This is a genomic window from Nonomuraea pusilla (assembly GCF_900109355.1).
Lineage (GTDB): Bacteria > Actinomycetota > Actinomycetes > Streptosporangiales > Streptosporangiaceae > Nonomuraea > Nonomuraea pusilla.
In genome coordinates, this window is the sequence record NZ_FOBF01000003.1 from 449,102 (window position 1) to 563,278 (window position 114,177).

101 protein-coding genes, 1 other RNA gene and 1 pseudogene (2 of these 103 only partly in view) are annotated in these 114,177 nt (G+C 73.2%); 48 read left to right on the forward strand and 55 right to left on the reverse strand.

Going from position 1 to position 114,177, the window contains the following annotated elements:
- Both BMX74_RS08065 and BMX74_RS08070 read right to left on the reverse strand, forming a co-directional pair.
- Positions 1–1,109: the 5' portion of a hypothetical protein gene (locus BMX74_RS08065; protein ID WP_091099324.1), read on the reverse strand. It extends 262 nt beyond the left edge of the window; 1,109 of the gene's 1,371 nt are visible here — the first part of the coding sequence; the start codon lies at positions 1,107–1,109; its stop codon lies off the left edge, out of view.
- An 848-nt stretch (positions 1,110–1,957) separates the two neighbouring features.
- On the reverse strand, positions 1,958–3,511 hold the full coding sequence (locus BMX74_RS08070) for an LCP family protein (protein ID WP_236714951.1): 1,554 nt from the start codon (positions 3,509–3,511) through the stop codon (positions 1,958–1,960).
- 180 nt (positions 3,512–3,691) lie between these two features.
- On the opposite strand from BMX74_RS08070, the gene BMX74_RS08075 reads away from it, so the two are divergent.
- From BMX74_RS08075 to BMX74_RS08085, 3 genes are read left to right on the forward strand one after another with little or no spacing between them, the layout of a single operon-like run.
- Positions 3,692–4,432, forward strand: coding sequence for a hypothetical protein (locus tag BMX74_RS08075; protein WP_143078586.1), 741 nt, complete (start codon positions 3,692–3,694; stop codon positions 4,430–4,432).
- A 60-nt stretch (positions 4,433–4,492) separates the two neighbouring features.
- Entirely contained in the window at positions 4,493–5,656 is a 1,164-nt protein-coding gene (locus BMX74_RS08080) for a thiolase family protein (RefSeq protein WP_218153922.1), read from the forward strand.
- The gene (locus BMX74_RS08085) at positions 5,653–7,755 is read left to right on the forward strand and encodes a 3-hydroxyacyl-CoA dehydrogenase NAD-binding domain-containing protein (RefSeq protein WP_091099329.1); all 2,103 of its coding nucleotides are present in this window, start codon (positions 5,653–5,655) and stop codon (positions 7,753–7,755) included. Before BMX74_RS08080 ends, BMX74_RS08085 begins: the two co-directional genes overlap by 4 nt.
- 65 nt (positions 7,756–7,820) lie before the next feature.
- Here the strand turns inward: BMX74_RS08085 and BMX74_RS08090 are convergent, their stop codons facing one another.
- Both BMX74_RS08090 and dxs read right to left on the reverse strand, forming a co-directional pair.
- A complete protein-coding gene (locus BMX74_RS08090; protein ID WP_055505941.1) occupies positions 7,821–9,284 on the reverse strand; it encodes an amino acid permease in 1,464 nt (487 codons plus the stop codon).
- A gap of 241 nt (positions 9,285–9,525) precedes the next feature.
- Positions 9,526–11,409, reverse strand: coding sequence for a 1-deoxy-D-xylulose-5-phosphate synthase (gene dxs, locus BMX74_RS08095; protein WP_091099332.1), 1,884 nt, complete (start codon positions 11,407–11,409; stop codon positions 9,526–9,528).
- A gap of 168 nt (positions 11,410–11,577) precedes the next feature.
- Between dxs and BMX74_RS08100 the strand changes: the two genes are divergently transcribed.
- Positions 11,578–12,444: a neutral zinc metallopeptidase gene (locus tag BMX74_RS08100; RefSeq protein WP_256256828.1), complete on the forward strand. Its 867-nt coding sequence runs from the start codon at positions 11,578–11,580 to the stop codon at positions 12,442–12,444.
- Between the two features lie 66 nt (positions 12,445–12,510).
- On the forward strand, positions 12,511–13,284 hold the full coding sequence (locus tag BMX74_RS08105; RefSeq protein WP_055505944.1) for a neutral zinc metallopeptidase: 774 nt from the start codon (positions 12,511–12,513) through the stop codon (positions 13,282–13,284).
- Between the two features lie 84 nt (positions 13,285–13,368).
- Here BMX74_RS08105 and BMX74_RS08110 read toward each other — a convergent pair whose 3' ends face one another.
- From BMX74_RS08110 to BMX74_RS08130, 5 genes are all read right to left on the reverse strand, one after another.
- Positions 13,369–14,574 (reverse strand): ROK family transcriptional regulator, encoded by a 1,206-nt coding sequence (locus BMX74_RS08110; RefSeq protein ID WP_055505945.1) that lies wholly within the window; start codon positions 14,572–14,574, stop codon positions 13,369–13,371.
- Between the two features lie 35 nt (positions 14,575–14,609).
- Positions 14,610–15,872, reverse strand: coding sequence for a sugar ABC transporter permease (locus BMX74_RS08115; RefSeq protein WP_091099335.1), 1,263 nt, complete (start codon positions 15,870–15,872; stop codon positions 14,610–14,612).
- Positions 15,869–16,633 carry an ATP-binding cassette domain-containing protein gene (locus BMX74_RS08120; RefSeq protein ID WP_055505947.1) on the reverse strand — a complete coding sequence of 255 codons (765 nt, stop codon included), beginning with the start codon at positions 16,631–16,633 and terminating at the stop codon, positions 15,869–15,871. Before BMX74_RS08120 ends, BMX74_RS08115 begins: the two co-directional genes overlap by 4 nt.
- Before the next feature lie 57 nt (positions 16,634–16,690).
- Complete coding sequence (locus BMX74_RS08125) at positions 16,691–17,812, reverse strand: sugar ABC transporter substrate-binding protein (RefSeq protein WP_055505948.1); 1,122 nt, start codon at positions 17,810–17,812, stop codon at positions 16,691–16,693.
- 157 nt (positions 17,813–17,969) lie between these two features.
- Positions 17,970–18,695, reverse strand: coding sequence for a sulfite exporter TauE/SafE family protein (locus tag BMX74_RS08130; RefSeq protein WP_055505949.1), 726 nt, complete (start codon positions 18,693–18,695; stop codon positions 17,970–17,972).
- A gap of 183 nt (positions 18,696–18,878) precedes the next feature.
- On the opposite strand from BMX74_RS08130, the gene BMX74_RS08135 reads away from it, so the two are divergent.
- From BMX74_RS08135 to BMX74_RS08145, 3 genes are all read left to right on the forward strand, one after another.
- Positions 18,879–19,256 carry a hypothetical protein gene (locus tag BMX74_RS08135; RefSeq protein WP_091099337.1) on the forward strand — a complete coding sequence of 126 codons (378 nt, stop codon included), beginning with the start codon at positions 18,879–18,881 and terminating at the stop codon, positions 19,254–19,256.
- Positions 19,257–19,318: 62 nt separating this feature from the next.
- Positions 19,319–20,503 (forward strand): serine hydrolase domain-containing protein, encoded by a 1,185-nt coding sequence (locus BMX74_RS08140; RefSeq protein WP_091099339.1) that lies wholly within the window; start codon positions 19,319–19,321, stop codon positions 20,501–20,503.
- A 530-nt stretch (positions 20,504–21,033) separates the two neighbouring features.
- On the forward strand, positions 21,034–21,900 hold the full coding sequence (locus tag BMX74_RS08145) for a neutral zinc metallopeptidase (protein WP_256256829.1): 867 nt from the start codon (positions 21,034–21,036) through the stop codon (positions 21,898–21,900).
- A gap of 205 nt (positions 21,901–22,105) precedes the next feature.
- Here BMX74_RS08145 and acnA read toward each other — a convergent pair whose 3' ends face one another.
- Together acnA and BMX74_RS08155 are read right to left on the reverse strand one after the other, a co-directional pair.
- Positions 22,106–24,880 carry an aconitate hydratase AcnA gene (acnA, locus tag BMX74_RS08150; RefSeq protein WP_218153923.1) on the reverse strand — a complete coding sequence of 925 codons (2,775 nt, stop codon included), beginning with the start codon at positions 24,878–24,880 and terminating at the stop codon, positions 22,106–22,108.
- Positions 24,881–25,020: 140 nt separating this feature from the next.
- Positions 25,021–25,749 (reverse strand): metal-dependent hydrolase, encoded by a 729-nt coding sequence (locus tag BMX74_RS08155; RefSeq protein ID WP_055505954.1) that lies wholly within the window; start codon positions 25,747–25,749, stop codon positions 25,021–25,023.
- Between the two features lie 309 nt (positions 25,750–26,058).
- Here BMX74_RS08155 and BMX74_RS08160 point away from each other — a divergent pair, with 309 nt between their 5' ends.
- Positions 26,059–26,799, forward strand: a complete 741-nt coding sequence (locus tag BMX74_RS08160) for a PadR family transcriptional regulator (RefSeq protein WP_055505955.1) — start codon at positions 26,059–26,061, stop codon at positions 26,797–26,799.
- A gap of 50 nt (positions 26,800–26,849) precedes the next feature.
- Positions 26,850–27,395 (forward strand): DUF1707 SHOCT-like domain-containing protein, encoded by a 546-nt coding sequence (locus BMX74_RS08165; protein ID WP_055505956.1) that lies wholly within the window; start codon positions 26,850–26,852, stop codon positions 27,393–27,395.
- Here BMX74_RS08165 and BMX74_RS08170 read toward each other — a convergent pair.
- A complete protein-coding gene (locus BMX74_RS08170; RefSeq protein WP_055505957.1) occupies positions 27,358–27,960 on the reverse strand; it encodes a DUF6879 family protein in 603 nt (200 codons plus the stop codon). The two genes, BMX74_RS08165 and BMX74_RS08170, sit on opposite strands and share 38 nt — an antisense overlap.
- Positions 27,961–28,149: 189 nt before the next feature.
- Between BMX74_RS08170 and BMX74_RS08175 the strand changes: the two genes are divergently transcribed.
- The 3 genes from BMX74_RS08175 (at position 28,150) to BMX74_RS45465 (ending at position 31,417) form a co-directional block, all read left to right on the forward strand.
- Positions 28,150–29,214: a HesA/MoeB/ThiF family protein gene (locus tag BMX74_RS08175; RefSeq protein WP_091099346.1), complete on the forward strand. Its 1,065-nt coding sequence runs from the start codon at positions 28,150–28,152 to the stop codon at positions 29,212–29,214.
- Entirely contained in the window at positions 29,211–30,446 is a 1,236-nt protein-coding gene (locus tag BMX74_RS45460; RefSeq protein WP_256256830.1) for a hypothetical protein, read from the forward strand. The genes BMX74_RS08175 and BMX74_RS45460 overlap by 4 nt, the downstream gene beginning before the upstream one ends.
- Positions 30,447–30,646: 200 nt before the next feature.
- Positions 30,647–31,417: a CAP domain-containing protein gene (locus BMX74_RS45465; protein WP_177227279.1), complete on the forward strand. Its 771-nt coding sequence runs from the start codon at positions 30,647–30,649 to the stop codon at positions 31,415–31,417.
- A 173-nt stretch (positions 31,418–31,590) separates the two neighbouring features.
- Here BMX74_RS45465 and BMX74_RS08190 read toward each other — a convergent pair whose 3' ends face one another.
- The 6 genes from BMX74_RS08190 to BMX74_RS08215 all read right to left on the reverse strand — a co-directional run bounded on the left by BMX74_RS08190 (position 31,591) and on the right by BMX74_RS08215 (position 39,534).
- On the reverse strand, positions 31,591–32,478 hold the full coding sequence (locus BMX74_RS08190) for a S1 family peptidase (RefSeq protein WP_063792226.1): 888 nt from the start codon (positions 32,476–32,478) through the stop codon (positions 31,591–31,593).
- 105 nt (positions 32,479–32,583) lie between these two features.
- The gene (mug, locus tag BMX74_RS08195) at positions 32,584–33,081 is read right to left on the reverse strand and encodes a G/U mismatch-specific DNA glycosylase (protein WP_055505959.1); all 498 of its coding nucleotides are present in this window, start codon (positions 33,079–33,081) and stop codon (positions 32,584–32,586) included.
- 10 nt (positions 33,082–33,091) lie between these two features.
- Positions 33,092–34,492 carry a sugar porter family MFS transporter gene (locus BMX74_RS08200; protein WP_055505960.1) on the reverse strand — a complete coding sequence of 467 codons (1,401 nt, stop codon included), beginning with the start codon at positions 34,490–34,492 and terminating at the stop codon, positions 33,092–33,094.
- An 82-nt stretch (positions 34,493–34,574) separates the two neighbouring features.
- Positions 34,575–37,103 carry a polynucleotide kinase-phosphatase gene (locus tag BMX74_RS08205; RefSeq protein ID WP_091099348.1) on the reverse strand — a complete coding sequence of 843 codons (2,529 nt, stop codon included), beginning with the start codon at positions 37,101–37,103 and terminating at the stop codon, positions 34,575–34,577.
- A complete protein-coding gene (locus tag BMX74_RS08210; protein WP_091099350.1) occupies positions 37,042–38,532 on the reverse strand; it encodes a 3' terminal RNA ribose 2'-O-methyltransferase Hen1 in 1,491 nt (496 codons plus the stop codon). The genes BMX74_RS08205 and BMX74_RS08210 overlap by 62 nt, the downstream gene beginning before the upstream one ends.
- 87 nt (positions 38,533–38,619) lie before the next feature.
- A complete protein-coding gene (locus BMX74_RS08215) occupies positions 38,620–39,534 on the reverse strand; it encodes an LLM class F420-dependent oxidoreductase (protein WP_055505963.1) in 915 nt (304 codons plus the stop codon).
- A gap of 106 nt (positions 39,535–39,640) precedes the next feature.
- Here BMX74_RS08215 and BMX74_RS08220 point away from each other — a divergent pair, with 106 nt between their 5' ends.
- The 5 genes from BMX74_RS08220 to BMX74_RS08240 all read left to right on the forward strand — a co-directional run bounded on the left by BMX74_RS08220 (position 39,641) and on the right by BMX74_RS08240 (position 44,298).
- Entirely contained in the window at positions 39,641–40,768 is a 1,128-nt protein-coding gene (locus BMX74_RS08220) for a glycoside hydrolase family 18 protein (RefSeq protein ID WP_091099353.1), read from the forward strand.
- Positions 40,769–40,834: 66 nt separating this feature from the next.
- Positions 40,835–42,076 carry a sensor histidine kinase gene (locus tag BMX74_RS08225; RefSeq protein ID WP_143078588.1) on the forward strand — a complete coding sequence of 414 codons (1,242 nt, stop codon included), beginning with the start codon at positions 40,835–40,837 and terminating at the stop codon, positions 42,074–42,076.
- Positions 42,073–43,212 carry a sensor histidine kinase gene (locus tag BMX74_RS08230; RefSeq protein ID WP_091099358.1) on the forward strand — a complete coding sequence of 380 codons (1,140 nt, stop codon included), beginning with the start codon at positions 42,073–42,075 and terminating at the stop codon, positions 43,210–43,212. The genes BMX74_RS08225 and BMX74_RS08230 overlap by 4 nt, the downstream gene beginning before the upstream one ends.
- Positions 43,209–43,817, forward strand: a complete 609-nt coding sequence (locus BMX74_RS08235) for a response regulator transcription factor (protein WP_055505967.1) — start codon at positions 43,209–43,211, stop codon at positions 43,815–43,817. Before BMX74_RS08230 ends, BMX74_RS08235 begins: the two co-directional genes overlap by 4 nt.
- 103 nt (positions 43,818–43,920) lie before the next feature.
- Complete coding sequence (locus BMX74_RS08240) at positions 43,921–44,298, forward strand: STAS domain-containing protein (protein WP_082535310.1); 378 nt, start codon at positions 43,921–43,923, stop codon at positions 44,296–44,298.
- A 147-nt stretch (positions 44,299–44,445) separates the two neighbouring features.
- Here BMX74_RS08240 and BMX74_RS08245 read toward each other — a convergent pair whose 3' ends face one another.
- Positions 44,446–45,633 carry a hypothetical protein gene (locus BMX74_RS08245; protein ID WP_055505969.1) on the reverse strand — a complete coding sequence of 396 codons (1,188 nt, stop codon included), beginning with the start codon at positions 45,631–45,633 and terminating at the stop codon, positions 44,446–44,448.
- 65 nt (positions 45,634–45,698) lie between these two features.
- On the opposite strand from BMX74_RS08245, the gene BMX74_RS08250 reads away from it, so the two are divergent.
- Together BMX74_RS08250 and BMX74_RS08255 are read left to right on the forward strand one after the other, a co-directional pair.
- Complete coding sequence (locus BMX74_RS08250; protein WP_055505970.1) at positions 45,699–46,415, forward strand: TetR/AcrR family transcriptional regulator; 717 nt, start codon at positions 45,699–45,701, stop codon at positions 46,413–46,415.
- 64 nt (positions 46,416–46,479) lie between these two features.
- Positions 46,480–46,833 (forward strand): STAS domain-containing protein, encoded by a 354-nt coding sequence (locus BMX74_RS08255; protein ID WP_055505971.1) that lies wholly within the window; start codon positions 46,480–46,482, stop codon positions 46,831–46,833.
- Between the two features lie 15 nt (positions 46,834–46,848).
- Here the strand turns inward: BMX74_RS08255 and BMX74_RS43900 are convergent, their stop codons facing one another.
- Positions 46,849–47,289, reverse strand: a complete 441-nt coding sequence (locus tag BMX74_RS43900) for an ATP-binding protein (protein WP_177227281.1) — start codon at positions 47,287–47,289, stop codon at positions 46,849–46,851.
- Between the two features lie 198 nt (positions 47,290–47,487).
- Between BMX74_RS43900 and BMX74_RS43905 the strand changes: the two genes are divergently transcribed.
- The 3 genes from BMX74_RS43905 (at position 47,488) to BMX74_RS08280 (ending at position 49,719) form a co-directional block, all read left to right on the forward strand.
- Entirely contained in the window at positions 47,488–47,937 is a 450-nt protein-coding gene (locus BMX74_RS43905; RefSeq protein WP_177227282.1) for a hypothetical protein, read from the forward strand.
- A gap of 40 nt (positions 47,938–47,977) precedes the next feature.
- Complete coding sequence (locus tag BMX74_RS08275) at positions 47,978–48,346, forward strand: YciI family protein (protein WP_055505974.1); 369 nt, start codon at positions 47,978–47,980, stop codon at positions 48,344–48,346.
- Between the two features lie 122 nt (positions 48,347–48,468).
- The gene (locus tag BMX74_RS08280) at positions 48,469–49,719 is read left to right on the forward strand and encodes an RNA polymerase sigma factor (RefSeq protein ID WP_091099368.1); all 1,251 of its coding nucleotides are present in this window, start codon (positions 48,469–48,471) and stop codon (positions 49,717–49,719) included.
- 48 nt (positions 49,720–49,767) lie between these two features.
- Here BMX74_RS08280 and BMX74_RS08285 read toward each other — a convergent pair whose 3' ends face one another.
- Together BMX74_RS08285 and BMX74_RS08290 are read right to left on the reverse strand one after the other, a co-directional pair.
- Positions 49,768–50,988, reverse strand: a complete 1,221-nt coding sequence (locus BMX74_RS08285) for a glycosyltransferase (protein ID WP_055505976.1) — start codon at positions 50,986–50,988, stop codon at positions 49,768–49,770.
- On the reverse strand, positions 50,985–51,437 hold the full coding sequence (locus BMX74_RS08290; RefSeq protein WP_143078590.1) for a GbsR/MarR family transcriptional regulator: 453 nt from the start codon (positions 51,435–51,437) through the stop codon (positions 50,985–50,987). Before BMX74_RS08290 ends, BMX74_RS08285 begins: the two co-directional genes overlap by 4 nt.
- Before the next feature lie 235 nt (positions 51,438–51,672).
- Between BMX74_RS08290 and BMX74_RS08295 the strand changes: the two genes are divergently transcribed.
- Complete coding sequence (locus BMX74_RS08295; protein WP_091099371.1) at positions 51,673–51,972, forward strand: hypothetical protein; 300 nt, start codon at positions 51,673–51,675, stop codon at positions 51,970–51,972.
- Between the two features lie 76 nt (positions 51,973–52,048).
- On the opposite strand, the gene BMX74_RS08300 is transcribed toward BMX74_RS08295, so the two are convergent.
- The 3 genes from BMX74_RS08300 to BMX74_RS08315 all read right to left on the reverse strand — a co-directional run bounded on the left by BMX74_RS08300 (position 52,049) and on the right by BMX74_RS08315 (position 55,122).
- Positions 52,049–52,369 (reverse strand): ASCH domain-containing protein, encoded by a 321-nt coding sequence (locus BMX74_RS08300; RefSeq protein WP_091099580.1) that lies wholly within the window; start codon positions 52,367–52,369, stop codon positions 52,049–52,051.
- Between the two features lie 150 nt (positions 52,370–52,519).
- Positions 52,520–52,708, reverse strand: a complete 189-nt coding sequence (locus BMX74_RS43910; RefSeq protein WP_177227283.1) for a hypothetical protein — start codon at positions 52,706–52,708, stop codon at positions 52,520–52,522.
- A gap of 1,163 nt (positions 52,709–53,871) precedes the next feature.
- On the reverse strand, positions 53,872–55,122 hold the full coding sequence (locus BMX74_RS08315) for a class I SAM-dependent RNA methyltransferase (RefSeq protein WP_091099378.1): 1,251 nt from the start codon (positions 55,120–55,122) through the stop codon (positions 53,872–53,874).
- Between the two features lie 75 nt (positions 55,123–55,197).
- Between BMX74_RS08315 and BMX74_RS08320 the strand changes: the two genes are divergently transcribed.
- Positions 55,198–56,835, forward strand: a complete 1,638-nt coding sequence (locus tag BMX74_RS08320; protein ID WP_256256831.1) for an alpha/beta hydrolase — start codon at positions 55,198–55,200, stop codon at positions 56,833–56,835.
- Here BMX74_RS08320 and BMX74_RS08325 read toward each other — a convergent pair.
- A complete protein-coding gene (locus BMX74_RS08325; RefSeq protein WP_091099382.1) occupies positions 56,822–58,870 on the reverse strand; it encodes an APC family permease in 2,049 nt (682 codons plus the stop codon). The two genes, BMX74_RS08320 and BMX74_RS08325, sit on opposite strands and share 14 nt — an antisense overlap.
- A 103-nt stretch (positions 58,871–58,973) precedes the next feature.
- Between BMX74_RS08325 and BMX74_RS08330 the strand changes: the two genes are divergently transcribed.
- Entirely contained in the window at positions 58,974–59,639 is a 666-nt protein-coding gene (locus BMX74_RS08330) for a potassium channel family protein (protein WP_055505983.1), read from the forward strand.
- Entirely contained in the window at positions 59,639–60,298 is a 660-nt protein-coding gene (locus tag BMX74_RS08335; RefSeq protein ID WP_055505984.1) for a potassium channel family protein, read from the forward strand. The genes BMX74_RS08330 and BMX74_RS08335 overlap by 1 nt, the downstream gene beginning before the upstream one ends.
- A 160-nt stretch (positions 60,299–60,458) precedes the next feature.
- Here BMX74_RS08335 and BMX74_RS08340 read toward each other — a convergent pair whose 3' ends face one another.
- The 7 genes from BMX74_RS08340 to valS form a co-directional block, all read right to left on the reverse strand.
- A complete protein-coding gene (locus BMX74_RS08340) occupies positions 60,459–61,127 on the reverse strand; it encodes a DUF3159 domain-containing protein (RefSeq protein ID WP_256256832.1) in 669 nt (222 codons plus the stop codon).
- 5 nt (positions 61,128–61,132) lie between these two features.
- Positions 61,133–61,519, reverse strand: coding sequence for an OB-fold nucleic acid binding domain-containing protein (locus BMX74_RS08345; RefSeq protein WP_055505986.1), 387 nt, complete (start codon positions 61,517–61,519; stop codon positions 61,133–61,135).
- A gap of 28 nt (positions 61,520–61,547) precedes the next feature.
- Positions 61,548–62,183 carry a DUF3710 domain-containing protein gene (locus BMX74_RS08350; RefSeq protein WP_055506350.1) on the reverse strand — a complete coding sequence of 212 codons (636 nt, stop codon included), beginning with the start codon at positions 62,181–62,183 and terminating at the stop codon, positions 61,548–61,550.
- 47 nt (positions 62,184–62,230) lie between these two features.
- Complete coding sequence (gene dut, locus BMX74_RS08355; RefSeq protein ID WP_055505987.1) at positions 62,231–62,671, reverse strand: dUTP diphosphatase; 441 nt, start codon at positions 62,669–62,671, stop codon at positions 62,231–62,233.
- Entirely contained in the window at positions 62,668–63,222 is a 555-nt protein-coding gene (locus BMX74_RS08360; protein ID WP_055505988.1) for a PaaI family thioesterase, read from the reverse strand. Before BMX74_RS08360 ends, dut begins: the two co-directional genes overlap by 4 nt.
- An 11-nt stretch (positions 63,223–63,233) precedes the next feature.
- On the reverse strand, positions 63,234–64,430 hold the full coding sequence (locus BMX74_RS08365) for an AI-2E family transporter (RefSeq protein WP_091099385.1): 1,197 nt from the start codon (positions 64,428–64,430) through the stop codon (positions 63,234–63,236).
- A gap of 88 nt (positions 64,431–64,518) precedes the next feature.
- A complete protein-coding gene (gene valS / locus BMX74_RS08370; RefSeq protein WP_055505989.1) occupies positions 64,519–67,032 on the reverse strand; it encodes a valine--tRNA ligase in 2,514 nt (837 codons plus the stop codon).
- 78 nt (positions 67,033–67,110) lie between these two features.
- Between valS and BMX74_RS08375 the strand changes: the two genes are divergently transcribed.
- Positions 67,111–67,395, forward strand: a complete 285-nt coding sequence (locus tag BMX74_RS08375) for a DUF4235 domain-containing protein (RefSeq protein WP_055505990.1) — start codon at positions 67,111–67,113, stop codon at positions 67,393–67,395.
- On the opposite strand, the gene BMX74_RS08380 is transcribed toward BMX74_RS08375, so the two are convergent.
- Genes BMX74_RS08380 through BMX74_RS08390 form a run of 3 tightly spaced genes read right to left on the reverse strand, consistent with a single transcriptional unit; the run spans position 67,328 to position 71,290 of the window.
- Positions 67,328–68,761, reverse strand: a complete 1,434-nt coding sequence (locus BMX74_RS08380; RefSeq protein WP_055505991.1) for an alpha,alpha-trehalose-phosphate synthase (UDP-forming) — start codon at positions 68,759–68,761, stop codon at positions 67,328–67,330. The two genes, BMX74_RS08375 and BMX74_RS08380, sit on opposite strands and share 68 nt — an antisense overlap.
- 16 nt (positions 68,762–68,777) lie before the next feature.
- Complete coding sequence (locus tag BMX74_RS08385) at positions 68,778–70,346, reverse strand: FAD-dependent monooxygenase (protein ID WP_091099389.1); 1,569 nt, start codon at positions 70,344–70,346, stop codon at positions 68,778–68,780.
- A complete protein-coding gene (locus tag BMX74_RS08390) occupies positions 70,343–71,290 on the reverse strand; it encodes an MBL fold metallo-hydrolase (RefSeq protein ID WP_091099391.1) in 948 nt (315 codons plus the stop codon). Before BMX74_RS08390 ends, BMX74_RS08385 begins: the two co-directional genes overlap by 4 nt.
- Positions 71,291–71,440: 150 nt before the next feature.
- On the opposite strand from BMX74_RS08390, the gene paaI reads away from it, so the two are divergent.
- Together paaI and paaK are read left to right on the forward strand one after the other, a co-directional pair.
- Positions 71,441–71,809 carry a hydroxyphenylacetyl-CoA thioesterase PaaI gene (gene paaI, locus BMX74_RS08395; RefSeq protein ID WP_055505994.1) on the forward strand — a complete coding sequence of 123 codons (369 nt, stop codon included), beginning with the start codon at positions 71,441–71,443 and terminating at the stop codon, positions 71,807–71,809.
- Positions 71,806–73,137: a phenylacetate--CoA ligase PaaK gene (gene paaK, locus BMX74_RS08400; RefSeq protein ID WP_055505995.1), complete on the forward strand. Its 1,332-nt coding sequence runs from the start codon at positions 71,806–71,808 to the stop codon at positions 73,135–73,137. Before paaI ends, paaK begins: the two co-directional genes overlap by 4 nt.
- Before the next feature lie 12 nt (positions 73,138–73,149).
- On the opposite strand, the gene BMX74_RS08405 is transcribed toward paaK, so the two are convergent.
- From BMX74_RS08405 to BMX74_RS08420, 4 genes are all read right to left on the reverse strand, one after another.
- On the reverse strand, positions 73,150–73,983 hold the full coding sequence (locus BMX74_RS08405) for a hypothetical protein (RefSeq protein WP_236714956.1): 834 nt from the start codon (positions 73,981–73,983) through the stop codon (positions 73,150–73,152).
- A gap of 15 nt (positions 73,984–73,998) precedes the next feature.
- The gene (locus BMX74_RS08410) at positions 73,999–74,298 is read right to left on the reverse strand and encodes a DUF4193 domain-containing protein (RefSeq protein WP_020542847.1); all 300 of its coding nucleotides are present in this window, start codon (positions 74,296–74,298) and stop codon (positions 73,999–74,001) included.
- A gap of 298 nt (positions 74,299–74,596) precedes the next feature.
- The gene (locus tag BMX74_RS08415) at positions 74,597–75,862 is read right to left on the reverse strand and encodes a sensor histidine kinase (RefSeq protein ID WP_091099393.1); all 1,266 of its coding nucleotides are present in this window, start codon (positions 75,860–75,862) and stop codon (positions 74,597–74,599) included.
- 38 nt (positions 75,863–75,900) lie between these two features.
- Positions 75,901–76,554 carry a response regulator transcription factor gene (locus BMX74_RS08420; RefSeq protein WP_055505996.1) on the reverse strand — a complete coding sequence of 218 codons (654 nt, stop codon included), beginning with the start codon at positions 76,552–76,554 and terminating at the stop codon, positions 75,901–75,903.
- A gap of 233 nt (positions 76,555–76,787) precedes the next feature.
- Between BMX74_RS08420 and BMX74_RS43915 the strand changes: the two genes are divergently transcribed.
- Positions 76,788–76,952: a hypothetical protein gene (locus BMX74_RS43915; RefSeq protein WP_176573475.1), complete on the forward strand. Its 165-nt coding sequence runs from the start codon at positions 76,788–76,790 to the stop codon at positions 76,950–76,952.
- Between the two features lie 122 nt (positions 76,953–77,074).
- On the opposite strand, the gene BMX74_RS08425 is transcribed toward BMX74_RS43915, so the two are convergent.
- On the reverse strand, positions 77,075–77,878 hold the full coding sequence (locus tag BMX74_RS08425; protein WP_305728631.1) for an inositol monophosphatase family protein: 804 nt from the start codon (positions 77,876–77,878) through the stop codon (positions 77,075–77,077).
- Positions 77,875–79,896 carry a S9 family peptidase gene (locus BMX74_RS08430; protein WP_055505998.1) on the reverse strand — a complete coding sequence of 674 codons (2,022 nt, stop codon included), beginning with the start codon at positions 79,894–79,896 and terminating at the stop codon, positions 77,875–77,877. The genes BMX74_RS08425 and BMX74_RS08430 overlap by 4 nt, the downstream gene beginning before the upstream one ends.
- A 12-nt stretch (positions 79,897–79,908) precedes the next feature.
- Between BMX74_RS08430 and BMX74_RS08435 the strand changes: the two genes are divergently transcribed.
- A complete protein-coding gene (locus BMX74_RS08435; protein WP_055505999.1) occupies positions 79,909–80,871 on the forward strand; it encodes a ferrochelatase in 963 nt (320 codons plus the stop codon).
- 12 nt (positions 80,872–80,883) lie between these two features.
- Here BMX74_RS08435 and BMX74_RS08440 read toward each other — a convergent pair whose 3' ends face one another.
- Positions 80,884–82,113 (reverse strand): lytic transglycosylase domain-containing protein, encoded by a 1,230-nt coding sequence (locus tag BMX74_RS08440; RefSeq protein ID WP_091099591.1) that lies wholly within the window; start codon positions 82,111–82,113, stop codon positions 80,884–80,886.
- Between the two features lie 90 nt (positions 82,114–82,203).
- Here BMX74_RS08440 and BMX74_RS08445 point away from each other — a divergent pair, with 90 nt between their 5' ends.
- The 3 genes from BMX74_RS08445 to BMX74_RS08455 are packed head-to-tail and all read left to right on the forward strand — an operon-like array spanning position 82,204 to position 85,507.
- On the forward strand, positions 82,204–83,406 hold the full coding sequence (locus tag BMX74_RS08445; protein WP_055506001.1) for an MFS transporter: 1,203 nt from the start codon (positions 82,204–82,206) through the stop codon (positions 83,404–83,406).
- A gap of 53 nt (positions 83,407–83,459) precedes the next feature.
- Positions 83,460–84,182, forward strand: a complete 723-nt coding sequence (locus BMX74_RS08450; protein ID WP_055506002.1) for a polysaccharide deacetylase family protein — start codon at positions 83,460–83,462, stop codon at positions 84,180–84,182.
- 47 nt (positions 84,183–84,229) lie between these two features.
- Positions 84,230–85,507, forward strand: coding sequence for a D-arabinono-1,4-lactone oxidase (locus BMX74_RS08455; protein WP_091099396.1), 1,278 nt, complete (start codon positions 84,230–84,232; stop codon positions 85,505–85,507).
- A 24-nt stretch (positions 85,508–85,531) separates the two neighbouring features.
- On the opposite strand, the gene BMX74_RS08460 is transcribed toward BMX74_RS08455, so the two are convergent.
- Entirely contained in the window at positions 85,532–86,374 is an 843-nt protein-coding gene (locus tag BMX74_RS08460) for a hypothetical protein (RefSeq protein ID WP_091099397.1), read from the reverse strand.
- Between the two features lie 522 nt (positions 86,375–86,896).
- On the opposite strand from BMX74_RS08460, the gene sepH reads away from it, so the two are divergent.
- On the forward strand, positions 86,897–89,932 hold the full coding sequence (sepH, locus tag BMX74_RS44895; protein ID WP_091099400.1) for a septation protein SepH: 3,036 nt from the start codon (positions 86,897–86,899) through the stop codon (positions 89,930–89,932).
- Between the two features lie 248 nt (positions 89,933–90,180).
- On the opposite strand, the gene BMX74_RS08470 is transcribed toward sepH, so the two are convergent.
- Together BMX74_RS08470 and BMX74_RS08475 are read right to left on the reverse strand one after the other, a co-directional pair.
- Positions 90,181–91,722, reverse strand: a complete 1,542-nt coding sequence (locus BMX74_RS08470; RefSeq protein WP_091099402.1) for a PH domain-containing protein — start codon at positions 91,720–91,722, stop codon at positions 90,181–90,183.
- Between the two features lie 383 nt (positions 91,723–92,105).
- Positions 92,106–92,621: a PH domain-containing protein gene (locus BMX74_RS08475; protein WP_236714958.1), complete on the reverse strand. Its 516-nt coding sequence runs from the start codon at positions 92,619–92,621 to the stop codon at positions 92,106–92,108.
- 375 nt (positions 92,622–92,996) lie between these two features.
- Between BMX74_RS08475 and BMX74_RS08480 the strand changes: the two genes are divergently transcribed.
- The 3 genes from BMX74_RS08480 to BMX74_RS08490 all read left to right on the forward strand — a co-directional run bounded on the left by BMX74_RS08480 (position 92,997) and on the right by BMX74_RS08490 (position 97,535).
- Positions 92,997–93,509: a YbhB/YbcL family Raf kinase inhibitor-like protein gene (locus tag BMX74_RS08480; protein WP_236714959.1), complete on the forward strand. Its 513-nt coding sequence runs from the start codon at positions 92,997–92,999 to the stop codon at positions 93,507–93,509.
- A gap of 198 nt (positions 93,510–93,707) precedes the next feature.
- Positions 93,708–95,192, forward strand: coding sequence for a hypothetical protein (locus BMX74_RS08485; RefSeq protein ID WP_143078592.1), 1,485 nt, complete (start codon positions 93,708–93,710; stop codon positions 95,190–95,192).
- A gap of 87 nt (positions 95,193–95,279) precedes the next feature.
- A complete protein-coding gene (locus tag BMX74_RS08490) occupies positions 95,280–97,535 on the forward strand; it encodes a SulP family inorganic anion transporter (protein ID WP_055506008.1) in 2,256 nt (751 codons plus the stop codon).
- A gap of 29 nt (positions 97,536–97,564) precedes the next feature.
- On the opposite strand, the gene BMX74_RS08495 is transcribed toward BMX74_RS08490, so the two are convergent.
- The 6 genes from BMX74_RS08495 to BMX74_RS08520 all read right to left on the reverse strand — a co-directional run bounded on the left by BMX74_RS08495 (position 97,565) and on the right by BMX74_RS08520 (position 101,812).
- Positions 97,565–98,128, reverse strand: coding sequence for a TetR/AcrR family transcriptional regulator (locus tag BMX74_RS08495; RefSeq protein WP_055506009.1), 564 nt, complete (start codon positions 98,126–98,128; stop codon positions 97,565–97,567).
- A gap of 2 nt (positions 98,129–98,130) precedes the next feature.
- Positions 98,131–98,388: a hypothetical protein gene (locus BMX74_RS44900; RefSeq protein WP_055506010.1), complete on the reverse strand. Its 258-nt coding sequence runs from the start codon at positions 98,386–98,388 to the stop codon at positions 98,131–98,133.
- A gap of 79 nt (positions 98,389–98,467) precedes the next feature.
- An RNA gene (gene rnpB / locus BMX74_RS08505) (RNase P RNA component class A) lies at positions 98,468–98,858 on the reverse strand.
- 145 nt (positions 98,859–99,003) lie between these two features.
- Positions 99,004–100,272 (reverse strand): bifunctional RNase H/acid phosphatase, encoded by a 1,269-nt coding sequence (locus tag BMX74_RS08510; RefSeq protein ID WP_091099407.1) that lies wholly within the window; start codon positions 100,270–100,272, stop codon positions 99,004–99,006.
- Positions 100,269–101,009, reverse strand: a complete 741-nt coding sequence (locus BMX74_RS08515; protein ID WP_091099409.1) for a zinc ribbon domain-containing protein — start codon at positions 101,007–101,009, stop codon at positions 100,269–100,271. The genes BMX74_RS08510 and BMX74_RS08515 overlap by 4 nt, the downstream gene beginning before the upstream one ends.
- Before the next feature lie 2 nt (positions 101,010–101,011).
- Positions 101,012–101,812, reverse strand: a complete 801-nt coding sequence (locus BMX74_RS08520; protein ID WP_091099411.1) for a Nif3-like dinuclear metal center hexameric protein — start codon at positions 101,810–101,812, stop codon at positions 101,012–101,014.
- 150 nt (positions 101,813–101,962) lie between these two features.
- On the opposite strand from BMX74_RS08520, the gene BMX74_RS08525 reads away from it, so the two are divergent.
- The 7 genes and pseudogenes from BMX74_RS08525 (at position 101,963) to BMX74_RS08550 (ending at position 108,751) form a co-directional block, all read left to right on the forward strand.
- On the forward strand, positions 101,963–102,988 hold the full coding sequence (locus tag BMX74_RS08525; protein ID WP_091099413.1) for a dipeptidase: 1,026 nt from the start codon (positions 101,963–101,965) through the stop codon (positions 102,986–102,988).
- On the forward strand, positions 102,985–104,085 hold the full coding sequence (locus BMX74_RS08530; RefSeq protein WP_256256833.1) for a M20 family metallopeptidase: 1,101 nt from the start codon (positions 102,985–102,987) through the stop codon (positions 104,083–104,085). The genes BMX74_RS08525 and BMX74_RS08530 overlap by 4 nt, the downstream gene beginning before the upstream one ends.
- 127 nt (positions 104,086–104,212) lie before the next feature.
- Positions 104,213–104,617, forward strand: a complete 405-nt coding sequence (locus tag BMX74_RS08535) for an SSI family serine proteinase inhibitor (protein ID WP_055506016.1) — start codon at positions 104,213–104,215, stop codon at positions 104,615–104,617.
- Positions 104,618–104,751: 134 nt separating this feature from the next.
- A pseudogene (locus BMX74_RS46600) lies at positions 104,752–105,690 on the forward strand (zinc-binding dehydrogenase); the annotation flags it as partial.
- 12 nt (positions 105,691–105,702) lie between these two features.
- Positions 105,703–106,608, forward strand: a complete 906-nt coding sequence (locus tag BMX74_RS46605) for an NADP-dependent oxidoreductase (RefSeq protein ID WP_176573492.1) — start codon at positions 105,703–105,705, stop codon at positions 106,606–106,608.
- A gap of 17 nt (positions 106,609–106,625) precedes the next feature.
- Positions 106,626–107,624, forward strand: coding sequence for a helix-turn-helix transcriptional regulator (locus BMX74_RS08545; RefSeq protein WP_055506017.1), 999 nt, complete (start codon positions 106,626–106,628; stop codon positions 107,622–107,624).
- Between the two features lie 5 nt (positions 107,625–107,629).
- Positions 107,630–108,751, forward strand: a complete 1,122-nt coding sequence (locus tag BMX74_RS08550; RefSeq protein ID WP_218153915.1) for a C45 family autoproteolytic acyltransferase/hydrolase — start codon at positions 107,630–107,632, stop codon at positions 108,749–108,751.
- Here the strand turns inward: BMX74_RS08550 and BMX74_RS08555 are convergent.
- From BMX74_RS08555 to BMX74_RS08565, 3 genes are read right to left on the reverse strand one after another with little or no spacing between them, the layout of a single operon-like run.
- Positions 108,718–110,220 (reverse strand): AMP-binding protein, encoded by a 1,503-nt coding sequence (locus BMX74_RS08555; protein WP_055506019.1) that lies wholly within the window; start codon positions 110,218–110,220, stop codon positions 108,718–108,720. The genes BMX74_RS08550 and BMX74_RS08555 overlap by 34 nt on opposite strands.
- Complete coding sequence (locus tag BMX74_RS08560; protein ID WP_055506020.1) at positions 110,221–111,297, reverse strand: acyl-CoA dehydrogenase family protein; 1,077 nt, start codon at positions 111,295–111,297, stop codon at positions 110,221–110,223.
- Positions 111,294–112,460, reverse strand: a complete 1,167-nt coding sequence (locus BMX74_RS08565) for an acyl-CoA dehydrogenase family protein (RefSeq protein WP_055506021.1) — start codon at positions 112,458–112,460, stop codon at positions 111,294–111,296. Before BMX74_RS08565 ends, BMX74_RS08560 begins: the two co-directional genes overlap by 4 nt.
- A 204-nt stretch (positions 112,461–112,664) precedes the next feature.
- Between BMX74_RS08565 and BMX74_RS08570 the strand changes: the two genes are divergently transcribed.
- Together BMX74_RS08570 and BMX74_RS08575 are read left to right on the forward strand one after the other, a co-directional pair.
- Positions 112,665–113,987 (forward strand): sensor histidine kinase, encoded by a 1,323-nt coding sequence (locus BMX74_RS08570; RefSeq protein ID WP_236714960.1) that lies wholly within the window; start codon positions 112,665–112,667, stop codon positions 113,985–113,987.
- 94 nt (positions 113,988–114,081) lie between these two features.
- Positions 114,082–114,177, forward strand: partial view of a TetR/AcrR family transcriptional regulator gene (locus tag BMX74_RS08575; RefSeq protein ID WP_236714961.1) — the beginning only. Its footprint extends 468 nt past the window's final position; 96 of the gene's 564 nt are visible here — the first part of the coding sequence; its start codon is at positions 114,082–114,084; the stop codon falls past the right edge of the window.

Below are 114,177 nucleotides of genomic sequence, written 5' to 3' on the forward strand. Positions count from 1 at the left end.
GCCTCGGGCGTGCGCGTGGGCCTGACCCTCGTGACCGTCGCGGACGGCGCCGGGGTTTCGGACGTCGCCGGCGGGGTGTCGGAGACGACGGGTTCGGGGTCGTCCTCCACCGGCTCCTCCGTCAGGGGCGGCTCGCTCGGGATGGTCACCTCGCCCGCGCTCGCGCAGGTGCGTCCCGCGCAGGGGTCGTCGGAAGAGGTGCCGGTCAGCAGCCAGCCGGCCCCGCCGACGAGCACCACCGCGGCGGCGGCCACGAGCAGGACCCGGCCGCGACGGCGCCGCTCGCCGCGCCGCGGCTCGGGGGCGTCGGCGTCGTCCGTCCAGCCGGAGCCGAGGAAGCCGCGCCGCGGCTCGCCGGCCTGCTCACCGGTCTGCTCGGCGTCCTTCTCGTCGTCCTGCGGCTCGTAGCCTCGGTAGAGGGGCAGGTAGGCGAGGTCGTCGTCCTCGCCGCCCCGGTCGCCCGCGGCGTCCGCCCTGCCCTGCCCGTCGGCGCCGGCCGCCGACTCCTGGGGGCCGGTGGCGGCGCCGAGGCCGCCGATGGAGAAGCCATCCGCGCCGCTGGTGGCGCCGAGGCCGCCGACCGCGAAGCTGTCGGACCGGCCGGACGAGCCCGGACCGCCGAGCGCCTGATCGTCCGGGCCGGTGGTGGCGCCGAGGCCGGTCAGGGCCGCGAGGCCGTCCGCGCCCGAGGCCGCGCCGTCGAGGCCCAGGGTGACCCCGGGCTCGCCGGACGCGCCCATCCCCGTGCCGCCACCTGCGGCGCCGAGGCCGGCGGGCTGGGTGCCTCCGGGCTCGTCCAGCACGTCGCGGGCGCCCGCGGGCTCGTCCAGGACGTCCCGGACGTCGTGGAGGCCGTGGGAGGCCCCGAGAACGTCCCTGCCCGTGGCGTAGCCGTCGGAGGCGGCGTCGCCGCGCGTCGCCGCACCGGTGAGGCCGGAGACGCCCGAGGGGCCGGAAAGGTACGTCTCCGGGCCGTCGGCCTGGATCGCGGGCTGCTCGTCGGTGTCCTCCGTGCTCCAGCGCGGGGACAGCACGTCGCCGGTCATCTCGGGATCCCGCGACCTGCCCTGGGCGTCCTCGTACGGCCTGTCGTTGTCGTCGCGCGCCACGGTGGAACCTCTCTAGCTCGAATTCGGACCGCCCTTTCCTACCATTCCTTGTCCGGAAATTTCACTTGTTTCCCTAAAGTCACTCTCCGTAACAATCGCCCTGTCAGCGGCCCCGGCGGGCCCGCTTGAAGCGCGTACGGCGATGGAACGATCCGCGGCGCGGACGGACCCCGTCCACGGCCCTCAGGAGTGATCGCAGGGACGCCGCCATGAGCGGCCGACCCGCCCCGGATCGCGGTGGAGACCGAGAAGGCGACCAGCCGCCCGCCGGGGAACGCGCCGAGGGCGAAGGTCCGCGAGAGGAGGAGGCGAGGAGCGCCGTGGCGGTTCCTGGCGCATCCCGGCCGGCGGAGACGAACGGCACCCGCGCGCAGCCGGGCACGCCTCGCCGGCAACGCCCCAGACGGCGAGCACCGTCACGGCCCCGGCGATATGCACGTCAGGCCCGGAACGCGGACGACCACACGGCCCGGACGGTCCATACGTCACGCCCAGACGGCGAGCACCGTCACGGCCCCGGCGATCCGTACGTGAGGCCCGGAACGCGGACGACGACACGGCCCCGACCCTCCGTACGTCACGCCCGGACCATGAGCGGCGTCACGGCCCCGACCGTCCGTACGTCACGCCCGGACCATGAGCGGCGTCACGGCCCCGACCGTCCATACGTCACGCCCGGACCATGAGCGTCACGGCGGCGGGAGGCCGGTGGTCGTGACGGCGGCGCTCTTCGCCGCGATGCGGGCGCTCGCGGCCGTGTGGGACGCCCACCGCCCTCCGAGGCGGGCACGATACTGCCGCCGCCGGGTCTCCCGCCCCGAGGACCGCCCGGCAGGGACGGGCGGCCGTCAGAGGCAGGGGTTGGTGCTGCTGTCGACGACCTTGTCCTTGAGGGAGCTGGGGATCGCGGACATGACCCGGACGCCCGGCCAGTCGGCGCCGATGACGAGCTGGACGACCGGCCCCGTGGGCATCTTGGTGACGTCGCTCTTGTACGCCTCCACGGTGAGCGGCTTGATCTTGCCTGCCGTCGGCGTGCGCTTGTCCTTGGACAGCCGCGCCGCGACGGTGTCGGCGTAGGCCGCCCCCTGGGCGTCCTTCTTGCCGTAGCGGATCGCGGTGGTGGCGGTGGCGGCGACGTTGCCGACGTGGGTGACGACGAAGCCCTGGTCGGCCAGTTCGGCGGCGACCTGGGCGGCCTTGCCGGACTCGCCGCTGCCGTTGAACACCTGGACGCGCACCTGGTCGTGCTCGATCTTCGGCCCGGCGGAGGCGCCCGGCTTGGGGCTGGCGGTGACCTCGACGTCGTTGCGGACGCTGTCGAAGAAGTTGCGGGCGTCGGGCTGCTTGAACTGCACGCGGTTCTTGTCGGCCGGGTACGCCTCGACGGGCACGGTGATGCCCTTGAGCTCCTTGGCGCTGAGCCCTCTGACGCTGTTGGCGATCTCGAGCATCCGGTCGAGCGTCAGGTGGGTGTCGACGGTGACGGTCTTGGTGGCGGCCTGGAGGAAGTCGTTGAGCTTGCCGGGGTCGGTGAGCAGGCCGCCGTCGGTGACCTTCTCCATGACCTTGGTGAGGAACACCTGCTGGCGCTGGATGCGGCCGAGGTCGCTGCCGTCGCCGAGGGCGTAGCGGGTGCGGACGTAGCCGAGCGCCTGCTCGCCGCTGACGACGTGCTTGCCGGCGCTCAGCACCAGCTTGGCCTTGGGGTCGTTGACGGCCTTGGGCAGGCAGACCTCGATGCCGCCGAGCGCGTCGATGATGCCTTTGAAGCCGGTGAAGTCGACCTTCACGAAGTGGTCGACGTGCAGCTGGGTGATCGACTCGATCGTCCTGATGGTGCACTTGATGCCGCCGTCGTTGAAGGCGGCGTTGATCTGGCGCAGCCCGGCCGGGATGACCCCGCCGCCCGGCTTGTCGCAGGTGGGGACCATGACCATGGAGTCGCGCGGGAAGCTGATCATGGTTGCCTTGTCCCGGTTGGGGGAGATGTGCAGCAGCATGATCGTGTCGGTGCGCTCGCCCAGGCCCTGGGACTTCGCGCCGTACCTCTTGTTCGCGCCCTCGCGGGAGTCGGAGCCGACGAGCAGGACGTTGAGCGCGCCCGTCTCGGGGGGCCGGTTGTCGCCGAGGTCGCCGACGTCCTCCCTGTTGATGTTGGCGTCGAGGCTGCGGTAGTAGCCGTAGGCCCCGAGCGTGCCGAGCGTGAGCACGCCGGTGAGCGCGATGCTCACCCACCCCATCACGGTGACCTTGCCGCGCCGCGGCTCCTTGCGCGAGCGCCGCCCGCCCGGGCGGCCGCCGGGCGGCTCCTGGTGCGAACCGCGCCCGTCCGCCCGGCCGCCGGAGGCCGGGGTGCCACCGTGACGGCTCCGAACTGCGATGTCCCGGTACTCGCTCACGCAGTCCCTTTCACGCGAGGGATCGGCTCGCGCTCGTGCTCGGAAACAGACGCCTCATGGAAGGTTGCCAGCATGCTAGCGCCCCCGGGGGCGTGATCAGGCGGCCGTACGGGGAACTCGTCACACAGATGCACGCGAACGGCACGCGTCACTACAGTCCGTGACGCCATCATGGCAGTCATGCTCTTGACGGAAATGACGCCCCCTCCAGGCGCCGACTCGGTGGCGCTGCTGCGCGCCAGGGCCGGGGCGGCCCGGCGTGCCGCCTGCGCCTGCCTCATGGCCGTACTGGCTCTGCTGCCGGCGGCCGGGCTGCTGGCCGACCGCGCGGGCACGGCCCAGCAGGCGCTGCCGCCCGCCGTGCTGTCGCTGGCGGTGTTCCTGGGCGGCCTGCCCGCGCTCGCCGTCACGCAGGCGGTCTGGGGCGCGCGGGCCGAGCTGCTGCGGCGGCGCGAGCGCGAGCTGTACGGGGTGGCGCGCTCGGCCCGGCTGTGGCCGCTCACGAGGCCTGCCGTGGCGCTGGGGTGGGCGGTGACGCTGCTGCTCGGCTGTACGGTGCCCGGGCTGTTCCGCGCGGCGGGCCGCGACGCGCTGGCGGGCACGCTGAACTGGGTGATCGAGACGACGGCGACGGCGCTGGCGGCGGCGGGGGCGGTGGCCGGGGTGTGGCTGCTGTTCTCCTGGGCAAAGGAGGCGGCGGGGATGCGCACGCGCGCCGGTCGGCCCGGGGGTTCGCCAGGCGACCCGTGGGATCCGGGCCCCGGCGCGCGCCCCCACGGGACGGCGGCCCTGTGGGCCTGCGCCGCGGCGGCGGACGTGGGGCTGGTCGCGGCCCGCGCCCACCTCTGGGAGCCGTCCACCGGTCTGGTCTGCGCGCTGCTCGCGGCGGCCCTCGCGTGCGCAGTAGTTACTGACGAGTAGCATAGGGCGGGAAGCAGTCCAGCAACGAGGAGCGAATCCGTGCCTTCCTCTCGTGACGTCGTGTTCGTGGACGGCGTGCGCACACCTTTCGGCAGGTCAGGACCGAAAGGGCTGTACGCGGAGACCCGCGCGGACGACATGGTCGTCCGCGTCATCCGTGAGCTCATGCGGCGCAACCCCGCCCTGCCGCCCGAGCGCGTGGACGAGGTCGCCATCGCCGCGACCACCCAGATCGGCGACCAGGGCCTGACCATCGGCCGCTCCGCCGCCGTGCTCGCCGGGCTGCCCAAGACGGTGCCCGGCTACGCGATCGACCGCATGTGCGCGGGCGCGATGACGGCCGTCACGACGGTCGCGGGCGGCATCGCGTTCGGCGCGTACGACGTCGCCATCGCGGGCGGCGTCGAGCACATGGGCCGCCACCCCATGGGCGAGGGCGTCGACCCGAACCCGCGGTTCCTGTCGGAGAAGCTGGTCGACCCGAGCGCGCTCGTCATGGGCATGACCGCCGAGAACCTGCACGACCGCTACCCGGCCGTCACCAAGGAGCGCGCCGACGCGTACGCCGTGCTCTCGCAGGAGAAGACGGCCAAGGCGTACGCCGACGGCAAGATCCAGCCTGACCTGGTGCCGACGGCCGTGCGCACCGCGGAGAAGGGCTGGGGCCTGGCGGTCGAGGACGAGGCGCCCCGCCCCGGCACCACGATGGAGGCGCTGGCCGGGCTGAAGACGCCGTTCCGCCCCCACGGCAGGGTGACGGCGGGCAACTCCTCGGGCATCAACGACGGCGCCACCGGCTGCGTCGTGGCCGCCGCCGACGTGGCCGCGGAGCTGGGCCTGACGCCGAAGATGCGGCTCGTGTCGTACGCGTTCGCCGGGGTCGACCCGGAGGTCATGGGCGTCGGCCCGATCCCGTCAACGGAGCGCGCGCTGCGCCTGGCCGGGCTCGGCATCGGCGACATCGGCCTGTTCGAGATCAACGAGGCGTTCGCCGTCCAGGTGCTGGCCTTTCTCGACCACTTCGGCATCGCCGACGACGACCCGCGCGTGAACCCCTACGGCGGCGCGATCGCGTTCGGCCACCCGCTCGCCTCCTCGGGCGTGCGGCTGATGACGCAGCTCGCGCGTCAGTTCGGCGAGCGTCCCGACGTGCGTTACGGCATCACCACGATGTGCGTCGGCATGGGCATGGGCGGCACCGTGATCTGGGAGAACCTGGCATGAGCAACGTCGGCGAACTCGAGACCTGGCGCGCCCTGCTGGGCGCGCGCGACACCGGCGAGGTGGTCACCAAGGCGCTGGTGCGCGACGTCGCGCTGCCCGGCGGCGCGGGCACGATGGCCCTGATCACGCTGGACAACGGCTTCGACCACACCAAGCCGAACACGTTCGGGCCGCAGGGGCTGCTCGCGCTCGACGCCGCGCTGACGGAGATCGCCGCGCGCACCGACCTCGCCGCCGTCGGCGTGACGGGCAAGCCGTTCATCTTCGCGGTCGGCGCCGACCTCAAGGCGGCCGCGACCGTCGCCTCGCGCGAGGAGGCGCTGGCCATCGGCGGGCTGGGCCACCACGTCTTCCGCCGGCTGGGCGAGTTGTCCGTGCCGTCCTTCGCGTTCGTGAACGGGGCGGCGATGGGCGGCGGGCTGGAGATCGCGCTGCACTGCACGTACCGGACGATCTCCTCGGGCGTGCCGGCGGTGGCGCTGCCGGAGTGCTTCCTCGGCCTGGTGCCGGGCTGGGGCGGCACGCAGCTCCTCCCCCGGCTGATCGGCCCGGCGGGGGCGATCAAGCTGATCATCGAGAACCCGCTGTCGCAGAACCGCATGATCAAGGGGGCGCAGGCGTACGAGCTGGGCGTCGCCGACGCCGTGTTCGAGCCGGCGGACTTCCTGGAGGAGTCGCTGCGCTGGGCGGCCCGCGTGCTCACCGGCGAGGTGACGGTGGAGCGCCCCGGGCACGACTCCGACGACTGGGACAAGGCGGTCGCCGACGCGCGCTTCCTGGTGGACATGAAGCTGCGCGGCGCCTCCCCCGCGCCGTACCGGGCGCTCGACCTCATCGCCAAGGCCCGTGTGGCGGGCCGCGACGAGGGTTTCGCCGCCGAGGACGAGGCCCTGGCCGACCTGCTGATGAGCGACGAGCTGCGGGCCGGGCTCTACTCGTTCGACCTGGTGCAGCGGCGTGCCAAGCGGCCGGCGGGCGCGCCGGACAAGGCGCTGGCCCGCAAGGTGACCAAGGTCGGCGTGGTCGGCGCGGGCCTGATGGCCTCGCAGATGGCGCTGCTGTTCGCCCGCCGCCTGGAGGTGCCCGTCGTCATGACGGACCTCGACCGGTCGCGGCTGGACAAGGGCGTCGGCTACGTGCGCGCCGAGGTGGACAAGCTGCTGGCCAAGGGCCGCGTGTCCGAGGACCAGGCCAACCGGCTCAAGGGGCTGGTGAGCGGGTCGCTGACGAAGGACGCGTTCGCCGACGCCGACTTCGTGATCGAGGCCGTCTTCGAGGACATGGCGGTCAAGAAGCAGGTGTTCCGCGAGGTGGAGGCGGTCGTCTCCCCCGAGTGCGTGCTGGCCACGAACACCTCGTCGCTGTCGCTGAGCGAGATGGGCGCCGGCCTGGAGCACCCGGAGCGGCTCGTCGGGTTCCACTTCTTCAACCCGGTCGCGGTCATGCCGCTGCTGGAGATCATCCGCGGCGCCGCCACCGACGACGCCACGCTGGCGACGGCCTTCTCGGTCGGCAGGTCGCTGAAGAAGTCGTCGGTGCTGGTGAAGGACGCCCCGGCGTTCGTGGTCAACCGGCTGCTGACCTGCTTCATGGGCGAGGTCGTCGCCGCCGTGGACGAGGGCACGCCGCTGGAGGTCGCCGAGCACGCGCTCGACGAGCTGGGCCTGCCGATGACACCGTTCGCGCTGCTGCAGCTCGTCGGCCCGGCGGTCGGCCTGCACGTCGCGGAGACGCTGCACGCGGCCTTCCCCGACCGCTTCGGCGTGTCGGAGAACATGGCCAAGCTGGTGGCGGCCGGCAAGCCGGGCGTGTACCGTCCCGACTTCTCGCTCGACCCGGAGGCGGTGGCGCTGTTCTCCGGCGGCGACCGGCCGTCCACCGCCGAGCAGGTGCGTGACCGGGTGCTGGCCGCCCTGTCCAGGGAGATCAGGCTCATGCTGGACGAGGGCGTCGTCGCGGCGCCGCAGGACATCGACCTGTGCATGATCCTGGGCGCCGGCTGGCCGTTCCACCTGGGCGGGATCACCCCGTACCTGGACAGGACGGATCACGCGGAGCCGCGCTTCCTGCCGCCGGGCGTGGCGTCCCTGCCCGCCTGAGCCCCGCTCCCGATCGGCGACGGCGCGCGAGGCCCCCGCGAGGGCCCGCGCGCCGTCGCGCGTTCTCAGCGGGTGACCTCGCGGTGGGCCCTGCTGTGCCAGTAGCCGTACGCGAAGTACACGACGACGCCGATGATCATCCAGATGATGAAGCGCAGCCACGTCTGCACCGGCAGGTTGAGCATGAGGTAGACGCAGGCCAGCACCGACAGGATCGGCAGCAGCGGCACCAGCGGGGTGCGGAACGCGCGCGGCAGGTCGGGCCGGGTGCGCCGCAGCACGATCACGCCGAGGGAGACCACCACGAACGCGAAGAGCGTCCCGATGTTCACCAGTTCGGCCAGCTCACCGAACGACACGAACCCGGCCAGCGCCATGGTCGCGACGCCGATGACGGTCGTCAGGCGGGCGGGCGTGCCGAACGTGGGGTGGACCCTCGCCAACGAGCGGGGCAGCAGCCCGTCGCGCGACATCGCGAACAGCACCCGGGTCTGGCCCAGCAGCAGCACCAGCACGACGGTGGTGAGCCCGGCGAGCGCGCCGATGCTGATGATCGTGGCCAGCCACGGGTGGCCCACGGCGGTGAACGCGTCCGACAGCGGCGCGGACGTGCTCAGCTGGGAGTAGGGCTGCATCCCGACCACGACGAGCGACACGGCCACGTACAGGATCGTGCAGATGGCCAGGGAGCCGATGATGCCGCGCGGGACGTCCCGCTGCGGATTGATGGTCTCCTCGGCGGCGGTGGCCACGATGTCGAAGCCGATGAAGGCGAAGAACACGATGGCCGCGGCGGCGAAGATGCCGATCACGCCGAACGCGACGGGCGTGACACCGAAGATCAGCTGGATGAGGGGGGCCTTGAGCCCCTCGACCCGGGCCGTGGGGACGGGCTCGGGGATGAACGGCGTGTAGTTGGCGCCCTTGATGAAGAACAGCCCGGCGACGATGACGAGCAGCACGACCACCAGCTTGGTGATCACCAGGACGAGGTTGACCCGGGAGCTCAGCTTGATCCCGGCGACCAGGACCGAGGTGAGCAGGAGCACGATGAGGATCGCGGGCACGTTGACGACCGGGTCGTCGCCGGCGATGGAGGCCGGCAGGTGGACGCCGACGGACGACAGCATCGAGGCGAAGTAGCCCGACCAGCCGACGGACACCACGGCCGCGGCGAGCGCCAGCTCCAGGATCAGGTCCCAGCCGATCACCCAGGCGGGGAACTCGCCCAGGGTGGCGAACGAGAACGTGTAGGCGGACCCGGCCACCGGGATGGTGGACGCGAACTCGGCGTAGCACAGGGCGGCCAGCCCGCACACGACGCCCGCCACGATGAACGAGACGGCCACGGCCGGCCCCGCGAGTTCCTTGGCCACCTGACCCGTCAGCACGAAGATTCCGGTGCCGACGATCACACCGATGCCGAAGACGGTCAGGTCGAGGGCCGTCAGGCGTTTGCGCAGCTGGTGCTCGGGAGCCTCGGTGTCGCGAATGGACTGCTCCACGCTCTTCGTGCGAAAGATATCCACATCGAACGAATGCCCCTACCCGGCGGCGTCATGCGCCCACGGCGCGGGATCAGGCAGGACGCCGACGCGGCGCCGTTTTCGGGGTAGCGGTTCTGGCGGCCGCCACCGGCTCGGCCGGCGCTACGGGGAGAGGGCGCGCTGGCGGGCGAGGTGGCCCGCCGCCACGCCGGGCTGCCGCTGCCGGTCGTCGCCGCGGCGGCGGTCGCCGTGCTGGCGATCACCGCCGCGGCGCGCCGGCTGCTCAACGGCGGAGGGGCTCGGCCGGGGAGGTCCGCTTCGCGACCACCTCGGTGATCTGCCGGGCGAGGTCCTGGCCGGTCAGCCCGACGCGGCCGAGGATGGCGGCGCGCTTGGCGTGGTCGAGGAACTCCTGCGGGACGCCGAACGTGCGCACCGGCACGTCCACGTCGGCGTCGCGGAGCAGGCGGGCCACGGCGTCGCCCACGCCGCCCACGCGGCCGTTGTCCTCGACGACGGCCACCAGCTTGTGGGCGCGCGCCGCGAGCACCAGGGCCTCGTCGAGCGGCTTGACCCAGCGCGGGTCGACCACGGTGGCCGGGATGCCCTGGGCCTGCAGCAGCACGGCGGCGTCCATGCAGGCGTGCGCCATCGGGCCGACGCCGACGAGCAGCACGTGCGGCTCGGCGTCGGGCTCGGCGCGCAGGACGTCCATCTCGCCGAGCTTGCCGACGGCCTCCAGCGGCTCGGCCACCGGGCCCTTGGGGAAGCGCACCACGGTGGGGCCGTCGGAGACGTCCACGGCCTCGCGCAGCAGCTCGGCGAGCCTGTCGCCGTCGCGCGGCACCGCGATGCGCAGGCCCGGGACCACCTGGAGGATCGACAGGTCCCACATGCCGTTGTGGCTGGCGCCGTCGTCGCCGGTGACGCCCGCGCGGTCGAGCACGACGGTGACGGGCAGACGGTGCAGGGCGACGTCCATGAGGAGCTGGTCGAAGGCCCGGTTGAGGAAGGTCGCGTAGACGGCCACCACCGGGTGCAGCCCGCCGAGGGCGAGACCGGCGGCGCTGGTCAGGGCGTGCTGCTCGGCGATGCCGACGTCGTAGATGCGGTCGGGGAACGCGTCGGCGAAGGCGTTGAGCCCGGTGGGGTGCAGCATGGCCGCGGTGATGGCGACGAGGTCGTCGCGCTCCTTGCCGAGCCTGACGAGCTCCTCGCTGAAGACGTTCGTCCAGATGCGGCCCTTGGGCCGCTCCTCGCCGGTGGCGCGGTCGAAGGCGCCGGGCGAGTGGAACTGGTCCTCGTCGTGGTTCTCGGCCGGGGTGTAGCCGCGGCCCTTCTGCGTGAGCGCGTGGACGATGACCGGGCCGCGGAAGGCGCGGGCCTTGCGCAGGGCGGCCTCCATGGCCTGCTCGTCGTGGCCGTCGATCGGGCCGACGTACTTCAGGCCGAGGTCCTCGAACATCACCTGCGGGGCGAGGACGTCCTTGACGCCCTTCTTGAAGCCGTGCAGGGCGTCGTAGAGCACGGGGACGTTGCCCAGCTTCTCCTTGACGTACTCGAGGACGTCCTCGTAGCGGCGGTTCATGCGCAGCGACGACAGGTGCGAGGCCAGCCCGCCGATGGTCGGTGAGTACGACCGGCCGTTGTCGTTGACGACGATGACGACCGGGAGGTCCTTGATGGCCGCGATGTTGTTGAGGGCCTCCCAGGCCATGCCGCCGGTGAGGGCGCCGTCGCCGATCACGGCGACGACCGTGCGGTCGTGCTCGCCGCGCAGCTTGAACGCCTTGGCCAGGCCGTCGGCGTACGACAGCGCGGTGGAGGCGTGGGAGTTCTCGACGAAGTCGTGCTCGGACTCGGCCTGGCTCGGGTAGCCGGACAGGCCGCCCTCCTGCTTCAGCGCCTCGAACCCGGCGGCACGGCCGGTGAGCACCTTGTGGACGTACGCCTGGTGGCCGGTGTCCCAGATGACGGGGTCGCGGGGGGAGTCGAAGACACGGTGGAGGGCGATGGTGAGCTCCACCACGCCGAGGTTGGGGCCGAGATGGCCGCCGAATCTCGCGCAGGAGTCGACGAGCAGGTCACGGATCTCCCCCGCGAGCCGCGGCAACTCCTCGACAGCGAGCCGTTTGACGTCGTGCGGTCCCTTAACCGAGCCCAGCAACCCGCTCACGGATCGGACTCCCCTCTGCTCTTGTTCGCCGACGGATCGAGTCTAGTTCCGACGGGCCCCGCTGACTCCATCCGGTCAAACGCGCTCACATATGTCCGATCTTGACCTACTCTTTCGGTAACTATGAACTCCGTCCCAAAAGGTAAGCTCGCGGCACTTGTGGCAGCCGTCCTGATGCTCGCTCTCGCGGCGGCCGGCCTGGTGCTCGTGCTGGCGGACGCGGCGACCACCTCGGCGGGGGGCCGCCCGGCCAACGAGGCGCAGCAGCTCGCCTCGCCCCCCGGCGGCAAGGCGTCCACGGGCAGGGTGGCGCAGGGCGGAGCCCTCTCGGGAAGGGCAGCGGCGACGCGGAACCCGCTCTACAGGACCGGCGCCCTCACCGACGTCGGCTGCGCGCCGGGCGACCTGCCCGCGGGGAGCGTGGTGGCCTACCGGCGCTTCCTCACGCGGGTGACGGCCTGCCTGAACAGGGCGTGGGCCGCGCAGTTCCGCAAGGCGGGACTGAGCTTCAGCAAGCCGCGGCTGCGCATCATCACCTCCAAGGTCAAGACGCCCTGCGGGGTGTGGAACACCGGCGCGGACGGCGTCTACTGCTCCAGCGACCGCACGATGTACCTGATGATCAGCAAGGAGCAGATCCGCAACCCGTTCCCGCTCGGCATCACCCGCCTGGTGGCGCACGAGTACGGCCACCACGTCCAGCAGATCTCCGGCATCTGGCAGTACTACTGGGCGGCCAGGGCCACGGCCGGCAAGGCGGGCAGGCTGCAGCTCGCGCGCAAGTCGGAGCTGCAGGCGGAGTGCTTCTCCGCGGTGTTCATGAGCACGATGCGCGACAGCCCGCTCGTCGCGCCCGCCGACTGGGACTACACGGTGGACTGGTTCAGGAGGAACGGCGCCAAGGGCTGGCCGCAGAACGACCACGGCAAGGGCCCGACCCAGGCGGCCTGGATGACGAGGGGCTTCACGCGGGCGACCCCGGGCGCCTGCAACACCTGGGCCGCCACGGCGAGGAACGTGTCCTGATGACCGCCACGCCGATGGACAAATGCTGCTTTACCTGGAACTCCCTCTTTAATAGGGTGCCTACCCATGCGTAGCCCCCTATTAGCGATCATCGCCGCCGCCGCGGCCTGCGTCCTGTTCACCGGGACGGCCCACGCCGGCACCGCCGCGGCCCCGTTCAAGCCCGTCCTGACGAAGAACGCGATCTACAAGACCGGCAAGATCGGCCTGGAGCAGTGCGCCGAGCAGCCCGTCCAGCGTGACGACCTCGACGGCGCCCGCGTCTACCTCGAGTTCCTCGTGGACTGCCTGAACACCGCGTGGAGCGAGCAGGTCACCAAGGCGGGCTTCACCTTCAGCAAGCCCAAGCTGGAGGTCATCGCCAAGCCGGGCGCGCCCACCGCCTGCGGCAGCTTCCCCGAGGGCGCCCAGGCCATCTACTGCCCGAAGAACAGCAAGATCACCTTCCTGCTCAACCCGGGCATCCTCGCCGAGCCGACCGAGCTCTTCCTCATGGAGGTCATCGCCCACGAGTACGGCCACCACGTCCAGAACCTCACCGGCATGCTGAAGGTCGTCGACGACCTCAGGGGCAAGAGCAAGGCCCGCGTCTACGACGAGAGCCGCCGCGTCGAGCTGCAGGCCGAGTGCCTGTCCGGCGCGTTCATCGGCCGGGTCTGGCACTCGCTCGGCCGCCGCGACTTCGACTTCAAGTACATCGTGGAGGTCGCGCAGGACGGCTTCGACTACAGCACGCACGGCAAGGCCTCCAACATCGCGTGGTGGCTCAAGCACGGCTTCGACGCCGAGTCGCCCGGCGCCTGCAACACCTGGAGCGCCCCGAAGGCCCGGGTCGCCTAGAACCGTCCACGCAGATCCGCGGCCACCGGCCGGGCCCGCGCCCGCCGTCCGCGGATCTTCCCGTCTCCGGGGTCCTGGGGAGGGTCAGCCGGTGACCCTGGCCAGGACCTCCAGGGGATCGGCGAGGACGTGCGCGAAGGCCAGCTCCGCCGCCCCCACCAGCGTCGCCGCGTCGCCCAGCGCCGACGTGCGCAGCCGCAGCCGCTCCCGCTGCGGCGCCATCGCGTTCGTCGCCAGCCGCGAACGCACCTGGGCGGCCGTGCTGAGGTAGACCTCGCGCAGCATGCCGCCGAAGACGACCATCTCCGGGTTGAAGACGTTCACCAGGTTGGCCACGCCGAGCCCCAGCCAGTCGCCCACCCTGGCCAGCGCCTCCTGCGCCACGATGTCGCCCCGGTCGGCCGCCTCGACGACCGCCCGCACCGCGTCGCGGCCCTGCTGCCCCTCGCCGTACCGGCCGGCCAGCTCCAGCAGCGCCCGCTCCCCCACCTCGGCCTCCAGGCAGCCGTGCGAGCCGCACCCGCAGGCCCGCCCTCCCGGGTTGACCACCATGTGGCCCACCTCGCCGCCGTAGCCGTCGTGCCCGCCGAGCAGGTGCCCGCCCGCGATGATGCCGCCGCCGATGCCGACGTCGCCGTGCAGGTAGATGAGGTCGCGGACGTTCACGCCGACGCCGCGGCTGTGCTCGGCCAGCGCCCCCAGATTGGCGTCGTTGCCCACGCTGACCGGCAGGCCCAGGCCCAGCCTGCGGCCCAGCTCCTCGCCGAACGGCACCTCCTCGGCCAGGAGGTTCGGGCCGAACCTGACCACGCCGTCGCCCTTGCGCACGCCGCCGGACACGGCGGCCGCCACGCCGACGCAGACGGTGTCGGCCCTGGTCCTGCGGCGCATCTGCCGGGCGAACCCCGACAGCGCGCCGACGATCTCCTCCAGCTCGAACGGCCCGCGGGTCCTGGCCGCCTCCCGGCGGTCGAGGATCACGCCGCCCAGCCCGACCCTGGCCACGGCGAGCCGGTCGGGGCCCACGTCGAAGGCGAAGACGTACACCCTGGCCGACTCCGGACGCACCACGAGCGAGGGCCGCCCCGCCCGGCCCGTCTCGCGCGGCAGCTCCTCGCGTACCAGCCCCGCCGCGGTCAGGTCGGACGTGAGCGCCATGATCGTGCTGCGGTTCAGCCCCATCCTGGAGGTCAGCTCCGCGCGCGAGATCGGCCCGCCCAGGTGGACATGGCGGAGCAGAGCGCCGAGGTTGTGGCGCCTGATGTCCTCTTGGGAGGGGCCGGCACGCATCGTCTGGGTTTCCTTCGACGGCTGGAAGTCGCTGATCACCTTAGACCAGCGGCGGCCGCCCGCTTGCGCGCCAGCGCGTCCACACCGGCGGCGAGCAGCAGCACCGAGCCCGTGACCAGGTACTTCACACTCGCTCCATACCCCATCAGGCCCATGCCGTTCTCGATGACGGCCACCACCGCGCCGCCGAGCACGGCGTCGAGCACCCGGCCCTTGCCGCCGAACAGGCTGGTGCCGCCGATGACGGCCGCGCCCACCGCGTACAGCAGGACCGAGCTGCCGCCCGTGTTCGGGTCGACCGAGCTGGCCCTGGAGGCGGCCACCACGCCGCCGACCGCGGCCATGCAGGAACAGATCACGAATGCGCTGATCTTGATGCGGTCCACGGCGATGCCGGCCCGCCTGGCCGCCTCGGTGTTGCCGCCCACCGCGTAGATGTGGCGGCCGAACGCGGTGCGGCGCAGCACCAGCGTCCACAGCACCAGCAGCGCCAGGATGACCGGGACCACGATCGGCACGCCCGTCAGCGAGACGAGCGCGGGGTTGCGGCTGCGCTCCAGGTTGAGCACGTACACGGCGAGGCCGGCGATGAGCGCCAGCGTGCCGACGCGGGCCCCGATCAGCGACAGCGGCTCGGCGGCCAGGCCGCGCCGCGACCGGTTGCGCGCCCGCAGGAGCTGGACGGCGGCGAACACGGCGACGCACCCCGCGTACATGGCCCAGCCCAGCCACGGCGGCAGGTTCTTGTTGGCGACGGCGACGATGACCGGGTCGCGGATGGAGATGTTCGTCCCCTCGTCCACCAGCACCAGCACCAGGCCCTGGAAGGCGAGGAACGCCGCGAGCGTCACCACGAACGACGGGATGCCGACCTTGGCGACGAGGGTGCCGAGCACGACGCCGATGACCACGCCGGTGAGGATCGCGCCGGCCACGGCGACGTACCACGGCAGGCCCATCTCGGACAGGGCGACGGCGAGCACGGCCGCGCACACGCCGCTCGCGAAGCCGGCCGACAGGTCGATCTCGCCGAGCAGCAGGACGAACACCAGGCCCATCGCGATCAGCGTGACCGCGGCGCCCTGGGTGAACAGGTTCGCGAAGTTGATGGAGGTGACGAAGGCGGGGCGGGCGGCGGCGAACGCCGAGCAGAGCACGATGAGGCCCAGCACGGCCGGCAGCGCGCCCATGTCGCCGCCGCGCAGCCGTTCGACGTACCCGCGCAGGCTGTTCCCCAGCGACGGCGACTGCTTGGCGGCGGCGACCGCCTCGCCGGGGAGTTCCTTGACCTGGTTCATGGAGTGACCCCGTTCTTGAGGCCGAGATCACCGCTGCGACCCGAGGTGATCAGTTCGACGACCTGGGCGTGCGTCACGTCGGCGGTCCTGACCTGGGCGGCCGTCCTGCCGAGGTAGAGCGCCGCGATCCGGTCGGAGACGGCGAACACGTCGTTCATGTTGTGCGAGATGAGCACGACCGCGAGGCCCGTGTCGGCCAGGCGGCGCACCAGCTCCAGCACCTGCGCCGTCTGGGCGACGCCGAGCGCCGCGGTGGGCTCGTCGAGGATGACGACCTTGCTGTTCCAGAGCACGGCCTTGGCGATGGCCACCGTCTGCCGCTGGCCGCCCGACAGGCTCGACACCTGCTGCCTGATGGACTTGACGGTGCGCACGGACAGGCTGCTGAGCGTCCGCTCGGCCAGTTCCTCCATGCCGGCCTCGTCGAGCAGCAGGCCGTTCCTGCGCTCCCTGCCGAGGAACATGTTCTGGACGATGTCGAGGTTGTCGCACAGCGCCAGGTCCTGGTAGACGATCTCGATGCCGAGGTCGCCCGCGTCGCGCGGGCTGTTGACCTGCACCTGGCGGCCGTCGAAGTAGATGGCGCCGGCGTCGATGGGGTGGATGCCGCCGACGCACTTGACCAGCGTCGACTTTCCCGCGCCGTTGTCGCCGACGAGGGCGGTCACCTCGCCGGCGTACGCCGAGAACTCAACCTTGTGCAGGACCTTCACCGGGCCGAAGCTCTTGTCGATCCCGCGCGTCTCGAGGAGGGGGGTCATGGGGCTCCCTAGGGCGGGGTACGGCCGCGCGGGTGCCGCCGGCCGTACCCCTCGTCATTACTGGATTCCCGCCTCGGTGCACTTCTTGGCGAAGTCACCCGCGCACAGTTCCTCCTTGGTGACGTAGCCGTCGGCGACGACGTCCTTGACGGAGTCGGCGTAGACGGCCTGCGGCTCCAGGAGTTCGGATGGGACGTCCTGGCCGGTCTCGGGGTCCTTGACGCTGCCGCTCGCCTGCGGCTTCTCGCCCTTGGCCAGGGCGACGGCGAGCTTGGCGGCGGCGTCGGCCTCCTTCTTGACCGCCTTGTAGACGGTCATGCACTGGTCGCCCGCGAGGATGTTCTGCAGGCCCTGGACGGTGGCGTCCTGGCCGGTCACCGGCACCTTGCCGTTGAGGTTGTTCTTCTTCAGCACGGTGATGGCGGCGTTGCCGAGGCCGTCGTTGGCGGCCAGCACGCCGGCGATCTTCGGCTCCTTGGTGAGCATCTGCTCGAAGATGGTGCCGGCCTGCGCGTTGTCCCAGTCGGGCACGGACTGGTCGGGGCCCTTGACGTACTCGCCGGAGTCGAACTTCGGCTTGAGCACGCCGTCGTAGCCGTTCTTGAACAGGGTCGCGTTGTTGTCGGTGGGCGAGCCGTTCAGGTAGGCCACGATGGGCTTGGCGGCCTTCTTGTCGGCCAGGCACTTGACCAGGCCCTCGCCCTGGAGCTGGCCGACCTTGGTGTTGTCGAAGCTGACGTAGTACGCGGCGCCGCCGCCCAGGGTCAGGCGGTCGTAGTCGATCGTGGCCACGCCCTGGGACCTGGCCTTGTCGATGACGGTCTTGCCGGTGCCGCTGTCCAGGTTGACGATCATCAGGACGGTGGCCCCGTTGGTGATCATCTGGTCGGCGATGGTCTGGAACGCCGTCTTGTCGTTCTGGGCGTTCTGGATGTCGTACTCCACCCCGGCGGCCTTGAATGCCTCTTCGAGGTACTTGCGGTCCGCCGTCTCCCAGCGGGCCGAGGACTTGCTGTCCGGCAGGATGACGCCGATCTTGCCGGGCTTCTGCGACTGCTGCGGCTGCTGCGCCGATGCCGACGACGTCGTGCTGGTCTGACCGCTTTCGCCCCCGCAGGCGGTGAGACCGAGGGCGAGCGCGGCTGCCGCGGCGGTCATGGTGAGGATCCCCTTGCGCATGATGCAGGGTCCTTTCTTCCGGAGGGGCCCGGATGAATGTTGTTTGCGGCAACGTATTCCGCCACGGGCCTGCTTTGGAAGACCCCCCAAGGGGGCAATTTGTTGTTGCCGGTAACAATCCAGAAACGCCAGGGCGACGCTCCGCGCGCCCCGCCGGTCAGGCCGTGAGGCTCTGCAGGATCAGCGCCGCCGCCGACGTCGCCGCCACCCCCAGCACCGCGACCCGGACCTTGCCGCCGTCCAGGTACCTGCGCAGCGGGCGCGACGCGAGGAAGCCCAGCGCCATCGGCACGATCAGCGCGGCCCCCGTCGCGAGCGCGCGCGACGGCAGCCGGTCCACCGCCGCCAGGATCACGAGCGACTGCCCCGCGCTGAGGAAGAAGAACATCGCCAGCGTGGCCCGGATCTGCGGCCCCTTCGCGCTCTGGTACACCAGCGCGATCGGCGGCCCCCCGATGCCCGTGGCCGTGCCGGTGACGCCCGACAGGAAACCCGCGCCGGTGATGGTGGCGCCGTTGCGCGGCACCCTCGGCGCCCTCGCCGTGAGCACCACCGCGAGCAGCACCATGACGCCCACGAACACGCCCAGCGTCGTCACCGAGACGTACACGACGATGAGCGCGCCGACGGCGCTGCCCGGCAGGCGCCCCAGCACCGCGAACCCGACCCCGCGCCAGTCCACGCGCCGCCACTCCGCGGCCAGCGTGAGCAGCGGCAGCGTCATGTTGACCACCTGGATCGCCCCCGGCATGACGCCGTGGTCCAGCATCGTCAGCACGGGCGCCGCGACCAGCCCCAGCCCGAACCCCACGCTCCCCTGCACCACCGCGCCGCAGAACACCGCCACGCCGCCCACCACCAGCACTAACGCCACATCGGTCATGGGCAGAGTCAACCATCCGCCGCCGCAGCGGCCGCATGGGGCCCAGGAAACATCGTCTCCATGACTGACGAGGTTTCCCCCGTGTGCTAACGTCGTCTCCAAGAGAGACGAAGTCGGGCTTCGTCTCCCGCGTGGTAGTAATGAGATCCGCAGAGGAGGCCGTCCCGACAGAGTTGGTGCACCATGACCGAGCGTTACCTCGGCGTACTCGGCATCGGCGAGGCGCTGGGCGTGAGCCGGCACGCGGTGCACAAGTGGCGATCCCGCCACCCCGGCGGCTCCGGCCACCCGTTCCCCGAGCCCGACGTCGAGATCGACGGCACCCCCGGCTGGCGGCCCGACCGGCTCGCCGAGATCATCCGCTGGCGCGACGGCCTGCCCGGCCGCGGCACCGGCGGCGGCCGTCCCACCGCCGCCCGCCAGGAGTACCTGAAGGAGGCGGCGGCGCGCGGCATGGACCGCGAAGAGGCGCTGCGCGCGCTCGCCACGCTCGGCGAGGAGTTCCCCGAGATGACCGAGCCGGAGATCTGCGCCTGGCTCCTCGGCCACTGGCGCGGCTAGCGGCACCCTCCCCGCGGCTCCCCGCGCCTCCCCGCACCACCCCCTGCGGAAGGCGATGACGCATGCCCGCGACCCGCGGCGAGACCGCACCCGGATTCGAAGCAGTACGCGAGACGTTCGAGGCCCACCTGGCCGGCGAGCCGGAGGCGGGCGCCGCCGTGGCCGCCTACCTGCACGGCAGGAAGGTCGTGGACCTGTGGGGCGGCGTCGCCGACCCCGCGACCGGCCGCCCCTGGGAGCGCGACACCCTCCAGGTCGTCTTCTCCACCACCAAGGGCGTCACCGCCGCGTGCGCCCACCTGCTGGCCGAGCGGGGCGAACTGGACCTCGACGCGCCCGTCGCCGCGTACTGGCCGGAGTTCGCGGCGAACGGCAAGGACCGGGTCCCGGTGCGGTGGCTGCTCACCCACCAGGCCGGACTGCCCGCGATCGACCGTCCGATCAGCCCCGCGCAGGCCCTCGCCTGGGAGCCGATGGTGACCGCGCTGGCCGCCCAGCGGCCCCTGTGGGAGCCGGGCACCGACCACGGCTACCACGCGCACACCTACGGCTGGCTCGTCGGAGAGGTCGTCCGCCGGGTCAGCGGGCGGAGCCTGGGGACGTACCTCGCCCAAGAGATCGCCGCGCCGCTCGGCCTCGACCTGTGGATCGGGCTGCCCGCGGCCGAACTGCCCCGGGTCAGCCGGCTCGTCACCGACCCGGGCGACCCCGGCGCCCTGACCGGGATCGACCCGGACGCCCTTCCCGAACCCGCGCGCGAGCTGCTGCGCGCCTACACCGACCCCACGTCGCTCACCATGCGGGCCATGACCGTCGTCACGCCGCTGCTCGACCACGACGACCCGCGCGAACAGGTCGCCGAGCTGCCCGCGACCAACGGCGTCTGCACCGCCCGCGCGCTCGCCCGCTTCTACGCCGCGCTCATCGGCGAGGTGGACGGGCGGCGCGTCCTCGCGCCCGGCACACTCGCGGCGGCGACCGCCGAGCAGGTCAGCGGGGTGGACCGCGTCCTGCGGACGCCCGTGCGCATCGGCACGGGCTTCGGGCTGCCGACGCCTGACGCCTTCTGGTACAGCCCGACCGCCTTCGGGTTCCCCGGCTACGGCGGCTCGATCGGTTTCGCCGACCCGGCGAGCGGCCTCGCCTTCGCCTACGTGACGAACCACCTCAAGCCAAACACCCCGGACCCCAGGGCCGCCGCCCTCCTGCACGCGGTGCGCAGCGCACTCGCCCCGAGCCCCCGCTGAGGGGACGTCGTGGAGCGACGGAAGCGGGCCCCGCCGCCCCCGGCGGCACCACGCCGGACCGCAGGCCGGCGCTCACCCCGCGTCCCTTCCGCCGTGGCGAGAACACCCGGCCGGGCGGCGGGATACGGACGCGGTGGGACGAGAACACCCAGCCCGGCCGCGGGATACGGACGCGGTGGGACGAGAACACCCAGCCCGGCCGCGGGATACGGACGCGGTGGGACGAGAACACCCAGCCCGGCCGCGGGATACGGACGCGGTGGGACGAGAACACCCAGCCCGGCCGCGGGATACGGACGCGGTGGGACGAGAACACCCAGCCCGGCCGCGGGATGCGGCCCGCCCGCCCGCGAGGCTCTAGGCTTCCGGGCGTGCCCATCCCCCTGCCGCCGATCCCCCTGCCGCCCGCCTCCCTCCCGCCTGTCTCCCTGCCGGCGCCCTTCGCCACCCGCGTTCCCGCTTCTCCTCCCGGGCGGCTCTCCCCGTCCGCTCGCGCGCGTCCTGTCAGGGGTGGGCGCGGCGGGAGCCACGTGCCAGCGGGCGCGCTGCCCGGCGGCGCCGTCGCCTGCCTGGTCGCGGCGTGCCTCGTCGCGGCCGTTCCCTCGGGAGCGGCCGCCGCCACGCCGGTCGCGAGCACCGCGGCGGGCACGACGACGACGGGCACGACGACGGCGGCGCCCGGATCGGCGTCCGGATCAGCGTCCGGATCGGCGTCGGGGCCGGGGGGCGAGTTCTCCGGGACGGGCAGGCTCTCGCGTGGCTCGTGCCACGAGCCGCCGCTCGTCACCGGCGGCATCCCGCGCGCCAAGGAGTACCTGGAAGCCGTCGTGGCCTGCATGAACAGGTCGTGGGGCGGCCACTTCTCGCGTGCCCGCGAGGCGTTCGCCAGGCCCGCCGTCCGTTTCTACGACGAGCCCGTCGGCACGGTGTGCGGCGTGCCGTGGCCCTCCGACGCCGCCGCGTTCTACTGCACCAACCGCAGGACCCTGGTCTTCCCGCTCTCGGGCGCGTGGATCGAGAACCGCACCGACCTGTACCCCTTCAAGGTCGCCGCCCACGAGTACGGCCACCACCTGCAGAGTCTCACCGGCGTCAGGCGTCGCTACGAGGCCCGCCTGCGCTCTCAGCCGAGCCGCCAGGACGAGCTGGGCCGCCGCTACGAGCTCCAGGCCGACTGCCTGTCCGGCGTGTTCCTCGGCAGTGTACGCGGCTCCCTGGGGCGCGGCGAGCGCGACTGGGACGCCCTCCTCGACGCCGTGCGCGCCAGCGGCGACGAGGGCGGCTACCGCACCCACGGCAAGGGCGCCACCCGGGTCGCCTGGCTGAAGCGCGGCCTCGGCTCGCGCTCCCCCGCCGCCTGCGACACCTGGTCGGCCCCCGCGTCACAGGTCGGCTGACCGCATCGGGGCGGGCGGCGGCCGCCCGCCTCGGGCCGGGGCGGGCATGGCGAAGCGCCGCCCCGGCGGAGGGTGGTCCGCTGGGGCGGCGCTTCGTGGCTCGGGTGGTTCCCCCGAATCGGGCGCGTGAGGATCACGCCCCTGTCCCGGCCGGTGCCGGGCTCCCTGGCCTCCGCCCGGCTCATGACCGGGCGGAGGGCGGAAGTCACTTGGCGAGCAGAGACCGCAGAACGTACTGCATGATGCCGCCGTGCCGGTAGTAGTCGGCCTCGCCCGGCGTGTCGATGCGGACGACCGCGTCGAACTCCACGTCGCCCGCCTTGACGCGCACGGTGCTCGGCGTGACGCCCTTGTTGAGCTCCTCGACGCCGGTGATGTCGAAGGTCTCCTCACCGGTCAGGCCCAGCGACTCGGCCGTGGCGCCCTCGGGGAACTGCAGCGGGAGCACGCCCATGCCGATGAGGTTGGAGCGGTGGATGCGCTCGTACGACTCGGCGATGACGGCGCGGACGCCGAGCAGCGCCGTGCCCTTGGCCGCCCAGTCGCGCGAGGAGCCGGAGCCGTACTCCTTGCCGGCGAGGACGACCAGCGGCGTGCCGGCGGCGGCGTAGTTGACGGAGGCGTCGTAGATGAACGACACCGGGCCGTCGGGCTGGGTGAAGTCGCGGGTGTAGCCGCCCTCGGTGCCCGGCGCGATCTGGTTGCGCAGGCGGATGTTGGCGAACGTGCCGCGGATCATCACCTCGTGGTTGCCCCGGCGGGAGCCGTACGAGTTGAAGTCCCTGACCTCGACGCCGTTGGCCTGGAGGTACTGCGCGGCCGGGGTGCCGACCTTGATGGAGCCGGCGGGCGAGATGTGGTCGGTGGTGACGGAGTCGCCGACCTTGACCAGCACCCGGGCGCCGGTGATGTCGTGGACCGCCTCCGGCTGCTCGGGCATGCCGTCGAAGTAGGGCGCCTTGCGCACGTACGTCGAGGACGGGTCCCACTCGAAGGTGTCGCCCGTGGGCACCGGCAGGGAGCGCCAGTGCTCGTCGCCCTTGAACACGTCGGCGTAGTCGCGCTCGAACATGTCACGGCCGATCGAGGAGTGGACGACGGCGGAGACCTCGTCCGGCGACGGCCAGATGTCGCGCAGGTAGACGGGCTCGCCGTCGGAGCCCGTGCCGAGCGGCTCGTGGTCGAGGTCGATGTCCATGGTGCCGGCCAGCGCGTACGCGACGACCAGCGGCGGCGACGCCAGGTAGTTCATCTTGACGTCGGGGTTGATGCGGCCCTCGAAGTTGCGGTTGCCGGACAGGACGGCGGTGACCGCGAGGTCGTTGGCCTGGATGGCGTCGGAGATCTCGGGCAGCAGCGGGCCGGAGTTGCCGATGCAGGTGGTGCAGCCGTAGCCGACCAGGTTGAAGCCGATCTTGTCGAGGTACGGCTGGAGGCCGGAGCGCTCGAAGTAGCCGGTGACGACCTGCGAGCCGGGCGCCAGGGACGTCTTGACCCACGGCTTGCGGGTCAGGCCCTTCTCGACGGCGTTGCGGGCGAGCAGCGCGGCGCCGAGCATGACGTACGGGTTGGAGGTGTTGGTGCACGAGGTGATCGCGGCGATCGAGACGATGCCGTGGTCGATCTCGAACGACGTGCCGTCGGCCAGCGTGACCGGCACCCGCTTGTGCGGCCGGCGGCCGGCGAGCGCGGCGGCGTGCGGCTTGTCGCCGGTGCCGTCGTGGGCGATGGCCGGGGAGTCGGAGGCGGGGAACGACTCGTCGGACGCCTCGTCGGCCGGGCCCTGGACGCTCGGCGCGTAGTCCTTGACGGCGGCGCGCCAGGCCCGCTTGGCGTCGGACAGCGCGATGCGGTCCTGCGGGCGCTTGGGGCCGGCGATCGACGGGACGACGGTGCCGAGGTCGAGCTCGATGTACTCGGAGAACCGCGGCTCGGCGCCCTGCGGGTCGAGCCAGAGGCCCTGGGCCTTGGCGTACGCCTCGACGAGGGCGATCTGCTCCTCGGAGCGGCCGGTCAGGCGCAGGTAGTCGACGGTCTGGCCGTCGATCGGGAAGATCGCGCAGGTGGAGCCGAACTCGGGGCTCATGTTGCCGATGGTGGCCCGGTCGGCGAGCGGCACGGAGGAGACGCCCTCGCCGTAGAACTCGACGAACTTGCCGACCACGCCGTGCTTGCGCAGGATCTCGGTGATGGTGAGCACCAGGTCGGTGGCGGTGGCGCCCGCGGGCAGCTTGCCGCTGAGCTTGAAGCCGACCACGCGCGGGATCAGCATGGAGATCGGCTGGCCGAGCATGGCGGCCTCGGCCTCGATGCCGCCGACGCCCCAGCCGAGCACGCCGATGCCGTTCTCCATGGTGGTGTGGGAGTCGGTGCCGACGCAGGTGTCGGGGTAGGCCTTGCCGTCGCGCACCATGACGACGCGGGCCAGGTGCTCGATGTTGACCTGGTGGACGATGCCGGTGCCGGGCGGCACGACCTTGAACTCGTCGAAGGCGGTCTGGCCCCAGCGCAGGAACTGGTAGCGCTCGCGGTTGCGCTCGTACTCGCGTTCGACGTTGCGCTGGAAGGCGTCGGGGTGGCCGAAGTAGTCGACGATGACGGAGTGGTCGATGACCATCTCGGCCGGCGCGAGCGGGTTGATGCGCGACGGGTCGCCGCCCAGGTCGCGCACGGCCTCGCGCATGGTGGCCAGGTCGACCACGCAGGGCACGCCGGTGAAGTCCTGCATGATCACGCGGGCGGGGGTGAACTGGATCTCCACGCTGGGCGTGGCGTTCGGGTCCCAGCCGGCGAGCGCCCTGATGTGGTCGGCGGTGATGTTCGCGCCGTCCTCGGTGCGAAGCAGGTTCTCCAGCAGGATCTTGAGGCTGTACGGGAGGCGTGCGGCGCCCTCGACGGCATCCAGCCGGAAAATCTCGTATGACGCGTCGCCGACGCGTAGCGTGTCACGGCTGCCGAAGCTGTTCGCGGACACGGTGATTCGCCTCCTCCATAGACCTGTGCTCAGTCAAATCCTGCCGCACCCCGGGAGCGACGCGAACGTCGGGTGGCCCCGACCCCCGGCACGGTTGCAGCGGATCTCTCGACGTCAAGATATATGCAGGGTATCTCGACATCAAGTTAAACGGGGGCGAGCCGCCAGAACAGCAGGCCGACGATGGCGATCGACAGCACCGGGGCCAGGATCTTCTGCTCGAACGTCTTGCCGGTCTTGATGCCGATCTTCCAGGGCAGCACCCATTTCGCCTTCAGCGGCCACAGCACCGGGCACCCCCGCTCGGTCATGCAGTCGCCCGCGACATGCACCAGGCAGCCCACCCCCACGGCCAGCCCCAGCCAGGCGTACCCGACGCCGAGGGAGAGGAAGACGGCGTACAGACCGGCGGTCAGGCCGGCGTTGACCATCGCCGAGCCCGCCTTGTTCCCGGGGATGCCGATGCCGATGGCGCGCAGCGCCAGGCCGACGAGCAGCACGACCATGATGTCGCGCCCGATCGGGTAGGTGGTGGCGAGCCAGTGCGCGCCGAACCCGAGCGCCACCGCGAACGCCAGCGAGTGCGTGGCGGCCCGGTGCCCGCCGCTGAGCCAGGAGACCGCCTTGCTCAGCACCCAGGTGACGGGCCCGAACGTCTGCGCGATCGTCGCGCTGGGGTGGTCGAGGTCGGGCAGCATGGCCGCCCCCGCGCAGATGAGGGCCCCGGCGATGAGCTCGGGCGGCGTGAGCGCGGTGGCCATGATCCCGGTGTCGATGAACCGCGAGCTCTCGTTCAGCAGTGGCAGCGTGGCCAGCGGCGGCGCGAGCGCCAGCCAGGCGATGGCCCCGGTCATCGCGTGCGTGTGCCCCATCATGATCCGGACTGTACGGCAAAGCGGAGGCAAAGCGGCGTACGCGCCCACACCTCGTGTTGGACGGGAACCGGCAAAGCCGCTCCGACCTGCCCGGAAACGCAGACGAGGCCGTCTCCGCGGCGACAGCACCCCCCAGCCCTGCCGACACGGAACGACCTCGTCTGCTCTGTCCAACGCCTCCTCCGTCGATCCTGTTCCCAGATTCCGCAACTTTTTCGTGATCTGGCTCACTCTTCGACGTCCCTTGCGAACGACATGTTCTCGATATATCTTTGACGCATCTAGAACAGATCGCCACAAGGAGGAAAAATGACGACAGCACATGCGGCAGGCTCGCCCTGGCCCGGCGCGCACGAGTACAAGCAGGCCGCCCGCGAGGCGCTCAAGGCCATGGCCGAGGCGTTCGAGCACATGGGCGAGCAGGTGGGCGAGCACATGAGCCGCCACCATCACCACCACCGGGGCGGTCCGCACGAGCACCGCGCGCGCGGCAGGCGCGGCCCCTTCCCGTTCGACTTCGGCCACGGGCCGTGGGGCGGGCCGGGCGGGCCCTTCGGCGGCCACCGCGGCGGCTGGGGCGGCAGGGGCCGCAAGGCCAAGCGCGGCGACGTCCGCGCGGCGATCCTCGCCCTGCTCGCCGAGGCCCCGCGCAACGGCTACCAGATCATCCAGGAGATCGCCGAGCGCAGCGAGGGCGGCTGGAAGCCCAGCCCCGGAGCCGTCTACCCGGCGCTCCAGCAGCTCACCGACGAGGGCCTGGTCATCTCCGAGGAGAACGAGGGCCGCAAGACCTTCCGCCTCACCGACGAGGGCCGCGCCTACGTCGAGGCGCACGCCGACGAGGTCCGCGCCCCGTGGGACGAGATGCGTCCCGACATCGACGACAGCACCGCCGAGCTGTGGCAGATCGCCAGGCAGTCGGCGTTCGCGATGATGCAGGTGCTCCAGACGGGCACCGACGCGCAGATCCGCGAGGCGCGCAAGACTCTGGTGGAGACCCGGCGCAAGCTCTACCAGATCCTGGCCGACGGCGAACCGGGCGAGGAGTGACGTCGCGACCGGCGCCGGACGCCCGGTCCCGTGAGAGCGAGGAAGCAGGGATGGACCGCAACGACCTGCGCATCGGCGACGCCGAGCGCGAGCAGACGATGGCCGCGCTGCGTGAGCACTTCGCGCAGGGCCGCCTGACCCACGAGGAGCTCGACGAGCGGCTCGACCGCACCCTGGCCGCCAAGACCGCCCGCGACCTCGCCGAGGTCACGGCCGACCTGCCCGGCTCTCCGCGTACGGGGCAGGGGCCCGCCCCGTACGCGCCGCCCTACGCGCCCCACGCGCCCTTCCCCGAGGGGGGCGCGTGGCCGGCGCACGACAGGGAGGCCTGGCGGGAGGCGATGCGCGCGCACCGCCGGCAGATGCGCGCGCTGCACCACCGGGCGCGGGGGGAGGCGCACCGCCACGGGTCGTGGGCCGGCCGTCCCCCGTGGCGCCACCACCGCGGCCCTCACCCGATCGTCCCCGTCCTGTTCTTCCTGGCGCTGGCCGGGCTGATCTTCGGCGGGTTCGGCGTCTTCAAGGTGCTGCTCGTGGTCTGGGTGGGCGCGATGCTCTTCAGCCTGGTCCGCCGCTCGATCCACCACCGCCGCTGACCCGCCCGGCCCGCGCCCGCCCCGCCTCGACGGGGGCGGACGGGGCAGGCGGGAGGACGGCGCGGGCGAACGCCTCAGCGGGGACGGCCTCGCGCCAGGCCAGCTCGTTCGCGGCGCGCTGGCTCGCCACCAGCGCCGGGTCCGTGACCGGCTCCACGGCGCGCAGCACGCCGTCGCCGTCGAAGTCCAGCAGGGCGAGCCGGGCGTCGTCGAACAGCCAGCAGTCGCGCTCGGGCACGCCGAGCGCGGCCGCCCGCTCCCTGGGCAGGTAGCGGATCTCCTCGCCGGCCCGCACGGCGTGCCGTGCCACGTCCAGCCCGAACCGCGCGTAGTCGCCCAGCGGCCGCGACACCACCCGCACGCGCCGCACGGCCCTGCCCTGCGCGGCGGCGCCCGCCACCGCGCGCAGCCAGCCGTCCAGCCACTCCAGCCCGTACGGCTCCCCGGCGAGGAAGCGCCGCATGGCCTCCGCCTCCGCCGACACCGCGTACGCGTCGCGCGCCTCGACCCGGAAGGCCGTCGCGGCGAAGTCGAAGAACCGTTCCCCGAACTCCCGAGGCGTCATCGCACCCTCCGGCGGCCGTCACCCCTTGACCTCCCCGATATCACCACATTTCATGATCTGGACGGTCATTTCAAGCGAAGGGAGTAAGGGTGGACGAGCAGGAGACCCCCGAGCTGGAGATCGAGATCCGTCTCCTCGACCGGATCGAGACCACGACGCTCTGCATGTCCGAGGCCTGACGGCAAGGCCGTGCGCCTGCCCAGGGTCAAACCCGGGCACGAGCCGTTCAGGACCGGCCCGCGGACCGTGCGCGTCGGCGGCGACGTGTACGGGGTCGCCGCCGAGATCACCGACCCCGACGGCCTGGCCTGGGCGGCGCTGACCGCCATGGACGGCTCCAGGACGGCCGAGGACGTCGTCGCGGCCGTCCTGGAGGCGGTGCCCGGCGCCACGGCCGCCCGCGCCCGAGCCGTCGTCCGCGCGCTCGTCGCCTCCGGGCACGTGGAGGACGCCGCCGCCCCTCCCCCGCCCGAGCTGTCGGCGCCCGAGCTCGACCGCTACTCCCGCACGCAGGCCTACTACAGGCACGTGGACAGGACGCCGCGGGAGCACGGATGGCACGCGCAGCTCGCGCTCAGGCGCTCCTCCGTCCTGGTCGTCGGGCTCGGCGGCACCGGCGGCCACGCCGCCTGGGCGCTGACCGCCGCCGGGGTGGGCCGCCTGCACTGCGTGGACGCCGACGTGGTCGAGCTGTCCAACCTCAGCCGGCAGGTCCTCTACGACGAGCGGGACGTCGGCCGCCCCAAGGCGGAGGCCGCGCTCGACCGGCTCCGCCCGGTCAACTCCGGCGTCGAGCTGACCGGCGAGCGTCGCCGCGTCACCGGCCCCGGCGACCTGGCCGCCCTGGCGGCGGACCACGACGTGCTGGCGCTGTGCGCCGACGAGCCGGGCGGTCCCGACGGCATCAGGGCCTGGGCCGACAGGACCGGGAAGCCGTGGGTGGGCGGCGGGTACCACGGGCCGCTGGTCACCGTCGGCGTCTTCGCCCCCGGCGGTCCCTGCCACGCGTGCCTGGCGGCGGGCGAGGCGGAGCGGGTCGGGTCCGCCCCCTCGGGCCCGCGCGGCGCCGGCGCCACCCCCGCGTCCGCGGGGCTGTCCGGGCTGCTCACCGCCCAGGCCGTGCTCACGCTGCTGACCGGGACGCCGCCCCTCGAACCCGGCTACGTCCACGGGCTGAACCTGCTGGCCCCCGGCGCCCCCGTCTACGCGCGCCACCCGCCCAGGCCCGGCTGCGGGACGTGCCGGGCGCCATGACCCGCGTCGAGCTGCACGACCTGCGCTGGCGCCGCGACCGTGACGGCTGGCTCGTCGGCCGGATGGACACGGGCGCCGTGGTGGCCGTCCCCGAGGTGGGGATGCGGGCCGTCCTGCTCCTCCGGGACGGCCTGTCGGTGGAGGAGACGCGCGCGCGGCTGCTGGAGGAGTGCTCCGTGCGCCTGGACGTGGCCGGCTTCGTCGCGGGGCTGGCCCGCGCCGGCCTGCTCACCGTCGCCGGCGCCGCCCCGGCCGGGCAGCGGCGGCCCCCGCCGCGCCCCACCTTCGCGTGGCTGCGGCCCCGGCACGCGCGATGGGCGTCGAGCCCGGCACTGCCCGCGCTGGCGCTCCTGGCCGTCCTCTCCGCCGCGGTGCTCGTCGCGGCCCGCCCCGGCCTGCTGCCCCACTGGCGCGACCTGCTATGGAGCCCGCACGGCACGCTCGTGCTGCTCGGCCAGGCGGCGGCGGGCTGGACGCTCGTCCTGGCGCACGAGCTGGCGCACCTGGTGACCGCGCGGGCGGCGGGCGTGCCGGGGAGGATCACGCTCGGGACGCGGCTGCAGTTCCTGGCCGCGCAGACCGACGTGTCCGGCATCTGGCTCGCGGAGCGCCGGGAGCGGCTGACCGTGTACCTCGCGGGCATGGCGACGGACCTGACCGCCGCCGCGCTGTGCCTGCTCGCCTCGTCCGTCACCGGCCGCCAGGCGGTGCTCTCGCTCGTCGTCCTGACGGCCCTGACCATGGTGGCGGCCCAGTTCCTCGTGTTCATGCGGACGGACGTCTACTTCGTGCTGCAGGACCTGACCGGCTGCCGCGACCTGTACGGCGAGGCCGTCGCCTACCTGCGTCACCTGGTCGTCCGGCGCGGGCCCGACCCGTCGCTCCGGCTGCCCCCGAGGGAGCGGGTGAGCGTGCGGGCGTACACGCTGGTGCTGGTGGCGGGCACGGCGGGCTGCCTGGCGGTGGCGGGCGCCACCACCGTGCCCGCCCTGCTGGCCGTGCTGGGCGGCGCGGTGCGCGGCGTGGCGGGGGCGCGCGGAGCGCCCGGCGTGCTCGACGGACTCGCGGTGCTCGCCGTGGTCGGCGGGACGCAGGCGCTGTGGGCCCGCGCCTGGTGGCGCCGCCACGGCCCCCGGGTGCGGCGGCAGGGGCGCGCGCTCACCGCGCACCGGCTGCGCCCCGCCGACCGGGGGCGCCGCCGACGCGCGCGCCTGCGGCCCCCTCGCCCCTAGCCGGTCAGGCGGGAAGGGCGGCGCCCTCCCCACCTCGGCCCGGCCGTGACGGTGGCCCGGAAGGCGCTGTGCGGACGCTTCACCAGCCCCATCGGTTGACAGGAATATCAGGGATTTATGCGAAATTTGGTGACAAAAGGGACAGAAGCCGACAGAATGCGTTGGCGATCCAGCGTCCAGCCAACTGGAGGAATCCCCCTGTGCGTACATCCCTAGGGGTGGTCACCGGCCTCGTGGGCCTCGCCGCTCTCTCCCTGCCCGCCGCGCTGCCCGCCGCCGCGCCCGCCGCCGCCGACACGGAGGCGCAGACCTGCCAGGTGTCCGTGGCCGTTCCCGGCGCCGTCGCGGGAGGCCGGATCGAGGCGTCCGCCACGCGGAAGGGGTGCGACGGGCCCGCGCTGCTCCGCGTACGCCTCAAGCACGCCCAGCCAGGGCCCGACAAGGTCGTCAAGAGCGGCGCCACCCGCACCGGCAGCGTGGCGGTCCGCCTGGCGTGCGCCCCCGGCACGTACTACGCCTTCGCCACCGACTACAGCGGCCACACCAAGACGTCGCGCCCGGTCAAGCTGACCTGCGCCCCCGGCACGACCGAGGAGAACGAGGTCGTCAGGCTCACCAACGAGGAGCGCGCCAAGGGCGGCTGCAAACCCCTCAAGCACGACCCGCGGCTGCGCGAGGCGGCGTACGGCCACTCGGCCGACATGGCGGCGCGCGGCTACTTCGACCACACCTCGCAGGACGGCCGCGACGTCATGGACCGCATCAGGGCGGCCGGGTTCACCGGCGGCTCCGCCTGGGCCGAGAACATCGCGATGGGCCAGCCCACCCCGGCCGCCGTGGTCAAGGGCTGGATGACCAGTACGGGCCACCGGGCCAACATCATGAACTGCTCGTACACGCTGATCGGGGTCGGCGCGGCCAAGGACGCCAAGGGCCAGATCTACTGGACCCAGGACTTCGCCGCCAACTGACCACCGCCCACCTGCCGCACGGCCACCGGCCGCGCGAGCACGGGCCGCGCGTGCGGCGCCCTCAGGAGGGGCGCCGCACGCCATGCCGTGCAGGCGGCGCACATGAGACCCGCGCCGCAGCAGGCGGGCGCGGCTTCAGGAAGCGGCATGCGCCGCGGCGAGCGGACGCGGTCTCAGGAGGCGGCGTGCGCCTGCGCGGCGATCGTCGTGAGGATCCAGGACCGGTAGTGGGTGACGTCGGTCCAGATGCCGACGCCCGGCCCGCCGTCGGGCCCGGTGGCGCACCCGGCGCGTCCGTCGGTGGACTCGCCGACGTCGTCGCCGTCGCGGGAGGTGGCGCCGACGAGCTCCCACCGGCCCGCGACCTTGCGGATCTGCGGGCCGCCCGAGTCGCCGTTGCAGGCGCTGGCCGCGCGTCCTTCGCGGTCGGCGGTGCACAGCTCGCTGCCGTCGGCGAGGTAGGAGCACCGGTTGTCGGCGACGCGCACGGTGTCGAGCTCCTGCAGCAGGTCGGGGCCCGCGCAGGCGGGGTCGTCACGGTCGTCGCAGGTCATGCCCCACCCGAGGACGCGGGTCTGGTCGCCCACCCGCACCGGCTGCGCGCCGACGGCGATGGGCTGGGCCTGCACCGGCCGGTCGAGCTGCACGAGCGCGAGGTCGCCCGACTCCTGGCCGGACTCGGTCCAGCGGGGATGGGTGATGACCTGCTTGACGCTGGTGAGCTCCCCGCCCCGGCTGCGGTCGGGGGAGCCGATGCGCACCTGCGTCTTGCCGGGCTTCATCAGCCCTTCGCAGTGGGCGGCCGTGACCACCCAGTCGGGGGCGACGAGCGCGCCGCCGCAGTGGTGCTGGGGCATCGACTTGAGCTGGAACGACGCCATGAACGAGTAGGTCTCGGAGGCCGAGCGCCCGCCGATGATGGCGGGGCGTCCCCCGGTGGCGGCCTGCACGACGGCGCGCGCCTCGGCGGGGGCGGCGGAGGTGGAGGCGGCGGCCACGGGGGCGGTGCCTGCCAGGGTCAGACCGGCGGACACGAGGGCGGCGAGGGCGGTGGTGAACACCCGTCTCCTTCCAGTAAAAGGGGAGCTCCTGGAACGGTCCAGAGGCGGCTGCGTACCCGACAGGCTACCCGCTCGTTTCCGTGTCATGACCCGTCGTGACCGGTGTCACCCCAGGTGGGAGCGGAGGCGGGCGAGTTCGGAGGCGATGGCGTCGAGGCTCCAGCGGGCGTTCAGGCCGCTGGGATTCGGCAGGACCCAGACGGGGGTTCCGGCCAGGTCGTGCTCCTGGGGGCCCACCGTGGCCTTCGGCCGGGCGAAGGCCACGCGGTAGGCCGAGACCCCGAGCACGGCGAGGATCCTCGGCCGCGCCTCGGCGGCCAGGACGGCCAGCCGCTCACCACCCGCGACCAGTTCGTCCCTGGTCAGCTCGGACGCCTTGGCGCTCGGGCGGGCCACGATGTTGGTGATGCCCAGCCCGTACGAGGGGAGCAGGTGCTGCTCGGACGGCGCGAGCCGGCGCGGCGTGAAGCCGGACAGGTGGAGCGCGGGCCAGAAGCGGTTGCCCGGCCTGGCGAAGTGGTGGCCGGTGGCCGCGGACGTCATCCCGGGGTTGATGCCGCAGAACAGGACGTCGAGCGAGGGTCCGAGCACGTCGTCGAGCACGTGCCGGAGACTAGCCCATCTCTTCCAGTCTGCGGCCCTTGGTCTCCTTCACCCTGCGCGTGACGAAGAGGAACGACAGCAGGGCGAAGCAGGCGTACCCGGCGTAGGTGAGCGTCAGGTTCCACTCGGCGAGCGCGGGGAACGACACGGTGATCGCCCAGTTGGCGATCCACTGGGCGGCGGCGGCGACGCCCAGCGCGGCGGCGCGGATCCGGTTGGGGAACATCTCGCCCAGCAGGACCCAGACGACCACGCCCCACGACAGGGCGAAGAACAGCACGAACAGGTTGGCCGCGACCAGCGCGATCGGCCCCTCCGGCGGCGGCAGGGTGACCACGCCGCCCACCTTCCTTGACGCGCTGAACGCCCACGCCGCCGTGCCGAGCGACACGGCCATGCCGGCGGAGCCGATGAGCAGCAGGGGCCTGCGCCCGATCCGGTCCACCAGGGCGATGGCGACGAACGTGCCGATGATGTTGATCACCGAGCTGGAGAAGCTGATGAGCAGCGAGTTGCTCTGCGTGATGCCGACCGACTGCCACAGCACGGTCGAGTAGTAGAAGATCACGTTGATGCCGACGAACTGCTGGAACACCGACAGGATGATCCCGACCCAGACGATCGGCAGCAGCCCCAGCGCGGGCCCGCGCAGCTCTCCCAGCCCCGGCACCCGCTCCGTCCTGAGCACGTGCTGGATCTCCGCGATGCGGTCGTCGAGGTCGACCTCGCCGCCCTCGACCTCGGCCAGCACCTCGCGGGCCCGCTCGGTGCGGCCGCGCATGACGAGGTAGCGGGGCGACTCGGGGATGTTCAGCGCGAACAGCAGGTAGAGCAGCGCCGGCACGGCGCACGCGCCCAGCATCCACTGCCACGCCTGCAGCGCGCCCAGCGGGCTGTTCACGCTGCCGCCCGCGAAGCTCGCCACCACGAAGTTGACGAGCTGCGACACCGCGATGCCGAGCACGATGGCGAGCTGCTGGAACGACCCGAGCCTGCCCCGGTAGGCCGCCGGGGCCACCTCCGCGATGTACGCGGGGCCCAGCACCGACGCCATGCCGATGGCGAAGCCCGCGATCACGCGCCAGGCCGCCAGGTCCCAGATCGCGAACGGCAGCATCTGCCCGATCGAGCTCACCGCGAACAGCAGCGCCGCGAACTGCATCGACCGCGTACGCCCCCACCGGTCGGCAAGCCCGCCTCCCACCCACGCGCCCACGGCCGAGCCGAGCAGCGCGATGGCCACCACGAACCCGGTCTCCACCGCCCCCACCTGGAAGTAGCGCTGGATGCCCACGACGGCGCCGTTGATGACGGAGCTGTCGTACCCGAACAGGAACCCGCCGATGGCGGCCGCGGCGGTGATGAAGACGACGTGGCCCAGGTGCTCGTGGCGTGCTGCGTGACTAGCCATGTCGGTCCCTTCCCCGGGAGGAGGGACCTATCCGTGGCCCGGCGCGCCGCCTACCGCGTCCCCGGGCCGGGCGGGGAACCGGTCACAGCCGCGGATCTACCGGCTCGGACTCCAGGGCGAGCACGGCGAACACCGGCTCGTGCACCCGCCAGCCCGGCTCGCCGCCGGCCAGCCGCGCCAGCGCCTCCAGCCCGAGCGCGTACTCGCGCAGCGCGAGCGAGCGCTTCTTGCCCAGGAAGCGCCTGCGCAGCACGTCCAGAGACTCGGTGTAGTCGGGGCCGTAGATGATGCGCAGGTACTCCCTGCCGCGTACCTTCACCCCCGGCTGCACCCGGCCCGGCGTGTACGCCGCCGGCTTGACGACCATGCCCTCGCCTCCGGAGGCGGTCAGCGCCTCCCACCAGGCGACCGCCCCGTCGCGGGAGTCCGGCGACTCGAGGTCGACGAACAGGTGCCGGGTCCGGGTGATCAGGGGCGAGTCGAGCAGCGCCAGCGTGGACAGGTGCCAGGCGTGCGGCTCCAGCGCCGTGGCCCGGCCCTCGCAGGCCAGGATCTGGAACGGCGCGACCCGGACGCCGTCGAGGCCGTCGAGGCCGCCGACGGGCCAGCAGTAGCGGGCGTAGGCGTCGCGGAACAGCCGCGCGTTCGCCTCGCGCCGGCGCGTCCTGTCCAGGAGGGCGGCCACGTCCAGGCCGCGTCCCGCCGCCGCCTCCAGGGCCGCGACGGCTTCGGGCAGCGCCGCGCGGGCCGCCGCGCCGACGGAGGCGTACTGGCTCCTGATCAGCCCCTCCGCCTTGGCCGACCAGGGCAGCAGCTCGCAGTCGAGCACCACCCAGTCGGAGCCGAGCGCCTCCCACAGCGGTTCGCACGCGGCGCGCAGCCGCTCCACCAGCGGCGCCGTGTCGGCGAAGAACGGCCGCCCGGTGCGGGTGTAGACGGCTCCTGCGGCGCCGTCGGTCACGCCGAAGCGGGCCGCGGCGGCCTCGGGCGTCCTGGCGAGCACGGCGACGGCGCGCGAGCCCATGTGCTTCTCCTCGCACACGACCTCGCGCACCCCGGCCGCGGCGAACTCCTCGAACGCCTCGTGCGGGTGCTCCAGGTAGCCGTCCAGGGTGGACGTCCGCGGCGGCGCCATGGTCGGCGGCAGGTAGACCAGCCAGCGCGGATCGACCGCGAACCGGCTCATCACCTCCAGCGCGGCGGCGGCGTTCTCCTCGGCGATCTTGAAACGGCCGCCGTACCTGGTCTCGACGTGCCGGGTCCCGGCGACGTCGCCGATGTCGAGCACGGTCGCGCCGCGCGCCGCCGCGTCGCGGGCCGGCCCGCCGAGCGGCTTGACCGGCTCGTACCAGGTCTTCTCCGCTCGCACCTGGACGATCTCCCGCTCGGGGTAGCGCAGCGCCGTCAGGTGGCCGCCGAACACGCAGCCGGTGTCGAGGCAGATCGTGTTGTTGACCCAGACGGGGGTGTCCGTGGGCGTGTGGCCGTAGACGACCGTCGCCCGGCCGCGGTACTCCTCGGCCCACGGCAGGCGCACCGGCAGGCCGTACTCGTCGGTCTCGCCCGTGGTGTCGCCGTACAGGGCGAACGAGCGCACCCGGCCGGAGGCCCGCCCGTGGTACGGCTCCTTCAGCCCGGCGTGCGCGACGACCAGCCTGCCGCCGTCGAGCTGGTAGTGGCTGATCAGGCCGTCCATGAAGGCCCTGGCCCGCGCCACGAACTCCGGCGGCTCGGCCGCGAGCTGGTCGAGCGACTCCTGCAGACCGTGCGCGACCCTGACCTTGCGCCCGTCGAGGGCGCGGGACAGCTTCACCTCGTGGTTGCCGGCCACGCACAACGCAGTGCCCGCCTCCACCATGTCCATGACCAGCCGGAGCACGCCCGGGGTGTCGGGCCCGCGGTCCACCAGGTCGCCCACGAACACGGCGGTGCGGCCCTCGGGGTGGCTCAGGCCGCGCCAGCCCAGCTTGCGCAGCAGCGCCTCCAGCTCCGACCGGCAGCCGTGCACGTCGCCGATGATGTCGAACGGGCCCGTCAGCTCCCGCCTGTCGGTCCACGCCTTCTCGTACGCGACCCCGGCGGCCTCGATCTCCTCGACGCCGCGCAGGACGTGCACCCGCCTGAACCCCTCCTTGGCGATGCGGCCCAGGGAGCGGCGCAGGTCCTTGCGCTGCCTGATGACGACGCCAGGGCCGAAGTCGCGGTCGGGGCGGTCGGCGTTGCGGGCGATCGCCACCTCCTCGGGAACGTCGAGCACGACGGCGTCGACCAGGACGTCGTGGCTCCTCGCCAGCTCGACCAGGCTCTTCCTGGCCTGGTACTGCACGTTCGTGGCGTCGACCACGGTGAGCAGGCCCCTGGACAGGCGCACGCCCACGATGTGGTGCAGCAGGTCGAACGCGGCGGGCGTGGCCGCCTGGTCGTTCTCGTCGTCGGAGACGAGGCCCCTGCAGAAGTCGGACGAGACGACCTGCGTCGGCTTGAAGTGCCTGGCGGCGAACGTGGACTTGCCGCTGCCCGACACGCCGACGAGCACGACGAGGGAGAGCTCAGGAACGCTGATCACGGGTGAACACTCCCATCTGGGTGGGCGGGCCGACCTCGGGGTCATCGTCGCCCACGGGGCGGAACGCGACCTCGTAGCCGTGCTCGGCGGCCACGCGGGCGGCCCAGGCGGCGAACTCGGCGCGGGTCCACTCGAAGCGGTGGTCGGGGTGGCGCAGCCCGGTGAGGAACGGGTAGCGGACGTTGTACTCGACGTTCGGGGTGGTCACGACGACGTGCGCGGGCCGGGCGTGGCCGAACACGACGTGCTCGAGCGCGGCCAGGCGCGGCGGGTCGACGTGCTCGACCACCTCCATCAGCACCGCCGCGTCGTAGCCGCGCAGGCGCTTGTCGGTGTAGGTGAGCGATCCCTGGAACAGGGTGAGCCTGGCCCTGACGGCGTCGGGCATCCGGTCGAGGCGCAGCCTGCGCGCGGCGATGGTGAGCGCCATGGACGACACGTCCATCCCGGCCACGCGGGCGAAACGGGGCCTCGCCAGCAGCGCGGCGAGGAGCTCGCCCTGCCCGCAGCCGAGGTCGGCGACGGAGACGGCGCCGAGCTCCTCCAGCACGCCGAGCACGGCCTCGCGCCGCAGCACGCTGAGCGACCGCGGCTTCCTCTCCTGGCCGGGCTCGCCCTCGGCGGGTGCCCCGGCCGCGCCCTCGGCCGCGGTCCCGGCGGCGGCTGCCTCGTCGGCGGCCGTCTCCTCCGGGGACGCCTCCTCCGCGACCGGCGGCTCCAGTTCCTCCTCGGTCTCGTCGCCCAGCTCGGCCAGCCTGGCCAGCGCCGTACGGGCCAGCGACCAGCGCCGCCCCAGGTACCTGCGGGTGATCAGGCCGCGCTCGGGGTGGCCGCCCAGCCAGCCCTCCCCCGCTCTGACCAGCTTGTCCACCTCGTCGGGCGCGATCCAGTAGTGCTTGCCGTCGTCCAGCACGGGCAGCAGCACGTACAGGTGGTTGAGGGCGTCGGACAGGCGGAGCGTGCCGGTGAGCACGAGCCGGACGTAACGCGACTCGCCCCAGGCGGGAAAGCCCTCGTCGAGCGGCACGGACTCCGCCGACACCTGCCAGCCGAGCGGCGCGAACAGCCGCTCGGCCAGCTCGGGGCCGCCCCTGCAGGGCAGCGCGGGCAGGCGGATCTCCAGCGGCAGCGGCGTGCCCGGCAGCTCCGGCCTGGCCGCGCACCGGCCGGCGCGGGCCGTGCGGAACACGTCCGCGAGCGCCACCGCGAGCAGCGACGACGCCGCGTAGGGACGGTCGTTGACGTACTGCGAGAGGCTGAAGTCGGGCGAGTTCCTGCCGCGCGACCTGACCAGCGCGACCGGGTCGACCTCCAGCAGGAGCGCCGCCGTGCAGCGGTCCTCACCGGCCTCCGGGTAGAACACCGTGGCCGTGCCGTACGACCCGCCGAACTCCTGCACGCGCTCGGGGTGCTTGTGCAGGAGGAACCCGAGGTCGGTCGCCGGCCTGGAGGTCGTGGTGATCGTCAGCAGCACGTCACAAGTCTGCCCGAGACCGGACGAACGCCGCCAAGGAATTACCTAGGCGGCCGATCAACCTCTGCGGAATGGCCCGGCGGCCGGTCAGACGTGCGGCAGCACCTCGGCGGCGATCAGCTCCAGGTGCTCGGTGTCGGCCAGGTCGAGGATCTGGAGGTAGATCCGCTCGGCCCCCAGCTCGCCGAACGCTCCGATCTTCTCCACCACCTCGGCCGGGGTGCCGCACAGGCCGCCCTCGCGCAGCCTGGCCGGGTCCTCGCCGATGGCCTCGGCCCGCCGCCGCACCTCGGCCTCGTCGCGGCCCACCACCGTCGTCTGCGCCGCCGACAGGACCACGGAGCGCCCTGCCTCCTCGGTCGCCGCCCGCACCCGGTCGTAGGCGGCGCCCGTCTCCTCGACGGTCCTGAACGGCACGTTGTACTCGTCCGCGTACGCCGCGACCAGGCGGGGCGTGCGCCTGGCGCCGATGCCGCCGATGATCAGCGGCGGGCGGGGCCGCTGCGCCGGCTTGGGCAGCGCGGGCGAGTCGACGAGCCGGTAGTAGCTGCCCTCGAAGTTGTAGGTCTTCTCCGCGGTCCACAGGCCGGTGACGATCTCGAGCTGCTCCTCGAACCGGTGGAACCGCTCCCCGACGGGCGGGAACGGGATGCCGTAGGCGGCGTGCTCGGTGTCGAACCAGCCCGTGCCGAAGCCCAGTTCCACGCGGCCGCCGCTCATCTGGTCCACCTGGGCGACGCTGATCGCCAGCGGGCCGGGCAGGCGGAACGTCGCGGGGCTCACCAGGGTGCCCAGCCTGATCGTCGAGGTCTCCCTGGCCAGGCCGGCGAGCGTGATCCAGGCGTCGGTCGAGCCGGGGCCGGGGTCGCCGGGGCCGATGCGCTGGTAGTGGTCGGACCGGAAGAACGCGTCGAACCCGAGGCGCTCCGCGGCCCGGGCGACGGCGAGCAGGTCGTCGTAGGTGGCGCCCTGCTGGGGTTCGGTGAAGATCCGCAGCTTCATGACGCCATTATCCGCACAGACAGGACGGCATCAGGAAAAGCCCGGTGCGTGCCGGAAGAGCTTGCTACCGTTCACCATCTGTAGCTGGCACGGCACGGAGTGGCATATGTCGGCATCGCGGCACGGGAGGGAGCCGGGGACGCTCCCACGGCCCCTCGCGGCGCTGGGCGCGCTCGCGCTCGTCTGCGCCACCGGTCTGGCCATGCGTGTGCTCCCCGCCGGCACGACGCCCGAGCCCGTCCCCGCGGCGGGGCCGGGTCCCGGCGCGGGGGCCGCGGAGCGCGCGGTGGAGCAGGTGGCGGCGGGGAACCGGCCCTCGGCGTTCCTCGGGTTCGCCGACACGGCCGTGGGCCAGGGCTTCGACCTGCCCGCCGAGGTGCGCTGGTACGCGTTCGGCCATCTCGTCGCCGGCGGCGACGGGTGCGTCGCCCGGTGGGCGGGGCCCCGGCCCGCGAACCTGGCCGGCGCGCTCGCCCGGCTCCGGGCGCGCGGCGGCGACGCGGGGCCGGTGTTCGGCGGGCCTGGCGGGCGCGAACTGGCGTCCGCCTGCACCCGGCCCGGGGCGCTCGCCGCCGCCTACCGGTCGGCGGTGCGCGCTTATGGGGCGTCGTACGTGGGGTTCGACGTGCGCGACGCGTCCGACCCGGGCGCGGTGGCGCGCCGCGCGCGGGCCCTCGCGGCGCTGCAGCGGGAGGGACCTCTCGGGGTGACGTTCAGCCTGCGCCTGTCCACGAGCGCGCCGGGCACAGGCGCGACGGACGCAGGCGGGCCAGGCACAGGGGCGACGGACGCAGGCGGGCCAGGCGCAGGCGGGCCGGGCGGCGGGCGAGCCGGCACGGGCGGGCCGGTCAGGGCCGGGTTGGCCGCCGCCGATCTCGCGATGCTGCGCCTCACCCGCCGCGAGGGCGCGGAGGTGGCCACGGTGGACCTGCTGGCCGAGCTGGAACCCCGGAGCGCCCCGCCCGGACGGCTGCGCCGCCTCGCGGAGGCCGTGCGCGCCGCCGCCGGCCGGCTCGACCGCCAGGGCGACGCGGGCCCGGACGAGAACGACGGCGCGCGCGGAGAGTCCTGGCCGGGCGTCGCGCTCACGGTCGTGCTGCGCGACGGCGGCGACCTGAACGAGGCCGAGGCCCGCAAGCTGGCCGCCTACGCCGTACGCCACGGCCTCGCCTGGCTGTCGGTACGCGGCGCCGCGCCCGCCCCCGGAGTCGTCCGCGCCCTCGCGCGACGCTGACCCGCGAGGCTGACCCGGCTAATAGGATTCCGGGGTAAGACGCGGCGTTCGTCAGGGGGAAGACCAGTGGGGACCCGTCCGGAGACGGCACGGAAGGTGTTGCTGTACTGGATGGACGTCTCGGTCGCCCTCGTCTCCGTCATGTACCTGACCCTCATCGTCGCCCACGCCGCGTCCGGCCGGATGCCGGTGCCGAAGGCCGTGGCGGCGGCCGTGTTCCTGGTGGCGTTCTCCGCCATGTTCCCGTTCGTGCACAGGGAGGCGTACGACACGCGGCCCCGCCCCAGCGTGAGGCTCGCCGTGTCCGGGCTGTTCGCGGCGGGGACCCTGGCGCTGTTACCGGCCGACCCGATCACCTCCACCCCGGGGTGGGAGACGATCGCGGTGCTGTGGGTGTCGCTGGCCGCCCTCTACCTCTCCCCGGCGGCCACCGCCGGGCTGGCCGCCGCCGTGGTCGTGCTGTCCAGCGCGTACGTCCACCTGGTCACCGGCAAGCCGTGGCCGGGCGTGCTGCTGTCGCAGGCGTTCAGCGCCGCCCTGATGGTCGTCTTCATGCGGCTGTGGCGCTGGCTGTGGTGGACGATCAGGGAGGCGCACGACAGCCAGGAGGCCAAGGCGCGGCTCGCCGTGGCGGAGGAGCGGCTGCGCTTCGCCCGTGACCTGCACGACCTGCTCGGCCACAGCCTGGCGGTCATCTCGCTGAAGAGCGAGCTGGCCGCGAAGCTGTCGGCGAAGGACGGCGGCCGTGCGGCGGCTGAGATGGCCGAGGTGCGCCGCCTGGCCGGGGAGTCGCTCACCGAGGTGAGCCTGGCCGTCGACGGCTACCGCACGCTCGACCTGGACGAGGAGCTCGCCAGGGTGCGCGCCGCCCTGGAGGCCGCCGGAGCCCGGTGCGAGATCGACGCCAGGGTCGACGACCTGCCGCCCGCCGCGCGCACGCTGCTCGCCTGGGCCGTACGCGAGGGGGCGACGAACGTGCTCAAGCACAGCAGGGCGCGCCGCTGCACGATCACGATCAGCGGCGGGGTGCTGGAGATCCGCAACGACGGCGTGACGGAGCCCGCCGACCGCACCGAGCCCGCGACGGAGCCCGCCGGACGCGCACAGGCCATGGAAACCGCCCGGCCCACCGAGCACAGCGAAGCCCTGGGACCCGCGCGGCCCGACGCCCCGGCGTCCGTGGAGCCGGCGAGGCCGGGCAGCGGACTGCGCGGGCTGGCCGAGCGGATGACCACCGCCGGCGGCTCCTTCTCCGCCGCGCAGGAACCCGGCGGCGAGTTCCTGCTGCGGGCGGCGGTGCGCAGATGAAGGCCCGCGTGAAGGCCGGCGTGAAGGCCGGCGTGAGGAGGACCGGGCGCAAGGCCACCCGGCTGGACAAGGTCCGCTGGTTGATCGTCTACTCCAGCGACATCATCATCCTGCTGGCCGGTTTCGGCTTCCTCGACCTCTACCTGCGCCGGCAGGCCGGGTACCCGGCGGTCCTGGCCGGAGGGGCGGCGGTGGCGCTGGCGGTGTTCATGGCGCTGTCGACGCGCCCGTTCAGGATCGCCGTCAGAGGCGGGCCGAGGCCCACGGCGATCCTCACGGTGACCGGGGTCATCACGCTGGGGCTGGCCGTGCTGTTCGTCGTGTGGACGATCCCGGTGTGGCTGGGCTCGCTCACGCCGTTCGTCCGCAGGCGTACCGCGCTGCTGCTGTCCGCCGGCGCGCTGGCCGCCGTGACGGCCTACGCCGCGTCCCTCCAGACCGCGCAGGTGCTGCCGCTGCTCCTCGTGCTGGGCCTGCTCACCGCGCTGTGCGTGCTGGGCAAGATCGCCAACCTGTGGTTGTGGCGGGTCGCGAGGGAGGCGCACGAGGGGCAGGAGGCGCGCTCCAGGCTGGCGGTCTCGGAGGAGCGGCTGCGTTTCGCCCGCGACCTCAACGACCTGCTGGGGCAGAGCCTCGCCGGCATCTCCGACGGCGCGGCCGCCGCCGAGCGCGTCCTGCCCTCCGACCCGCAGGAGGCCGCGCGGGTCATGTTCGAGGTGCGCGACCAGGCCAGGCGGTCGCTGCGCGAGGTGCGCGCGACCGTCCAGAACTACCGGGCTCTGAACCTGGACGAGGTCCTCGCCAGCGTGCGGGCGGTGCTGGAGGCGGCCGACGTGCGCTGCTCCGTGCGTGCGGAGACCTCCTCGCTCACGCCGGAGTCCCGCACGCTCCTCGCCGCCGCGGTGCGCGAGGGCGCGACGAACGTGCTCAAGCACAGCAAGGCCGAGCAGTGCACGATAACGATCGAGGATGGGGTGCTGGAGATGTGCAACGACGGGGTGAGCGCACCCGTGGGCGCGCCCGCGCCGAACGGGCTCGCCGGGTTGGAGCAGCGGCTGCGCGGCGCGGGCGGCACGCTGGAGTCGGGTCCCGCGCCCGGCGGCAGGTACCTGCTGAGGGCGGCGGTGCCGGCGTGAGCGCCGCGCTCACCCGGGTGCTGCTGGCCGACGACGAGCACCTGGTGCGCGGGGCGATCGCCGCCCTGCTCGACCTGGAGGAAGGCATCGAGGTCGTCGCTCAGGTGGGCAGGGGCGACGAGGTGCTGGCGGCGGTGGCCGAGCACCGTCCCGACGTCGCGGTGCTCGACATCGAGATGCCCGGCATGGACGGCCTGACCGCGGCCGAGCGCATCAGCTCCCAATGCAAGATCGTCATCCTGACCAGCCTCGGCCGTCCCGGTTACCTGCGCCGCGCCATGGCCGCCGGGGTGAGCGGCTTCCTCGGCAAGGACGCCTCCGCCGAGGAGCTGGCCATGGCGATCAGGAAGGTGCAGGCCGGCGGCCGGTACCTCGACGCGGAGCTCGCGGCGGCGGCCATGGCGGCCGGCGACAGCCCGCTGACCGAGCGGGAGCGCGACGCGCTGCGCCTGGCCGCCGACGGGGCGGCGGTCGCGCGCATCGCCGCCGAGCTCCACCTGACGGAGGGCACGGTGCGCAACTACCTGTCGAGCGCCATGACCAAGCTCAACGCCCAGAACCGCCTGGAGGCGATCCGCACGGCCCAGCGCATGGGCTGGCTCTGACCCCCGCCGAGCCCCGCCCGCTCGTCCGGCCGCGGCGGGCGGGGAGGGAAGCGGGCCGGGGCGAGGGGTATCCGGGAGGCGCACCGGTGTCTATGGTTCCCCTATGGGCGCTTCCCCGCCGCCAGCCCCCGCCCCGGGGCCGCTGGCGCTGACTCACCGGCGGCTTCCCGGCGTGATCGTGATCTGTGTGGGCGGCGAGATCGACTCCACCAACAGCCCCGAGCTCGGCACGTTCGTCGAGCAGGTCAGGCGGCCCGGCGAGCAGATCGTGTTCGACCTGGCCGAGGTGTCGTTCATCGACAGCTCGGGCCTGCACGTCCTGCTGGACTGCGCCCGGTACTGCCGGTCGCACGGCGGGGAGCTGCACCTGGCGGCGGCGAGGGGCGCGCCCGCCCGGCTGTTCCAGATCACCGGCGTCGCCTCCTACCTGCCCGTGCACGACACGGCGCAGCACGCCATCGCCGCCGCGCTGGCCGCCTGACCGACCAGCCTGGGCCGTGGCCGCGGTCGAGCCGGACGTCGCCGGGCTGCCGGCCCGGGGAGGCGCGGACCGGCCTGCGCCCCTGACCGCCCCTGACCGCCCCAGGCCCAGGCCCGGGTCCGGGCGGCCTGGACCCGGGCCTGGCGCTCACCCCGTCGTGGCCAGGTCGCCGGGGAGGAGCTGCTCGGTCAGGAGGCGGCGGACCCGCGCCGCCCGGTCCGGGGCGACGAGCCAGCCGTCCAGCAGCCGCCAGCCGTGGTAGTAGCCGAAGATGTACGGCGCCATGGCCGACGGGCGCAGCAGCGGCAGCGCGCGGGCCGCCTCGGCGTCGTCGTGGAGCCCCCATCGCCGCAGGTACGCGATCAGATCGCGGTCCGGCGCGCCCTCGTCGGCGAGCAGGGCGACGTTGCCCCACACGCCCCACAGCGCGTTCCTGGCGCGGTGGATCGCGGCGAGGTCGGCGTCGTGCGGCGTGATCCCCGTCTTGGGGAAGACGTGCCCGGCCAGCCACTCCCCCGCCTCGCCGCCGGGGAACGCGATCTCCTCGGCGTGCAGCCCGATCCCCTCGCTGACCAGGAACGACGGCGACAGCATGAACCTGACGAGCTGCTCCGTCCGCCCCTGCCCGACGGCGAGGTGCTCCTCCTTCAGCAGCGACTCGGCGATGTGGCCGGGGTGGCCCTCGTGGGCGACGACGTACAGCAGGTCGGCGAGGTTGAAGGGGAGGTCCCGGTTGACGTGGATGGTGGACGTCACGCCGCCCTCGTACGCGCCGGCCGCGTGGAACGGCACGCCGCTCACCAGCCGGCACCGCACGACCTCGTCCGGCGGCAGCGGGACGAACGCCGACGTGCGCGCCCTGGTCTCCGCCACGGCGAGCGCCACCAGGGGCGGCAGCCGCTCCACGTCGGGCAGGGTGTGCGCGCGCGCCCATGACGCCAGCCGCCCGGCGAGCGGGCCCGGCCCCGGGGGCAGCGCGGCGTCCAGCCGGTCGTGGGCCGACGCGAACGTCTCCTCGGGCACCCAGCCGACCTCGCAGGCGAGGCACTGCCGGGCGTACTCGGGGAGCGGCGCCCTGACGCCCGCGAGGCGCAGCGCGACCGCCCGCATCGCGCGGACGTGCGCGGCCAGGTAGGCGGTCGGCGCGGACTCCAGCAGCCGTGCCGCTTCGTCGGCCAGGCGGCCGGGGTCGGGCTCCGGCTCGGACTCCGCCTGCCGGCTCCACTCCACGGGCCCCCGGTAGATCACCGCGGTGCCGCCGGAGTAGCCGGTGACCAGGCGATTGATTCTCAAGGCCAGCAGGGCGTGGTCCCGCTGCCAGTCATGGTCTGCCATGGCGGTGAAGCTAGCTGTACGGTTTTCCGTACAGTGCACGGAAACCGGTGTGAGGGGGTCCGGTCATGGAGCGGCGGCGTCCCATCTGGCTGCGCGAGGAGGAGCCCGCCCGCAGGCCGCGCCTGTCGAGGGAACGCATCGTGGCGGCGGCCGTCGAACTGCTGGACGCCGAGGGCGTCGAGGGCTTCTCCATGCGGGCGCTCGCCGCCCGCCTGCGCGCGGGCACGATGTCGCTCTACGAGTACGTCACCGGCAAGGAGGACGTCCTCGACCTGGCGCTCGACGCCGCCATCGGGGAGATCGAGCTGGACGGCGACGACGCCGGGGGCGACCCGCGGGAGGGCTGGCGCGAGGACCTGGTCCTGCAGCTCTCCCGGGGCCGCCGCGTCATGCTGCGCCACCCCTGGATGCCGGCGCTGGCCGCCACCCGCCCCCTGCTGGGCCCGAACGCGCTGGCCCGCTCCGAACGCGTCTACAGCGTGCTCGCCCGCGCCGGCCTGAGCGGGGCGGACCTCACCGCCGCCGTCGGCGCGCTGTCCTTCTACGTCAACGGGTACGTGGCGGCCGAGCACACCTGGTGGTCGCGCCTGCGCACCCGCGACGCGGACGCCGAGCTGCGGGACGAGGTCCGGCGGCACCTGGAGGACCGGCCGGAGCGCTACCCCACGCTCGCCGGCCGGCCCGTGGTGACCGACGGCGACTTCGACGCCCAGTTCGTCCTGGGCCTCTCCTTCGTCCTGGACGGCGTGGCCGCCCGGCTCCCCGGGCCGGGCCCCGCTTAGCCGGGGCCGCTCGCGGTAGAGGAAGGGGACGGCCCCCTACCCCGGACGGAGCGCACACCCCCGGATGACTCTCCTTTCGATCGCGATCCACCCGTTCCACGGCTTCTGCCTCGTCCGCCTGGCCGGCGACCTGGCGGGCGACACGCGGGAGCCATGGGCCAGGACGGTGGACGGCGACCTGCTCGGCTCGGGCCGCAGCAGGATCGTCGTCGACGCCGCCCGGCTGGGGTTCTGCGACCTCAGCGGGCTGCGCGCCCTCATGGCCAGCCAGCGCAGGGCGGAGGGCATGGGCGGCGCGCTGCGCCTGATCGGGGTGCAGGGGGCGCTGGCCAGGCTGATCGTGGTCGCGCAGGTGGTGGACCAGTTCCCGCCGTACTCGGGGCTGGCGCACGCCTCCTCCTGGCCCCGGCCGCCCTGACCGCGCGCGACGGGGTCAGCTCCCGGCGTCCGCCTGGTCGTCGGCCGTGTCACGCACCTGGGAGCCGGGCTTGGCCTGGAAGTACATGCGCAGCCTGGAGACGCCGTCGGGGTGGTCGACGGCGACCTCGTCGCACAGCTGCCTGATGATCCACAGACCGTAGCCGCGGGCCGCGGGCGGGGGCGCGCTGGCGTGCCGGTACAGGTGCGCGGAGGTCAGCGTGCCGGCCCGGTCGAGGACGTCCACCCGGATGCCCTGGCCGTCGGCTCCGAGGACGACGGCGCCCGCGCCGCCGCCGTGCTCCAGGACGTTGTCGGCGGCCTCGTTGACCGCGAGCACCAGGTCCTGTAACCGGGGCCCGGAGAACCCGGCGTCCGCCGCGAAGGCGCTGACGCGCTCACGCAGCAGGCCCAGATCCCAGGTGATCGGGCACCGTAGTTCTGACTCCTCGCCCATGCTCATCTCCTGCCAGGAACCGGCCCAGGCGGGAACTGCCCGCTGCTCGGCGCCGCATGCGCCCAGCTCCCCTGACCGCGCCTTTTCCGTGAGGGGCAGGCCGCCGTCGTACCTTCCCAGGGAGAGGCGAGCATATCCGATGCGGGTCACGACGAGGCCGGCTGGCCGCGTGCCGCCCGCGAGGCCTGCACGGCCGCCGTGGCGACGACGATCGCCGAGGCACTGCCCGGCAGCGCCCCCGAGAGCCCCACCGCCGCCTCGGCCGGCCCGGCGAGCGCGGCGCCGGAAAAAATCTTGGAAAAAGATGCGGGCGTCTGTCGAATCGGCGCCGGGCCGTTCGAAGCGTACGTGAAGGGCCGCGAGGAGCACCCCGAGCGCCCCAGGCACGACGAGCACGAGCACGAGGAGAAGGCCATGACGCAGCAGATGACAGCCCCTGGGCGAGTCGCCGCCGCCGAGCGCCTTACGGGATGGGCGCTCTGCTCCCGCCTGAGCGGCGCGCTGTTCCTCGCGGCCTTCGCCGCCGTCTCCACCGGGGCGGGCGCGGTCTGGGCCGACCTGGCGTTCACCGCCGGTGTTGTGATCATCTGGGCCTGGTTCTCGGCCGTGTCGCCGCACCTCTACCGGCGCGTCCCGTCCCACCACTGACCCGACAACCGTAACGAAATAACCCATCGAAGGAGAGACCATGCGTTACATGCTGATTCTCAGGGCCATCGACGTGCCGAACACCCCGCCGCCCGCCGAGCTCATGGAGGCCATCGCCAAGCTGGGCGAGGAGGCCGGCAGGGCGGGCGCGCTGCTCGACACCGCGGGCCTGGCGCCCAGCGCGCAGGGCGCCAGGGTCGAGGTGAGCGGCGGGAAGCTGAGCGTCACCGACGGGCCGTTCGCCGAGGCCAAGGAGCTCGTGAGCTACGCGCTCTTCCAGGTCAGGTCGAAGGAGGAGGCGGTCGAGTGGGCCTCGCGCTTCCTCAGGCTGCACCGCGACCTGTGGGAGGGCTGGGAGGGCGAGGCCGACGTCCTGCGCGTCTTCGGCCCCCAGGACCTGCCCGCCTGACGGCGCGGAGCCCGCCGAGAACCGCCGCCCCCGCCGGGACCTCCGGCCGGGGCGGCGGTTTCGCGTCCGGAGACTGCCCGAAAGGTACCGTACGCGCCTTCGAGGTGGTTGGATCGGTGCCCATGACGGAGCGCGATCCCCGGCGAGTGGTGGAGGCGGTCTGGCGGATCGAGTCGGCGCGGGTGATCGCGGCGCTCGCCCGCATGCTGCACGACGTCGGCCTGGCCGAGGAGCTGGCGCAGGACGCCCTCGTCCTCGCCCTGGAGCAGTGGCCGCGCACCGGCGTCCCCGGCAACCCGGGCGGCTGGCTGATGCTCACGGCCAAGCACCGCGCCCTCGACCTGATCCGACGCAGGGCGACGTACGAACGCAAGCTCGAAGAGGTCGGCCGCGACATGGAGATCCGTCAGGAGGCGGCCGAGGCCGAGCTGGACGACGCGCTCGACGACCACGTCGGCGACGACCTGCTGCGGCTGATCTTCACCACCTGCCATCCCGTGCTGCCCGCGGAGGGACGGGTGGCGCTCACCCTCCGCCTGCTGTGCGGCCTGACGACCGAGGAGATCGCGCGGGCCTTCCTCGTGCCCGAGCCGACCGCCGGCCAGCGCGTCTTCCGCGCCAAGCGCACCCTGGCCGACAAGCGGGTGCCGATCGAGCTGCCGCCGCCGCCGGAGCTGCCGCAGCGCCTGGCGTCGGTGCTGGAGGTCGTCTACCTCGTCTTCAACGAGGGCTACGCCGCCACCGCCGGCGACGACTGGATGCGCCCGTCGCTGTGCGAGGAGGCGCTGCGCCTCGGCCGCCTCCTCGCCGCCCTCATGCCGGGCGAGGCGGAGGTCCACGGCCTCGTCGCCCTGATGGAGCTGCAGGCGTCCCGCATCCCGGCCAGGACCGGCGCGGACGGCGAACCCGTCCTCCTGCTCGACCAGGACCGCGGCCGGTGGGACCGGCTGCTCGTCCGCCGGGGCCTCGAGGCGCTGGAGCGCGCGCGGGCGCTGGGGGCGTTCGGGCCGTACTGCCTGCAGGCGGCGATCGCCGCCTGTCACGCGCGCGCCGCCGCACCCGAGGACACCGACTGGGAGCGGGTCGCCGCCCTGTACCGGGTGCTCGTCCACGTCGCGCCCTCCCCCGTCGTGGAGCTGAACCGCGCGGTGGCGGTGGCCATGGCGTACGGGCCGGAACGCGGCCTGGAGATCGTGGACGGCCTGCTGGACGAGCGCGCGCTCAAGGGCTACCCGCAGCTCCCCGCGGTGCGCGGCGACCTGCTGGACAGGCTCGGCCGGCACGACGAGGCCCGCGCCGAGTTCGGGAGGGCCGCCCGGCTCACCCGCAACGCCCGCGAACGCGCCCTCTTCCTGTCCCGAGCGGGCGGATAGCACGCCCCGGCGCGGTCGGGCACGCGGCGCCGTACCGGGCGGACGGACTCAGGCGGGCGACGCCGCGAGCGCGGTGAGGCGGGCGACGGCGGCGGCGACGCCGTCCTCGGCGGAGAGGCGGGCGGCGAGCGCGCGGGCCGCCGGGGCCAGCTCCCCGGCGGCGTCGATCGCGCCGGCCAGCCGCCCGGCGGTGAGCCTCCCGGCGACGGGGGCCGAGGCCACGCCGGCGCGGTGCAGCCGGTCGGCCCAGAACGGCTGGTCTCCGAGGAACGGCCGCACGACCTGCGGGACGCCCGCGCGCAGCGCCGCCGCGACCGTGCCGGCACCCCCGTGGTGCACGGCGACCGCCACGCGCGGCAGGAGCCAGTCGTGCGGAGCCTCCTCGATCGCCAGGACGTCGTCCCCCAGCGTGCCAGGGCGCAGGGCGCCCCACCCGGTGGCCAGCACGGCCCGCCGCCCGGCCAGGCGCACGGCCTCCAGCACGGCGGCGGTCAGCCTCTCCGGGTCGCGGCCCACCGAGCTGCCGAACCCGACGTAGACCGGCGGCTCGCCCTCCTCCAGGAACCTGGCCAGCCGCTCCGGCGGCGTCCACCCGCCGGGCGCGGGCATCGTCCAGAACCCCAGCGGACGCGCCCGCTCGGGCCAGTCATCGGGCGCCGGCAGCAGGAGCGGGCTCCACGCCGACAGCACCGGGCCCTCCTCGACCAGGTCGGCCAGCGGCCGGAACCCGCCCTCCAGGCGGAGCGCCTCGGCCCGCCACGCCCGCACCATGCCGCGGTACGGCGCCTCGACCGCCGACGTGACCCGCCAGCTCGCCCTGTTGAGCGCGCGCGGCACCCGGAACGGCAGGATGGGCGAGGGGAACGCCGCCGTCGGCAGGTAGAGCGGCAGCAGCAGGCCGGCGACCGCGGGGACGCCCAGTTTCTCCGCCACGTACGGCCCGCCCAGCGACTTCGGGTGGTACACGACCACGTCGGCCGGCCCGTCGGCCAGCGCCGCCTCGTCGTCGAGGAGCCGGCGCAGCATCGGCTTCACCGCCCGCGCGCCGGCGACGGCCGCCCGCACGCCCTGCCCCTTCGCCGCGTCCTGCGCCCGGAGCAGCTCATCCGAGAGCGGGACGAACTCGACCCCGTGCCCGGTGGCGAGCGGCTCGAAGCGGCGGGGCGCCGCCAGCACGGGCCGGTGCCCGGCGGCGCGCAGGCCGAGCGCCAGCGCCAGGTACGGCTGGACGTCGCCGCGGCTGCCCACCGTGATCAGCAACGGTCTCATCGCTCGCCCTTCAGCTCGTCCCACTCGTCGAGCAGGCGCGGGAAGCGGTCCATCATGAACGCGTACATGTCGCGCATGAGCTCCAGCCGGCGCCGGCGCGCGGGATCGTCGCCGACCGCGGCCAGCCCCTGCTCGGCCAGAGCGCGGAAGCTCTCGAGCTCGGCCATCTTCGCGCGGAAGGCGCGGGCGAAGACGTCCTCGGCCAGCCGGTAGCGGTCGCGCCGCTCCCCGCGCACCCGGAACCGCTCGACCAGACCGGCCTGTTCGAGCTGCCGGAGCGCGACACTCATGCTGCTCTTGGCCACCGCCAGGGCCTCGGCCAGCTCCGGCGCGTCCGCGCTGCCGGCCTCGGCGGCGAGCAGCCACCCCATGACCCGGCCGGCGGTACGACTCAACCCGAGCCTCTCGTAGAAGAGCCCGGCATCTTCGACGAACAGATCGACACTCACGACAGCAGCATATCGGACTGTTCGGATAGATCCGAACAGTCGGACCTGAGCTGTGCACGGAACCTGCCCGTCCGTACCGCGCGGCGCGCACTCCCCCGGCACCCGCGGTAGCGTCAGGACAGGTCGCCCGTGTGGCGACGTGACGTCGTCCCTGCTGCGCGTCGGAGGTGATCACGGTGCATCCGGTCTCATGACGGCCCCAACCCGGGGCGTCACGGAGCCGAAAGGTGACCGTATGAGCAAGACCGACAAGACCCGGCCCTGGTGGGTGCGCATCGCCGACGCGCCGATGGTGACCTGCGTACCGGCGCACGACCACCGGTTCGCGCCGTGCACGCTGCCCGACGAGATCACCGCGGACAGCGCGTCCCTGAACCCCCGCCCGAGCGGCTGCCACTGGCGCGCCACCGCCTCCTACCTGTGCGACGGCGGGCTCAGCGGCGGCCGCGAGTGGAACCTCATCCGCCGCGAGGAACGCCGCCGCGACCGCCACCGGGCACGCCGCGAACTGCGCGCCTACCGCGGCGAAGACTGAAGGAAGGCACACCGCGAGACCACACGGCCACGGCGGCGTGCCGGGCGAAGACCCGCGCCGCCGCCCCCGTACCCGGTCAGGGCCGTACGCGTTCGATCTCGATGGCGAGCACGCCGAGCGCCTCCTTCTCGGGCGGATATATGTGGCGGACGGCGTCCAGCTGCTCGTCACGGGCGGCGTCCGGGTTGACCCGCTCCACCCCCTCGGCGTCGAGCAGCTCCTCGAAGTCCGCATGGCGGGCGACCCGGACGACGCGGGTGAGCACCTGGTCCTGCCCGCACACGAACCGGATCAGGTCACCCGCCGCGAGCCCGCGAACCTTCGGAGAGAGAACGCGCACCTCAACAGTCTTCCGCCCGTCCGCGACCAACTCGAAGTACGGCCGCGACAGCCGCATCTCACGCACGTACCACAGCCTCCCCTCCCAGGAGACGTGCGAATCCCCCGAGCCGGTCGCGGCACCGAACGCCGCCGCTCGCCCGCCGGGGTGGACGTCGTCCGCGTGCCGGCTCTGCGCGCGAGCACGGGGCTGGCGATCAGCGGAAGATCAGCGGAACTCGCCGGCGTGCTCCCGCGCCCACTGGGCGAACCCGCGCACCGGCACGCCCGTGATCCGCTCGACGGTGTCGGTGACCAGCTCCGACCGGGAGCGCGCGATGGCGGCCAGCAGTGCCTCCCCCAACGCCGGCGGGCGACCGTCGGCCCGCATCCGCCGCCGCGCCTCCCCGGCCGGCACCCCTCGAACCGCAGCGGGCGCCCCAGCGCCTCGCCGAGCAGCCGCACCTGGTCGGCCCTGGTCAGGACCTGCGGCCCGGTCAGCACATGGGTGGCTCCCATGTCGACGGCGGCGGAAGGGCCGAGGCCGGCGCCGGGGTTGGCCGCGCAGGCGGCGAGGAACGCGAGCGCTTCGGTCATGATCTGGTCGGCCTGGCGGGCGTGCTCGGGATGGTCCTCGCTGATCCGGGCGGCCAGCCTGTCGAACAGGGCGGGCGTGACCAGCGTGCGGGGGTCGGCCAGGGTGGGGCGTTCGATCGTGACGCTCATCTCGTCCTCCGAGCGATCGTGCCTCCGCGGTTTGGGAGGCGTGCTCTCACGATGGCCGCGCACCCCGCGCGTGGTCATTGACGGCGCCGGCGGCGCTCATTGAGGGTCTGCCGTCAATCATGGGGGTAGGGCCTGCACGGAAAGTGCCGATGCCGCTACAACGCATCCAGGTGTTCGCGAGTCGTGGCGGCCCCGTGGGGCAGATCACCAGGTCAAGGCGTGCACAGATCCAGCGCGAGGCGATGAGGTGCACGCAGCCCGCGCCCACCTCGCCCTCGCCGCCTCCCTCGGTGAGCGCACCGGAGACACTCGGCTGGCCGCGTGGGCGCTCCCGAGCACAGAGCATGCTCGCCCGCTACGCGCCGCGACCTTGACGCCTCGCTCTCCTACGACCAGGCCGCGCCCCGACGCCACTCGTACGGGCCCAGCTTCTCGGATGGGCGGTGCTGCCGTCGCTCGCCCTGCTCGGGCGACTTCCGGAGGCTGAGCGTGCCCTCGGCGAGGCCACGACAGCCCTCAGCGGATGCGAGGAGGAGCCGGGACGCTTCGGCTTCGACGTCGCGGAGCTCGCCCTGCATGAGGCTGAGGCGTGGCTGGCGCTCGGCCGGACCGACCGTGCGGCCACACGGGCGGAGGCATCCGCCGCGGCCTGCGTGCCATGGACGCCGGGTCGGGCTGCGGCCACGCTCACGCCCGCCCAGGCGGAGGCCCCGGGGCAGCCGGGCGGCTCCGCGGCGCGGGCTCTCGACGTGCTGGAGCGCATCCCCGCTGCCCGGCTGAGGTCTACCTCCCGTGACCGTCTCAAGGTCCTCGTGGAGCATCGTCAGTTGTCTATGCCCGGGTCAGAGCTGCAGGCTAACTCCGGGCCAGCAGCGCCACGCACTCCACGTGGTGGGTCATCGGGAAGGCGTCGAAGGCGCGGAGGTCGGTGAGGGGGTAGCCGAGGGCGGCGAACCAGGACAGGTCGCGGGCGAGGGTGGCCGGGTCGCAGGAGACGTACACGATGCGGGTGGCGTCGAGCGAGGCGACGCGTTCGACCACCTCGCGGCCGAGCCCGGCGCGGGGCGGGTCGACGACGACGAGGTCGGCGCGTTCGATCTGGAGGCGGTCGAGGCCCTCCTCGACGCGCCCGCGCTCGACGCGGACCTGCGGCAGGTCGCGCAGGTTGGCGCGGGCGTCGCGGACGGCGGCGGCGTCGGACTCCAGCCCGAGGACGGCGCCCTCGGGCCCCACGGCCTCGGCGAGCCCGGCCGCGAACAGGCCGACCCCGCAGTAGAGGTCGAGCGCCCACTCCCCCGGTTCGGGCGCCGCGTACGCGAGCACCGCGTCGAGGAGGGTCTCCGCGGCGCCGGGGTGCACCTGCCAGAAGCCGCTGCCCGCCACGCGGAACTCGCGCTCGCCCACCCGTTCGCGCAGCGTGCCGGTGCCGCGCCTGGGCACGGTGCGTCCCTTGCCCTGGTCGAGCAGGATGGACGCGGGCGTGTCGAGGTCGGGCACCTCCACGCCGCGGCGCGGCCTGGGCGTGACGACGACGGCGTGGTCGCCGCCTGACGAGGCGATCACCTCGACGCCGGCGGCGCCGGGCCAGGCGCGCGTCTCGGCGCCGACGGCCTCCACCTCGGGGTGGGCGATGAGGCAGGCGTCGACGGGCTGGATGTCGTGGGAGCGGTGCTTGCGCAGGCCCACGACGCCGTCGGGCCGGACGGCGAACTGGACGCGGGTGCGCCAGCCGAGGCCGTCGGCGGCGCCCGGCACCTCCTCGACGACGATCTCGCGCTCGATGCCGGCGAGCCGCCGCAGTTGTTCGGCGACGACGTCGGCCTTGAGCCGCCGCTGCGCCTCCAGCGACGCGTGCTGCCAGTCGCAGCCGCCGCAGCGGCCGGGCCCGGCGTACGGGCAGGGCGGGACGACCCGGTCGGGCGACGGTTCGAGGATCTCCACGGCGTCGGCCCGCAGGAACCGGCTGGTCTCCTCGGTGACGCGGGCGACCACCCGCTCGCCGGGCAGCGCGTGCCGGACGAAGACCACGCGCCCTTCGTGGCGTGCCACGCACCAGCCGCCGTGCGCGACCGGCCCAACCGTCAGCTCCAGAGATGCCTGATTCACACCGACACCCTATGCCCACCGCGTGCCCTGACCTGCCGGACCGCGGTCCGCCTTGATCGACTACCCTTGGTGCCCGTGAGCAGGGGCCGGGTGGTACGGAGGCCTCCCGGGTTCGGGGGGACGCTCGCCGCGGCCCTGTTCGCGTGCGCCTCGCTCACGCCGTCGCTGCTGCCGCGCACCTGGCTGCTGCAGGGCGTGATGGGCGCGGTCACGGGTGTCATCGGCTACGGCGTGGGCGCGACGCTGGGCGCGCTGGGCCGGTCGGCGGTCGCGTACCGGCCGCCGGAGCGGGCGCGCAGGCTCGCGTGGGCGGTGATGCTCGGGCTGTGCGCGGCGCTGGCCGCGGTGACGCTCTGGTACAGCGTCGACTGGCAGCGCGACCTGCGCGAGCTCATGGGCATGGACACGAGGATCACCTGGTACCGCCCGGTGATCCTCGCCGTCACGGTCGCCCTGTTCGGGGTGTTCCTGTTACTGGCCCGGTGTGTACGGCTCGCCGGCCGCGCCCTCATCGGATGGCTCGACCGGTTCGTACCGTTCTACGTGGGCCATGTCGTCGGCGTCGTGGCGATCACCCTGGCCGTCACGGTGTTCGCCAACGACGTGGTGTTCTCCGCGTTCGTCGCGAGGATGAGCGACGTGTCGTCGGTCACCAACCGCGGCACCTACCCGGGGGTGCGTCCTCCTGCCTCGCCGCAGCTGTCGGGCGGCCCCGGCTCGTACGTGAGCTGGCAGTCGCTGGGCCGCGAGGGCCGGCTGTTCACGGGCACGGCGACCAGCGCGGCGAAGCTGCGCGCGTTCTCGGGCCGCCGGCCCGAGCAGCCGATCCGCGTGTACGTCGGCCTCGACGCGGCGGCGACCCCGCAGGCGCAGGCGGCGCTCGCGGTGAAGGAGCTGGAGCGCGCGGGCGCGTTCGAGCGGCCGGTGCTCACCGTGCTCGGCACGACCGGCACCGGCTGGGTCGACCAGCACATCGCCGACGCCCTGGAGTACATGTACAACGGCGCCTCGGCGATGGTCGCGGTGCAGTACTCGTACCTGCCGAGCTGGGTGTCGTTCCTGGTGGACAGGGAGAAGGCGGCGGCGACCGGCAGGGCGCTGTTCGAGGCGGTGCGCGCCCGGTGGGCGCTCCTGCCGCCCGGCCGCCGGCCGCGGCTGGTCGTGTCGGGCGAGAGCCTCGGCTCGTACGAGATGGAGCACGCCTTCGGCGACCTGGCCGACCTGGTGAACAGGGCCGACGGGGCGCTGTTCGTGGGCCCGCCGAACGCCAACGGCATCTGGCGGGCGCTCACGTACGGCCGCGACCCGGGCAGCCCGGTGTGGCGGCCGGTGCACGACGCGGGCCGCACGGCGCGGTTCGCGCAGGGGCCGGGTGACCTGGCGGCGCCGGGCGGTCCGTGGCCCCGGCCGCGCGTGGTCTACCTGCAGAACGCCTCGGACCCGGTCGTCTGGTTGTCGCCGTCGCTGCTCTTCAGCAAGCCGCCGTGGCTGAGCGGCGAGCGGGGGCCTGACGTCAACCCGCAGATGAGCTGGTTCCCGCTGGTGACGTTCTGGCAGGTGCTGGTGGACATGGCGTCGGCGCTGTCGGTGCCGTCCGGGCACGGCCACCGCTACGGCGGCAACATCGCCGACGGCTGGGCCGCGGTCGCGCCGCCGCCGGGCTGGACGGCCGCCGACACGGCGCGGCTGCGCGCCCTGCTCAGCGGTTTGTGACGTGCCCCTCGTCGGTGGTGCCCGCCGCGTGCCAGGGACGGCGCACCGATCCGGGCGCGAACGGCTCGGGGCGGCCCTTGAGCCGGTCGGACGAGTGGAGCTGCCACGGCACGCTGGTCACCATGACGCCGGGTTTGAACAGCAGCCTGGCCTTCAGCCGCAGGGCGCTCTGGTTGTGCAGCAGGTGCTCCCACCAGCGGCCGACGACGTACTCGGGGATGAACACGGTCACGACGTCGCGCGGCGAGCGGCGGCGCATCGTCTTGACGTAGTCGAGGACCGGCTGCGTGATCTCCCGGTAGGGCGAGTCGAGCATCTTGAGCGGCACGGGGATGCCGCGCCGCTCCCACTCCTCCTGGAGCTGGCGGGCCTCCTCGCCCTCGACGCCGACGGTGAGGGCCTCCAGCGTGGACGGCCGGGTGGCGCGGGCGTACGCGAGGGCCCGCATGGTCGGCTTGTGGATCTTCGAGACGAGGACGACGGCGTGGTTGCGGGCCGGGAGCATGGTGGGCTCGTACTCCTCGGTGATCTCCAGTTCGGTCGCCACGTTGTCGTAGTGGCGCCTGATGCCCTTCATCATGAGGAACAGCACCGGCATGGCGATGCACACGATCCACGCGCCGACGAGGAACTTCGTCAGCAGCACCACGACGAGCACGAGACCGGTCATGACGCCGCCGAAGAAGTTGATGACGCGCGAGCGCTGCATCTGGTGGCGCGTCTTGGGGTCGGTCTCGGTCTTCAGGTGGCGGGTCCAGTGGATGACCATGCCGGTCTGGCTGAGCGTGAACGAGACGAACACGCCGACGATGTAGAGGTTCAGCAGGCGGCTGACGTCGGCCTGGAAGCCCCACAGCAGCAGGCAGGCGCCGAGCGCCAGGATGATGATGCCGTTGGAGAAGGCCAGCCGGTCGCCGCGGGTGTGGAGCTGGCGCGGCAGGTAGCGGTCCTGGGCGAGGATCGAGCCGAGCACCGGGAAGCCGTTGAAGGCGGTGTTGGCGGCCAGGAACAGGATGAGCGCGGTCACCGCCGAGATCACCACGAACGGCAGCGACCCGCCGCCGAACACGGCGTCGGCCACCTGGGAGATGATCGGCTGCTGGTAGTAGCCGGGGCCGACCGGCCGGCCGTCGGCCCCGATCAGGTCGGTGGCGACCACGGACGGCTCGGCCATCTTCACGCCGGACGCCAGGCCGAGCGCGATGATGCCGCCGAACATGGTGATCGCGACGAGGCCCATCATGAGCAGCGTGGTGGCGGCGTTCTTGCTCTTGGGCTTGCGGAAGGCGGGCACGCCGTTGCTGATGGCCTCGACGCCGGTCAGCGCGGCGCAGCCGGACGAGAACGCGCGCAGGATGAGGAACGCGGCGGCGAAGGCGGTGAGGTTGGCCTGCTCGGGCTCGATGGTGAACTCGGCGCTGGGGGCGTGCAGGGGCTCGCGCAGGATCAGCAGGCGGAACCCGCCCCACAGGACCAGCCCCAGCACGGCGATCATGAACGCGTAGGTGGGCACGGCGAACGCCGCGCCGGACTCGCGGATGCCGCGCAGGTTCACGACGGTCAGCAGGATCACGATGAGGATCGCGATCTCGGGCTTGTTCTGCCCGACGAACGGGATGGTGGCGCCGACGTAGTCGACGCCGTTGGCGACCGACACCGCGACGGTGAGCACGTAGTCGACCATGAGCGCGCTGGCCACGGTGAGGCCGGCGTTCTTGCCGAGGTTGGTGCTGGCGACCTCGTAGTCGCCGCCGCCGCTGGGGTAGGCGTGCACGTTCTGCCGGTACGACGCCACGACGGTGAGCATCACGACGACGACGGCCAGGGCGATCCACGGGCTGAAGTGGTAGAACGACACTCCCGCGAGGGAGAGGATCACCAGGATCTCCTGCGGGGCGTACGCTACCGAGGAGAGGGCGTCGCTGGCGAAGACGGGCAGAGCGATGCGTTTGGGCAGCAGTTGCTCATGGAGCTGCCCGCTGCGTAGGGCACGCCCCACGAGCACGCGTTTGACAAGATCGGTTACCTTCGCCACGTTACGAGATGCTAGCCCCCTGTCCAGACCCTAAACCCGGCGCTCCCCCCCATCGGGCCATACTGGTGTCGAGCAACCGGCCGACCGCGAAGTGCGGGGGAGTATGCATATTGTGATCATGGGTTGTGGCCGGGTGGGTTCCACCCTCGCCCACATCCTCGAGGACAGCGGCCATTCCGTCGCCATCATCGACCGCGACCCGCAGGCGTTCCGGCGGCTGCGCGCCGGTTTCCGCGGTCGCAGGGTGACGGGCATCGGCTTCGATCGCGACGTGCTGACCGAGGCCGGCATCGAGACCGCCGCCGCGTACGTCGCGGTCTCCAGCGGAGACAACTCCAACATCATCTCGGCGCGGGTGGCCCGTGAGACGTTCGGCGTCGACAACGTGGTGGCCCGCATCTACGACCCCCGGCGCGCCGAGGTCTACCAGCGGCTGGGCATCCCCACCGTGGCGACGGTGCGCTGGACGGCCGACCAGATCCTGCGCCGCCTCCTCCCCGAGGGCGCCGAGCCGCTGTGGCGCGACCCGACGGGCAGGGTCGTGCTGGCCGAGGTCACCGTCAACCAGTCGTGGATCGGCACCCGGGTGGTCGACATCGAGTCCCGCGCGGGCGTGCGGGCCGCGTTCGTCAACCGCATGGGAGAGGCCCTCACCATCACCGACGACACCGTGATGCAGGAGGGCGACGTGCTGCACGTGATCGCCGCGGAGAACGACATGGACCGGATCAACAAGGTGCTCGCCGCGGCACCGGAACAGGACCACTGATGCGCGTCGCCATCGCGGGGGCGGGGGCCGTCGGCCGTTCGATCGCCGCCGAGCTGCTGGAGAACGGTCACGAGGTCCTGCTCATCGACGTCGATCCCAAGGCCATCAAGATCGACAGCGTGCCGCGGGCGGAGTGGCTGCTGGCCGACGCGTGCGAGATCGCCTCGCTCGACGAGGCCGGGCTCAACAACTGCCACGTCGTCGTCGCCTCCACCGGCGACGACAAGGTCAACCTCGTGGTGTCGCTGCTGGCGAAGACCGAGTACGGCGTGCCCAGGGTGGTGGCCCGCATCAACCACCCGAACAACGAGTGGCTGTTCAACGAGTCGTGGGGCGTGGACGTCGCCGTCTCGACGCCGCGCCTGCTGAGCGCGCTGGTGGAGGAGGCGGTCAGCGTCGGCGACCTGGTGCGGCTGATGACGTTCCGGCAGGGCCAGGCCAACCTGGTGGAGCTGACGCTCGCCGAGGACGCCCCCGTGGTGGGCCAGCGGGCCGGCTCGGTGCCGTGGCCGTCCGACGCGGCGCTGGTGGCGATCCTGCGGGAGGGCCGGGTGCTGGTGCCGACCGACGACGACCCGCTGGAGGCGGGCGACGAGCTGCTGTTCGTCGCCGCCCAGGAGGTGGAGCAGGAGCTCGCCCACCTGCTCTCCCAGCACTGAGCCCCTCCGGCTCTCCCTGGCGCTGAGCCCCTCCGGCTCCGCCGGAGCCGGGCCCCCTGGCTCCCGGTCCTGAGCTCTCCGGCTCTTCCACCGGTGAACCCCCGCATGCGAGGAGCGCGCGTCCCAGAGGGACGCGCGCTCCTCGTTCGTCACCGGGGATTCAGGAGGCCACCTGCGGGTTGATCGGGGTGCGGCCGCGGCCGAGCAGCCAGAGCATGGCCGCCAGCGCCGCCACCTGCAGCGGCCAGCCCATCGCGATCTTGGCCAGGCCGAGCGCCGCCACCGCCTCGTCGCCGCCGCCGAACAGGTACACCGGCCCCTGCACCGCCACGCGCACCGCGCACGGCAGCATCAGCAGCCAGGTGAGCCGCGTGCACAGCCGGACGATGCCGGCGTCCTTGTGCCAGGCGGTCGGGTCGCCGGTGACCGAGCCGATGAGGAACCCGACGACGGGCCAGCGGGCCACGATCGACACGAGCATGGCCAGCAGGTAGCCGGCGTTCCACAGGATGCCGGGCAGGAAGTAGTCTTTCGCGTCGCCCGTACGGCTGGCGAAGAACGCCCCGATGGCGATGCCGATGAGGCTGTTGACGACGAACTGCGGCGTGGACCGCTGCACCAGCCTGACCAGCAGCAGCACCACCGCGAGCGAGACGCTCACGACGAGCGACAGCTTCAGGTTCTCGGTGCTGATCCACGACAGCGTGAACGCGATCGTGGGCACCGCCGCCTCGATGATGCCGCGCGCGCCGCCGAACGCCTTGGCCAGCTGGGCCCGCACCGCCGCCTCGACGGTGTCGTGGGCCACCTCTTCCGCCTCAGCACTCACGTGACTCAACTCCCTGGGCGCAGCTCGTACCGCGGATTGAACATCACCTTGCGCCCGTCCTGCATGCTGACCAGGCCCTCGGCCTTGACCGTGCGCCCCGGCTCGATGCCCGCGATCTTGCGGCGGCCGAGCCAGACGAGGTCGATGACGTCGGACCCGTCGTAGAGCTCGGCCTCCAAGGCCGGGGCGCCACCGCGCGGGCGCAGTGTCACAGTGCGTAGCGTACCGGCTACGCAGAACCGGCGGCGACCGCCACACGAGGCGATCGGGGTGGCGCCGACCTCGTCGGCGTCCTCCCGCAGCTCCTGGGCCTCGATCTCGGACTGGGTGGTGGCCAGCCGCCTGAAGAAGCCGCGCAATCCCCCGCGTTTCGGAGGCTCTGCCGTACTCATGATGAATCAGCTTATGTGATGTGGGCCCTCAGCGAAGCTCGCTGATCTCCGGCCCCCTCCTGAACGGGTTGAACGCCGTGGCGTCCTCGGCCGGGGCCTGCGGGTCGTTCGGGCGGCGCAGCGGGATCGCCTCCTCGCGGGCCATCGGCTCCTCGCCGCGCACGACCACGACGTCCTTGAGGAAGTCGACGAAGGCCGCCGCCACGGTGTCGTCGACCGCGCCCCTGCCGGTGACGATCGCCAGCAGGAGCCAGCGCGGCCCGTCGACGCCGATGTACCGCGCGGGCCTCGGGCCCCCCTCGGTGACGATCTCGCCGAACAGCTCGGGCCCGAACGGCCCCTCCTGCTCGTGCAGGGTCTTCGCCTGCGACGTGATCTTGGCCCTGACCTCGTCCCAGAGGCCCGTCGAGCGCGGCGCGGCCAGCGCCTGCACCTGCAGCGAGCTCTCCTCGTACAGGACGACGACGCCCACGTGCTGGTCGCCGATCGACGCCAGGCGCACGTCGAAGTCGGGGTTGTGCGGCAGCCGCAGGCCGCCGAGGTCGATCCTGTCGGTGTCGGGGTGGGGCTCGTCGGCGTCCCACGGGCCGGACTCCCGCACCGGCTGCGCCGCGGCCTCCTCGACCGCCTGCTCCTGCTGCTCACGACGGCGGCGTCGGAACACGTTCCTCACTCTCCCTGCTCAGGCGGGCCGCGGGCGCGGCCCTCACGTCAACGTCCGGTCGAACCGAACCCGTCGGCCCCGCGCGCCGACCCCGGCAGGCGCTCGACCTCGTAGAAGGCCACCCGCTCGACCCGCTGCACCACGAGCTGCGCCACCCGGTCGCCCCGCCTGACCCTGAACGGCTCCTTGGCGTCGGTGTTGATGAGCGTCACCCGGATCTCGCCGCGGTAGCCGGCGTCGACCGTGCCCGGCGCGTTGACCAGGGTGACGCCGTGCCTGGCGGCCAGCCCGGAGCGCGGGTGCACGAACGCCGCGTAGCCGTCGGGCAGCGCGATCGACACCCCCGTGCCGATGACGGCGCGCTCGCCGGGCAGCAGCTCGGCGTCCTCGGCGGCGTAGAGGTCGGCGCCCGCGTCGCCCGGGTGGGCGTAGGACGGCAGCGGCAGCCCGGGGTCGAGCCGCTGGATGAGGACCTCCACGTCGCTCAAGGGTTCACCTCGTAGTCCTGGTGTTCTGCGGTGATGGCGGCCAGGTCGCCGTGCTCGGCGAAGTGTCGCATGCTCACCTCGACGAACAGCGCCGCCGCGCGGACGGCCACCGGCCCGTCGGGGGCGCCCACGCGCCCCTCAGCCTCAAGGTACGCCTTCCTGCCCGTGATGCCGTTGCACCAGGCGCGCAGGTGGAGTGTCGTGCCCACGGGCACGGGCAGCACGTAGTCGGTCTCCAGCCGCGCGGTGACGTACGGCTTCCTGAACAGGTAGACCGACATGCCGAGGACCTCGTCCATGGCGGCGGCGAGCACCCCGCCGTGGGCCAGCATCGGCGCGCCCTGGTGGGCCTCCCCCACGGTGAACGTGGCCTCGACGGTGGTGCTGTCGGGGGTGACGGCCGCGAGGTGCAGGCCGGTGGGGTGGTCGGAGCCGCAGCCGAAGCAGCGGCTGTAGTGGGAGCCGAGCGCGCTGCCCGGGGGCGGCGCGCCGAGCTGCGCCGGGGGCACCGGCGTGCCCGGCGGCGGGCTGGTGCGGGAGGAACGGGTCACGGGTGACGAGGTTACTCCCTGTCTTCGGCCCGTTCGTCCTCGGAACGCTCGGGCCGCTCGGCGGACCCGCCGGTCTCACCGGCCCCCGAGCCGTCGCCGCTCGGGGCGGGCGGCGGCGCGCCCGCCGGGACCTCCTGCTCGGGCGGGGGCAGCGCGAGCGGCTTGCGGGCCAGCTCGGGCAGCGCCCGGTAGATGACGGCCGCGATCGGCACGGCCACCGCGGCGCCCGCGATGCCGGCGAGGATGCCGCCGACGGCGAGCACCAGGATGATCGCGAGCGGGTGGAAGTTGAGCGCCCGCCCGACGATGAGCGGCTGGAGCACGTGGTTCTCGAGCTGCTGCTCGACCACCAGGATGGCCAGGAAGATCAGCGCGTAGACCAGGCCCTTGGCGCCCAGCGTGACGAGGGTGGCGACGGTGCCGGCGAAGAAGATGCCGACGATCGGGATGAAGCTGGCGAAGAAGATCAGCACCGCCAGCGGGGCCCACAGCGGCACGCCCATGCCGGCCAGCACGATGCCCATGATGACGCCGTGCACCGCGGCGACCGCGACGGTGCCCTGCACGTAGTGGGAGAGCGTCGCCCACGCCGCCCGGCCGGCCCTGTCGACGCGCGGCGCGACCGCGCCGAACGCCCGCAGGAACCACGACCAGATGCGGTCGCCGTCCTTCAGCAGGAAGAACGTCACGAACAGCAGCAGCACGATGGACGCGAGCACCTCGAACGCCACGGCGCCCGCCGACAGCACGGTGCCGGTGATGGCGGTGCGCTGCGCGTTCACCATCGCCGCGACCTCGTCGACGTAGCTGGTGATCTGCGCCTCTTTGAGATGCAGCGGGCCGGTGATCAGCCACTCCTGCACCGACCTGGCGGTGGCCTGCACCTGCTCGACCAGGTTCGGGAACTCCTCGCTGGCCCGCGCGCCCACCAGCCAGCCGGTGCCGGCGAGCACGGCGAGCGCGACCAGCATGGTGATCCAGGTGGCGTAGATGGGCCGCATGCCCGCCCTGCGCAGGCTGTCGGTCAGCGGGAACAGCAGCGCGGTGAGCAGGATCGCCACCGCCACCGGCAGCGCCACGAACATCAGCCTCGCCACGACCTGCGCCGAGAAGTAGACGACCACGCCGACGAGGATCAGGCACGCGCACCAGGCGGCCAGCTTGGCCAGCGTGGGCGGTACGAGCTTGGTTGGGCGGTCGATCTGCACGTGTTCCAGACTGGCACGTCCGGCGGCGCGATGCGCACCGGATATCCGTCCGCCCCGGGGGCGCGCGGGCCCCCGGGACGGGACAGCGTCAGACCAGGGTCACCTCGACGGCGAGCTCGTCGCCCTGCTCCAGGACGAACTCCTCCACGTTGCCCGCCGCGCACACGTCGTCCTGCGCCCGCAGGACGAGATCGGTGCGCGGCGCCCGGACGGTGAGGCGCGAGACCTCGGCCCGCATCGACAGCTTCGCCTCGGACTTGGCCTTGCGGACCCGGCCGAGCACCTCGGAGGCGACGGCCAGCACCGCCGGGTCGCCCTGGCCGCGCTCGGGCGCGGGCCAGTTCGCCCGGTGCACCGACCCCTCGCGCCACCACGACCAGACCTCTTCCGTGACGAACGGCAGGAACGGTGCGAACAGCCGCAGCAGCACGTCGAGCGCCTGGCGCAGCGCCGCGTGGGCCGAGGCCGCGCCCGGCCCCGACTCGTACGCGCGCGCCTTGACCAGCTCCAGGTAGTCGTCGCAGAACGCCCAGAAGAAGCGCTCCACGGCCTCCAGGGCCCTGGTGTGCTCGTACGACTCGAACGCCTCGGTGGCCTCGCGCGCCATGTCGGACAGGGCCGCCAGCATCGACAGGTCGAGCGGCTCGGTGACCTCCGCGCCGGTGTCGCCGCCGGCCAGGCCGAGCACGAACTTCGACGCGTTCAGGATCTTGATGGCCAGCCGCCGCCCGACCTTGAGCTGGCCCGCGTCGAACGCGGTGTCGACGCCGTAGCGGCCGCCCGCCGCCCAGTAGCGCACCGCGTCGGAGCCGTGCCGCTCCAGGAGGTCCATCGGGGTGACGACGTTCCCCTTGGACTTCGACATCTTCTTGCGGTCGGGGTCGAGGATCCACCCGGAGATGGCCACGTCGCTCCAGGGCAGCGTGCCGGACTCCAGGTGCGACCTGACCACCGTGGCGAACAGCCAGGTGCGGATGATCTCGTGCGACTGGGGCCGCAGGTCGGCGGGGAAGACGCGCGCGTACAGGTCGTCGTCGGTGCCCCACCGGCCGGCGATCTGCGGCGTCAGGGACGAGGTGGCCCAGGTGTCCATCACGTCGGGGTCGGCGGCGAACCCGCCGGGGACGCCGCGCTGCTCCTCGGCGTAGCCGGGCGGCGCGTCGGAGGACGGGTCGACGGGCAGGCTCTCCTCGGACGGCACGATCGGCGCGTCGTACACGGGCCGGCCGTCGCCGTCGAGGGGGTACCAGACCGGGATCGGCACGCCGAAGAAGCGCTGGCGGGAGATCAGCCAGTCGCTGGTCAGCCCCTCGACCCAGTTGTCGTAGCGGACCCGCATGTGCGGCGGGTGCCAGCGCAGCTCGCGCCCGCGGGCGAGCAGCCGCTCGCGCAGCTCCTCGTCACGGCCGCCGTTGCGGATGTACCACTGGCGGGTGGTGACGATCTCCAGCGGCCTGTCTCCGCGCTCGTAGAACTTCACCGGCCGCTGGACGGGCCGCGGCTCGCCGTCGAGGTCGCCGGACTCGCGCAGCAGCTCGACGATCCGCTCGCGGGCGCTGTGGACGGTCTTGCCGGCCAGCTCCTTGTACGGCTCGGGCTCGACGCCCTCGGGCGGCTCGGGCAGCAGGCGGCCGTCCCAGCCGATGACGGGCCGGGTGGGCAGGTGCAGCTCGCGCCACCAGGTGACGTCGGTGACGTCGCCGAAGGTGCAGATCATGGCGATGCCGGAGCCCTTGTCGGGCTCGGCGAGGTGGTGGGCGAGCACCGGCACCTCGACGCCGAACAGCGGCGTCAGCACCGACGTGCCGATCAGGTCCTGGTAGCGCTCGTCGTCGGGGTGGGCGACGAGGGCGACGCAGGCGGGGATCAGCTCGGGCCTGGTGGTCTCGATCCAGACGGGGCCCTTCTCACCGTAGAAGGAGACGCGGTGGAAGGCGCCGGGCCACTCGCGGTCCTCCAGCTCGGCCTGGGCGACGGCGGTGCGGTACGTGACGTCCCACAGCGTGGGGGCCTCGGCGAGGTACGCCTCGCCCCTGCCCAGGTTGCGCAGGAAGGCGCGCTGCGACACCGCGCGGGCCTCGTCGCTGATCGTGGTGTAGAGCAGCGACCAGTCGACCGACAGGCCGACCCGCCGCCACACCTCCTCGAACGCCTGCTCGTCGATCACGGTCAGCTTGTGGCAAAGCTCCACGAAGTTGCGCCGGGAGATGGAGATTTCGCGTTTGCCGGGCTTCTCCGGTGGAACGAACTCCGGATCGTAGGGCAGCGACGGGTCGCAGCGCACGCCGTAGACGTTCTGCACGCGGCGCTCCGTGGGCAGGCCGTTGTCGTCCCAGCCGATGGGGTAGAAGACCGACTTGCCGATCATCCGCTGGTAGCGGGCCATGATGTCGGTGTGGGTGTAGGAGAAGACGTGGCCGATGTGCAGCGAGCCGGACACGGTCGGCGGGGGCGAGTCGATCGCGTAGATCTCGTCGCGCGGCTTCGAGCGGTCGAAGCGGTAGGTGCCCTCGTCGTCCCAGCGGGCTACCCATACCTTCTCCAGGCCGTCGAGAGTGGGTTTCTCGGGCATGGATGCATGGCGTAGTCGCTGTTCAGTCATGCCTCCTTATGGTACGGCTTTCGCGGCACGAACAGCGGTACAGACTAGTGTTCGTTACATACGGGAAGGAGATCGGCAATGGCGGAGGAGAAGCCCGACATCGCCTGGCGCGTGATCGGCGGTCTCACGGGTCTGGCCACCGCGTGGGCCGCGAGGAAGCTCCTCGGGTTCGTCTGGGTGAAGGCGACCGGCAAGGAGCCGCCCGTCGACACGGACTCACCCGAGGTGAGCATGGGCGAGGCGATCGGTTACGCCGTCCTCATGGGCGTGGGCATGTCGGTGGCGCAGATCGTGGTCAACCGGACCGCCAAGAAGCGATATGACGCATGGAAGACAGTGAAGCAGGTGACTCCAGGGCACTGAGGAACTCACTGGCCCAGCGGTCGACGTCGTAGGTGGCGACCCGGCGGCGCATCGTGCGCATGCGCCGGGCCAGCTCGTGCGGCGTCGCCCGCATCGCCGCCATCATCTGCCGCTTGACGTCCTCTATGTCGTACGGGTTCACCAGGTACGCCTGGCGCAGCTCGTCGGCGGCCCCGGCGAACTCGCTGAGCACGAGCGCGCCCTGCAGGTCGTGGTGGCAGGAGATGTACTCCTTGGCCACGAGGTTCATCCCGTCGCGCAGCGGCGTCACGACCATGACGTCGGCCGCGAGGTAGAGCGCCGCCAGCTCCTCGTGGTCGTACGACTGGTGGAAGTACTGCACCGGCTGGTAGCCGAGCTGGGCGTGCTCGCCGTTGATCCGCCCGACCTGCAGCTCGATGTCGTCGCGCAGCCGGCGGTACTCGTCCACGCGCTCCCTGCTGGGCGTGGCGATCTGCACGAACACCGCTTCGCCGCTCTGCAGCCGCCCGTCGTTGAGCAGCTCGCCGAACGCCTCCAGCCGCTGGCCGATGCCCTTGGTGTAGTCGAGCCGGTCCACGCCGAGCAGCACGTGCTCGGGGTCGCCGAGCTCGACCCTGATCTCCTTGGCGCGGGCCACGATGTGCGGCTCGCGGACGAGGGAGTCGAGCTGCGCGAAGTCCACGGAGATCGGGAAGGCCTGCGTGGTGACGACCCGGTCGTCCAGGAAGATCTCGTTCCCCTTGTACGGCAGCCCGAGCAGTCTGCGGCACAGCCGGCGGAAGTTCGAGGCGCCGCCGGGGAGCTGGAAGCCCACGAGGTCGGCCCCGAGCAGGCCCTCGACGAGCTCCTTGCGCCAGGGCAGCCGCCAGAACAGCTCGACGGGCGGGAACGGGATGTGGAGGAAGAACCCGATCCGCAGGTCGGGCCTGAGCCTGCGCAGCATTGCGGGCACGAGCTGGAGCTGGTAGTCCTGCACCCAGACCACCGCGCCCTGTTCGGCGGCGTCCGCGGCGGCGGTGGCGAAACGCTCGTTGACCGAGCGGTAGGCCTCCCACATCTCACGGTGGTACACCGGCGGCGCCACCACGTCGTGGTAGAGCGGCCACAGGGTGGCGTTGGAGAAACCCTCGTAGTAGAGCTCGACCTCGCGCGCCGACAGCGGGACGGGGATGAGGCTCATCCGGTCCTGGTCGAACGGCTCCAGCTTCTCGTCGGGCGCTCCGTGCCAGCCGAGCCAGGCACCGTGGCGGCGCTGCATCACCGGGGCGATGGCGGTGACGAGGCCGCCGGGGCTCCTGCGCCATGAGGCCGTTCCGTCGGGTTCGATCGTGCGGTCCACCGGCAACCGGTTCGCGACGATCAGAAACGAGCTACGGCCAGTCACGCAGTCCTCCTCGGGCTCAAGACCAAGAGAGCCGCGACGCGCGGCTCACAGCGGCCGCCACCGCTTCCGGTCCCGCATGGGGGATGATCGCGGCGATGTGGGAGTCGGGCCTGATGAGCCATGCCTCCTCCGGCCTCGCGCCGAGTGTGCCGGCGAGCGTTCCCGTCCCATCGATCTCCGCGAACTCGCGAACGGCGAGCGGCGCCGTAGTGACCTTGCCCAAGACCTGCACAAACAAACTCGAATCGCACATATCGCCCAGTAGTACGAGGAAACCGTCCCGGCAGAGTTCCCGCAGCCGCCTGCCCCCTCCGAGCGGGGCGTCGGGCAGGATCACGCCGGGCGCAGGGGCGCACGCCGCGCCCCTCGCCGGCCTGCCGGTGAAGGGCCTCGACGGCTCGGGCGTGGTGAGCGGCGAGTCCACGTACCAGAACGGCTCGGCGAAGCGGCCGGAGTCCACCTCGCCGGCCGCGCCGCGCTCCAGCACCGACCTGCGGCGCGCCCGGTCCTCGGGGGTGCGCGGCGCGAGGAAGCGCATGGTCGCGGCCGTCACCTCCAGGTTCTCCAGCGCGGCGGCGTGCCGCTCGTCGTGGTAGGTCTCCAGCAGCTCCTCGGGCGCCCACCCGTGGAGGACGAACGCGAGCTTCCACGCGGCGTTCTCGGCGTCGGGCACGCCGGAGTTCAGCCCGCGCGCCCCGAACGGCGCCACCAGGTGGGCGCAGTCGCCGGCGAGCAGCACACGGCCGACGCGCATGCGGGAGGCGACGCGCGAGTGGAAGCGGTACGTGCTGTTCCAGAGCAGCTCGTACGGCCGGTCGCCAATGATCTGCCGGACTTTTCGCGAAATATCGGCTTGTGTTGGGATGAAGTCGGGCGCGATCTGCCAGTCGATCCGGAACGTCCCCCCAGGGCAGGGATGGATGAGCACCTGCCGCCCCGGGTTCCAGGCCGGGTCGAAGTAGAAGCGGCGCTCGCTCTCCCACCCCGGCAGGTCGGCCCGGATGTCGCAGATGAGGAACTGCTCGTCGAACGTCTCCCCCTCGAACGCCACCCCCAGCGCCTGCCGCAGCGGCTGCGCCCGCGCCCCCGCGCACACCAGCGCGTACGCCGCGCGCACCGAGCGCGGGCCGCAGTGCACCGTCACGCCGCGCCCGTCCTGGCTGATCCCCGTCACCTCGTGGCCCCAGCGCACCTCGACGAGCGGCTGCCCGGCGATGGCCGCGTCGAGGAGCTCCTCGGTGCGCGCCTGGGAGATGTTCACGAACGGCGGCAGCGGCCCCTCCCCCTGGAAGGACCACGAGAACAGCTCGCGGTCGCGGTAGTAGGTGCGGGCCGTGGTCCAGGTCAGGCCCTCCTCCGCGATGCGGCCCGCCCCGGCTGCCGTCCAGACGTCGAGCACGTCGCGCTGCTGGCAGATCGACTTCGACCCGGCCGGGTCGCGTCCTGGTCGCCGGTCGAGCACCACCACCCGTACGCCCCAGCGGGCCAGCAGCAGCGCGGCCGTCTGCCCCACGGGACCCGCGCCCACGACGACGACCTGCGGCTCCTCCCCCGCCCGCGCCCCTCCCGTCGCTGCGGCGGTCATGACTGGAGCTCGTCCCAGACGGCGCGGTCGCGCTCGGCGGTCCAGATCCGCGGCCGCTCGATCCCGTGCAGCTCGTCCCAGAGCCGGGAGACGTTGAACGGCAGGCAGTGCTCGAAGATCGGCCAGGAGCCGTAGCGGGGCGCGAGCGCCCGGTGCGCGTTCGCGAACGCCTCCTTCAGTGTGGCCGCCCCGCCCACCTCCCTGATCAGCACGTCGAGGAAGTCGCGGGTCTGGCCGATCGCCGCCGCCACGCCGTCCGCGCCGCGCGCCACCGCGCCCCTGCCCCCGACCAGCGTGAGCGCCCCGTACGACGCCACCCGGTCGAGCGTGGACGAGGCCCACTCGCGGTGGAAGGCGTCGCCCGTGTAGAGCGCCGCCTGCGACTCGACCAGGTCGCCGGCGAACATGATCCGCTGCCGCGGCAGCCAGGCGACGAGGTCGCCCTCGGTGTGGCCCCGCCCGCAGTGGGCGAGCACGAGGTCGCCGCGCCCGCCGCCGAGGTCGATCGTGAGCCGGTCGGAGAAGGTGAGCGTGGGCCAGGTCAGCCCGGGGATCGACTCCGGCTCCCTGAACAGGCGCGGCATCCGCGCGTACTCGCTGGCCCAGTCCTGCTCGCCGCGCTCGGCGATCAGCTCCCTGGTCCTGTCGTGCGCGACGACGACGTCCGCGCCGAACGCCGACGCGCCCAGCACCCGCACCGCGTGGTAGTGCGACAGCACCAGGTACCTGACCGGCTTGCCGGTGTGCTCGCGCAGCCTGGCCAGCCACTCTCGGGCGGCGACCGGCGTGGCCAGCGCCTCGAAGCAGACGAGGAAGTCCTCGCCCTCGATCGCGCCGACGTTCGGGTCGCCCTCGGCCGTGAGGGCGTACACGCCGTCGGCCAGCACCTCCAGCGTCTGCCGCTTCTCACCGAGATCCGCCGACGAGGCGAACGGCTTGGCCATCGCTCCTCCCGCATCCTGCTCGACTCCGACCGTGACATACCCCGCCACACCCCGGCGCATGGTCTTGACACGGGACGTCCCGCCGGGCGACTGTTTACCGAACATTCGGTCAGTTAGCGAGGAGCACCGAACGTGGACAGCGCCCGTCGCATGATGGACGCCGACACCGCCTCCGCCGCCCTGGGCATCGAGCTGGTGGTGCTGGGCGAGGGCCGCGCGGTGTGCCGGATGGCGGTCACCGCCGCGATGATCAACGGGCACGGCCTGTGCCACGGCGGCTACGTCTTCCTGCTGGCCGACACCGCCTTCGCCTGCGCGTGCAACACGTACGGGCCGGTCACGGTGGCCGCGGGCGCCGAGATCACCTTCGTCGCGCCCGCCCACGAGGGCGACGTGCTGGTGGCCGAGGCCGCGGAACGCGTTAGGTACGGGCGCAGCGGCCTCTACGACATCACGGTGAGGAAGTCCGACGGTCAGGTGGTCGCGGAGTTCCGCGGCCGCGGCAGGGAGTTGCGATGACGTCCGTGAAGCGCGCCGACCCCCCGTCCCCCGACGAGCTCGACCCCGTCGAGCGCGTCTCCCGGGACGAGCTGGCCGCGATCCAGCTCGAACGCCTGCGGTGGACGCTGCGCCACGCCTACGAGAACGTCCCGCTCTACCGCAGGAAGTTCGACGAGGCCGGGGTCCACCCGGACGACTGCCGGGAGCTCTCCGACCTGGCCGCCTTCCCCTTCACCACCAAGCAGGACCTGCGCGACTGCTACCCGTTCGGCATGTTCGCGGTGCCGCGCGAGCGGGTCGCCCGGGTGCACGCCAGCAGCGGCACCACCGGCCGGCCCACCGTCGTCGGCTACACGAAGGGCGACCTCGACGTGTGGGCGGACGTGATGGCCCGCTCGATCCGCGCCTCGGGCGGGCGTCCCGGCGACATCGTGCACGTCGCGTACGGCTACGGCCTGTTCACCGGCGGCCTCGGCGCGCACTACGGCGCCGAGCGGCTGGGCTGCACGGTGGTGCCGGTGTCCGGCGGCATGACGCCGCGGCAGGTGCAGCTCATCACCGACCTGCGGCCCGACGTCATCATGGTGACGCCGTCGTACATGCTGGCGCTGCTCGACGAGTTCGAGGCGCAGGGGATCGACCCGCGTGCCAGCTCGCTGCGCGTCGGCGTCTTCGGGGCCGAGCCGTGGACCGAGCGGATGCGCGAGGAGATCGAGGAGCGCTTCGACCTGCACGCCGTGGACATCTACGGCCTGTCGGAGGTGATGGGTCCCGGCGTGGCCTGCGAGTGCGTGGAGACCAAGGACGGCCTGCACGTCTGGGAGGACCACTTCTACCCGGAGACGGTCGACCCGTTCACCGGGCGGCCGGCCGACGCGGGCGAGCTGGTGTTCACCAGCCTCACCAAGGAGGCCATGCCGGTGATCCGCTACCGCACCCGCGACCTGACCCGGCTGCTGCCCGGCACGGCGAGGCCGGCGTTCCGCCGCATGGAGAAGGTGACGGGACGCACCGACGACATGATCATCCTTCGCGGGGTGAATCTCTTCCCGACGCAGATCGAGGAGCTGGTGCTCGGCACGCCGGGCCTGTCGCCGCACTTCCAGCTGCACCTGACCCGTCCCCACCGGCTGGACGTGATGACCGTCATGGTGGAGGCCCGGCCGGGCTTCGCCGGCCGGGAGGAGGCGGGCGCCGCGCTGCGCAGGGCCGTCAAGGAGCGGGTGGGAGTGAGCGTCGAGGTGGAGGTCGTGGCCCCTGAGACGCTGGAGCGCTCGGTCGGCAAGCTGAAGAGGATCGTCGACAGGCGCGGGACGAGCGCAGGCGCCGGGGCCGGGACGCCCTGAGGCGCCGGCTGGTCAGCGGTCGAGCCGGGGCCGCACGGGGATTCCCTGCGGCTTCACCCGCAGGTCGGCGCGGATCGTCTCGCCGAGCTTCTTCGTCGCCAGCCGGTTGAGCGCGCCTCCGGCCACGGCCCCCGTGAGGAACGGGCCGAACGTGGTGAGGTGGCGGCCGAGCGTGCGCATGAGCCGGTTGCGCAGGGCCGTCTTGGTCGCCGCGCCGAGCGCGAGCGAGACGGAGGCGGGGGCGAGGGGGTCGATCCCCCGCTGCCTGGCCCAGGCGGCCGTGAACGCGACCGCGCGCTGCGCGCCGTTGCCCTGGACGCGCACGCCGTAGACCTCGTGCAGCTCGGCCAGGAGCTTGACCTCGATGGCCGCGACCACGATGGTCTCCGCGACGAGCTGCGCGGGGGCGGAGAGCAGGAGGGGTGGTGCGGCGAACTCTGCCGCCGCGAGCGCTCCGCCGATGGCGCCGACCGCCATGGTGGCCTTCTGCGCCGTACGGACGAGATCGTCGGCGAGTTCCTCGCCGGTGAGGCCGTGGTGGTGCTCCGACAGCGTGTGCAGGTCTCTGATCGGGATGCGGGGCGCGATGTTGAGGAAGACGTCGGCGAGCCAGCGCCCGCGGCCCGCGCCGGAGGCGCGTGCCCTGCTCGCCCCGGCGGAGAGGGAGCGAGCGAGTCGGCCGAGCAGCCTGCGCCGCTCGGCCGGCTCCAGATCACCGGGGCCGGTGAGCCTGCTGACGAGCTCGCCGACCTCTTGGCCGGGGTCGGCGATCTCCTTGCCCGGCTCCTTGCCCGGCTCCCTGCCGGGTTCTTCGCCCGGCTGGTTGTCCTTCTCTCGTACGGCCACGCGATGCCTCCTCGATCAGGCGGCGCACTCCCGGCAGACCTGCTGGCCGTTCTTCTCGGACGCCAGCTGGCTTCGGTGGTGCACCAGGAAACACCGCGAGCAGGTGAACTCGTCGGCCTGACGGGGGATCACCCGCAGGGACAGCTCCTCGTTCGACAGGTCGGCGCCGGGCAGTTCGAGCGACTCGGCCAGATCGGTCTCGTCGATGTCGATGCTGCCGGACGACTTGTCCGTGCGCCGCGCCTGGAGTTCCTGGAGGCTGTCCTCCCCCAGGTCGTCGTCTGTCTTGCGCGGGCTGTCGTAGTCGGTAGCCATTGTGCTTACTCCATCCCCCTCATCTATATGCCTCTCGCGCTCGTCGCGCGTCTTCCAACGTCTGGGAGGCCCGTCTTGTGCCCGTTCCGCCCGGGAGATTTCCCATCGGTACCCCGCTGGAACGGACACTGAACCTCCCAACACGTGAGGGCCTGCTGCCGCCGCGCGCGGTTAGCCAAATATGGCGAAACCCACAGCCTTGGCGCCATGCACCACCGTGTTCGACGGCACATCCAACCACATGTACGGCGCGAACGAGACGCCCCCACCGCATCAACACGCAGACCAGCACATCGGATCAGCGTCTCGGCAGGCTGATGGTGACCACCAGGCCCCCGCCGTCGCGCGGGACGGCGGAGACGTTCCCGCCGTGCGCCTGCACGACAGCGCGGACGATCGACAGCCCGAGACCCGATCCCTTGGCCGATTCGACCCGGTCGGCATTGAGCCTCCGGAACGGCTCGAACAGGCTGTTCACCTCGTACGCCGGGACATGCGGTCCCGTGTTGGCCACCTGAACAACCAAGGCACCGTCGGCCATTCCCGTACGAATCCAGACTTTTCCGTCTTCGGGGATGTTGTACTTCACGGCGTTCTCCAGCAGGTTGCTGACGGAACGCTCCAGCAGCACCGGATCGCCCACCGCGGGGGCATCGGCCAGCTCGGCGCTCACCGTCACGCCGTGCTCCTCCGCGAACGGCGTCACCTGCTCCACGGCCGTCTGGGCGACGTCGCGCACGTTCACCGGCTTGCGCACCGCGAGCTCGCGCTCGCTCCTCGCCAGCAGCAGCAGGCCCTCGATGAGCTTCTCGTTGCGGGCGTTGACCTCCAGCAGCGTGCGGCCGATCGCCTTGAGGTCCTCCGACGCCTCAGGGTCGGACAGCGCGATCTCCAGCACCGTCCTGTTGATCGTGAGCGGCGTGCGCAGCTCGTGGGAGGCGTTGGCCACGAACCTGCGCTGCGTGTCGAAGGCGACGTTCAGCCGGGTCAGCATGCCGTCGAAGGTGTCGGCCAGCTCCTTCAGCTCGTCGTTCGGGCCCTGCAGGTCGATGCGCTGGTGCGCCAGCGTGCTCTCCGACAGCTTGCGCGCCGTGGCCGTCATCTTCGTCACCGGCCGCAGCGCCCGGTCGGCCACCACGTAGCCGAGCACGAGCGCGAGGATGCCGACCCCTGCCAGCGCGAGGATCGCGTTCGCCAGGAGCTCGTCCCGCGCGGCCTGCACGGTCGCCTCCTTGGCGTCGGCCCACTGCGCCTGCGCGATGGCCGCGTCGATCGCGTCGAGCCCCTGGGTGTTCAGCCGCGGCCAGACCGTGACGATGGACGCGCCCACGATCGCGTACATGGAGAACAGCAGCACCGCCGCGGCGAGGAAGACCAGCGCGGCGTAGGTGATGGTGAGCCGCCAGCGGACGCTGACCTTCCCCTGCAGCCCCCGCACGACGTCCACCGGGGTGCGCTGCGGCTGCTGCCCGGGCGGCGGCGGCCCGTCCCAGGCCGGCGGGCCGCTCGGTGGTGGCGCTTCCTGCACGCGCGTCGCCTTCCTGGCCGAGTGCGGACTGATCATCGGGTGCGTCGGCTCCGATCCGCGGTCCGGCCGCCCGCTCACAACTTGTACCCGACCCCGGGCACGGTCTCGATCACGTGAGGCTCGCCCAGCTTCTTGCGCAGCGTCATCATCGTGACGCGCACGACGTTCGTGAACGGGTCGATGTTCTCGTCCCATGCCTTGTCCAGCAGGTCCTCCTGGCTGACCACGGCTCCCTCGGCCCGCATCAGCTCCTCCAGCACCGCGAACTCCTTCTTGGTCAGCACGATCTCCTTGCCGTCGCGCTCCACCAGCCGCTTGCCCGGGTCGAGCCTGATCCCGGCCCGCTCCAGGACGGGCGGCAGCGCCGGAGCCGACCGGCGGCCGAGCGCGCGCACCCTGGCCACCAGCTCGATGAACACGAACGGCTTGGCCAGGTAGTCGTCGGCGCCCAGGCCGAGACCCTCCACCTTGTCGTCGACGTCGCCCGACGCCGTCAGCATCAGGATGCGCGAGGCCGTGCGCTGCTCCACCAGGCGGCGGCACACGTCGTCGCCGTGCACGACGGGCAGGTCGCGGTCCAGCACGATCACGTCGTAGTCGATGTAGGAGGTCTTCTCCAGCGCGGCGCCGCCGTCGTAGGCGACGTCCACCGCCATGGCCTCGCGCCGCAGCCCCGTCGCGATCGCGTCGGCGAGCACCCGCTCGTCCTCTACCACCAGCACGCGCACGCCTGGTACACCTCTCTCCGGTTCCGGTGCCTCATTCTGTTCACAGCCTCGATAAGCGCACGGTAAGGCATGTCAAGGGGTAGGTGAGGCACGGTGGGGCAACGCACAGCAAGATTCATGTTTCAGGTGCCGACGCCCCGGGGTATGCCAGCGGGACACCCATCGCCCGGACACGCGTCGGGCGATGGACGACATCTCCGCCCCTGCGAGCGAACCCTGAGAGAGAAGGTGAGATGGGCGAGTTCACCACCACGATCGAACGCCGCCTCGACCAGGCTTACGAGGGGCTGCGGGAGGCCCGCAGCACCGGCGACGACTACCTCGCCGACACCCTCACCGCCGAGATCGAGGACCTGCGCCGCCTGGCCGACGATCACGGCGTCCCGTTGCCCCGATAGGCGCGGACAGCGGAACGGCCGGAGCCAGGAGGGAGGGCTCCGGCCGTTCCGCTGTCGCGGCCTCCTTCAGCCGTCCAGGAGCAGCCGTCCGGTGAGCGGCCGTCCAGTGGGCGGCCGTCCGGTCAGTCGGCGTCGCGGTCGGGGTCGAGCGGCGCCAGCAGGTCGTGCAGCTCCTCGAACAGGCCGGGCGCCGCGCAGATCGCGAAGTCGGGGCTGACCGGCCGGCCGCGCAGCCCCGCCAGCGTCGCCCCCGACTCTGTGGCCACCAGGCCGGCCGCGGCGTAGTCCCACGGGTTGATCCCGCGCTCGTAGTAGCCGTCGACCCGGCGCGCCGCGACCGAGCACAGGTCGATCGCGCACGAGCCGCCCCGCCTGATGTCGCGCACCCGCGGCAGCACCTCCGCCACCACCCGGCCCTGCACCGCGCGCCTGGCCACGCCGTAACCGAACCCGGTCGCGACCAGGGCCTGCGCCAGCGGCACGCCCGTGGCGCAGCGCAGCCGCTCGCCGCCCAGCCAGGCGCCGTGGCCGCGCACCGCCGTGAACATCTCGCCGCGCGCCGGGACGTTGACCGCCCCGGCCACGACCGTGCCCTCGACCTCCACGGCGATCGACACCGCCCAGTCGGGCAGCCCGTACAGGAAGTTCACGGTGCCGTCGATGGGATCGACGATCCACCGCACGTCGGTCTCGCCCGGCGCCTCGCCGCCCTCCTCGCCGAGGATCCTGTCCTCGGGCCTGGCCTCCAGGATCCGGTCGCGGATCAGCCGCTCCGACGCCGTGTCGAGGACGGTCACGACGTCCGTCGGGCTCGACTTCGTCGCGACCGCGCCGGACATGGTGGGCCTCTTGGCGACGAGCATGTCGCCCGCCTCGCGGGCGATCTCCTCGGCCAGCCGGCCCAGCTCGGTCGGGTCGGCCGTCACGCCACCGACTCCGGACGCTTCCACTCCTGCCCGAGGACGTGCTGGGCCAGGAAGGCGAGGACGGTCTCGTACCAGGCGACGACGTTGCCCGGCTTGAGGATCCAGTGGTTCTCGTCGGGGAAGTACAGGAACTTCGAGTCGACCTCGCTGCGCCGCAGGTCCCACCACAGGCGCAGGGCCTCGCCGATGGGCACCCGGTAGTCCTTGTCGCCGTGGATCACCAGCATCGGCGTGGTGATCGCGTCGAGGGCCAGGTGCGGCGACAGCAGGTCGTACCGCTCCGAGCCGGGCGCGCCGAACTCGCGCTGCCAGTACATGGGGACGTCGGTGGTGCCGGCGAACTGGTCGAGGTGCCACAGCGAGGCGTGGGTGACGATCGCCTTGTACCTGTCGCTGTGTCCGGCCAGCCAGTTGGCCATGTAGCCGCCGAACGACCCGCCCATGGCCGCGACCCTGGTCTCGTCGATGTCGTCCCTGGCCAGGGCGGCGTCCACGATCACGTCGAGGTCGGCCTGGGTGCGGGGACCCCAGTTGCCCCAGCCGCGGTCGATCATCTCCTGGCCGTAGCCGGTGGACAGGCACGGGTCGGGCATCAGCACCGCGTAGCCGTGCTCGGCCATGATCCACGCCTGCCAGCGCCACTGCCAGTCGTTCCAGGACGAGACGGGGCCGCCGTGGATCCACAGCAGCAGCGGGGCGGGGTCGCCGGCGCGGGCGCCGTCGGGCAGCACGAGCCAGCCGCGGATCCGCGTGCCGTCGTCGGCGGTGGCGGTGACCTCGGTGAGCGTGCCGGGCACCTGCGGGCGCGGGGCCGGCGACGGCAGGTCCACGATCTCGCCGCCGGCCACGTCGATCCTGGCCGGGCCGGGCGCGAGGTCCACGGCGCTGCGCAGGGCGTAGACGGAGCGGCCGTCGGCGGACGGGCAGAGCCCGAGGTAGGCGGCGTCGTCGGGCGTCAGGCGCACCGGCTCGCCGTCGAGCGGGACGCGGAAGACCGGGCGGCGGCCCTGGTGGTCGGCGGCCACGTACACCGAGGCGGAGTCGGGCGCCCAGGCGACGTCCGACGGGAACAGGTCCGGGGCGTACGCCGCGCCCTCGCCGGTGGCGAGGTCGCCGATCCACAGCTCGAAGCTCTCCGAGACGTCCCACGACGTGTGCCGCTCCCGCGCGCAGGCGACGCGCGTGCCGTCGGGCGAGACCGCGACGGGGCCGATGAAGTCGTGGCCGTCCTGGCTGAAGAGGGTGCGCCGCTCGCCGGTGGCCACGTCGATGGCGACGAGGTCCACGCGGTGCTGCCCGCCCGGGAGGTACACCTTCCAGGTGGTGACGACCGTGGCGCCGTCGGGCGTCAGCTCGAACGCGGCGTCGCGCAGCGCCTCGTCCGGCTCGGGGGTCAGGTCGCGGACGTCCTCCAGCCGGTCGTCGCCGAGCCTGGCCGCGAACAGCCGGGTGCGGCCGGGGCCGAGGTCGTGGTCCCAGTAGCGCACCGGGTGGCCCTCGTGCAGGATCGCGCTGATCCCGGCGTCCTTGCGGGCCTTGCGCCGCTCCTCCTCGGCCGCCTCCTCGCCGTCGAGCACGTCGGCGGCGAACACGACGACGTCGCCCGCCGTGCGCACGGCGGCGATGCCGCCCGGCCTGGACGCCACCTGGCGGGCCTCGCCCCCGGCCCTCGGCAGCAGCCACAGCGCGGGCGTCTCGTCGGAGGAGTCCTTGACGGTGGGGTCGGGGCGGGCGGAGGTGAACAGCAGGTCGCCGGCGTCGGTGAAGACCGCGCCCGTCTCGCCCTTCGCCGACCGTGTGAGCCGGTACGGCTCGCCGTCCACCGGGACGGCCCAGAGCGCGGTGCCGTACGATCTGCCGTCGGGGTTGAGCGACTGGACGGCGGAGACCAGCCGGGAGCCGTCGGGCGAGAGCTTCAGCGAGAGAACCCGGGGGATGGCCACATAGTCGCGTATGTCGTTGAATGCGCTCACCTGATCGAACCTACCTCGCCGCAAGGACCATGCCCACTCCGACATAGGGTTTGCCCCGTGGGAGATTACGACGCGTTGCTGGTCCTGTCGTTCGGCGGGCCGGAGGGTCCCGACGACGTGATGCCCTTCCTGGAGAACGTCGTGCGCGGCCGCGGCGTGCCGAGGGAGCGGCTGCTCCAGGTGGCCGAGCACTACCAGGGCTTCGGCGGCGTCAGCCCGATCAACCGGCAGAACAGGGAGCTGGTCGAGGCGCTGCGCCCGGTCGCCGGCGTGCCCGTCTACTGGGGCAACCGCAACTGGCGCCCGTTCGGCGAGGACGTCGTCCGGCGGATGAAGGCCGACGGCGTGCGCAGGGCGGCGGTGTTCGCCACCTCGGCGTTCGCCGGTTACTCCAGCTGCCGGCAGTACTACGAGGACATCGCGCGCATCTCCATCGAGGGCGGCCCCGAGCTGGTCAAGATGCGGCACTACGGCGACCACCCGGGGTTCGTGGCGGCCATGGCCGACCACGTCCGGGCGGCGTACGGGCGGCTGGGCGACGACGACGCCCGGCTCGTGTTCACCGCGCACAGCGTCCCCGTGTCGATGGCCGAGACGGCGGGGCCGTCCGGCGGGCTCTACGAGGCGCAGCTGCGCAGGAGCGCCGAGCTGGTCAACCGGGCGCTGGGGCGCGAGGGCCGGCCGTGGGACCTCGTCTGGCAGTCGCGCAGCGGCCCGCCGCAGGTGCCGTGGCTGGAGCCCGACGTGTGCGACCACCTGCGCGCGCTCGCCGAGGACCCGGCGAACGCCTCGGTGGTGCTCGCGCCCATCGGGTTCGTCTCCGACCACATGGAGGTCGTGTACGACCTCGACACCGAGGCCAGGCAGGTCGCCGGCGAGCTGGGCATCAGGATGGAGCGGGCGGCGACCGCCGGCACCCACCCGCGCTTCGTGCGCATGGTGCGCGAGCTGATGGACGAGCCCGAGCCTGTGCCGTGCCCGCTCACCTGCTGCCCGCCGCCGCGCCGCCCCCGGGCGTAGCGGGGGCCGGGGTCAGGCGTAGGCGCGGGCGTACGCCTCGGCGATGCCCATGACCTTGTTCACGTAGTCCCACGAGTGGTTGTAGAACCAGATGGCCTTGCGCAGCTTCTCCCCGCCCTTCCCCGCGCCGTTGGCGCAGAGGTAGCCGGCCGCGGCCGGCACGGCGTCGTACGGGCTCCAGATGTCGGCCTTGCCGTCGCCGTCGCCGTCGACGCCGTAGTGCTTCCAGGTGGCGGGCATGAACTGCATCGGCCCGAGCGCCCCGGCGCTGGACGGCCCGTTGTTGCGCCCGTGCCCGCTCTCCACCTGGCCGATCGCGGCCAGCACCGTCCAGGACAACCCGGGGCAGCGGGTGGCGGAGGCCTTGTAGAGCTCCAGGTAGCTGCCCGGCCTGCCGACGTTCACCTGCTGCTGCGGCTGCTGCTGGGGCTGCTGCTGCCCCTGGCGGGGCGCGGACCTGGCCGCGGCGTCGAGCGCGACGACCTGCGCGCCCTTGCCGAGGACGCGGCGCACGGCCGCCTCGCTGATCGTTCCGGGCTTGCCGTGCAGCAGCACCGCGACGCCGGGCGCGAACCCGAGCGACCGGCCGACCTCGGCGCCGACCAGGCCGTCCACGCCGGTCAGCCCGAGCGGGGCCGAGGCCGCCAGGCGCAGCCTGGGCCCGCCGTCCACCTGGTAGACCGCGCCCAGCATCAGGCTGAGCCTGCGCGTCGCGTTCGCGTCGGCCACCAGCTCGCCCCTCGACAGCGCGCTCCACACGCCGGGCTCGTCGGCGACGGGCTGGGGCGTCCACGACCGGAACGCGGCCGGGTCGACGGCGAGCAGGTTCAGCCCGGCGCCCGACATCCTGACCGCGCCCGCGTCCACCACGGCCACCTTCTGCACGTGCTTGAGCGCGCCCAGCCGCAGCCTCGTGCGCCGGGGCACCTCGCCGGGCGCGATGGCGAGCACGCGCGGCGGCGTCGAGGTGACGCCCGGCCCGCCCTTGCCGAACTCCCGCGTCTGCTCCTCGACGGGTTCCTTCACGGGTTCCCGCACGGGGCGCGTGGCCGGCGCGAGGCGGTCGAGCCCGGCCGCGGCCCGCGGGGCGCGCTCGCGCGCGGGCGCTCTGGCGGACGTCTCCGACGACGTCCACATCGTGCCGTCGTCCAGCATCAGCGCCACGCCTCCCGCCACGGCGGTGACGGTGAGCACGGCGATGACCATGAGCAGGACCGCCCGCAGCGAAGGAAGACCGGACACGCGGCACACGTTAACCCACTCGCCCGGTTAATCACTTGCTGTCCGTACAGTAATGCGCGATCGTTGGCTCGGTCGTAAGGGGGAATCAGCGTGGTCGGGCCTTACCGGGGGCTGTTCGACAAGCCGGGTGTCAAGGGATTCGTGCTGGCGGGATTCGTGGGACGCATGCCCATGTCCATGCTCGGCATCGGCATCGTCCTGCTGGTCTCCGCGCTCACCGAGTCGTACGCCACCGCGGGCGCCGTCGCCGCCACCATGAACATCTCCTTCGCCGTCGCCGCGCCCCTGTCGGGACGCCTCGTCGACCGGTTCGGGCAGAGCCGCGTGATCGTGCCGTTCACCGTGGTCAACGGGCTGGCCCTGGCCGCGCTCATGCTGTGCGCCGGCCTCGGCCTGCCCGAGTGGACGCTGTACGCGTCGGGGCTGCTGATCGGCGCCACCTCGCTGTCGCTGGGCTCGATGGTGCGGGCCAGGTGGTCCACCATCCACGGCGGCTCCGCCAAGCTGCACACCGCGTTCGCGTTCGAGTCCGTCGCCGACGAGGTCATCTTCGTGACCGGCCCCGCCCTGGTCACCGTGCTGGCGACGAGCGTCAACCCGTTCGCCGGGCTGATCGTGGCGCTGGTGTGCATGGTCGCGGGCAGCATGGCGCTGGCGGCGCAGCGGCGCACGCAGCCGCCGGTGCAGGAGGTGCGCTCCGCGGGCGGCACGCCCATCCTGATCCCGGGCGTCGCCCTGCTCGCCGCCGTCTACCTGGCGCTCGGGTCGGTCTTCGGCTCCGTCGACCTCATCACCGTGGCGTTCGCCGAGGAGCACGGTGTGAAGGGCGCCTCCGGGTTCCTGCTGGCGTCCTTCGCGGGCGGGTCGATGGTGTCGGGGCTCTGGTTCGGCTCGCGCACCTGGCGGATCTCGCTGCGCGGCCGGTTCGTGCGGGCGCTGTGCGTGTTCCTGGTGGGACTGCTGCCCATCGCGTTCATCGGCGACGCGCGCGTCATGGCCGTCGCGCTGTTCGTGGCGGGGCTGGCGATCTCGCCGACGCTCATCACCGGCTTCTCGCTGACGGAGCGGCTGGTGCCGCCGTCGCTGCTGACCGAGGGCATGGCGTGGATCTCGACGTCGATCGGGTTCGGCGTGGCGGTCGGCGCGTGGGCCGGCGGGCGGCTGACCGAGGCGTTCGGCGCCTCCAACGCGTACGTCTTCGCGCTGTGCGCGGCCTTCGTCGCCGTCGTCGTCGGTCTCGGAGGTTCGGGTTTGCTGAGACTTCCCGAGGCGCCTTCACCCGCGAAGAGCTGATCCGCTACGGTCGGGACATCCCTCACAACACCGATCACACCGGAAGCTTTGCTATGTCCCGACATCAGATCTCACTTCTCGCCATCGCCGTCGCCGCTGTCACGGCCCTCGCCCCCTCGCCCGCGTCGGCGCAGCCGAAGAAGGCGCCCGTCGACTGCGAGCAGGTCAAGTGCATCGCGCTGACCTTCGACGACGGCCCAGGACAGTACGCGGGCACGCTGCTCGACACGCTGAAGAAGTACGACGCCAAGGCGACGTTCTTCCTCGAGGGCCAGTACGTGAAGAGCCGCCCCGCGTTCGTCAAGCGCATGGCCGCCGAGGGCCACGAGCTCGGCAACCACAGCTACTCCCACCCCGACTTCACGAAGAGCGAAGCCGGGAAGATCCGCAGCGAGATCCAGAAGACGCAGGACGCGGTCAAGCAGGCCGCCGGGGTCGAGCCCAAGCTGCTGCGGCCCCCGTACGGCCTCGCCGACCTGCAGGTGTCCGACATCGCCACCGAGTTCGGCATGCCGATGATCCTCTGGACGGGCGGCTCCCACGACTGGGACACGAAGAACGTCGAGGCGATCAAGAAGAAGACGCTGGAGGTCGCCCAGCGCGACGGCATCATCCTGATGCACGACTGGGTCAAGCAGACCGTGGACGCCATGCCGTCGATCGTCAAGACGCTGCAGTCCAAGGGCTACACGCTGGTGACGGTGTCCGACATCGTCAAGCGGCAGAACCTCCAGCCCGGCGACATCTTCCCCGTTCCCCAAGGCTGGGAGAGGTGAGTATCGTTCACGTTTAACCGGAACGATGCTCTAGGTCAGGGGTGCGCATGATCTTCACCAACTGGGCCCGCAACCAGTCAGCCACCCCGGCCGAGGTGCGCACCCCCGCGTCCGTCGAGGACGTCGTCCGCGCCGTGCGCGACGCCACCGCCGGCGGGAGGCGCGTCCGCATGGTCGGAACGGGCCACTCCTTCACCGGAGTGGCCCTCACCGACGGCGTCATGCTGCGGCCCGACGCGCTCACCGGGATCAGGTCGTACGACGGCGACCGGGTGACCGTCATGGCGGGCACCCCGCTGCGCGTCCTGAACGAACTGCTCCACGAACGCGGCGCCGCCCTCGCCAACATGGGCGACATCACCGAGCAGACCGTCGCCGGAGCCATCCAGACCGGCACCCACGGCACCGGGCGCGACAGCGGCGGCCTGGCCGACCAGGTCGCCGAGCTCGAACTCGTGCTCGCCGACGGCACCGTCGCCACCGCCGCCCCCGGCGACGAACTGTTCGACGCCGCCAGGGTCGGCCTCGGCGCGCTCGGCGTGCTCACCGCCGTCACCTTCCGCGTCGAGCCCGCGTTCCTGCTGCACCAGCGGCGGCGCAGGATGACGCTCAGCGAGATCCTCGGCTCGCTCGACGACCTCACCTCCGCCAACGAGCACCTCGACTTCTTCTGGCTCCCCCACACCGACGCCTGCCTCGTCAAGACCAACAACAGGCACCCCGGCCCGCCGCGGCCGCCCGGCGCGTTCAAGCACTGGCTCGACAACGTCTTCCTGGAGAACACCGTCTTCGGCGCCGCCTGCGCCACCGGGGCCCGCCTGCCCGGCCTCATCCCGCGCATCAACGCCGTCAGCGCCGCCGCGCTCGGCGACTCCGAGGCGGTCGACACCTCGTACAAGGTCTTCACCGCCCGGCGGGACGTCCGGTTCCTGGAGATGGAGTACGCCGTCCCCCGCGAGCACCTCGGCCAGGCCATCCGCGAGACCCGCGACCTCGTCGAACGGATGGACTGGAAGATCACCTTCCCGGTGGAGGTGCGGGTCACCCCGCCCAGCGACGCGTGGCTGTCCACCGCGTACGGGCGGCACTCCGCGTACGTGGCCTGCCACGTCTACCGGGGCACGCCCAACCCCGCGTACTTCGAGGGCGTCGAGGAGATCATGGTGCGGCTGGGCGGGCGGCCCCACTGGGGCAAGCTGCACACCCGCGACGCCTCCTACCTGCGCCAGGCGTACCCGCGGTTCGGCGACTTCGTCGCGCTGCGCGACCGCCTCGACCCCGGCCGCCTGTTCTCCAACCCCTACCTGGACACCGTCCTCGGCTGAGCCCCACGCCCGCCCGCGCCGTCGTCAGGGCGTCGGGGCCTGATCCGCGCCCTCCCCTGGAGAGGCGGGCGGGGCGGCCGGGTCGCCGCCGCCGTCGCCCGGGGTGCCCTGCTCCTGCGGCTGCGTCGGCGCCTGTTCCGACGGCTCGGGTGACGGGTCCACCTGCGGCGACCCCGTCGGCGTCGGGTCGGGCGTCGCCGTCGCCGTCGGCGTGGCGGACGGGCTCGGCGTCGGCTCGGACGGCGACCGGCTCTCCGACGGCCGCTCGGACGGCGCCTGCGAACCGTACGTGGAGGCGGGCTGCTGCGACTCGCGTTCCTTGCGGGCCGGAGGGGCGTCCCGGTGGCCCGACGTCTTCGGCGTCTTGCCCGTCACCTGCTCGTGCACCGTCGTGTGCGCCACCGCCTGGTAGACCAGGATGCTGCCCATGCTGACCGCGAACACCAGCGCCGCGGCCACCGCCACCTTCAGCCACGGCAGCCGCGAGCGCTCGAGCGGCGCCGGGGGCGTCTCCAGCTCGCGGAGCTCGACCGCGGGCAGCTCCAGCGTCGACTCCTGCGGCGTCGCCTGCGCCGCCGCCGCGAGCAGCCCCTCCCCCGGGGCCGCCTGCGGCGCGCCCACCTGCGCCTCCTCGGCGCCGGGGTGCCAGGCCGACAGCGTCCGCTCCTTGACCCTGTCGCCCGTCCGCTTCAGGTAGTGCGTATAGATCGCGCTCGCGACCGTGCTCGCCACGCTGACCACGGCCGCCCCCACGACCGTGCCCGCCACGCCCAGGTACGACGCCGCCACCGCCGCCGTCACCGAGGCGAGCGCGCCTCCGAGGATCTGCGGCACGCTCAGCTCGAACCTCCGCTGCTCGCCGCTCATCCCCTGGTCACGATCCCCTCATGCATGCGTACGGTAAAGAGCTTCCTCGTGAATAGACGCCGTCGCGTGTCCCGTTGTTCCTGTGACCTGCGTGACAACCAGGCTCAGAGCTCGTGCCACGACCATCAGGGTCACCCGCGACGGGCCGTGCGACGGGCCGCAGAGACGGCCCCACCGCTTCGTCACCCAGCGTGACGCCCACGCCTGGATTCGCCCGGCCCAGGGCCCCGCACCTGGAGCGCCACCCTGCCGCCGGAACCTCCGCTCTGGCATGCTGGCTGAGGTGCACGATGGCGCGGGGCGCGATTCGCCAGAATCCATCAGGGGCCTCTAACCTCCTCATGCACTACGGCGGGCGATAGAGGGATGGATTCCACAAATGTGACCGGCGTCACATCGCCGCGGGGCTATCCCAGGAAGGCGATGTTCGGACATGCCGGGTACGGTGCTGGCAGGCAACCGGCACACGCGAGAGACTCAAGGGTCCGGGGGAAGAATGGCGACGCTGACGAAGGGACTCGCATGCAGGAGCTCCGACTCGTCGCGGTGAGTGAGGACGGCACCTACCTCGTGCTGGCTACAGCCGGACGTGGTACGCGCTTCACACTTCCCGTGGACGACCGGCTCCGTGCTGCCGTCCGCGGCAACTTCTCCCGTCTCGGCCAGTACGAGATCGAAGTGGAGAGTCCGTTGCGCCCCAAGGAGATCCAGGCCCGCATCCGCGCCGGTGAGACGGCCGAGGAGATCGCCGCCACCGCCGGGATCCCGGTCGAGCGCGTCCGCTGGTTCGAGGGGCCTGTGCTCCAGGAGCGCGAGTACGTCGCCCAGCAGGCGCAGCGCGTCTCCGTCCGGATGCCCGGGGAGTCCGCGCCGGGGCCGACGCTCGGCGAGCTCGTGGCCGAACGCCTCAGCAGGCGCGGCGTGCCCACCGACGAGATCGACTGGGACTCCGCCAAGCGCGACGACGGGTTGTGGCGGGTCAAGCTCGGCTACGTCTGGAACGGTCACACCCGCCACGCCGAATGGCTGTACGACCCGCGCAAGCGCCACGTCACGCCGCACGACGACGAGGCCATGCGGCTGTCGTCGGCCGACTTCGACCCCGACCCCGTGGTCGAGGACAGCACGGTGACGCCGTTCACGCCGCGCGTGGCCAAGCTGCAGCCCGTGCCGCCGCTCAACTCCGACGCCCTGCCCTTCCCGTCCGTGGTGCGCCGCGAGCCGGAGGAGCCCGCCGTCGGCTACACGCCGTCGTCCAGGAACGACGCCTCCGACGCCCGCACCTCCTTCCAGGACCCGACCGGCCCCTTCCGGCAGGAGCAGCCGGGCCCCTTCCGCGGGCCCCAGAGCGGGCCCTTCCGCCAAGACCCGGCGGCCCGCGACGGCTCCGACCTGCGCGGCGACACCGGCCCGCGCCACGACGCCCGCGAAGCCACCCTCCGCCACGAGCCCCCCGCCCGCGAGGGCACCTTCCGCCACGACCCCTTCCGGCACGACGACGACTTCCGCCACGACGGCACCCGCGACGACTACCGCCAGGACGGCAGGGACGGCTTCCGTCAGGACGGCACCCGCGACGGCTACCGTCAGGAAAGCGGCCGCGACGGCTTCCGTCACGACCCCGCCGCCCGCGACGGCTACCGGCACGACCCGGCTGCCCGCGACGGCGGCCCGCGACAGGACCCGGCCACCCGCGACAACGGCTTCCGCCCGCAGCCGCCCGGCTTCGCGCGTCCCGGCGACGCGCCGTCCCGCCGCGGCGTCTCCTCACCGTGGCTGCCCGACTTCGGCCCGGGACGCGCCTCGGACCACGAGTCGATCTACGCGCCGGGCACCCACAACCGCCCGGCACCCACCGCCCCCGCCCACCCGGGCGACCAGAGCAGGCGAGACACCGCACACCCGGGCGATCTGAACCCCCGCGACACCGCACACCGGAATGACCCGAGCAATCGCGACACCGCGCACCAGGGCGACCGGAGCAATCGCGACACTGCGCACCCGGGCGACCTGAGCGCCGGCGAGACCCTGCCGGCCTCGGCATCCGCCCACCTCGCGCCGACCACGGCCCCGCCGACGCCGCCCACGGCCCCGGCACTGCCGACCGCGCAGCAGCCCGCCGCGCAGGTCACTGCCGGAAACCAGGCAGCGGAGCAGCCCGCCGCGCAGGTCACTGCCGGAAACCAGGCAGCGGAGCAGCAGCCGCCCGCTCCGGAGCAGCAGGCGTCGATGCCGGCCAAGGCGGAGCAGGAGACCGCTCAGCAGCCACAGCCCGCCGAGGACAAGGCGGAGCCCCAGAGCGCTCAGCAGCCACAGCCCGCCGAGGAGACGAAGGCCGCGGCGGAGTCGCACGGCGCCGGCGCGACGTCGGAGTCGGAGGCCGCTGCGGTGACCACGGAGTCGCCGGCCGTCCCGCAGCCCGAGACCACCCCGGCGACCGCGACGGCAACGGCGGAGCCTGAGGCGAGCGCAGTGACAGAAGCCCACTCGGAGTCGCAGACAGCTGCGGAGGCGCCGGCCGCCCAGGAGGCCGAGGCAGCCGGGGAGACCCCGGCCACCCCGAATACGGTGACCGCCGCCCCCGAGGGGGAGGCCACCGCAGAGGCCGGAACGTCCCAGGCCGACGCAGCCACCCTGAAGGCCGAGGCCGCAGGGGCCGGAGAAGCGCAGACGGTTGAGGCAGCGGAGGCGTCCACTACCGCTGATTCCGAAGAGCCGACAGAGACCGGCGCTGCCGCTGCCTCCCAGGGGCTGGCAGAGGCGCGGGCCACCGCTGACGCCGATGCGCCCGCCGAAGCGGAAGCCGCCACCGAAGCGGAGGCCACCGCAGCAGCGCCGGCCCCGGCACTCGCCGGCGACACGCAGGCCCCGGGAGAGGCGCAGGCCGCCGCGAAGCCGGAAGCCGCCACCGACGCATCGATCGCTACGGAATCGAAGCCGACCACCGAGGCGCAGTCCGCTGCCGACGTGCAGGCCGCTGCCGAGCCGAAGGCCGTGGCGGAAACGCAGGCAGTTGGCGAGACGCAGGACTCTGTCAGAGCGACTGCCGCGGAGGGGGCGAAGGCCACCGGCGAGGCGGACACCGCCCAGGTGACAGCCACTGCGGAGACCCAGGCCGCCGAGGCGTCTCACACCCGCGAGGCGGAGGCGGCCCGCCAGGCCGAGGCCGTCGGCGAGGCGGAGGCTGCTCAGGCGGAGGCTGCTCAGGCAGAGGCTGCTCAGGCAGAGGCTGCCGGCGAGGCCGACGCTGCTGCCGAGGCGGAAGCCACCCCGGTGGCAGCCGCTGCGGAGGCGCAGGCCGTCGAGCCGGAAGCCGCCCCGGAGCCGGTGCGACCTCCGGCTCCCGCTCCCAAGCCGAAGCCCGCCCCGCCGAGAGGGCCGGCCGTCCCAGCGGCCCGGTCGGGCAAGGAGCAGGAGACGAAGGAGGAGACGCCGGTCCCGGTGCCCTCCCCGCCGCCCGCCCCTGCCGCCCGCCCGGCGCGCAAGGGTTCCCGCGGACGCCGTGCGTCCGTCCCGACCTGGGACGAGATCATGTTCGGCGCCCGCCGCCAGGACTGACCATCACCCGCACCGGGCCGCCCCTAGGGTCGCCAGCACCAGTCCTGGCCGCGGCCGGCACGGGCCAACGCCAGGACTGACCAACGCCAGCGCTGCCGTCCCCGACGGCTGGCCATCACCAGGAATGACCGTCGCCAGCACTGGACGTCAGCAAAGCTCACCGCCACCAGAACCGGCGATCACCAGAACGGCGTACGGCTGGGTGGTTGGTCACGCGGCCGGTGGTCGGTTATGGGGCAGGTGGACCGTTAGGGCTGGGTGGTCGTGCGGTCGGGGTGGTCGGTCAGGAAGGGGGACAGCCAGGAGGGGGTCACCTCTGCGGGGAGGCCCGCCGCCTGCTCGCCCGACACGTCCACCGCCGAGTAGCCGCCCTTGCCCGCGCCGACGCCCGCCGTCACCGTGTACACACCGGCCCGGCGCTGGAACCAGGTCTGGCGGACCCGCCAGCCCACCACGGCCCGCTGCTCCACCACGGCCTGGGAGCGGCGCAGCGAACCCGAGCGCACCGACAGGCGGGTCCCGTCGTATCCGTGGCCGAGTGAGGCGTACCTGTCGAGGCCGAGCGGCACGCCCACGGCGGCCAGCAGCAGCGCGGGCGCGAGCAGGAACCACCAGAGAGCGGTCCCGGTCAGCCAGAGGCCGGCGACGGCCGTCGCGGCGAGCACCAGCCACGGGAAGACGGCGCGGAACAGGCGGCGGTTGCGGGCGACGGGCGGGTGCGGGCGCAGTTCGGCCTGGTAGGGGCCGATGGCGTCGGCGGTCACCTGCGTGGCGGTCACGCGCGGCACGACGGGCAGGAGCTGGCCACGGGTCTCGGAGTCGCCGAGCCCGGTGACGATGGCCCAGACGCGGCACACCCCGGCCCAGCGTTCGGCGAGTCCTTCGACGACCTCGTACCCGCGCACCCTGCGCGACTCCAGCGAGACGCTCCGGCGGTTGATCAGCCCGCGTTCCGCCACGAGGTAGCCGTCGCGGTGCAGGAGCACGAAGTCCCAGGTGAAGACGGCGTACATGAGGCCGCCTGCGAAGGGCATCGCCACGACCAGCAGGAGGGCGACGACGAGCAGCAGGTACGGGTGACCCCAGAGCCACTCCCCCGCGGAGAAGGCGGCGTCGCGGCCGAGGCCGAGGTCGTTGCCCCACTGCACGGCGAGACCGACGGCGCCGCCGGCGAGCGCGAACGGGGTCAGCAGGTACGAGCCGGACAGCGGGCCGTACACGAGCCAGGCGCGGGGCACGCGCATGACGACGTGCTGGGAGGGGCCCGCCGGGGCATGGGCGGCGGAGGCGGCGGACGCGGCGGAGGTCGTGGGAGCGGCGGACGGGGGGTGGCGGGCGTCGGCGTGGGCCGCCTGGTGCGTCGCGGAGTGGGCGGCGTTGTCGGCGGTGCGGGCGCGGCGCAGGAGGACGGCCCTGAGGCGTTCGGCCTCGGCGAGCGTGACGCCGTCGAGTTCGGCCTCCTCGTCGCCGCCGCTCGCCCCGGTGTCGATCTTGACGACGGCCAGGCCGAGCAGGCGGTGCATGGGCGGGGTCGAGACGTCCACGCCGCGGACGCGCTCCAGCGGGATCGTCCGCACGGAGCTGCTGATCAGCGAGCGGCGCGTCTCCAGGCGGTCGCCGACGATGACGTACGTGAAGGTGGCCCACCTGACCAGGGCGAACAGGACCGCGACGCCGAGCCCGGCGAGGGCCCAGACGTAGGACGTGATCGAGAAGCCTCCGACGAACAGCACGCCGGCGAGCGGCAGCAGGAACGACGGCAGCGTCCGCACCGGGTGGATGAGCAGCACCTTGGGACTGAGCCGCAGCCCCGAGAGCCCGGCAGCCTGAGGAGTTCCCTGGGGAGCAGGGGGAGGCCCCTGGGGATGCCCCGGGGCGGGGGGTGGTCCTTGGGGAGGCCGCCCAGGTAGAGGCAGCGGGCCGTACGGGCCCGCCGGAACCAGCGGAGGCGGCGGAGGCGGCGTGGCTCCGGGCCCGGTCCCCACCTCAGGCCCCGCTGCGGTCGCGCCACCGCTGAGAGACCCGGGCGCATGACCGTCATCGGCGGCCGGGGCACCGGCGGCTGAAGAGCCAGGCGCGTGGCCGTGGCCCTCGGACGGCGGGCCGGGGGTGGCCGGGGTGGGCGGGTGGTGCGGGTCTGCGCCGCCCGCGGGGTCGCCCGGTTGGCCGGTCGTCATGTGGCGTCGTCCCTGAGTTCTTCCGCGCGGTGCGCGAGCCGTTCGGCCAGCCCGGCCGCGACGGCGTGGTCGAGGCCCGCGATCGTGGACGACCCCGCGTGGGAAGCGGTGCGGATGCGCAGCGTGGCGATGCCGAGGAGGCGTTCCAGCGGCCCCTGCCCCTTGTCGACGGTCTGGATGCGGCTGACGGGCACGAAGACCCACTCCCTGGTCAGGAACCCCGACCTGGCGTAGATCACGTCTCCGGAGAGCTCCCAGCGGTGCACGGCGTACCGTACGAACGGTTCGGCCACGAGGAACGGCGTCACGACGACGAGGACGGCGAGCGGCGGCAGCCACCACCGGCCGCCGAGCCAGGCGGGCGCCAGGGACCAGCCGCTGACCCAGCGGCCGAGCAGCGCGGAGCCGCCGGCGAACAGCGCGAACGCGATGAGCGACTGGAGCACCCAGAGGCCGACCGCTTTGGGCGATACGCGGTTCGCCGGGTCACGCAGCAGGCCAGGAGACGTCACAAGGCCAGCTTAGGGGGCGAAACGGACCGCCGATCAGCGGTGCGGAAAGATCCGACGTCAGCGGCCCTCCAGACGTCCGGCGCGTTTCGGCCCGCGCCCCGCGGCGGTGGGCCGGGGGCGTAAAGGAGCCGTCCGGCCTGGGAAACAGGCAGCTAGGACGGGGTGTGCCGACGGCAGGGCGGCGACGGTCAAGGTCATCTTTGTGTCCAAGGTCACTGTCCCTATGCCGGGGTTCCGGCTGGTTTCGGCTCCTTTACCGGCGACCGACCATCGAGAAACGGTCTGCGCACCGCCGAGACGCGCGTAGCATCGTCGGACATGGGGCTGTGTAACGCGGCAGCACGCGTGCGACGGGCCATCGTCAGTGTGACGGTGGTGACCGTCGCGCTCGCGTCGTCGGGTTGCTCCAGCTTCATCGGGCTCTCGCAGGCGAAGGAGATCCCCGAGATCAACGTCTCCAGCCCCGAGCTGCACGAGGGCAAGCCCCTGCCGAGCGAGTACTCCTGCCGCGGAGACCAGGGCAGCCCGCCGCTGCGCTGGTCGAGCGGCACGCTTCCTGACGCGAAGTCGATCGCGGTCGTGGTCGACTCCCACACCCCGTCGGCGTCGGCGGTGCACTGGGTGCTCTACAACATCCCCGCCACCACCACCGAGCTGGGTCCCGACGCCGCCGCCGACCCGCCGGAGGGCTCCGGCCAGGCGAAGGTGACGAGCGGCAAGACCGGTTACGAGCCGCCCTGCGACGCCAAGGGCACCTACCGCTTCAGCGTCTACAGCCTGAGCGGCAAGGTGAAGGTCAAGGAGGGCGCCCCCCTCCCCGAGGTCCTGAAGAAGATCGCGGACCTGACCATCGCCCGGGGCCGGCTGACGGCGGTCGACATCCAGTGAGAGGCCGGACACCGCAGGTAGTGGTCCTTACCAATTCTTCGCGCAAGGTGTGACAACGCTCGTCGTGGTCCGACACAATCAGATCCAATTGTTAGGTATCGGTGATCAAAGGGGGCAGATCGCGTCGATGGCCGCGCGATCTCACCGGTGCCACAGGGAGGCCATGGCTTTGAGGGTGGTGCAATGATCGCGGTCGTAGTGAGCTTGGTCGCTGTCGTGCTCCTCGTGCTCGTCGTCGTGGCACTGGGCATGCGTTCGATGAACCGCCGGGAGAGTTCCCTTCCTCCGGAGCGGCTGAAGGAGATGGCCGAGAAGGAGGAGAGCAAGCCGACGCGCTCCACCGACGAGTTCGCCAACCACGAGCCCCGGATGAACAACTTCAGCCCCGACTTCAGCCCCATCGACGAGGTGAAGCCGAAACCCGTCCGCACCGGCCAGCGCGGCAGGCGCGGCGTCGACGAGTGGGGCAACCCCACCACCGACGTCGAGGACGAGGAGTTCTGGGCGAACATCCGCAGCGACGCGGAGGAGGGCGGTTTCGGCGCCGACGGCACGGTGGCCGCCAGGAAGGGCGCCTCCCGCCCCGTCGACCGTCCGGTGGGCGCGCCGCGCCCCGTGGAGGCCGAGCGCACGGGCGAGCCCCGCGCGCCGAAGCCCCGGCCGGTGACCGCCGCCGACCCGAACGCCGCCACGATGCAGGTCCCGCTGCCGCAGCGTCCCACCCCCGCTGCCGCCCCTGCTCCCGCCGCCGCCTCGGCCGGGCTGGCCGATCTGGTCGAGCCCGCGCCGCGTCCCGCACCCTCCGCCTCCGACCTGGCCAACCAGCGCACGGTCACCTTCACCAAGCCTCCCGCCGACATCCTGAGCGCGCTGGGCGCGCAGGCCGCCGCCCCCGCCGCTCCCTCCGCCCCCTCTCCCAGGCGCCCCGACCCGATGCCCGCCACCGGCATGTTCGCCGCCGCCACGGGCGGCAGCGCCACGCCGGCGGGCGCGGGCGGCGCCACGCCGGTCGGCGCCGGCACCACCGCTCCTGTCGGCGCCGGCAGCGGCGCGTTCCCCGCCACCGGCCCCGCCTCCAGCGGCAACTTCCCGCTCAGCGCGCCCACCGCGCCCATCAGCTCGGCCCCGACGAGCGACGCCTTCCCCGCGTACGGCTCCGGGCCCGGCGCGCGCGACGCCGCGTGGACGCCGTCCGGCCAGGGCGCCACGCCCGCCGCCACCACGTCGGGCTCCTGGCCCGCCTCCCCCGACATCCTCGACGACCCGGCGCCCACCCCCTCCTACAACGGCAACAGCGGCTCCTGGCCCGCCTTCGAGACGCCGGCCAGCCGCTCCTCCTACGAGGTGCGCGCCGGTTGGGCGGTGGCCGACTCCGACCCGGTGACCGGCCCGTCGCCCGCCACCGGCGTCCCCACCGCGCCTGGCCGCGCCGTCACCCCGTACGACGACGTCCTCGCCGCCCCCGCGCCGGGCGGGTCGGCCGCGCCGTCCCCGGCCGGAGCCCCGTCGTCGTTCGGCGCGTACGAGACCGGCGACTACGCCGCCCCCGCCGCGCCCGCCTGGCCCGAGCCGCCGGCCGCGGACTGGCCTGCCCACGGTCAGCAGCCCGCCTCGGGCGCGCAGGGCGCGACCGGCGGGCAGCGCCGCCCCGGCGACCCCGACTACGGCGACTACTACCGCTGATCACCGCGCGGCCCCGGGTGCCATGAATGGGTAAAACCCGCGATGACGGGGTAAAGGACGGGGCCGCTGCCGAATAGGGTTTGCCGCATGAGCGGCGACACCCTGCGTAACTGGCGTTACACGCTGAGGCACGATCTGCCGGCTTCGTTCGTGGTCTTCCTGGTCGCGGTGCCTTTCGCGCTCGGCATCGCGATGGCGTCCGGCGCGCCTCTCGGGGCCGGGCTGATCTCCGCCGTCGTCGGCGGGATCGTGGCGAGCGCACTGGGAGGCTCCGCCGTGCAGGTGAGCGGGCCCGCCGCGGGCCTGACCCTGGTGATCGCGGACCTCGTGCAGACGTACGGCTGGCGGGCGACCTGCATGGTGACGCTGCTGGCCGGCGTGGTGCAGCTCGTGCTCGGCGTGTTCAGGGCGGCGAGGGCGGCCCTGGCGGTGTCGCCGGCCGTCGTCCACGGCATGCTGGCGGCCGTCGGTGTGATCATCGGGCTGGCGCAGCTGCACGTCGTGCTGGGCGGCAAGCCGCAGCAGTCCGCGGTGGCGAACCTGGCGGAGCTGCCCGGGCAGATCGCCGGCCTGGAGGGGCACAAGGTGGCCGTCGGGCTGCTGACGATCGGCGTGCTCATCGTCTGGTCGCGGCTGCCGAAACCGGCGCGGGCGGTGCCGGCGCCGCTGGCCGCGCTGCTCGTCGCCGCCGGCACGGCGTGGGCGTTCGGCTGGGACGTCACCAGGGTCGACCTGTCCAAGGCGTTCGGCGACTGGGCGTTCCCCGTGCTGCCGCACGGCGACTGGCACCTGATCGTCGGCGCGGTGCTGCTCGTGGCGCTGCTGGCCAGTGTCGAGTCGCTGCTGTGCTGCGCGGCGACCGACGGCATGCACGGCGGCAGCCGCGCCGACCTCGACCAGGAGCTGTCGGGGCAGGGCGTGGCGAACATGGTGTCGGGGGCGCTGGGCGGCCTGCCGGTGGCGGGCGGCATCGTCCGCAGCACCGCGAACGTGCACGCGGGCGGGCGCAGCAGGTGGTCGGCGATCCTGCACGGCGTGTGGGTGCTGGTGTTCGCGCTCGGGTTCGGCTGGGCGATCAGGCTGATCCCGCTGGAGGCGCTGGCGGCGCTGCTCGTGTTCATCGGCGTCCAGATGGTGAACCTGGGCCACGTCAAGAAGGTGCACGGCCACGGCGAGGTGCCGGTGTACGTCGTGACCATGGCGGGCGTGATCCTGCTCGGACTCGGCGAGGGGGTGCTGGCCGGGCTGGCGCTCGCGGTGCTGCTGGCCCTGCGCAGGCTCACCGGGGTGACCGTGCAGAAGCGGGAGGAGCCCGACGGGCGGGTGCACGTGACGATCTCCGGCTCGCTGACGTTCCTCGGCGTGCCTCGGCTGACCAGCGAGCTGCGCGCGATCCGCACCGGCGCCGCCGTGGACCTCGACCTCAACATCGACTTCATGGACAACGCCGCGTTCGAGGCGATCCACTCCTGGCGGCTCGACCACGAGCGGCTCGGCGGCAGCGTCGACATCGACGAGCTGCACGACGAGTGGTACGCGCTCGCGGCGAGCGGCAACCGGATGTTCCCGGCCAAGTCGCCGCCCAAGGCGCCCGACCGGTCGTGGCTGCCGTGGGCGCACCGGCGCCACCGTCCCGCGCGGCGTACCGTGGTGGGCGGCAACGGCAGCTCGACCGAGGTGGAGTGCCGGCTCACGGCGGGGGCGCACGAGTACCACCGGCGCACGGCGCCGCTGGTACGTCCCATCTTCAGCGAGCTGGCGCGCAAGCAGCAGCCGTCGCACCTGTTCATCACCTGCGCCGACTCGAGGATCATGCCCAGCCTGATCACCTCCAGCGGGCCCGGCGACCTGTTCACGGTGCGCAACATCGGCAACCTGGTGCCGCGCAGGGGCACCGAGCCGCACGACGACTCCGTGGTGGCGGCCATCGAGTACGCCACGCAGGTGCTGGGCGTCCGTACGATCACGGTGTGCGGGCACTCGGGCTGCGGCGCGATGGCGGGCATCCTCAGCGGCGGGGTGCGGGCGGGCAGCATGCCGGGGCTGCGGCGCTGGCTGCGGCACGGCAACCACAGCCTGGCCAGGTTCATCGAGACCGAGGGCGACCGGCTGCACAGCGGCGCCCTGGACGTCCTGTGCCGGGTCAACGTGCAGCAGCAGCTGGAGAACCTGCGGACGTACCGGAAGGTGGACGAGCAGGTCAGGGCGGGCAAGCTGGAGCTCGTCGGGCTGTACTTCGACATCGCGTCGGCGCGGGTGCACCTGGTGCCGCCGCTGTCGTCCCGCTCCCGCCCGTCCCCCACGGCCTTCTCGGTGGCGGACGGCGGCGCCACGGCGAGCTAGGGCGGGTCTGCGGCCGGGACGAGCGCTGATCAGCGTTCGGGGCCGCGGATGCCTTCGAGCACAAGCGTGACGTGCCTGCGCCAGGCACCGGGGCCGGTCATGTTGGCCATGGCGCCGCGGGTGACCATGACGAAGTCGGCGGCGCGGAAGTCTTCACGGAGGCGGCCGGCGTGCACGGCGCGCCGCACGATGCGTTCGATGATCGCCGAGAAGTCGGTCTTCTCGGCGACGATGTCGTTCCAGCTCGGCTTCTCCGGGCCGAGGATCGCGAAGCGGAACGCGGCGTCGGCCTCCGCCGACTCCAGGTAGCCGTAGAGCAACGTCTCGAACGACTCCCAGGGATCGTCGGCCTCGTCGGCGGCGCGGGCGAGGGCGGTCATCGCCTCGAAGCGGCGGCCGATGATCGCCGCGAGCAGCGCCTGCTTGTCGGCGAAGTGCCGGTAGAGGGTGCCGACTCCCAGGCCGGCGCGCTCGGCGATCTCGTCCATCTGCACGGCGTCGCCTCGCTGGGCGAACAGCTCGGCGGCGGCGTCGAGGACGGCCTCGCGGTTGCGCCGGGCGTCGGCGCGCAGCGCGCGTTCGGGAGCGTTCATGGTCACTCCACTTTAGTTGACGACGCGCGGACGCCGTCTCTCCAGGCGCTGTTCCGGGTGAAGTGCTCGCGCCAGGCCGCGACCTGTCCTGGCGTGTGGTGGCAGGAGAACGGCAACAGCTCGACGCCCCTGGCCTCGGCCGCCGCGCGGTCCGGTTCCGGGAAGCGGTCGGCGCCGCCGCCGAGCTGGTGGGACAGGGAGCCGACCCCGCCGGCCGCGCCCGAGACGAACACCACGTCCCCGGAGTTCATCATGTACATCCGGGAATGGGGCGAGCGCTTCGTCCGGGCCGCGCCGGGATCAGACGGGGTTCGCGGTACCGCCTGACAGGGGGAAAGGGTGACGAGCCGGCCTGTAGGCCGGGTTCTGTCCTTCGTCGCCGAAGGGGCGGCCATCCATCTAGGACCGCCGTTGCCGGCGGCCTCAAGCGGTCTACCCGCGCGGCTCGGGCGGGCTACCCTCGAACGCCGCGCGCGGGACGCTCCGTGGAGTGTCCCTTCTTGACCTTGCTCCGGGTGGGGTTTACCGAGCCGCCCACGTCACCGTGGGCGCTGGTGGTCTCTTACACCACCCTTTCACCCTTACCTCCCCCGGAGGGGAGGCGGTCTGCTCTCTGTGGCACTGTCCCGCGGGTCACCCCGGGTCGGCGTTACCGACCACCCTGCCCTGTGGAGCCCGGACCTTCCTCGGCGGGCCCTCGCGGGCCCGACGCGGCCGCCCGGCCGGCTCGTCTCAGGGAGACTACCAAATCCCAAGCCGGTCCCAACTCACCTACAAGATCCATCGGATGGAATGACGCACGTCACCGCCTGAGGGGGGCGGTGGCGCGGCGGCCGTGCCGGGTGTTCTGGCGGTACCCGGCACGGCCCCGAGGCTCAGCGCAGGTGCGCGGTGTCGTTGAACGACTTCACGACGGCCGGGCCGTCGGCGTAGTACTCGATCAGCGACAGGCAGGCCAGGTCGAGGTGCATCCGGTAGAGGGACTGCGGCGGCGCCATCAGCGCGAACCGCAGCAGCAGCTTGATCGGCGTGACGTGCGAGACGGCGAGGACGGTCCTGCCCTCGTACTGTTCGACCAGCCGCTCCCCCGCCGCCTGGACGCGGCCGGCCGCCGCGGCGAAGCTCTCGCCGCCGGGCGGGGCGACGTCGGGGTCGGCGAGCCAGGTGTCGAGCTCGGCGGGCCAGCGGCGGCGCACCTCGGTGAACGTGTGCCCCTCCCAGGCGCCGAAGTCGGTCTCCCGCAGGTCCTCGACGACCTCGACGGGCAGGCCGGTGCGGCGCGCCACCTCCTCCGCCGTCTGCCTGGCGCGCCGCAACGGCGAGGTGACGATCACATCCGGCCGGTACGGCTCCTTGGACAGCCGCTCGGCCGCGGCGGCGGCCTGGGCGAGCCCGTTGGCGGTCAGCTCGGGGTCGCCGAGACCGGAGAACCTGCGTTCCACCGACAGCGGCGTCTCGCCGTGCCTGAGCAGGAGCAGCGAGGTGGCGACCCGGGTGGGCGGCCGCCAGCCGGTGCCGCGCTGCTGCGCCGCCGCGACGGAGGCGGCGGGGGCGGACAGTTCGGCGATGTCACCGGCGTCGAGCAGGTCGGTCTGCTGGGGCGCGGACGGCGCCGCGCCCGAGGGACGCGCCAGGCCCGGGGCGGCGCCCGCGGGCTCGGCGAGGGGCGGGGCGGCGGGCTCGGCGGAGCCGCCCGCCTTCCAGGTCAGGCCCTTGGCGGCGGCGTCCATGGCCTCGTTGGCCAGCCGGTCGGCGTGCTGGTTGCGCTCGCGCGGGATCCAGGTCCACTCCGTGACGCGCAGCCGCCTGGCCAGGCCCTGCGCCTCCAGCGCGAGGGGCCGCAGCCCCTCGTTCTTGATCTTCCAGCGTCCGGCCATCTGCTCGACGACGAGCTTGGAGTCCATGCGGACCGCGACGGACGCGCCCTCGCCCGCCAGCCCGAGGACGGCGCGCAGGCCGGCGATGAGGCCGCGGTACTCGGCGACGTTGTTCGTGGTGACGCCGATGGCCTCGGCCGCCTCCGCCAGCACCTGGCCGTCGGAGGCGTCCTTGACGACGGCCCCGTAGCCGGCCGGGCCTGGGTTGCCGCGCGAGCCGCCGTCGGCCTCGACGACGTACGAGGCCGAGGAAGAGCTCGGGGTCACAGGCCCGACTCGGGGGTGCGGACAAGGATGCGGCGGCACTCCTCGCAGCGCAGCACCTCGTCGTGGGGCGCGGCCTTGATGGCGTTCATCTCGGCGATCGACAGAGCCACCTTGCAGCCCTGGCAGCGGCCGTGGCGGAGCATGGCGGCGCCCACGGCGTACTGGTCCTTGAGCTTCGTGTACAGGGCGAGCAGGTCGGCGGGGATCTCGGCGGCGACGGCGGTGCGGCGGCCCTGGGCGTCGGCGGCCTCCTTGTCGATCTCCGCGAACGCGGCGTCGCGGCGGTCCTCGGCGGCGGCGCGGGCGGCGGCCACCTCGTCGCGCTGGGCGACGAGGTCGCGGACCTTGGTGTCGGCGGCCTCGCGGCGCTCCATGATCTCCAGGACGACCTCCTCCAGGTCGCCCTGGCGGCGCTGGAGGGAGCCGATCTCGGACTGCAGGCTCGCCAGGTCTCGGGGCGAGGTGACGGCCCCAGAGTCGAGGCGCTTCTGGTCGCGCTCGGCGCGGGCGCGCACGGTGTCGACGTCGCTCTCGGCCTTGGTCTGCTCGCGGGCGAGGTCGCCCGCCTCGGTCTCGGCCTCGATCACCTGGGTGGCGAGCCTGGCGAGCCGCTTGGCCAGCTCGTCGATCTCGGCCAGCTCGGGCAGGGTGCGGCGGCGGTGCGCCAGGCGATCAATCACGGAGTCGAGCTCTGCCAGGTCGAGCAGGCGCTTCTGTGACTCAGGGGCTGCTTTCATGATCAATATCCTCTTGTCCAAGCATCGGTGACCGTGGCGGAGACGCGCGTCTCAACGTTAACGCCACTGGAGGCCAGGATGGACGCCGCGCTGTCGAGCCATGGCCACTCGGTGGCCCAGTGGGCGGCGTCGATGAGCGCGGGGCCTCCCGACTCCACGAACTCGCTGGCCGGGTGGTGTCTGAGGTCGGCGGTGAGGAACACGTCCACGCCGGCGGCGCGGGCCGTGCCGAGGAGGGAGTCGCCGGCGCCGCCGCTCACGGCGACGCGGGTGACCGTCCTCGACAGGTCGCCCGCCACGCGGATGCCCCCGGACGTCCTGGGGAGCCCGGCGGCGGCCCGCGCGGCGAACTCGCCGAGGGTGAGGGGCTCGGGCAGCTCGCCGACGCGGCCGAGCCCGCGCCAGGGGTCGTCGGGGAACGGCTGGAGCGGCACCAGGTCACCGGTCAGGCCCACCGCCCTGGCGAGGGCGTCGGAGACGCCGGGGTTGGCGACGTCGGCGTTGGTGTGGGCGGTGTAGAGGGCGACGTCCCGTCTGATGAGGGTGTGGACGAGGCGGCCCTTCGGCGTGTCGGCGGCGACGGTCGTGGTGCCGCGCAGGTAGAGCGGGTGGTGGGTGACGATCAGGTCGGCGTCCCACTCCAGCGCCTCCTCGGCCACCGCCGCGACGGGATCGACCGCGAACAGCACCCGCCGCACCTCCTGGGCGGGGTCACCGCAGACCAGGCCGACCGCGTCCCAGGACTCCGCCCGCGCGGGCGGGTAGGCCGCCTCCAGCACTTCGATCACGTTCGTCAGCGTCACTGCAGCCACCTGCGCAGACTATCGGTGCAGGGGACGCGGGGGTGTCACCGGAGGTGCCGGGCGATCTCCGTCCGGGAGGACGAAAACGGGGCGGGAAATCCGTTCTGTCGCGCATTGGAGCAGGCCGGGGCCGCGCGATACCGTCCACGCATGACGAATCCCCTGCACCGAAGCGCCGTCGTGGCCGACACCCACAACGACCTCCTCATGGCCGTCTCCGCCCGGCCGCCGGGGCAGTGGGCCTCGTTCTTCCGCCGCCGCTGGCTGCCGCAGCTCGTGGAGGGCGGGGTGAACCTGCAGGTGCTGCCGGTGTTCATCGACGACCAGTACCGGCCGGAGGGCGCGCTCAGGCAGACGCTGCGGATGATCGAGTGCGCGCACGTCATCGCCGAGGGCAACCCCGACAGCGTCCGGCTCTGCCTGGACGCGGGCGACATCGACAGGGCGCTCGACGAGGGCCTGATCGCGCTCGTGCTGGCGATGGAGAGCATGCCGGGGCTCGACGCGAGCGTGGAGCTGATCTCGACCGTCCACCGGCTCGGGGTGCGCATCGCGTCGATCGCGCACTTCGGCCGCACGCCGCTGGCCGACGGCAGCGCCGAGGACGCCACCGGCAGCGGCCTGACCTCGCACGGCGTGGCCGCGCTGAAGGAGATGGAGCGCCTCGGCATCGTCTTCGACGTCTCCCACCTCGGCGCCTCGGGCGTCGCACACGTCCTCGACCTGGCGACCAAGCCGGTCATGGCGACGCACTCCTCGGCCCGCGCCCTGCGCGACCACCACCGCAACCTCACCGACGAGCAGCTGCGCGGGGTCGCCGCGACGGGCGGCGTGGTCTGCGTGAACTTCTTCGCGCCGTTCCTCGCGGGCGGCCGCGACGCCACGCTCGACGACCTGCTCGACCACATCGAGCACATCGCGGACGTCGCCGGCGTCGACCACGTCGGGCTGGGCCCCGACTTCATCCGCGAGATCATGGAGGACCTGACGCCGCCCTGCTGCGAGGGCGTGGTCGCGGGCGACCTCGACCCGCTGGCGGCGATCCCCGGGCTGGAGGGCCCGTCCGGGCTGCCCATGGTGACCGAGGGCCTGCTCGCGCGCGGCCTTCCTGAGAAGGACGTCGAGAAGATCATCGGTGGGAACGTCCGCCGCTTCCTCGGGGAGCGGCTCGCGTGAGCGGGTCGTCGGCGCAGTCCGCCGCCCTGGTGCAGGACCTCGAGGAACTGGTCACCTGCGAGTCGTTCTCCAGCGACCTGGAGGCCGTCGCCCGCAGCGCGCAGGTGGTGGCCGGCATGGGCGCCCGCCACCTGGGCGCGCGGCCCGAGCTCCTGGTGATCGACGGCGTGACGCACCTGCGCTGGACGTTCGGCACGCCGAGGGTCCTCCTGCTGGGGCACCACGACACGGTCTGGCCCATCGGCACGCTGCGCACCCATCCCTGGTCGGTGGCCGACGGCGTGGCGCGCGGGCCCGGCGTGTTCGACATGAAGGCGGGCCTGGTGCAGATGTTCCACGCGCTCGCCGGGCTCGGCTCGCTCGACGGGGTCACGCTGCTCGTCACGGGCGACGAGGAGACCGGCTCCGCCACCTCCTCGAAGCTGATCGAGGACACCGCGCGCGGGCTGACCGCCACGTTCGTCACGGAGGCGAGCGCCGACGGCGGCGCGCTGAAGACGGCCCGCAAGGGCACGTCGCTCTACACGGTGGACGTGCACGGCAAGGCGGCGCACGCCGGGCTCGAACCGGAGAAGGGCGCGAACGCGGGCGTGGAGCTGGCCCACCAGATCCTGGCGATCGCCGGGCTGGGCTCGGGCGGCACCACGGTCACGCCGACCGTGCTGTCGGGCGGCACGACGTTCAACACCGTCCCCGCGCGGGCCACGGTCGGGGTGGACGTCCGGGTGGAGACGCTCGCGGAGCAGGCCAGGGTGGACGCGGAGATGCGGGCCCTGCGCCCGGTCGTGCCGGGCACGCGGCTGGAGGTGCAGGGCGGCCCGAACCGGCCGCCGCTGGAGGCGCGGATGTCCGCCGGGCTCTACACGCTGGCCCAGAAGCTGGCGGCGGAGCTGGGCCTCGCGCCGCTCGCGTCGGCCGCGGTGGGCGGGGCGTCCGACGGCAACTTCACGGCCGGGGTGGGCTGTCCCACGCTCGACGGGCTCGGAGCGGTGGGCGGCGGGGCGCACGCCGACCACGAGCACGTCGTCCTGGCCGAGATGCCGGGGCGTACGGCCCTGCTGCGGGGCCTGGTCGAGGCGACTCTCGGGCGTGGGTAGCTCTTCGCGATCGAACGGTTACGGAGAGCTGTCTCTCCGGTAAGGGTGGCGGCCCGGTCACGGACGGTACTGAAAGGAGCGTGCGCGTCCTCATCCCCGAGGACGCGCCGCCGACCTGGGAGGTCCCATGACCGTTGCGACGACGGCCGCCCGCCGGTTCGCCGCGATCACCCTCTGCGTGGCCGCGCCGCTCGCCGCCTCCTGCCTGACCGCCCGGGCCGACGCGACGGCCCGGCGGCCGGGGGCGGAGCTGTTCATCACCGTCCGAACGGCCGCGGGCGAGGCGCGCTCGATGCGGCTGACCTGCGAACCCGACGGCGGCATCCACCCGCGCCCCGAGGAGGCGTGCGACGCGCTGCGCGAGGTGGACGGCGACATCGACGCGCTGCCCGTGGACGACCGGCCGTGCACCTTCCTGTACCAGCCGGTGCGCGCCGAGGTCCGGGGCCACTGGGGTGACACCGAGACGGACTACGCCCGCGACTTCCCCAACGCCTGCGTCATGCGGCGCCACCTCAGCCCCCTCGTCTGACCCCCCGCCACCCCTCGGTGCGCGCCGAGCCCCCCGGACGCGCACGCCGGGCGGGGCGCGCCCGGCCCCCCGGACGCGCCCCGCCCTTTCCCGTAGTTGACCTCAAGCAGGCTTGAGGTTGCACCCTCGGGTGCATGAAGGTGATCGAGGTGACGAGATTCGGCGGGCCCGACGTGCTCAGGCCGGCGGACGCGCCGGAGCCCGAGGCGGGCCCGGGGCAGGTCGTGATCGGCGTGTCCGTGGTGGACGTGATGTCGCTGGACGCCCAGCTGCGTACGGGCTGGGGGCAGGAGTGGTTCCCGAACCGGCCGCCGTTCGTGCCGGGCACCGGCGTGGCGGGGCGGGTGCTGTCGGCGGGCCAGGGCGTCGATCCCGGCTGGGTGGGGCGGCGGGTGGCGGCGCTGCTGCCGGGCGGCGGCGGGTACGCCGAACGGGTGGCGGCCGGCGTGGACACGCTGGTGGAGGTGCCCGGCGGGCTCAGCCTGCGCAGGGCCGCGGCGCTGCTCCAGGTGGGCCCCGCGGCTCTCGGCCTGACGGACGCGGCCGGGCTCGGGCCCGGCACGCGGGTGCTGGTCACCGGGGCGGGCGGCGGGCTGGGGCTGCCGCTAGTCATGCTGGCCGCCGCGGCGGGCGCCAGGGTGACGGCGGCGGCGCGCGGGGAGGCCAAGCGCGAGGCGGCCCTGCGGTACGGCGCCGCCGAGACGGTGGACTACGCCGCGCTGACCGACCCGGAGGAGCACGGCGGGCGGGCGTTCGACGTCGTCCTCGACGGCGTGGGCGGGCAGGTCGGCGGGGCGGCCTTCCGGCTCGTCGCCCCCGGCGGGGTGTTCTTCGCCTACGGCGTGCCGAGCGGCTCCACCGCGCCCGTCGACCAGGCCGAGGCGGAGCGGCGCGGTGTGCGGCTCGTCGGCATGGAGCAGGTGCGGTTCGGGCCCGAGGAGTTCAGGCGGCTGGCGGCCAGGACGATGGAGGAGGCCGCGGCCGGCCGCCTGGCGACCGAGATCGGCCTGGCCGTCCCGCTGGAGCGGGCGCCGGAGGCGCACGCGGCCCTGGAGTCGCGCGCGCTGGTCGGCAAGGCGGTGCTGCTGGCCACCGCGCGGGCGGCCAGGTACCGGCGGCACGGCGGGCCCGAGGTGCTGGAGGTGGAGGAGGTGCCGCTCCCCCAGCCCGGCCCCGGCCAGGTCCGGGTCGCGGTGCGCGCCGCCGGGGTGAACCCGATCGACTGGAAGCTGCGCGCGGGCCTCATGGGCGGCGCGCCGCAGGGCCCGGTGGGCACCGGCATGGAGCTGGCCGGCACGGTGGACGCGCTCGGTCCCGGCGTCGAGGGGCTGCCGCTGGGGCTGCCCGTGTTCGGCCAGGCGCCGCCGGGCGCGGTCGCCACGCACGCCCTCGCCGACGCCTCCACGCTGGCTCCCATCCCGGACGGGCTGTCGTTCGAGGAGGCGGCCGCGCTGCCCGTCGCCCTGGAGACGGCCCGCCGCGCGCTGCTCCTGCTCGGCCCGCGGCCCGGCGAGACGCTGCTGGTGCACGCGGTGGCGGGCGGCGTGGGGCTGGCCGCCGCGCAGCTCGCGGCGGCGGAGGGGGTGCGGGTCGTGGGCACCGCCAGCGAGCGCCACCACGCGCGGCTGAAGGAACTGGGGATCGAGCCCGTCACGTACGGCGAGGGGCTGGAGGAGCGCGTGCCGGGGCCGGTGGACAAGGTGCTGGACGCCTCGGGACGCGACGTGCTGGAGGTGTCGGTGAAGCTGGCGGGCGGCCCCGACCGGGTGGTCACCATCGCCGACCCGGCGGGCGCGGCCCGGCACGGCGTGCGGTTCTCGTCGAGCGGCGGGCACGCGGCGCCGCCCCCGAACCCCGGAGCGGTGCGCGTCCCGGTGGCGGAGACGTTCCCGCTGGAGCGGGTGGCGGACGCCCACCGCCGCAGCCAGGACGGCCACTTCCTCGGCAAGCTCGTGGTCGTCATGGACGCGGAAGGACTCTTGCCGCGATAGCGGGCACACTGGTCGGCATGCTCGAAACGTCGGCACGCCTGCTCAAGCTGCTCTCCCTGCTCCAGGCGCACCGGGACTGGCCCGGCCCCGAGCTGGCCGCCCGCCTCGGCGTCACCACCAGGACGATCCGCAACGACGTGGAGCGCCTGCGCAGCCTCGGCTACCCGGTGCACGGGACGCCGGGCGTCGCGGGCGGCTACCGGCTGGGCGCGGGCGCGGCGCTGCCGCCGCTCCTGCTCGACGACGAGGAGGCGGTGGCGGTCGCCGTGGGCCTCGGGCGGGCGGCGGGCGGCGGGGTCGAGGGCATCGAGGAGAGCTCGGTGCGGGCCCTCGCCAAGCTGGAGCAGGTGCTGCCGGCGCGGCTGCGCCGCCGGGTGGGGGCGCTGAACGCGTACACGGTGCAGGTGCCGGTGCGGCTCGCGGCGGAGGGCCAGGCCGTGGCCCCGGAGACGCTCACCACGATCGCGAACGCCGCGCGCGACCGCGAGCGGCTGCGCTTCGACTACACGGGCCACGACGGGTCGGCCACGCTGCGCGACGTGGAGCCGTACCGGCTGGTGCACCGGCGGGGCCGCTGGTACCTGGTCGGCCACGACGTCGAGCGGCGCGACTGGCGGACGTTCCGCGTGGACCGCCTGCGGCTGCGCACCCCGGCCGGGCCCCGGTTCACCCCGCGTGAGCTGCCGGGCGACGGCGACGTGGCGGCGTACGTGGAGAAGGGGGTGAAGGACGCGATGTGGCGCCACCGGGGCACGGTGCTGCTGCGCGCGCCCGCGTCGCGCCTGCGGGGGCTGCCGCCCAGCCTGGTCCCCGAGCCCGTGGACGACGCCACCTGCCTGCTGCGCGTCGGCGGCGACGACCTGGACGGCATCGCGGCCTGGATCGGCGTCCTCGGCGTCGACTTCGAGGTGCTCGACCCGCCGGAGCTGGGCGAGGCCGTGCTGCGCCTGGCGGAGCGGTACCGCAGGGCCGTCAGCGGCCGGTCAGCGGACGGTCAGCCGCGCCTCGCACGCTGAGCCGTATGAGGAACTTGACGCAGGTCGCGGGGGGCAGGGACGACTTCCAGCTCGTCCACCACCTGACGGTGACGGGTGGCCAGGTGGAGATCGGCGCGGCGCTGGCCGAGGAGGCGCGCAGGCTGGGCTGGGCGCCGGCGCCCGCCGACCCGGCCGTGAACAGGGCGCGCAGGACCTGGTTCGAACGGCACTGGCCGCAGCACCACGCCCGCATGGACGGCGCGGCCGAGGTCCTCGGCCTCGACCCCGACCAGGACGACGTGGCGCTCGACGGACTCGGCTTCGTTCCCGAGGGCTCCGGCTGCTCGGCGCTGTGGGTGCCGCCCGGGTCTGCGTCCGACGGGCACGGCAGGATCGGACGGAACTACGACTTCTTCCCGCTCACCACGAGCGAGGTCATGGGCGGCGCGCCCCGGCCGCGCGAGCTGCCGATGGCGTCGCGCCCCTACGTGATCACCACGGTGCCCGCCGACGGCGGCCTCGCCTCGGTCGTCGTCACGATGAACGAGCTGGACGGCTGCATGGACGGCGTGAACGCCGCCGGCCTGGCGGTGGTGCTGCTCCTCGCCGACATCGAGCGGGCGGCGCCGCCCGAGCACGTCGCGCCGCAGGTCGGGGTGAACCCGGTGCAGCTCCCCCGCTTCCTGCTGGACACCTGCGAGAACGTCGCGCAGGCCAGGCAGGCGCTGCTCGGCGCCAAGCAGTACGACCACGGCACGCCCCTGCACTACCTGGTGGCCGACGCGCACGGCGGCGCGTTCGTGTGGGAGCGCGGCAGGGACGGCTCCGAGCACGCCGTCGAGGCGGGCGACGGCGGCCCGCTGTGCGTCACCAACCACCTGCTGCACCGCCACCCCGACCCGGCGGGCCTGCCGGAGGACGGCCCGGCCACGTTCGGGACGTACGGGCGGCTGCGGACGCTGCACGAGCGCGGCCGGGGCGGCGTCCTGTCGCCGGACGCCCTGCGGGAGTCGCTGCGCGCGGTCGCGCAGGGCGAGGACCCGGCCGTGCCGTTCCGCACGCTGTGGACGTCCGTGCTGGACACCGCCGGCCGCACCCTGGCGATCCGCTTCCACCTGGGCGACGGCCGGGGCTACAGCGACGAGCTGGTCTTCTCCGCCAGGTAGTCCTCGCGCACCCGGGCGCGGGAGAGCTTGCCCGCGGGGGTGCGCGGCAGCCGCTCCCTGTACTCGACCGTCCTCGGCTGCTTGAACCTGGCGATGCGGGGCGCGCAGTGCTCCAGCAGCGCGGCGGTGAGGGCCGGGCCGGTCTCGACGCCGGGGACCGGCTGGACGAGGGCGACCACGCTGTGCCCCCACTCCTCGTCGGGGACGCCGATGACGGCCACGTCGGCGACGGCGGGGTGTTCCAGCAGCGCGGCCTCGACCTCGGCCGGGTAGATGTTCACGCCGCCGGACACGATGAGGTCGGTGCGCCTGTCGCACAGGAACAGGTAGCCGTCGGCGTCGAGGTAGCCGATGTCGCCGGGCGTGTACCACTCGCCGCGCATGCTGGCCGCGGTCTTCTCCGGGTCCTTGCGGTACTCGAAGGTGCCCATGCTGGACTTGACGTACACGAGGCCGGGTTCGCCGGGCGGCAGCTCCTTGCCGTCCTCGTCGAGGACGCACGCCTCGAACATGGGCGAGACCCTGCCCACGGTGCCGGGCCTGTCCAGCCACTCGCGCGGCTTGACGGCGAAGGCGGCGGTGGACTCGGTGGACCCGTAGTACTCGTACAGGACCGGGCCCCACCACTCCATCATCGCCTGCTTGACCGCGACCGGGCAGGGGGCGGCGGTGTGGATGACCTGGCGCAGGCTGGACACGTCGTAGGCGGCCCTGACCTCGGCGGGGAGCTGGAGCATGCGGTGGAACATGGTCGGGACCATCAGGGCGTTCGTCACCCGGTGCCGCTGGATCAGCTCCAGGACCGTCTCGGGCTCGAACTTCGGCGCGATCACCACGGTGTGGCCGAGGTTCAGCGCGAAGTGGGTGTGCGCGCACGGCGCCGAGTGGTACATGGGCGCGGTGACGAGGTGCACGCCGGGGCCGGGCGCGAGGTCCACGATGTGGCCGAGGAACCGGGCGTGCAGGGGCGCGACCGCCTCGGGCGGGACGCCGGGCAGGGGGCGCTGCACGCCCTTGGGGACCCCGGTGGTGCCGGAGGTGTACCACATGGCGGCCCCGCAGGTGCGGTCGCCGGGCGGGGTGACGGGCTGCCCGGCGGCCAGCCCCCGGGTGCCGACCTCGGCGCCGGGCACGGGGTTCGCCTCCCCGGTGACGACGATCTTCGCGTCGCAGTCGCCGAGGATGTAGGCGATCTCGGACGGGGTGAGGTGCCAGTTGACCGGCACGTAGTACAGCCCGATCTGGGCGGTGGCCATGAGCATGACCACGGCGTCGAGCCCGTTGGGCAGCACGCCCGCGACCACGTCGCCGGTGCCGGCGCCGCGGGCGCGCAGCCCGTGCGACACCTGGTTGACGCGCGCCAGGAGCTCGCCGTACGTGGTGGCGGAGCCATCGGTGTCGATCACGGCGAGGCGGTCGGGGTCGGCGGCGGCGATGGCGTAGAAGCCCGGCAGGCCGTCGATGTCCATTCACAGCTCCAGGAGTCGGGCGAGGCGGGCTCGGTGGACGCGCGGCGGGCCGAGCAGTACTTCGTCCGCCTTTGCGCGTTTGTAGTAGAGATGCGCGTCGTGCTCCCATGTGAAACCTATGCCGCCGTGCAGGAGCAGATGATCGCGGGCCACCTCGAAACAGGCCCTGCCCACGTACGCCTGCGCCAGCGCCGCCGCCCCCGGCAGCTCGTCCGGGGCCTCGTCGGCGGCCCAGGCGGCGTACCTGACGATCGACTCGGCCTGCTCCAGCTTGGCGTGCATGTCGGCCAGCCGGTGCTTCACCCCCTGGTACGAGCCGATGTACCGGCCGAAGGCGACCCGCACCTTGGCGTAGGCGACGATCGCGTCGAGCGCGGCCCGCATGACGCCGAGCTGCTCCGCCGCGAGCGCCACGCACAGGAGGTCGGCGACGTCGGGCGCGGGCCCGAGCACCCGCCCCCTGGCGCCGTCCAGCGTGACGCCGGCCTGGCCGCGGGTGAGGTCGAGCGTCTCCAGGGGCGTGCGGGTGACACCGGGACCCGTCAGGTCCACCGCCGTCATCACCACGCCGTCCTCCGCGCCGTCCTCCGCGCCGTCCTCCGTGCCGTCCTCCGCCCGCGCGGGCACGAGCAGCACCGACGCCTCCGCCCCGCCGAGCACCCGCTCCAGCGTGCCGGTCACCGCCGCCCCCTCGCCACGCACGCGGGCGGCGACGGCCTGCGACGGTGGCAGCGCGAGCGTGGCGACGGTCCTGCCCTCCGCGACGCCGCCGAGCAGCTCCTTGTCCGGGGGCATGCGGGTCAGCGCGATCGTGGCGAAGACGGTGGCGAGGAACGGGCCGGGCAGCAGCGCCGCCCCGGTCTCCTCCAGCAGGACCGCCAGCTCCGCGAAGCCCGCGCCCGCGCCGCCGTGCTCCTCGGGGACGATCAGCCCCGAGGCGCCCAGCTCGCCGTTGAACCGCGCGTACACCCCCGGGTCGTAGCCCTCGCGGACCTTCGGCAGCGGCGAGGCGGCGCCCAGGAAGGAGCGCACCGCGTCGCGCAGCCCGCGCTGGTCGTCGTCGAGTACGAGCTTCACGCCTGCGTCCCCACCTTCAGGTCCTTGAACGGCACATCCTTGTCCACCCTCGGCTCGGGCGGCAGGTTCAGCACGCGGTCGCCGACGATGTTGCGCATGATCTCGTTGGTGCCGCCGCCCAGCGACATGCCGGGCGCCATCGCGATCGCGTACGACAGCGGGTGGTCACCCACCACGGACTCAGGGCCGACCAGCCGGGTGGCGAGGTCGGCCTGGAACAGCGTGAGCTCGGCCAGCAGCAGCTTGGCGGCGCTGCCGCGCGCCCCCGGGAAGATCCCGGCCCTGGTCTCCTGGGCGAGGCGCTGGTTGAACAGGGCCAGCGCGCGGGTGCGGATGTGCAGCTCGACCAGCTCGTCCCTGACGATCGGGTCGGAGGTGTCGACCGAGCGGCGCAGCGCCTCGAACGACGCCGGGTCGTCCTTCTGCCCGCCCATGCCGACGCCCGCCGAGATCGACAGGCGCTCGTGCAGCAGCGTGGTGACGGCCACGCTCCAGCCGTCGTCGACCTCGCCGACGCGGTGCTCGTCGGGGATCGTCACGTCGTCGAAGAAGATCTCGTTGAAGTGCGCCTTGCCCGACATGTCCCTCAGCGGCCTGACCGTCACCCCCGGGTGGCGCATGTCCACGACGAACATCGTCAGGCCCCGGTGCTTGGGCACGTCCACGTCGGTGCGGGCCAGCAGCAGGCCCCAGTCGGCGTGCTGCGCCACCGACGTCCAGACCTTCTGGCCGTTGACCACCCAGGCGTCGCCGTCGCGCACCGCCCGGGTCTGCACGGCGGCCACGTCGCTGCCCGCGTTCGGCTCGGAGAACAGCTGGCACCAGATCTCCTCGCCGCGCAGCAGCGGCCGTACGAACCTGGCCCGCTGCGCGTCGGTGCCGCGGTCCACCAGGGTCGGCCCCGTCATGCCGAGCCCGATCGAGAAGACGTAGGTGGGCAGGGAGAACGCGCGCACCTCGGCGGCGAACGCGCGCTCCTCGGCCTGGGTGAGGCCCTGGCCGCCCCACCGCCGCGGCCAGGTGATGCCGGAGTAGCCGGCGTCGTACAGCCTGGCCATGAAGTCCTTGGCGCGGGCGACCGGGTCGCCGGGGCCCTCCTCGCCGGAGGGGGCGTTCTCCAGCAGCCACGCCCTCGCGGCACGCCGATACTCGGCAAGGTCCACGTCGCCTCCTCGGTATCAGTGTTCACTTACTCTAACCAGCGGCCGGAGGCCCGTACAGATCGATGTCCGGGAGGCCGCAGGGGAAGGTTTGGGCGGCGTTTAGTGCGGCTTTGTCGGCGAATCTCCGCGAATTAGGAGCCCGAGCCCCGCGTGTGATGACCTGATCAGCGGGGGGAAGGTTTGAGGAGACGGCGGATCAGATCCGTGCGGGCGCGGCTGACACTGTTCGCCAGCGTCAGCATGGCGCTGCTCTCCCTGCTGGTCACCGCGTTCGTGCTGTGGGCGGTGCACAACACGGCCGTCGACTACAAGCGCAACCAGGTGCTCAGCACCGCGCTGCGCGTGGTGCACCTGATCAAGCGCGGCACCCTGCCCCCGGCCCTCACCAGTGACCTGCAGGGCGTGCAGGTGGTCGATCCCTCCGGCCGCGTCAGGTCCTCGACGCGCAACCTCCTCGGCCAGCCCCGCATCACCAGGATCGAGCCGGACGACGACAACGCCAACCGCTCCACCGAGGTCTGCGGCCTGCGCGTCTTCCCGGAACAGTGCGAGATCCTCGTCGTCCTGCGCGTCTACCAGAACGACGGCGACTGGCTCGTCTACGCCTTCGACCACATGGTCCCCTGGTACGTCAGCCCCGCCGTCCTGGCCTTCCTGCTGGCGGGATCGGCCGCGCTGGCGGCGGTGACCGGGATCGGCGTCTCCCACGTCGTGGCGAGGACGCTCGCGCCCGTCGACCGCATCCGCTCCAGGCTGGCCGAGATCACGGTGGGCGACCAGAGCATGCGCGTGCCCGTGCCCGACACCGACGACGAGATCAGGTCGCTGGCGGTCACCGCCAACGAGACCCTGGAGCGGCTGGAGCAGGCGATCGAGCAGCAGCGCAGGTTCGCCTCCGACGCCTCGCACGACCTGCGCAGCCCGATCACGGCCATGCGCGCCCAGCTCGAGGACGCCATGCTCCACCCGGAGGACGCCGACTGGCAGGGGATGGGCGACGAGCTGCTGGCCAGCCTCGACCGGCTCCAGGCCATCGTCACCGACCTGCTGACGCTGGCCAAGCTCGACGCGGGCGCGCCCGGCAACCTCGAATCCGTCGACCTGGCCGAGCTGGTGGCCGCCGAGACGTCCAGGCCGCGGCGCAAGAGGGTGGTGACCAGCCTGCAGCCGGACGTCGTCGTCACGGGCGACAGGCTCCGGCTGGCCCGCCTGCTGACGAACCTGCTCGACAACGCCGAGCGCCACGCCGAATCGACGATCATCGTCACCGTCAGGAAGAACCACCAGGCGACCCTGGAGGTGCTCGACGACGGGGCCGGCGTCGCTCCCGAGCACCGCGAGATGGTCTTCAGGCGGTTCACCCGGCTGGACGCGTCCCGCAGCCGCGACGCCGGAGGCACCGGGCTCGGCCTGCCGATCGCGCGCGAGATCGCCGAGCACCACGGGGGCACGCTGACCATCGAGGACTCCGACACCGGCGCCCGATTCGTCCTACGAATACCGCTGCGGGAGGAGCGGGTACCATGATCACGAAAGGCGGATTTGTCCCGCATATACCTTTGACCAGTAGTGAGAGTTACTCACCGTGACAACAGGGTTCAGCCGATTACGGCGCGAGGATTTGCTGAAAACCGCCTGCGAGGTGATCGCGGCACAAGGATTCGGCCACACCAGGACGCTCGACATCGCCAGAGCGGCAGGCGTGAGCCAGGCCCTG

Coding starts and splice junctions, on each gene's coding strand:
- BMX74_RS08390 (WP_091099391.1), bottom strand. CDS start 71,290: ATGGCCAAGCCGTTCGCCTCGTCGGCGGATCTCGGTGAGAAGCGGCAG.
- BMX74_RS45460 (WP_256256830.1), top strand. CDS start 29,211: ATGACCCGCGTCGAGCTGCACGACCTGCGCTGGCGCCGCGACCGTGAC.
- BMX74_RS08410 (WP_020542847.1), bottom strand. CDS start 74,298: ATGGCTACCGACTACGACAGCCCGCGCAAGACAGACGACGACCTGGGG.
- BMX74_RS08430 (WP_055505998.1), bottom strand. CDS start 79,896: ATGTCGGAGTGGGCATGGTCCTTGCGGCGAGGTAGGTTCGATCAGGTG.
- sepH (WP_091099400.1), top strand. CDS start 86,897: ATGCAGGAGCTCCGACTCGTCGCGGTGAGTGAGGACGGCACCTACCTC.
- BMX74_RS08295 (WP_091099371.1), top strand. CDS start 51,673: ATGAGCAAGACCGACAAGACCCGGCCCTGGTGGGTGCGCATCGCCGAC.
- BMX74_RS08110 (WP_055505945.1), bottom strand. CDS start 14,574: ATGCGTGCCGGCCCCTCCCAAGAGGACATCAGGCGCCACAACCTCGGC.
- BMX74_RS08230 (WP_091099358.1), top strand. CDS start 42,073: ATGAAGGCCCGCGTGAAGGCCGGCGTGAAGGCCGGCGTGAGGAGGACC.
- valS (WP_055505989.1), bottom strand. CDS start 67,032: ATGACTGAACAGCGACTACGCCATGCATCCATGCCCGAGAAACCCACT.
- BMX74_RS08240 (WP_082535310.1), top strand. CDS start 43,921: ATGGGCGCTTCCCCGCCGCCAGCCCCCGCCCCGGGGCCGCTGGCGCTG.
- BMX74_RS08245 (WP_055505969.1), bottom strand. CDS start 45,633: ATGGCAGACCATGACTGGCAGCGGGACCACGCCCTGCTGGCCTTGAGA.
- BMX74_RS08165 (WP_055505956.1), top strand. CDS start 26,850: ATGGACCGCAACGACCTGCGCATCGGCGACGCCGAGCGCGAGCAGACG.
- BMX74_RS08555 (WP_055506019.1), bottom strand. CDS start 110,220: ATGGACATCGACGGCCTGCCGGGCTTCTACGCCATCGCCGCCGCCGAC.
- BMX74_RS43915 (WP_176573475.1), top strand. CDS start 76,788: ATGGGCGAGTTCACCACCACGATCGAACGCCGCCTCGACCAGGCTTAC.
- BMX74_RS08220 (WP_091099353.1), top strand. CDS start 39,641: ATGTCGGCATCGCGGCACGGGAGGGAGCCGGGGACGCTCCCACGGCCC.
- BMX74_RS08200 (WP_055505960.1), bottom strand. CDS start 34,492: ATGGCTAGTCACGCAGCACGCCACGAGCACCTGGGCCACGTCGTCTTC.
- BMX74_RS08345 (WP_055505986.1), bottom strand. CDS start 61,519: ATGAGTACGGCAGAGCCTCCGAAACGCGGGGGATTGCGCGGCTTCTTC.
- paaI (WP_055505994.1), top strand. CDS start 71,441: ATGATGGACGCCGACACCGCCTCCGCCGCCCTGGGCATCGAGCTGGTG.
- BMX74_RS08155 (WP_055505954.1), bottom strand. CDS start 25,749: ATGATGGGGCACACGCACGCGATGACCGGGGCCATCGCCTGGCTGGCG.
- BMX74_RS08545 (WP_055506017.1), top strand. CDS start 106,626: ATGCTCGAAACGTCGGCACGCCTGCTCAAGCTGCTCTCCCTGCTCCAG.
- BMX74_RS08525 (WP_091099413.1), top strand. CDS start 101,963: ATGACGAATCCCCTGCACCGAAGCGCCGTCGTGGCCGACACCCACAAC.
- BMX74_RS08120 (WP_055505947.1), bottom strand. CDS start 16,633: ATGACCCCCCTCCTCGAGACGCGCGGGATCGACAAGAGCTTCGGCCCG.
- BMX74_RS08490 (WP_055506008.1), top strand. CDS start 95,280: ATGAGCGGCGACACCCTGCGTAACTGGCGTTACACGCTGAGGCACGAT.
- BMX74_RS08285 (WP_055505976.1), bottom strand. CDS start 50,988: ATGAGACCGTTGCTGATCACGGTGGGCAGCCGCGGCGACGTCCAGCCG.
- BMX74_RS08075 (WP_143078586.1), top strand. CDS start 3,692: ATGCTCTTGACGGAAATGACGCCCCCTCCAGGCGCCGACTCGGTGGCG.
- BMX74_RS08415 (WP_091099393.1), bottom strand. CDS start 75,862: ATGATCAGTCCGCACTCGGCCAGGAAGGCGACGCGCGTGCAGGAAGCG.
- BMX74_RS08335 (WP_055505984.1), top strand. CDS start 59,639: ATGCGCGTCGCCATCGCGGGGGCGGGGGCCGTCGGCCGTTCGATCGCC.
- BMX74_RS08460 (WP_091099397.1), bottom strand. CDS start 86,374: ATGAGCGGCGAGCAGCGGAGGTTCGAGCTGAGCGTGCCGCAGATCCTC.
- paaK (WP_055505995.1), top strand. CDS start 71,806: ATGACGTCCGTGAAGCGCGCCGACCCCCCGTCCCCCGACGAGCTCGAC.
- BMX74_RS08205 (WP_091099348.1), bottom strand. CDS start 37,103: ATGACCCCGAGGTCGGCCCGCCCACCCAGATGGGAGTGTTCACCCGTG.
- BMX74_RS08300 (WP_091099580.1), bottom strand. CDS start 52,369: ATGCGGCTGTCGCGGCCGTACTTCGAGTTGGTCGCGGACGGGCGGAAG.
- BMX74_RS08140 (WP_091099339.1), top strand. CDS start 19,319: ATGCCCGCGACCCGCGGCGAGACCGCACCCGGATTCGAAGCAGTACGC.
- BMX74_RS08160 (WP_055505955.1), top strand. CDS start 26,059: ATGACGACAGCACATGCGGCAGGCTCGCCCTGGCCCGGCGCGCACGAG.
- BMX74_RS08455 (WP_091099396.1), top strand. CDS start 84,230: ATGATCTTCACCAACTGGGCCCGCAACCAGTCAGCCACCCCGGCCGAG.
- BMX74_RS08130 (WP_055505949.1), bottom strand. CDS start 18,695: ATGACCGATGTGGCGTTAGTGCTGGTGGTGGGCGGCGTGGCGGTGTTC.
- BMX74_RS08375 (WP_055505990.1), top strand. CDS start 67,111: ATGGCGGAGGAGAAGCCCGACATCGCCTGGCGCGTGATCGGCGGTCTC.
- BMX74_RS08280 (WP_091099368.1), top strand. CDS start 48,469: ATGACGGAGCGCGATCCCCGGCGAGTGGTGGAGGCGGTCTGGCGGATC.
- BMX74_RS08135 (WP_091099337.1), top strand. CDS start 18,879: ATGACCGAGCGTTACCTCGGCGTACTCGGCATCGGCGAGGCGCTGGGC.
- BMX74_RS08115 (WP_091099335.1), bottom strand. CDS start 15,872: ATGAACCAGGTCAAGGAACTCCCCGGCGAGGCGGTCGCCGCCGCCAAG.
- BMX74_RS08170 (WP_055505957.1), bottom strand. CDS start 27,960: ATGACGCCTCGGGAGTTCGGGGAACGGTTCTTCGACTTCGCCGCGACG.
- BMX74_RS08495 (WP_055506009.1), bottom strand. CDS start 98,128: ATGAACGCTCCCGAACGCGCGCTGCGCGCCGACGCCCGGCGCAACCGC.
- BMX74_RS08275 (WP_055505974.1), top strand. CDS start 47,978: ATGCGTTACATGCTGATTCTCAGGGCCATCGACGTGCCGAACACCCCG.
- BMX74_RS08255 (WP_055505971.1), top strand. CDS start 46,480: ATGACTCTCCTTTCGATCGCGATCCACCCGTTCCACGGCTTCTGCCTC.
- BMX74_RS08450 (WP_055506002.1), top strand. CDS start 83,460: ATGTCCCGACATCAGATCTCACTTCTCGCCATCGCCGTCGCCGCTGTC.
- BMX74_RS08250 (WP_055505970.1), top strand. CDS start 45,699: ATGGAGCGGCGGCGTCCCATCTGGCTGCGCGAGGAGGAGCCCGCCCGC.
- BMX74_RS08535 (WP_055506016.1), top strand. CDS start 104,213: ATGACCGTTGCGACGACGGCCGCCCGCCGGTTCGCCGCGATCACCCTC.
- BMX74_RS08105 (WP_055505944.1), top strand. CDS start 12,511: ATGCGTAGCCCCCTATTAGCGATCATCGCCGCCGCCGCGGCCTGCGTC.
- BMX74_RS44900 (WP_055506010.1), bottom strand. CDS start 98,388: ATGTACATGATGAACTCCGGGGACGTGGTGTTCGTCTCGGGCGCGGCC.
- BMX74_RS43900 (WP_177227281.1), bottom strand. CDS start 47,289: ATGGGCGAGGAGTCAGAACTACGGTGCCCGATCACCTGGGATCTGGGC.
- BMX74_RS08085 (WP_091099329.1), top strand. CDS start 5,653: ATGAGCAACGTCGGCGAACTCGAGACCTGGCGCGCCCTGCTGGGCGCG.
- BMX74_RS08515 (WP_091099409.1), bottom strand. CDS start 101,009: ATGAAAGCAGCCCCTGAGTCACAGAAGCGCCTGCTCGACCTGGCAGAG.
- BMX74_RS08550 (WP_218153915.1), top strand. CDS start 107,630: ATGAGGAACTTGACGCAGGTCGCGGGGGGCAGGGACGACTTCCAGCTC.
- BMX74_RS08215 (WP_055505963.1), bottom strand. CDS start 39,534: ATGAAGCTGCGGATCTTCACCGAACCCCAGCAGGGCGCCACCTACGAC.
- BMX74_RS08385 (WP_091099389.1), bottom strand. CDS start 70,346: ATGACCGCCGCAGCGACGGGAGGGGCGCGGGCGGGGGAGGAGCCGCAG.
- BMX74_RS08125 (WP_055505948.1), bottom strand. CDS start 17,812: ATGCGCAAGGGGATCCTCACCATGACCGCCGCGGCAGCCGCGCTCGCC.
- BMX74_RS08330 (WP_055505983.1), top strand. CDS start 58,974: ATGCATATTGTGATCATGGGTTGTGGCCGGGTGGGTTCCACCCTCGCC.